Here is a 115,343-nt window from a genome sequence, read left to right as displayed (position 1 = left end):
GGCCAGCGGCAAAGGCATGGCCTTATTCACCTCCAAAGACATGCCCGGCTTGATCCCGGATTTACTGGTGGCTAGAGTCAAAACCATCGAAACCCACCGCGCCGAGTTGGTCGGCATGATCAAGGCTTGGCAGGATACCCAGCGCTTTATCCGCGAGCAGCCCGACCAAGCCGTTACCGTCATGGCCAAAGTGGTCGGCATGAAACCGGATGCCTACAAAGTGTTTCTGCCCGGCACCCGCTTCTTCACGTTGGAAGACAACCTGAAAGCCTTGGGAGCGGCCAGCGAACCGGCGTCGTTGGCGGCGGTCGGCCCAACCATCGCCGCGTTTTTGAAGGACAACCGCTTGATCGACAGCGTGCCGGATTTGGCGGTCGGCGTCGATGCTTCATTGGTAGCCGAAGCGCTCGCCGCCCACTAGCGTAAGGTGACAACGATGACTGGCAATTTAAATCCGCGCCGACCATTTTGGGCGATACGCGGCAGTTTGGAACGGCGCACGCATTGGCTGATTGCTATCGGCGGTTTGCTGTCGGCGCTGCTGGCTTGGTGGTGGGCCTCTGCCGGCGGCGCGATAGATCCGGTGTTTTTGCCGACACCGCCTTTGGTGTTGGATAGCGCCTGGGCATGGTTGCGCGACGGCGATTTATTGGGCGACGTGGCGATCAGCGTTTACCGGGTGGTGGCCGGGTTTTTATTGTCGGCCGTACTGGCCTTGCCCCTGGGCGTGTTGGTCGGCACCTATGCGCCGGTCAAAGCCTTGTTCGAACCCTTGACCGACTTCATCCGCTACATGCCGGCGGCCGCCTTCATCCCGTTGGTGATGCTGTGGGTCGGGATCGACGAGGGCGCCAAGATCGCGATTATCTTCATCGGTACCTTCTTCCAGATGCTGCTGATGATCGCCGAGGACGTGCGGCGGGTGCCGATGGAGCAAATCGAAGCGGCGCAGACCATGGGCGCCGACCGCGACGAAATCGTGATGCGGGTGATCATCCCGTCGGCCAAACCGGCGATTCTGGATACCTTGCGGGTGACGATGGGCTGGGCCTGGACGTATCTGGTAGTCGCCGAGCTGGTGGCGGCCAACTCCGGCCTGGGTTTTGCCGTACTGAAGGCGCAACGCTTTCTGCAAACCGACAAAATCTTCGCCGGCATCATTCTGATCGGCCTGTTCGGGCTGGCCACCGACCAATGCTTCCGCTGGGCGCATCGCCGCAGCTTCCCTTGGCTGTACCGGAGATAGCGCCGATGACGAATCCCATCATTCAGATCCGCCAATTGCAAAAACGCTTTGTCGCCAACGGCGCGGACATCGTCGCCTTGCAGGATGCCGATCTCGACATCGCCCCCGGCGAGTTCGTCACGCTGGTCGGCGCCTCCGGCTGCGGCAAATCGACCTTGCTGCGTATCGTCGCGGGCCTGGAGCCGGCCAGCGGCGGCGGCGTCGACGTCGACGGCCGGCCTATCGCCGGTCCCGGCATCGACCGGGCCATGGTGTTCCAGCATTACAGCCTGTATCCGTGGTTGAGCGTGACCGACAACATCAAGTTCTGCCGGCAATTGAAGGTACATCGAGACGTATCGACGCTGAGCGACGTCGAATCTGCCGAAGGCCGGGCCGATGCCCTGATCCGCTTGATGGGCCTGAGCCACGTTGCCGGTGCCTATCCGAATCAGTTGTCCGGTGGCATGCAGCAGCGGGTGGCCATCGCCCGGGCCTTGATGGCGCGGCCGCGCATCCTGCTGATGGACGAGCCGTTCGGCGCGCTGGACGCCCAGACCCGCGAGGTCATGCACGATCTGATCCTGCACGTTTCCATCCTGGAAAAGACCACGGTGCTGTTCGTCACCCACGACGTGGAAGAAGCGATTTATCTGGCGCACCGGGTGGTGCTGATGGCGCCGCGGCCGGGACGGATCGCTGCGGTCCACACCGTGCCGTTACCGGATCACCGCGACCAGGACATGAAGCAGACCCCGGACTTCATTGCCTTAAAAAAACAAATTTTGGCCGGCATCCGCGACACGTCCGGCATGCAGACCGACTACGAACTGCTCGAGCGCCTGGGCCAGAATCCGGCGCCGTAAATTTATTAGGAGACCAACATGACTTTAGCTGCAATCGATCCTGCAGACCTGCTTTGGAGCGAGACTTTGCCGGGCGGCGCCCATACCTCGTTCCGGATGCGGCGCGGCAACCGGCTGCGCCTGACCGACAGCGAAGGCGGCGCCAACCTGTCGGCTTTGTTCGTCAACGACGACGAACGCACCGAACGCTACAACATGGCCGACACTTTAAAAGCGCAACACACGTTTCATCTGACTGAAGGCTTTGTCTGCTATTCCGACATGGGCCGGGTGTTGTGCTCACTTACCGCCGACACGCTGGGTTGGCACGACACGGTGTGCGGCGTGTCCGACGCTGCGCAAGTACTGACCAAATACGGCACGGCCAGTTACCAAAGCCATCGCAATGCGATGTATCGCAACGGCCGCGACAGTTTGTTGATCGAACTGGAGAAATGGGGGCTGGGCAAGCGCGACTTGGTCGCCAACGTCAATTTCTTCAGCAAGATAGCCGCCGACGCGGAAGGCAATCTGCAATATCAAGCCGGCCATTCCGTCCCCGGCAGCCAAGTCGAATTGCGCTTCGAAATGAACACGCTGGTGGTGCTGAGCAGTTGCCCGCATCCCTTGGACCCCAATCCGCATTACCAGCCCAAACCGGTGCTGTTAGAAGCCTATCGCGGCGCCTTGCCGGATCAAGACGATAAATGCCGCAATTTCCGCCCGGAAAACGGCCGCGGCTTTAGCAATACCGAACGCTATTTTCTGTAATCACCGATCTAACGAGGACGTAACCATGCCCATCGTCGAGAGCACGCTCGATCCGAGCAACGCCATTTACGATTACACCTTGCCGGCCGGCGAACCCTGGCTGCATACCATCAAACAAGGTCAGACCTTCCGTATTCTAGACATGGAAGGCAACCAGGCGGTCGATACTCTGTTTTACAGCGCCGCCGACCATGAAGAGCGCTACAGCGCCAGCGACACGATACGCCACCAAGGCAATCTGTACTTGAGCGCCGGCTCCAAATTGATGTCCGGCGAGGGCAAGGTATTGCTGACCATCGTCGCCGACACCTGCGGCCGCCACGATACGCTAGGCGGTGCCTGCGCCGCCGAAAGCAACAGCGTGCGCTACGCCTTGGACAAGAAACACATGCACAGCTGCCGCGACAGTTTTCTATTGGCCATCGGTCACGCCGACTGCGGCCTGGCCAAGCGCGACATTGCCAGCAACATCAATTTTTTCATGAACGTGCCGGTCACGGCTGACGGCCAGCTGACCTTTGCCGACGGCATTTCCGCGCCGGGCAAGTACGTGGAAATGCGGGCGGAGATGGACGTCATCGCGCTGATTTCCAATTGTCCGCAGTTGAACAACCCGTGTAACGCCTACAACCCGACGCCGGTGCGCCTGCTGATCTGGGATTGAACCGTAATCCGCGCCGGGACGGCCCGGCGTTGGCAAAGCAAGGCGGGACGGCCCGCCAAACGAGGATTCATGTTTAACAAGGTATTGATCGCCAATCGCGGCGAAATCGCCTGCCGCATCATTCGGACCTTAAAGCAATTGGGCGTCGCCAGCGTCGCGGTATATTCCGAAGCCGACGCCCATGCTATGCACGTGCAACAAGCGGACGAAGCGGTCTGCGTCGGCGGCGCGGCAGCGGCCGACAGCTATTTGCGCGGCGAGCGGATTTTGGCAGCGGCATTGAGCACCGGCGCCCAAGCCATCCATCCCGGTTACGGCTTCTTAAGCGAGAATGCGGAATTCGCCGAGCAATGCGCCGCGGCCGGCATCGTCTTCATCGGCCCGACACCGGAACAGTTGCGCCGCTTCGGTTTGAAGCACACCGCCCGCGAGATCGCCCAAGCTTGCGGCGTGCCGCTGCTGCCCGGCACCGGCCTGTTGGTGGACATAGAGCAGGCTTTGCAGGCCGCCGCCGCTATCGGCTACCCATTGATGCTGAAAAGCACCGCCGGCGGCGGCGGTATCGGCATGCGCCTGTGCCGCAACGACGCCGAACTAAAAGAAGCGTTTGCCGTGGTGAAACGCTTGAGCGCGGTCAATTTCAAGGACAGCGGCCTGTATCTGGAGAAATTCATCGAACGCGCCCGCCATATCGAGGTACAGATATTCGGCGACGGCGCCGGGCGGGTGATCCATTTAGGCGAGCGCGATTGTTCGGTACAGCGCCGCAACCAGAAAGTGATCGAGGAAACCCCGGCGCCGGGCCTCAGCGAGGCGACCCGAGCGGCACTTTACCGGCATGCCTTGGCACTGGGTGAGGCGGTGGCTTACCGTTCGGCCGGCACCGTCGAATTCGTTTACGACCAGGACAGCGGCGAATTTTATTTCCTGGAAGTCAACACCCGGCTGCAAGTCGAACACGGCGTGACCGAGCAAGTCACCGGCACCGACTTGGTAGCCTGGATGCTGCGGCTGGCGGCCGGCGACAGCACGTTTCTGGATCAGTACCGGCACGCGCCGCAGGGCTGGGCTATGCAGGTCAGGGTTTACGCCGAAGACCCGAATAAGAACTTCCAGCCCTCGGCCGGTTTGTTGACCGATTGCCGTTTTCCGGCCGGCGTCCGGGTCGATCATTGGCTGGAGAACGGCCTGGAAGTCACGCCTTATTACGATCCGCTGCTGGCCAAAGTCATCGTCCACGCCGGCGACCGCGAACAGGCGCTGGCGCAAATGGATGCTGCTTTGGCCGATACCCGCTTGGCCGGCATCGAAACCAATCTGGCCTATTTGCGGCAGATCGTCGCCGACGAGGTATTCCGCGGCGGCCGCCAGATTACCGCTTATCTGGCCGGCCTGACTTACCTTCCGCGCACGCTGGACGTGCTGGAAGCCGGCACGCAAAGCATGATTCAGGATTATCCGGGCCGCCTGGGTTATTGGGACGTCGGTGTACCGCCGTCCGGGCCGATGGATATGTTGGCTTTTCGCTTGGCGAACCGGATTTTGGGGAACCCTGAGGATGCGGCCGGCCTGGAAATGGCGATCAACGGCCCCTGCCTACGCTTCAATTTCGCTACCCGCATCGTCTTGGCCGGCGCGGCGATGCAAGCCGAGTTGAACGGTCAAGCCGTACCCTATTGGCAGGCAATTGCGGTTGCGGCCGGCGACGTATTGAAACTGGGCACTATCGCCGGCCTGGGTTGCCGTGCGTATCTGGCGATCCAAGGCGGCTTCGACGTGCCGGAATATCTGGGCAGCCGCGCCACATTCACGCTGGGCCAGTTCGGCGGCCACGGCGGCCGGGTGCTGCGGGTCGGCGACGTGTTGCCGGTCGTAGCGGAAGCCGCCATGGCCGAGGAAGTCGTACCGAATTCGGCCGCGCTACCGGTTTATTCCGAGCACTGGCAGATCGGTGTGTTGTACGGCCCGCACGGCGCGCCGGACTTTTTTACCGACGAGGACATAGACGAATTTTTCGCGACCGACTGGGAGGTGCATTACAACTCCAACCGCACCGGCATCCGCTTGATCGGCCCGAAGCCGCGTTGGGCCCGTAGCGACGGCGGCGAGGCCGGCCTGCACCCGTCCAATATCCACGACAACGCTTACGCCATCGGCGCCGTGGATTTTACCGGTGACATGCCGGTGATACTCGGTCCGGACGGTCCCAGTCTGGGCGGTTTCGTCTGTCCGGCCACCGTGGTCGCGGCGGAATTGTGGAAACTGGGCCAATTAAAGCCGGGTAATACCGTGCGCTTTATCCGCCTGAACCGCGAACAGGCGGCGAGTCTGGATGCCCAAGTCGAGCGGGCTTTAGCCGATCCGGCCCATGCCGTGTTACCGGATCTGCCGGTAACAGCAAGCGTCGAGGAAAGCTGCATTCTTGCTCAGGTGCCGGCCAATATCGAGCAGGTTGCAGTGACCTACCGCCAAGCCGGCGACCGCAATCTGTTGATCGAATACGGTCCGCTGGTACTGGACATCAATCTGCGCTTTCGGGTGCATGCCTTGATGACTTGGCTGCAACAGCGCGGCATACCCGGCATCGTCGACCTGACGCCGGGCATCCGTTCCTTGCAGGTACATTACGACCGGCACTTGAAGCTGGACGAACTGATGCGGATTTTGGCCCAGGCCGAAGCCGAATTGGCGGCCATAGAGGACATGGCAGTGCCGACCCGCATTGTTTACCTGCCGTTGTCCTGGGACGACCCATCCACGAAACTGGCCATCGAAAAATACATGCAGTCGGTACGCAAGGATGCGCCGTGGTGTCCGAGCAATATCGAATTCATTCGCCGCATCAACGGCCTGGACAGCATAGAGCAGGTCAAGGACATCCTGTTCAACGCCAGCTATCTGGTGATGGGCTTGGGCGACGTGTACCTCGGCGCGCCGGTGGCGACCCCTATCGATCCGCGCCACCGCTTGGTGACGACCAAATACAACCCGGCCCGCACCTGGACCCCGGAGAACGCGGTCGGTATCGGCGGCGCTTACCTGTGCGTGTACGGCATGGAAGGTCCGGGCGGCTACCAGTTCGTCGGCCGCACCGTGCCGATGTGGAACCGTTACCGGCAAACCGCCGATTTTCGCGACGGCAAGCCGTGGCTGCTGCGCTTTTTCGACCAAATTCGGTTTTATCCGGTATCCGCCGAGGAATTGCTGCGTTACCGGCAGGACTTGATCAGCGGCAAGCTCAAGCTGGACATCCGCGAGGAAACCTTCAGTTTGCGCCAGTACAACGACTTTCTGCGCCGGCACGCCGGCGAGATCGCCGCGTGCAAACAGCGCCAGCAAGCGGCCTTCGACGCCGAACGCGAACGCTGGGAGCAAGCCGGGCAAGTGTATGCGGACGACCAGGCCGTCGCGGCGGCGGCCATCGATACCGAACTGGATTTGCCGGCCGGTGCCAGGGCCGTAGCAAGCCACATCGCCGGCAATGTCTGGCAGGTTTTGGTCCAGGCCGGCGCTAGCGTCAAGCAAGGCGATATCTTGGTGGTGGTCGAGTCGATGAAAATGGAATTTCCGGTAACGGCACCGGCAGACGGCACGGTCTGGAAAGTGTTTTGCAATGAAGGTGCCCAAATCAGCGCCGGCCAGGATTTACTGGTGCTACAGGCCGGGGAGGACTTATGAAGACCTGGAGCGAATTGCCGGAAGTCCTGAGCATCGCCAGCCTAAGCCAAGCTTACCGGGACGGCGCGCTGACGCCGACGGCGCTGGTCGAAATGCTCTGGCAGCGCCTGGAATCCGCGCCGGCGCGCGGCGTCTGGATCAGCCGTGTGCCGTTCGAACGCCTGTTGGCTTACGCCGCGGCGCTAGCGGAGCGGGCGCCGGACGACTTGCCCTTGTACGGCATCCCGTTTGCGATCAAGGACAACATCGATTTGGCCGATTTGCCGACTACAGCAGCTTGTCCGGCCTATGCCTACCAGCCGCGGCAATCGGCTTACGTGGTGAAGCAATTGATCGCCGCCGGCGCGATTCCTGTTGGCAAGACCAATCTGGACCAGTTCGCGACCGGATTGGTCGGTACCCGCTCGCCGTATGGTGTGTGCCAAAACAGCTTTGATTCGGATTACATCGCCGGCGGTTCCAGCTCGGGTTCGGCGGTCGCGGTAGCGACGGGGTTGGCCAGCTTTGCGTTGGGCACCGACACCGCCGGCTCCGGCCGGGTGCCGGCAGCTTTTAATAACTTGGTCGGCGTGAAGCCAACGCGGGGCTTATTAAGCACGTCCGGGGTGGTGCCGGCCTGCCGCAGCCTGGATTGCGTATCGATCTTTGCGTTGACCGCTGCCGACGCCGAGCGGGTGCTGCGGGTCGCCAACGTTTACGACGCGCAAGACGCCTATAACCGCCCGGATCAAGCCTTGCCGGTGCCGCCGGGCTTTGCCGGCCGTTTCCGTTTTGGCGTACCGAAACCGGAGCAACTGCAATTTTTCGGCGATCATGCGGCGGCAGCCTTGTTTGCCGCGGCCATTGAGCAATTGGTGGAACAAGGCGGCAGCGCCGTCGAAGTGGACATTCAAGCTTTGTTGGACGCCGCCGGCTTGCTCTATGCCGGACCATGGCTGGCCGAGCGTTATCTGGTGGCCGGCGAACTGGTGCAAACCAACCCCGAGGCTTTATTTCCGGTTACCAGGGACATTTTGGCCAAAGCGTCGGACTTGTCGGCCGCCGACGCCTGGCGCGCGTTTTACCGTTTGCAAGAATTGAAAACGCAAAGCGACGTGATCTGGCGGCAGATCGACGTATTGGTCACACCGACCACCGGCACCATCTACCCGATTGCCGCTGTCGAAGCCGAACCGCTCGAATTGAACAGCCGGCTGGGCTATTACACCAATTTCATGAATCTGCTCGACCTCAGCGCCATTGCGTTGCCGGCGGGTTTTCGCGGCAATGGCCTGCCGTTCGGCATCACCTTGTGCGCGCCGGCCTTTGCCGACCGGGCTTTGCTGGCCTTGGCGAAACGGCGCGCGAAATCGGCGCCGCATACATTGGGCGTCTCCCAAATCTTAAGCACAGAATTTTCCGCAGTGGACAGCGACGACGCGGCTGGCTTTGTTCGGGTTGCAGTGTGCGGCGCGCATCTATCCGGCTTGCCGCTGAACCCCCTGTTGACCGGCCGCGGCGGGGTGTTGCTGCAACGCACTCACACCGCGCCGACTTACCGGCTGTATGCATTACCGGACGGCAAGCGGCCGGGCATGGTGCGCGACGAAACCGGCGCAGCGATTGCCGTTGAGGTGTGGGCTTTGCCGATTGGCCGTTACGGGGAATTCGTCGCCGAAATCCCACCACCCTTGGGTATCGGCAGCGTGCAATTGGAGGACGGCAGCAGCGTACAGGGGTTTGTCTGCGAAGCGGCCGCCGTGGGCGAGGCGCTGGACATTACCGATTACGGCGGCTGGCGCGCCTATCTTGCGCGCCCCGACTAAACCGCCGGTTTTAGCCGTTTAAATTTTCATAACCCCAACCATTTAAGCCGGATTTTCCGGCTGGCGGGAACACTTGCGCCCGAAAAACTTCGACGATTCATTTTCCGACAGGAGAACACCATGCCACACTCATCTTTCCGAACCCGCGAATGGCTGTATGCCGCACCGTTACTGTTGGCGATGTCGCCGTTGCCGGCCGAGGAACGCGCCGGTTTATTGAACGGCTTGTCGTTAATCAACGATTTGCCCTGGATGAAAGCCGCCGGTTTGCGCGTCCACAGTTGGGCCGATGCCGGCATCGTTTACAACGCCAACGACCCCGGCGACGGCTACAACGGCACCGTGGTGTTTGCCGACCGGGCCAACGAGTTCAATCTGCACCAACTGGGCGGCGAATTAATCCGCGACGTCAACACCGGCGGCGACCATTGGGATGTCGGCGGCAAGCTGACCTTGATGTACGGCAGCGATGCCCGCTTCAACACCATCAATCCTTACGGCGGCGGCCATTGGGATAACCGCTTGATCGGTTCCGACGAACGTTTTTACAAACTGGCGATTCCGAATGCCTATCTGGATATTTTTACGCCGATAGGCAAGGGCCTGACCACGCGCATCGGCCGGTTTTACACGATCATGGGTTACGAGACCGGATTGTCGCCGGATAATTTCTTCTACACCCATCCTTATACCTTTCAATACGGCGAGCCGTTTACCCATTTCGGCATGACCACCACCTATCCGGTCCATCAAAATCTCAGCGTGACGCTGGGTGCGGTGACCGGCGGCCACACCAAACTAAACGGCGTGCTGGACGGCAACGGCGCTTGGGACGGGTTCGATAAAAATATGGAAAACTGGAATTTCCTGGGCGGCGCCACCTGGACCAGCGACGATGCGGCAACCTCGTTTACCGCGACGCTGATTACCGGCGACGTCAACAGCGACAACAATTTGCGCGAATTCCAGCGCCAGACCGGTATCAATAAGCGCGACAACCGCACGTTTTACAGTCTGGTTCTCCAACATAACTTTACCGAACGCTGGCATTACGTGCTGCAGCACGACCACGGCATCGAACAACAACACCCGCTGAATAATTTCGCCGACGCCGAATGGTACGGTATTCATTCGCAATTGAAATACGACGTATCCGATACGGTGGGCGTGGGCCTGCGCGGCGAATGGTTTAGGGATGACGACGGCGTTCGGGTGGGCCAAATGTGCCCCAGTTGCGCGGTGCTGGCGACCGGGCCGGCCAATTATTATGCGGCGACGCTAGGGGTAAACTGGAAGCCGGCGAAATGGTTGATGCTGCGGCCGGAAGCGCGTTACGACTGGTCGGAAGGCGTCGATGCTTACGACGAACGGAATAAGGACAGCCAGTTTATTTTCGGCGCCGATGTGGTGGTTACTTTTTAGGGGCTGTTGCCGTTTTTCAAACAACAGCTAAGCAAACGATGCCACGACGGTTGTTTACGGACGAATGTTGGAAGCAATTCAAAGCCAACTAGTGATTAACCCGGCCCTTGAGGGCATTATCGAAGGGCGCACCACTCTGGGTTTCTGCGAACTCAGCCCCAACGGTGTAAGCTTGGTAAATAGGGTCGGGTTAATAATTTGCCAGCCTGGGCTTGTCGGCTGTTTTTCTAGGTCTCAAACGGCAATAAACGATAGCTCCCAGCGCGCCCAGGGCATGACTGTAGTAATCGATCTTAAATTGCAATTGCCCGTTTGCCTTTGATTCCATGCTGTGTCCAACGGACAGCCACACCAAAAATACGCTACAGATCAGTACCGCATACAGCCATTCTTTGCTGCTCAGACCCTCCTGGTCGGTGAAGTAAGCGGCAGCCAGACCGAATACGCCGCCGGAAATACCGCAGATCGCTATCGGCTCCGAGTAGAACAGGATTGAGGGGATAGAGGACAGGCTGGCTACCAGCAACACCATTAAAAATCGGCCAGAGCCGACTTGTCGTTCGTAAGCCGCAGCGATGCCCAAGCCGGCTACATTGGTCAGGACATGTGGAAAGTTAATGTGGATAAATAAATGCGTAATGGCTTGCAGCGGCCATAAAATCGCCGCTGCCGAAATATTGTTTAATGCCAATAAACGATAAAGCTGTTCATCAACCTCATTAAAACCAAAGTCGCTGGTCACTAGAAAAATACTAAAAAGCAACAAACCGGAAAACAACGACGCTTTAATTTGCTTAAAGTTTTCCAAGAAAGTCAGCGGGGCATCTTTCAGGCTGCTCGGTGACGGTCTGTAAAACAACAGTAGCGCGGTATAGCTTGCCGTTACGAAAAGAAACAATATCATTTGATGGCGGCAATATTGCGTTCGATATGTTTTTGCGTGGCCTCATCAAGCTTGGCTACTTTTTCCACGCCTTTTAGTTGCGCTTTAATGTAGATATTTCGGCCGTTTTTAAATGTAAATTTCATCGGTCTTTGCAGCATGCCCTTGCCGATTTTCACGGTGGCAATTTCATTGAAGGCAAAAAAGTCGTCGCTGGCAAATTTCCCCAATAAGTTTAAACGATGAAAATGGATACCTTTTTGGGTAACCGCAATGAAGTACTGCTTCATGCTGAATACAGCCAGCGGGCCGATTATAAAAAACAGCCACAGCTTGAAAGGTTGCTGGGCGATGAAAAATCCGACTAGAGAATCGCCCGGCATTAAATTTTTCAGAATATGCGCCTTCGCCGCTTCTTTGTTCATTAAGATTCCTTGTGGTCAATGACTTAAATATTTGCGTGCATTCGACTGATGCCCGCCTTGGCCGGTTCTTAAAAGCTTAACGGCTAAACCGAACTGCCGATAAATGTAGTTCAAGCAAGAAGGGTGTCAACGGATGGGCGGGTGTTTGGCGCAGGACGCGCCCCGCTTCGCCAGTTCAGCCCGAAGCGAGTACCCGTGTTAAATAGGGCCGGGTTGATAATTAATCCACCAGCGGCAAAATCAAATAGTCGGTCCATTTGCGGTCGCCATCAGCTTCATCTTCAGTGGGAACCAAGGTTTCATTCCAGCCGCCGCCCAGCGCTTTGACCAATAACACGGAGGCCGACAAACGCTGCCCGAGCAATTGCACAGCGGTTTGTTGATTGGATAGCGCCGCGGTTTGCGCCGTTATCACGTTGATGTAGCTGACCGTGCCGGCTTGATATTGATTATTGGTCAGGGCCAAGGCCTGTTTCGCAGCGGCGACGGCTTTGTCTTGCACTTGGGTTTCTTCATCCAGGATACGCAGCGCGGCCAGATTATCTTCCACCTCTTGAAAACCGGTCAGCACCGTTTGCCGATACGCGGCGACGCTGGCGTCGTAGGCGTCTATCGCCTGCTTATACTGGGCATTCTTGGCACCGCCATCGAACAAGGTTAAGGCCAAACCGGCCGGTCCCAAAGACCAATAGCGGCGGGCCATCGTGAACAAGGTGTCGGCGGTAGGCGACTGAAAACCGTTGGTCGAAGCCAGATTCAGCGTCGGAAAATACGCCGCTTTGGCGACGCCGATCTGCGCATTAGCGGCGGCGATTTTACGTTCTGCGGCGGCGATGTCCGGGCGGCGCTCCAGCAATTCCGACGGCAGGCTGACTGGAATGCCCGGCGGTTGCGCTGTTAAAGGTGCCGGCGCCAGCGACAACTCGGCAGGGGTTTTGCCGATCAGCACCGCGATGGCATGTTCCAGCTTGGCGCGCTGCACACCCAAGTCGATGGACTGAGCGCGCACGGTTTCCAATTGCGTTTCCGCTTGCACGACATCGGCCTTGGCCACCACGCCCACGGCATAGCGGTTTTTGGTGATTTCCAGGGTTTTCGCAAATGCCGTTACCGTTTCGTCTAATAAGGCTTTCTGGGCGTCCAGGGTTTTCAATTGAAAGTAACTGTCCGCTAACGCCGATTGGCTGGACAGAATCAACGCATGCAAAGTCGCGGCGCTGGCCTGGGCATTGCTGGTGTTGGTTTCCACCTGGCGGCGCACGCTGCCCCATAAATCCAGTTCCCAGGCCACGCCGACGGCCTGACCAAACAGGTTGCGCACCCCGCCCACGGCAACGTTCTGGCCGGTGGCGGCGCGGAAGCGGTTGAAGGTGCCGGTCAATGTCGCCACCGGCAGCAAGGACGATTGCACCGATTGCACCAGATGCTGGGCTTGCCGGTATTGGGCTTCGGCCTGGATGATGGACTGGTTGGCGGCGGCGACCTGTTCTTCCAGTTCGTTTAGTTTGGGGTCGTTAAAAATCTCCCACCATTTGCCGGGCAAACCGGTATCACGCGGTTGGGCCTGTTTCCAGGCTTTCACTTCTTTAAACTCTTCGGATACATTGGCTTGCGGACGGACATAATCCGGGCCTACCGTGCAGGCAGCCAACGGCAAAGTCAGTAAGGAAGCAAGCAAAGGTGGGTTTATTCTTAAACGCATGACAATCGGTTTAGATGGAATTTGGCGCTGGGCTGGCGGCGCGGTTGGAAAAACGGCCGTGCATCCACAGCCGGAACCGGTCGAGGTACAAATAAACGACCGGCGTTGTATACAAAGTCAAAAGCTGGCTGAAAATCAGGCCGCCCACAATGGAAATACCAAGTGGTTGGCGTAGTTCTGCACCGTAACCGCTGCCCAAGGCCAGCGGCAAAGCGCCGAACAGTGCGGCCAGCGTGGTCATCAGGATCGGTCTGAAGCGCAACATGCAGGCCTGAAAGATCGCTTCGCGCGAATCCAGGCCACGCTCGCGCTCAGCCAGCAGCGCAAAGTCTATCATCATGATCGCATTTTTCTTGACGATGCCGATCAGCAAAATCACCCCGATCAAGGCAATGATGCTGAACTCCTTGTCGCAAGCCATCAAGGCCAGCAAGGCGCCGACGCCCGCCGAGGGCAGGGTGGATAGTATCGTCAAGGGATGTATCAGGCTTTCGTATAACACGCCCAGCACAATGTAAATGCTGATCAACGCGGCCAAAACCAGCCAGGGCTGGCTGCGCAAGGCTTCCTGAAACGCCTTGCCCGAGCCTTGAAAACTGCCGGTAATGGCAGCCGGCAGGCCGATGTCGCGCAACGCTTGATTTATTGCAGCATCGGCCGTGGACATCGAAATGCCCGGTTTTAAATTAAACGACAATTCGGTCACGGCAAACTGGCCTTGATGATGCACCGATAGCGGCGCATTGCTCGGCGCGAAGCCGGCCAGCGTCGACAGCGGTACTTGCTTGGGCTGCGCCGGCGTACCGTCGGTTCCGGTTCCGGTTCGGCCGGGCGCGCTGATATACAGTTGTTTCAGGCTATCCGGCGATTGCCAGTACTGCGGCGCCAGTTCCATCACTACTCGATACTGATTCAGAGGGTTGTAAATCACCGACACCTGGCGCTGCCCGAAGGCGCTGTTCAGGCTATTGTCGATCAAGGCCTGACTGACGCCGTAACGCGCGGCTAGATCGCGATTGACGGTCAGGCCGATTTGTTCGCCCTTATCCTGTTGGCTGGTGCTGACGTCGCTCAATTCCGGCAGCCGGGCCAGGGCGGCTTGCACCTTGGGCGTCCATTCCCGCAATAGATCCAGATCGTCGGCCTGCAAAGTGTAATCCAGCATGCCAAACGACATACGTCCGCCGATGCGCAGTTCCTGGGCTGGAAACATATGCAAACTGGCGCCGGGCACCCGGCCCGCAGCCTTGCGCAGGCGCTCCATCACCACTTCGACGCCGTCGCGTTGTTCGTGCGGAATTAGCGTGATGAAAATCCGCGCGCTGTTACTGCTTTGCGAACTGCCGGCAAAGCCGGCGACATTGGCGACCGCCGGGTCTTTTTGCAAAATCTCGGAAATTTGCGCGAATTGCTTTTGCAGGGTTTGGAACGAAGTGTTTTGATCGGTTTGAATCTCGCCCAGCAAGCGGCCGCCGTCCTGGGTCGGGAAGAAGCCTTTGTCGATAGCGCCGTACAAATAAATGTTTAAAGCGATGGTCGCCAGTAACAAAGTCAGCATGATGCGGCCGTGGCGCAAGGCCCAGCTCAGGCTGATCCGGTAGATGTTCTGTATCCAATCGAAAGCCGCGCCTATGCCGTGATAGACGGCGCCATGCTCCTTGGATTCCTTACCCAACCAGCGCGCGCACAGCATGGGGGTGGTGGTCAAGGAAATCAGCAAAGAAACCAGTACCGCCGCCGACAAAGTCACTGCAAATTCCCGAAATAGCCGGCCCGGCACGCCGCCCATTAATAAAATCGGCAGGAACACCGCCACCAGCGACACGCTCATCGCCAATACGGTGAACCCTACTTCCTTGGCGGCCAACAGCGCCGCACGGAACGGTGCCACGCCTTCCTCGATATGCCGGTTGGTGTTTTCCACCACCACAATCGCATCGTCCACCACAAAGCCGGTGGCGATGGTCAAAGCCATTAAAGTCAGGTTGTTGATGCTAAAGCCGCACAAATAAATCACCGCGCAAGACCCCAGCAAAGAGGCCGGCACCGCGACGATGGGCACCGCCGCCGAGCGCGGATTGCGCAGGAACACCAGCACCACCAGAATCACCAGCAACACGGCGACGAACAAGCCGTGTTCGACTTCTGTAATCGAGGCACGGATGGATAATGATCTATCCACCACCACCGAGAGTTCGATATTGCTGGGCAGCGCCGCCCGTAAAGCTGGCATTACCGCCAGCACTTGATCGACAGTCTGAATCACATTGGCCAAGGGTTGTTTGCGGATAATCAACAGCACCGAAGGCTTGCCGTTTTTGGCACCGGTATTGCGCAAATCTTCCACAGAATCGACCGCTTCGCCCAGATCGGCAATCGTCACCGGCGCACCGTTGCGATAAGCCACAATCAACGGCAGATATTCCTCGGCTTTACGGGCCTGGTCGTTGGCTTGAATCTGCCAGCGGGTGGTGGCGCTTTCCAGTACCCCCTTGGGCCGGGTGACGTTGGTTTGGGCGATGGTGTTGCGCACGTCTTCCAAGCCAATGCCGTATTTACTCAAGGCGTTGGGGTTCAGTTCCACACGCACCGCCGGCAGCGCCGCGCCGCCGATTTGCACTTGGCCGATGCCGGGAATCTGGGAAATTTTTTGCAGCAAAATCGTCGAAGCCGAGTCGTACATTTGACCGCGCGTGAAACTGTCCGAGGTCAGCGCCAAAATCAGAATCGGCGAGTCCGACGGATTATCGCGCCGGTAGCTGGGCCGATTGGGCATATTGCTGGGCAACATGCTGGCGGCGGCGTTGATGGCGGCCTGTACGTCGCGGCAGGCGCCGTCGATGTCGCGATTTAAATCAAATTGCAGCGTGATCTGCGTCGAGCCTTGGGAACTGCTGGAGGTCATTTCCGTGACGCCGGCGATGCGGCCCAGCGCGCGTTCCAATGGCGTGGCGACCGTCGCGGCCATGGTTTCGGCGCTGGCACCGGGTATCTGCGCCTGCACCGATACGCTGGGAAAGTCCACTTGCGGCAGCGACGATATAGGCAGATTTAAAAACGCCAACACGCCGCATAAGGCAACGGCAATCGTCAATAAAGTGGTGGCTACCGGGCGGCGGATGAATAATTCGGACATGTTCATGGCTGGCCTGGGTCCTCTGCTACGGGTTCCACTGGATTCAGTCCCAGCCCCGAGTTAACCCGGCGCGCCAGCCGGTCCATGGCCAGATAAATCACCGGTGTGGTGTACAGCGTCAACAATTGGCTGAGCAGCAAGCCGCCGACCATGGTGATACCCAGCGGATGGCGCAACTCCGAGCCGACGCCGCTACCCAGCATCAACGGCAGCGCACCCAATAGCGCGGCTAAGGTGGTCATCAAAATCGGCCGGAAGCGCAACAGGCAAGCCTGAAAAATGGCTTGCTCGGGTGGCAGATGTTGCTTGCGTTCGGCTTCCAAGGCAAAGTCGATCATCATGATCGCGTTCTTTTTGACGATGCCGATCAACAGAATGATGCCGATGATGCCCAAGTCACCGCCGGAGACTTGCAAAGCCAACAACGCGCCGACGCCAGCCGAGGGCAGGGTGGACAAGATGGTGATAGGGTGGATGTAGCTTTCATAGAGCACGCCCAGCACGATATACACGGTAACAATCGCCGCCAGGATCAGCCACAGCGTATTGCCCAGCGAGGCTTTGAAGGCTTGCGCGGCGCCCTGGTATTCGCTGCGGATAGCCAGCGGCAATTCGATCTCGGTTTTGGCGGCATCGACGGCGGCGACCGCATCGCCCAGCGCGTAGCCGGGCGCCAGATTGAAAGACACAGTCGTCACCGGGAACTGGTCCAGATGGCTGATTGCCAATGTGGTCGGCCGCTCCGACAGTTCGGCGATGGCCGACAACGGCACTTGCGTGCCGTTGCTGGAGGGAATGCGTAATTCGTTTAAGGCTTGCGGGCCGGTCTGCTCGGCCGGATCGACTTCCAATACCACCCGGTACTGATTGGCCTGCGTGAAGATGGTCGAGACCAGACGTTGGCCGTAAGCACTGTATAGGGCGTTGTCCACAGCAGCGGTACTGACGCCGAGGCGGCTGGCGGTGGCGCGGTCGATCTTCACAAATACTTGGCGGCCCTGGTCCTGCACGTCGCTGACCACGTCGGCAAATTCCGGCCGGCCTTGCAAAGCCTCCACCAGCTTGCCGGTCCAGCGGTTCAAATCGTCAATGTCGGCGCCTTCCAGGGTAAATTGGTATTGGGTGCGGCTGACCCGGTTTTCCATCGTCAAATCCTGCACCGGTTGCAGATACAACACGCTGCCGGGCGATTCGGCCAGGCGGTTTTTCAAGCGGGCGATAATCTCGTTAGCCGGCGGCCGTTGTTCGTGCGGCTTTAAGTTGATTAAAAACCGGCCGCTATTGGGTGTGGCATTAACGCCGTCGACACCGATGAACGAGGACAGGTTTTCCACCGCCGGGTCTTCCAGTATCAACTTAGCCAGTTTTTGCTGTTGCTCGGCCATGGCCGGAAACGACACATTTTGCGGCGCTTCGGAAAAACCCTGAATGATGCCGGTGTCTTGGCTGGGGAAGAAGCCTTTCGGTATCCAGATGTACATCGCCGCGGTCAATGCCACGGTGACGAAAAACATCAGCAAGGTCGCCGCCTGCCGTTGCATTACCCAACTCAGGCTGCGGCCGTAGGCCTTGATCAAACGCCCGAACCAGTCGTCGCCGATTTCATCTTCCTTATGGTTGCCCGCGCCGGGGCGCAATAGTTTGGCGCACATCATCGGCGTCAGGGTCAACGATACTACTGCCGAAATCAAGATAGCCACGGCCAAGGTAATCGCAAACTCCCGAAACAGCCGACCCACCACGTCGGACATGAACAGCAGTGGAATCAATACCGCTACCAGCGAAAAAGTCAGCGAAATAATGGTAAAGCCAATCTGCGCGGAGCCTTTTAGTGCCGCCTGCAACGGCGTTTCGCCGCGTTCGATGTAGCGGGAGATGTTTTCGATGACGACAATGGCATCGTCCACCACGAAGCCGGTGGCGATGGTCAACGCCATCAGGGTTAAATTGTTGATGCTGAAATCGGCTAGATACATGGCCGCAAAGGTGCCCACCAGCGACAGCGGTACCGCAATGCCGGGAATGATGGTGGCCGGGATATTGCGCAGGAACAGGAAGATCACCATCACCACCAGCGCCACCGCCAGCAATAGTTCGAATTGTACATCGTGTACCGAGGCGCGAATGGTGACGGTACGGTCGGTCAGCGGCGTAACTTCTATGCCGGGCGGCAGCGAGGCTTGCAGTTTGGGCAGCAATTCTTGGATGCTATCCACCACCTCGATGACATTGGCGCCGGGCTGGCGCTGGATGTTGACGATAACGGCCGCGTTGTCGTTGGCCCAAGCGGCCAGACGCACGTTTTCGGCACCGTCCACGACCTCCGCCACGTCCGCCAGTTTGACCGGCGCGGCGTTTTTGTAAGCCACCACCAACTCGCGGTATTCGGCCGGTGAGCGCAATTGATCGTTGCTGTCTATCGTCGCGGCGCGGGTTGGGCCGTTGATTGAACCTTTTGGTTGGTTGACGTTGGCGGCGGCAATCGCGCTGCGCAGGTCTTCCAGGCTGATGCCGTAAGCAGCCAGCGCTTTGTGGTTGGCCTGAATCCGTACCGCCGGTCGTTGGCCACCGCTGATGCTGACCATGCCGACGCCGGGTAATTGGGCGATTTTTTGCGCCAGCCGGGTATCGACCAAATCTTCTACCTTAAATAAAGGCAGCGATTTGGCGCTGACCGCCAGCGTCATGATGGGGGTATCGGCCGGATTGACCTTGCTGTAGATGGGTGCTTGAGGCAAATCGTCGGGCAAAAAGTTGGCGGCGGCGTTGATCGCGGCTTGTACGGTTTGCTCGGCAACGTCCAGATCCAAGTGCAAGTTAAACTGCAAGGTGATCACCGACGCGCCGCCCGAGCTGGTGGAGCTCATTTGCGTCAAGCCCGGCATTTGTCCGAATTGGCGTTCCAGTGGTGCGGTAACGATGGAGGTCATCACTTCCGGGCTGGCGCCGGGATACAGGGTAGTGACCTGGATGGTGGGGTAATCCACCTGCGGCAGTGCCGAGACCGGCAATAGTCGATAAGCCAGTATGCCTACCAATAACAAAGCCACCATCAACAAGGAGGTGGCTACTGGCCGCAGGATGAATAGGCGCGAAGGATTGAAACCGGCCTTGCCCGGATCGCTAAGACTCATGGTTTATCCGCGCCGCCGGCGTTTGCCGGATTCGTCTTCCGGCTTGGGTTGCAATTCCGGTTTGGCGGCGACTGCTTGGCCGTCTTTCTCGGCCACATCCACCACGCCTCCGTCCTTGACCCGGTCGATGCCGGTGAGGATGAGTTGTTCGCCCGCCGTCAGATTATGTTCGATAGCCACCTTTTCTCCTTCGCTGGGGCCGGGTTCGACGCGGCGCAGATGGGCGATGTTCTCGGCATCGACCACATACACAAACGCACCCTGGGTATCGTGTTGCAAGGCGCTGCTGGGTATCTGCGTAACGTCGTGCAAGGTATCCAGATGCATGCGCACGTTAACAAATTGATTGGCGAATAGGGTTTGCTCGAGATTGTCGAATTGTGCCTTCAGCTTAATGGTGCCGGTAGTCGGGTCGATTTGATTGTCCAGCGCGGTGAGTTTGCCTTCGGCCAATTTCAATTTGCCGCTTCTGTCGTAGGCTTCTATTTTAATGATCTGGCCGCTGCGATAGCGTTTCACCACCTCCGGCAATTTGTCCTCGGGCAGCGTGAACACCACGCTGATCGGTTGTAACTGAGTGATGACGACGAGGCCGTTGGCGTCGTTAGCCCTGACGATATTGCCTTGGTCCACTTGCCGTAAGCCCACCCGTCCGGAAATCGGCGCGGTTAGCTTGGCATAACCGAGTTGCAATTTGGCGCTATCGACCAGGGCCTGATCCATCTCGACATTGCCGCGATATTGTTTGACCTGCGATTCTTGGGTGACGGTTTGTTGGGCGGCAATCGAATCCTGTTCCAGCAGGGTCTGATAGCGGCTCCGGTCCAACTCGGCGTTTTGTAACAAGGCCTGGTCGCGGGTCAGCTGGCCTTGGGCTTGCTGCAATTGCACCTGAAACGGCCGCGGGTCGATTTCCGCCAGCAGATCGCCGGCCTTGACCATTTGCCCCTCGCTGAACGCCACTTTTACCAATTCGCCGTCCACGCGCGGTTTGACGGTGACGGTGCGCAAGGCGGTGACGGTGCCGAGCGCATTCAGATAAACCGGAAAATCGCCACTTCTGGCGGACTGGGTAGCGACGACCGCAGGAGCATCTGGTTGTTCAAAAAAGCGTCGGCCTTTGCCGCCACCGCGCTCGGCTTTAGTATCCGGGGCGGCTTCGCTGTGCTGAAAATAGACGCCGGCACCGGCCAGGCTCACCACTAATAGCGCGCCGGTCCATAGCCAGGGCCGGCGCTTGCTCGACGAGGGGAAATCGGAAATTTGTTGCTTCATGCTTGGATACGCTTAGGTAAGGTTTGCGAGCGGATGGCGCGGATGCCTGCCAGCGAAAAATCCACCACATGTTCGGCGAAGGCGCCGATGTCGCTCATGTCGCTGGGCAGGGCGCGTTGCGGCCGGGCTTGTTGTATCTGTTTCAGGCGTAGCAATTGAAAGCATTGGCCCATGATGCTGGCGTGGCAATATTGCAATTGTTGTTCGCTGGCGTCCTGGCCCAGGCATTCGCGCAGCAAGCCAAACATTTGCTGACGCTGCGGATTGATTTCCTTTTCCAGAATGTCGGCCAGCAAGCGGGTCGGTTGCGCCATTTCCTTGTGAATGATGGCAAAGGAATAGGATTCGTCGTCGGCCAGACGGCGGATTAGCGATTTGATACGTCCAGCCAGCCGTTGCTCAACCGGAGCCTGCCGGGACACGCCGCCGTCGGGCGGATGCTGGCCCAATTCGTGGTTGAAGGCATGCCGCCAAGCTTCCAGATAAAGGGTTTGCTTGTCGCCAAAGTGATAATTCACCGAGGCAATATTGGCTTGGGCCTGCTCGCAAATCTCGGCAATGGTCGCGTCCTGATAGCCTTTCTCGGCAAAGATGCGGCCGGCGGCATTCAACAATCGCTCGCGAGTTTTCTCCGACTTGGTTTTTAGGTCAGTCATGCGTAGTGCTGGAACGATGAGAGGATAAATGTGAAATTGCTAATTCAAATACGCATTTAACAAAGCACGCTACATGCCAACTTTGGGAAGGTGGCGTTTTAAAGGGTCTAGCCGCGATTGCGGCGGGGGATTGCTTGAAATTCAGCAGCGATTGGCTGTGGGGTGTTGATGGCGGGGCAGAACCCACTTTTTGCTGAGGCGCCCGCTCAGCGCTCGCCAGCATCGAAAGTTTATTGGGATTTCTAAGTCAGGCCTGTTTGCGCTGAGATTGAGGCGCCGGCATTCAGCCGGTGCCTCAATTGTTGATCTGCTTATCGCGAAGCTTTGGTGATGCCGATGGCTTTACGCAGATCGCCTAAGGTCACCACACGCGGACCGTGCAAGGCAGCAATCTGTCCAACATCCAATTTAAGCCGTTGAACATTTTCATACAGATTCAACGAATAAGGGTTCACAGATGTGGGCGCCGGCGCGTTAGCCGCTTGCGGCGTATAGGCGTCGGCCTCGATCAATATCTTTTCCTTGGGCAAATACACCGCAACAAAGGCGTCGTTGTGGCTATTCTCAGCCAAGGCATGAATTTCAATATTGCGTTTGCCGTCAGAAATCACCTGTTTGCCGGCAAAGCTGAGGAAGTTTGGCGCTTTTTTGGACTTCTCCAGATTGTCGGGGTAAATACTATGCGGTGCAGCCCAGACTTTTTCGTAATAAGCCTGATTGGGCTGATGGGTGACGATAGTGGCGCCGGCATCGACGAAGGTGCGCAAGCCGCCGCTGTGGTCAAAGTGCGCGTGAGTATTGATCACGTATTTGATCGGTTTATTGGGGATGGTTTCCTTGAGTTTTTCGATTAGCGCCAAGGAGCGTTCTTCGTTTTGCGGTGCTTCTACCAGCACGATATGGTTTAGCTGCTCGATAGCCACGCTATGGTGAGTACCGCCGGTCAAATAATACACGCCGTCCGCAAGTTTATTGGCTGCGACGATAATGTTCAGTTTCTTGGCGGCTTCGGCAGGTACCGCGATGTCTACCGGCGGGTTGGCTTTTACTGTGGTGACGTTCAAATCCAATACCGGATAGCCGCCTTGCAGACGCACGATATGGCTGGGAAACAAGCCGCCGCCAAATTCCTTGTAGTCGCTGTATTGCGTTTCCAGTAAGGTGTAGCCAAGTACCGGGTTGTCAATCCAGGTTTTGACGTTTGTTAACTGGTGGCGAGCATTCAATGTCCCCTGGTAGCGGTATTTGCCGTCCAAAGTAAAGCTGACTTCGGTGTCGGTGCCTTTGTCTTCAGATTTGGCCTGATGGCTCTGCGCTGCCCTTAAAAATCCTTGTGGCGTGGCCCAGATTTCGGCGGCGCGTTCTTCGCTAGCGGTAGGTTGCGTGGTGACGACGGGGTTAGCACTGGTGGCGCCGGCCGCAGGCGGGGCAATATTCCATGCATAAGCGCCGCTGACGTATTGATCAACCTTTTGCTCGGTGGGTTGCGGCCGATTCCGCCCCGGCTCAATCTCTTGCAAACGGCTGATTTGCACGCGGGCGCTGGCGGTTTCGTAATTGATGTCGGCGGTGTAGTTTTTGACGGCAAACGGCGGCCAGGGCAGGTCGGGATTCGGCGCCTGGCCGAATTGGTACCAACGGCCGGTGCCGCTAAATTCGATGGATTTGAGGTTCGTGACGCCCGCGGCATCGCTGGCTAATTGGATGCTGTTTTGCTGCAGCGAACTACAGCCAGTGAAAATAAGCGCGGTTAAACCGGCCGTTCGGTATAGCAATTTGTGCATGTCAACTCCTGTTGGTTTGAAATAGGTGTAGGGTTCGGTACGGGTCAAAATAGGCTGTCTGCCGCCAATGCTGGCCGGTTGGCCAATGTCGCTACTGGGATTTTCGGCGCTGATTGATTTCAATAGGAGCTGAGCTCAGCAAGAGCTGTGCCGTTTAACGGTAGGCCGCAAACCCGGCGCAACCTGGGGATGGTTTATATGGATACGAAGGGCAATATGCTGCTCAACTAGCAACAATTGCTGCTCAGGTGTTTATGCAGAATCAGCTCAATGTGCTGTGTCTGGCCTGAAGATAAAAACAACGTGCAGTGCGTCTTACGCATCTTGTCTTTATGCCAATATCTGAAATAGACATCGAAATATATCGTTTTTAAAGAGAGTCTGGCGCTCGATAGAATTTCCCTAAGCTTGTCACACAGGGAAACCTTTTATGTCGTTTGCAAAAATATCATGGGCCTTGTTGGGTTCTTTTACCGCGCTGGCTGTGTGCGTGCCCGCCGCGAATGCCACCAACGGCTATTTTGCCCACAGCTACGGCGCCCGGAGCAAAGCCTTGGCGGGAGCGAGTACCGGTTTTGCGCAGGATGCGATTGTCTCGGCGATAAACCCGGCGGGTCTGGCCTATGTGGGTGATCGCCTGGATTTGGAATTTGAACTATTCAGCCCGCATCGTGAATACCGCGTAAACGGCCGCGGCATGTTGGCGACCGGGTCGGTCGAAAGCGACAGCGAGTATTTTCCGGTGCCGACCCTAGGTTGGAGTTACAAATTGGATGCCGAGCAAACCCTCGGTGTAGCGATGTACGGCAATGGTGGTATGAACACCGATTACAAACCATTAGTTAACGGTAATGGCTTGTTTACCGGCGCGAACGGTACCTTCGGCGCCGGCCGCACCGGTATCGATATGGCGCAAGCGTTTATTGTGGGCACCTATGCGCATTCGTTTGCCAAAGGCCGGTATGCATTGGGGATTTCGCCGATTTTCGCGGCGCAGACTTTCAAGGCCAGAGGCCTGAATACATTCGGTCAATTCGGTTTTTCCAGTGAACCGGATCACTTATCGGATCAAGGGCGCGATTATTCTTTCGGCGCCGGCTTCCGGGTAGGCGGATTAGCCGAGTTAACGCCGGGTTTGCGATTGGGTGCGTCTTACAAAAGCCGCATCTATATGTCCAAGTTTGAACGCTACTCCGGCTTATTTGCCCAGGGCGGTGGTTTTGATATTCCGGACAGCTTCAATGTCGGTTTGTCCTGGGACGTTAGCAAAGCGCTGACCGCCAATTTTGACGTCGAGCATATCCGCTACAGTGAAATTAAATCGGTCGGCAACACCTTTCAGGGCAATTTGCTGGGGCACGCCGACGGCCGAGGTTTTGGCTGGAACGACATGACGATTTATAAAGCCGGGGTGCAGTGGCAGCAAAGCCCGGATTGGATTTGGCGCGGTGGCCTGAGTTATGGGCAGCAACCCATTGAAGGCTCCGAGGTGCTGTTCAATATTCTGGCGCCCGGCGTCCAGGAATGGCACTTGACTGGCGGCTTAAGTCACGCGCTTAGCAAACAGGACGAACTCAGTTTTGCATTCATGTATTCGCCACAGAAAACCATTACCGGCCCGAATCCATTGAGTCCGGGCCAGTCCATCGATTTGTCGATGAGCCAGTTTTCGCTGCAATTTGGTTGGACGCGGCGGTTTTAATCCATTCAGGGCTCTCCTCCCTCTCAAGCGCCGTCAAGGCGCTTCTTTTTAAACGACTGTTACAACATATGCCGATGACTTTTCCCGCTGCTAACCGGATTGCCAATCTTAAACCGTCCGATATCCGTTTGATGACCCGCGAATGCGAACGCATCGGCGGGATCAATCTGGGGCAGGGCTTAGGCGATTTGCCGGCGCCGGCCCTGGTGCGGGACGGCGCGATCAAGGCTATTCAAGACGGCCTCAATACCTACACTGCCTCGGAAGGCGTGCCGCCATTACGGCAGGCGATTGCCGCCAAGCTTAAGCGCGACAATGGTTTGGACGTCGATCCTGACAGTCAGATCGTGATTAGCGGCGGCACTACCGGCGCGTTTGCAGCCACCTTGACGGCGCTGTTAAACCCAGGCGACGGTATTTTGCTGATGGAGCCTTACTACGGTTACCATCTGAATACGATTCTGCTCAACGGCCTGGAGCCACAGTTTTTAACCTTGGCGCCGCCGACTTTTGCGCTTGACGAAGCGGCGTTGCGTGCCGCCCTAAAACCCAATACCCGGGCAATCGTGGTTTGCACACCCAGTAATCCCAGCGGCAAACTCTTCAGTGCCGCCGAGTTGGCAATCATCGAGCGCGTGGCCGAGCAGCACAATTTGCTGGTCATTTCCGACGAAATCTACGAATACATCACCTACGACGGCGTGCCGCATATTTCCCCGGCCAGTGTCGGCAATCTGGCCAAGCGTACGGTCAGTATCATGGGCTTTTCCAAAACCTTTAGCATTACCGGTTGGCGGCTGGGTTATGCGGTCGCCGAACCGGCATTGGCGCAGGCGATAAATTTGGTTAACGATTTACTTTATGTTTGCGCGCCGTCGCCTTTGCAATACGGTGCGGCCGCCGGTTTGCAGGCGCCGCCGGACTATTTTCAGCAGCTCAGGACGCAGTATCAACGCAAGCGCGACATCATTTGCGCCGGCTTGCATGCGGCTGGTTTGACGCCCTTAGTACCGCAAGGCGCTTACTACGTATTAGCCGACATCGGCCACTTTGGTTATCCGACCGCCAAAGCCGCGGCGCTGGCTATATTGTCACAGACCGGTGTTGCCAGCATTCCGGGCAGCTCGTTTTACCAAAGCAGCGCCGGTGAAGGCTTGGTCCGGTTTTGCTTTGCCAAAGACGATGCTACCTTACACGAAGCTGTGAAACGGCTAAGCAAATTTCGCGTTTAGTGCATGCACACCAGGCAACAATGGAAATGCTTACAAACCGGATCGTGAAATGAAGCATCGATAATCTAAACATCTTCGCATCTTCAATTGCCCATGTTACGCGCCGTTGCCTTAACAAAACACTTTCCCGGGAAACAAGTCATTGCAAACTTTTCGTTTGCCTGGAGTAGCCCCGGTATTTATTTAATCGCCGGCCCCAATGGCGTGGGCAAATCAACCTTGCTGGCGATGCTGGCCGGCGCGCTGGCCGCCGACGCCGGCGAAGTATTTGTCGGCGACGCCGACCTCAGAAACAGCCCGTTGTCGGCACGGCGACGCTTAAGCTTCTGTCCCGCCGACTGCCCGGTGTTTCCGTTTCTCACCGGCCAAGACTGGCTGGGGCTGTTAGCGTCCGTACGCGGACAACTGAATCGCCAGGTTTTAGATCAGCTGATGGATGGTTTTCAACTGCACACACACTTGCAGACCCGCTTCGATCAACTGTCGCTTGGCACGGCCCGCAAGATTTTATTGCTTGGCAGCATCGCCGCCGATACGGAAATATTGCTATTGGACGAACCGAGCAATGGCCTGGATGCCGGCTCACTGGTGGCGCTACAACAGGTTCTGAGGGAGCAGGCCCGGCAACGCCTGATTATCCTGTCTTGCCACGAACCAGCTCAACGGCAGGGGTTCGACATCATTCCGGAGCGGACCCTGTCGTTGTCGTGAAATCGTTTGCGCCCGGCGGCATGGCGTTATTTTTCCGGTTGTTGGGCTGGCGTTTACGCTTTTACGCCGATGCCAGCCTGAATTTGCTGATTCGGCGCTGGCAAATCTGGTGTTTGTTGCTGTTTAGTCTGTCGCCGGCGGATATGCCGTTAGCGGCGCAGATACAGGTCTTGGCCAAACCGGTTGACTACCTGTTGACCGGGTCCGAGACATTTCCGGCTTGGCTGGGCATGTCAGTGCTGGCGGCGGCCTGGACGTCGGTGCAAGCAGACGCGCTACGCGGCGGCGCGCCATGGCATTATCTGCGTTCATTACCCCATATCGGGGCCTTGGAAACAAAGCTCGACGCATGTCTGTTGTTAATCGCCGATTTGCCGCTGTTACTGCCGTTTATCGCCTACGAATTCAGTCGCTATCACGCCATTCGGGATTTTGATGCTGACTGCCTGCTGGCCGCGGCATTGGCCGCGCAGTTATTGCTTATTCAACAAGGGCTGTTGCGTGGCGCGACGTTGTTTGCATTTTTGACCTTCGCTATCTCGCTTTGCGCGCTAGAAATACACGGCATTGACGGTTCCGGCATTGCGGTGGCGGTTTTACTTTTAGCCGGCCCAGTCTCTGCAGCCAGATTACAAACCCGATGGCGTAAGCGGATAGTGACCGATAAGCCCGATCCAAGCCGTCATTTCGCCAAACTATCCCCTCACTATCGTCCGTTCATCAATCTAGTACTGATCAATCTACGTAGCCTGCTGCAGCACCACGAACTCAGCGCCCACTTGCCGCTGCTGATTTATCTGGGCACCGTCGTCTGGTTCGGCAATATCTGGCAGCGGATTGGCTTACAAGCACCGGTAGCTACCGGTTTACTGCTAATCGGCGTGGTTCCGTTGCTGCTGCAAACGTCTAGCCTGGAAATTACCCTTCGTATCGGCCGCAAACCCCTGCAAGCTTTGTATACCTCACTGGGCATCAGCCAACAGCATTTGCTGTTGGCTGATTTGCTGACTCTGGAAGCACTGTTTACACTGCTGACGCTGGTACCTATTGCGATGCTGCACCCTATCCTAGGCATTCGCGCGGTATTGATTCTACCCGTGGGCAATATTGGCTTGGCCGCTTTGACTTGGCTTTATGCACTGGACCAAACGCACCATCCGAGAATTATCCCCAAGCTGATGGTGTCGATTTGGTTTTTAGCCATGTGTTACTTATTTATCCCTTTTTAAAATCAGCTTTAACTAAAGACACCGCACCCATCGCCAAATTTCTGCCGATTAGCTTGTAAATCAACAACCATCCAGCAATTACTGTTTGTATATCAACATACAATTAGCAGTGATCCAGATTTTTGTTTGCGCAAACAACGACTTGAAAAATGGCACATAAATTGACTATTGAAAGGAATTAAGCATTTATCGAACACCATGTCCAAATCTACCGTTTCCCGACTCGCCAGCACCCGAATTCCCACGGCGTATGGCGACTTTCAACTCTGCTATTACAGCAACACCCTGGATAACAAAGAACATCTGGCGTTTGTGATGGGTAGCGTCAGCGATGCCGACAATGTCTTGGTGCGCATCCACTCCGAATGTTTTACCGGCGATGTACTGGGTTCCAGACGTTGCGACTGCGGCGAACAACTGGACCGCTCCTTGCAATTGATCGCCGGCCAGGGTGCCGGCGTTTTGGTTTATCTGCGTCAGGAAGGACGCGGCATCGGCCTGTTGCAAAAAATGCGCGCCTACAACCTGCAAGACCAGGGCTACGACACGGTGGATGCCAATCTGTTGTTGGGCCACGGTGCCGACGAGAGAGATTATTCGTTGGCGGCCCGTATCCTGGAAGAACTAGGCGTCAAATCGATACGCCTGATGACCAACAACCCGTTAAAGATTCAAGCTTTGGAAAATGAAGGCATCCGGATCAACGCCCGTTTTCCGCTGGAAGCCACGGTTAATGCGGACAACGAAGGCTATTTGCTGACCAAAGTCCGGCGCATGGACCACTTATTAAAAATCAAACCTGCCGCGACCTGGGTAAGCGTGAGAACCGCGCATGATTGTGAACCAGCAGATTGAGCGCTGGCTGACCGCCCAACAAGCGTTTTCCGACTCAGCCAGACGGCCGTTTGTCACGCTGAGTTATGCACAAAGCTGGGACGGCAGCATCACTACGCGCGCCGGCGAAACCCTGGGTTTGAGCGGTAACGAATCGCGGCGCCTGACTCATCAACTACGCAGCCTGCACGACGGCATCCTGGTCGGTATCGGCACGGTGCTGACCGACGACCCGCAATTAACGGTGCGCGAATGGCGTGGCGACAATCCGCAACCCATCGTGCTGGATAGCCAGCTGCGGATGCCGCCCACGGCCCGCCTCTGCCAACGCGCCGATAAAAACTGCTGGGTGTTGACCCGCTTAAAAGACGATAGCGAATTCGACGGCAACGCCGAAATCATCACGCTGGAAGGCGATGACGACGGCCGTGTCGATTTGTCAGAAGCGCTGCAACGGCTTTGGGAAAAAGGCATTCGAACGCTGATGGTGGAAGGCGGCAGTCAGGTAATAACCGCGTTTTTAAAAGCGCAACTGGCCGATGCATTGGTGTTGACCATTGCGCCGACTTTGGTCGGTGGCTACAAGGGCGTTGGCAATCTTGATTTAGATTGCAAAAGCCAGCTGCCGCAAATTAGACCGCTACATTCGCAGATGTTGGGACAGGATTTGATCATGTGGGGCAATCTGCATTATCGGGAGCCGGCTTTAGCGTGAAAGCTCGTCAGCTCTGGTTTACCCATCCTGGTCACGTCGAAATCCGTGAACAGCGTTTGCCGCCGCTAGAGTTTGGGCAAATGCTGGTAAAGAGTCTTTGCTCCGCGATCAGCGCCGGCACCGAGATGCTGGTTTATCGGGGACAATTGCCGACAGATATTACACTGGATGCTTCATTGACGGCTTTGCAGCAGCAAGCCGCTTATCCCTTGCAATATGGTTACGCCTGTGTCGGCCGCGTCGAACAAATCGGCGATGGCGTCGATGCGGCTTGGTTAAATAAGCGCGTGTTTTCGTTTCAGCCGCATGCCAGTCATTTTATCGCTACACCAGATCAACTGATCGCCTTGCCGGATGATGTCGAACCGGAGGCGGCGGTGTTTTTAGCTAACATGGAAACTGCAGTCAATCTGGTATTGGACGGCAATCCGGCTTTAGGCGAACGGGTGGTTGTATTAGGGCAAGGCATCGTCGGCTTATTGCTATCCAGCGTACTGGCCCGTTTTCCCTTGGCGCAATTGCTGGCTTTGGATGAAATCGGCAAACGCCGCAATTACGCTGAGTGGCTGGGGGTGCAGCAAGCTTTCGATCCAAAGTCAGAAAGCCACATAGCGAAATTGAAAGACGCTTTGCGCTTGCCGGTCGATTTGTCGGCAACCCCACATTCCGGCTGCGATTTGATCTTTGAAGTCAGTGGTTCGCCGGCGGCATTGAATTTGGCTATCGAGTTATGCAGCTATTCCGGACGTATCGTGATCGGCAGTTGGTACGGCAGCAAATCCGCCTCCGTGCAACTGGGCGGGGTGGCCCATCGCAATCGAATCAAATTCATCAGCAGCCAAGTCAGCAGCATTGCGCCGGAATTGACCGGGCGCTGGGACAAAGCCCGGCGTTTCCAGCAGGCTTGGCAGATGATTCGACGAGTGAAGCCGCAAGCGCTGATCAGCCATCGCATTCCCATCGAGCAAGCCGCAGACATTTACCAGCTGCTGGATCAAGCGCCGGAACAAGTCTTACAAGCCGTTTTTATTTATTAATAGACCATAGCTTTAGCCAATCGCCGTGAATTTAGCCCCCTCTCCGCGCGGGAGAGGGCTGGGGTGAGGGGGGTAAACCCTAGTCTAACCTTCGCCTAAATGACATGTTAGTACCAGAGAAGGAACAATACATTCGCATTGGCCGCCCGTAACAAAATAACCACCAAAACCCAAGGAAAACCAACATGTACAGCGTAGCCGTCAGCCGAGACTTTATCGCCAACCATTATTTAATCGGCGGCGACTGGGGCAGCGAAAACCAACCCCACGCCCACCATTACATCGCGGAAGTGCGTATCGATGGCGAGGAACTGGACCAGCACGGCTACCTGGTGGACATCGTTGCCATCGAAGCCGCCTTGGATGAAATCGTCGCCGACTTCCGCGACCAAATGCTCAACGACAAGCCGGAGTTTGCCGGTTTAAATCCCAGCATCGAGCACTTCAGCCGGATCATCTGCGAAAAAATCGCGGCGGCTGTCAATCCGCCCGGCACCGGTAGGCTACGGGTAAAACTCTGGGAAAATGCCACCTGCTGGGCGGCTTACCGTTTGGCGTTCTAAACCGGCAAACATCATGCACATTGGCTTGCTGGTCGTTGGCGACATGAATAGCGTCAGCGGCGGTTATTTGTATAACCGCAAGTTGGTATCTTACCTGCAAAGCCAAGGTGATCAGGTCAACATCATCAGCTTGCCACCGCGTAATTATTGGCGGCTGTTGGCGGAAAATATTACCGGCGATTTGCTGGAGAAAATCGCCGCAGCCAAGCCGGATATTCTGATTCAAGACGCCATGGCGCATCCGGCCGTGTTTTATTTGAATCGGCGCATCAGTAAACAACTCGACATCCCGCTAATTGCCCTGGTGCATCTGCTAGCCAGCATCGACCAAGCACCTTGGTATAGCCGCTGGCTGTACCGGCTTATCGAGCGCCGTTATTTGCAAGCTGTGGACGGCATCATCGCCAACAGCCGGACCACGCTAAGCCAAATCCGACAGCTACTGGCCGGCGAATTACCTCCGCACTGTATTGCGGTGCCGGCCGGCGATAATTTTGCGGGCGTAAACATCGATCACACAGCCGTGTTAAACCGCGCGCTGGAGCCAGGACCGCTGAGGATATTGCTGGTGGGCAACGTCATCCGCCGCAAGGGTTTGCATGTGTTGCTCAAAGCCCTTAGCCAACTGCCTGCACAGGACTATCAGCTCAGCGTGGCCGGGCGAATGGATATGGAGCCGGGCTATGTCGCGCAGATTAAAACCCTGATTCAAGATGCCGGATTGACGCGAAACGTGTCCTTGCTCGGCTCCGTGCAAGATGAAGCCTTGGCCGATTTATACCGGCAACATCATTTATTAGTCATGCCGTCCGCTTACGAAAGTTACGGCATTGTCTATGTCGAAGCCCAGCAATTCGGCTTGCCGGTGATCGGCACCACGGCGGGGGCGGCTTGGGAGATTATTCGCGAAGGTGAAAACGGCTATTTGATCGAACCCGAAGATCATGCCGCCTTAGGCAATTTGTTAAAGACCTTGCATCATGATCGGCGGCTGCTGGCTCGATTGGGCGCCAACGCCTTGCAAGCCTACGCCGGCCATCCCGGATGGGAGGCAAGTTGCGCCAAAATCCGCGCTTTTTTATCCGGTCAAGTCACGACTTGGCAAAGCGGATAAACGCTCAGCCATTGGCCAACAACCGCGTGCGCCGGCTGGCGAGTCCCTGTCGGGCACAACTATCGATGTAGTGGTGCAGCGCCACCTGAGCATTGATTTTAGAGGAAAACGGCCCTTTACGGCCTTCCCGAGTCAAAAAATACCAGGCGGGCAGCCCAGTGTTAGGATTAACCACGGACAAAAATCGTTCGGTGCGAAACATAGATCACTCACTCTCAAGAATTAAACAGGCGTGATGCCGATAATGTCGTATCACTATTTATGCCATGTTTATAAGTCTTGCCAAGCCTGGCCTTATTACACCGGATTAGAGAAAAATTGTTGCTGGAGATACTGATACTGTTGCTCGGGTGTATGGTAAACAATTTGGCGGGATGGCTCACAGGACTAAGCTAGGGCTAAACTCAATGGGCTTCGTAGGATGGGTAGAGCGAAGCGAAACCCATCGCTAACTTCAACTTACGCTGAAAAAAATGACTGAATACCGTCGCCATCGTGTCCAGGGTGGCACTTACTTTTTTACGGTAAATCTGGCGGATAGAAGCCAAACACTACTGACGGATCATATTGAGATTTTGCGAGAATCCTTCCGTATGGTTAAACAAAAACATCCATTTACAATGGAAGCGATTGTAGTGTTGCCGGAACATCTGCACGCCATTTGGATATTACCCGATGGTGAAGATGATTTCAGTTTGCGCTGGCGACAAATCAAATCAGAATTTTCCAGGCATATTGAAATTGGTGAGAAAATTTCCCATAGCCGTATTCGTAAAAATGAAAGAGGAATCTGGCAAAGACGATTTTGGGAGCACCGAATAAAGGATGATAACGACTTTGCCAGACATGTGGATTACATTCATTTCAATCCAGTAAAACATGGTCACGTCACAACTGTCGCGGATTGGCCTTATTCATCGTTTCATCAGTATGTTAAGCGAGGGATTATTCCGGTTGATTGGGGCGGAGTAATGGGATTGGAAAATGATTTAAATTTGGAATAAGAATATTTATGAATTTTTACCTGATGGGTTTCGCTGGCGCTCTACCCATCCTACCGCTAAAAGAAAATTGGAAAGACAATGACAAATATAAATATTCAAAAATATAGTAGCCAAATTCAAGAAATGTCCTTGTGGGCTAAGAAGTTCACGAATTGGGATAAACTTCGCGCTATACAAAACAGCAAGATAATAAGTTCAACGTACGTATGGTTATTTGTTGTTCCACTTGTGGCAAAGTTATTGTCGAAAATAAATGAATCCATAAAAATAACTATCGACGGTAGTGTGTACGAATTTGTGATAGAGCTACCATTCTCCTGGGAGGTGTTCTTTTATTCGTCATTATGCTTTGTTATCGGTAATGTTATTTTTCTAGTTTTAGCTCCCGAGTTAATAAAAGATTTCAAAGATTATGGCGAGTACACTGGATCAAGGAGAAACATACATCATCTATCTAGGTATATGACAGAAAAATATAAGCTTCATCTAAATAATATTCGTGCTAAGGAGTTAGAAAGCTCTAAAGATTACGAAGATTTAAAGCGGCGTATTGGATTTAATGACAGTAGCAAAAATCAAAACCCTAAGGCAGAGGAAGATCAGTTCTGGTCGTTATACGACTATTTGAATATAGAATACCGTTATTTCAGATATATCTGCACTGCTTTTTATGCAATAGGTTTTGTGTTGTTTTCATGGGTGATTATAAGAAACATTTTTTGGGTACTAACTCATTAATTTGACTTATCAGGGCAGGGTGGAGAAATGCGAAACTCAACATGAAGACAGAACGAAGTGAATCGCATCACTCGCCACGGATGGGCTTCCTTTCGTCAGCCCACCCTCTCAAACCAACTTAATCCGCCGCAAAGCAATAAAAATAACCCGCGCCGCCGGTGCTGACCAGGTTTTCCTGGCTGCAGCCCTTGCTGTCGTGAGTGGAGTTCCAGGAGACATTGCCGCCGGTGGCGCCGCGGTTGGTGCGGTCTGAGTGGCCGACGCGAACGCTGCCTTCGCCGCTACTGGTGTAGTTTTTACAGGTGTGGTCGGCGGCATCGGTGTAGGCGCGGCCATCCGGTTTGGAGCCGGTAATCAGGTCGTGCTGGTTAGGGGTAGCGCCGACGCCATTGATTTGCGCGCCTTTTTCGGTGAGGTTGGTGGTGCGATGCACGTTGTTGCCCAATTGACCTAACTCCACGGTATCGCCATGCAGATGGGCAACATCGTTGGCAACGATCGCGCCGTTAGCATTGGCCCAGGGGCCGTTGCCGATCCGGTCGCGAGCGTTGACGGCGGGTTGGTCGGCCGTGGCCTGGGTGCTCAAATAGGCGCGCCAGGTACGGTTGCCAGCACCGACGTCACTCGCCAGTTTTTGGCAATGTGCATCCGCGCCCGCCAAGCCGCCCAAATCCGCGCCTTTGCCGGAGCCAACACTGGTAACGAAAAAGCCTAGCGGCGGTTTGGGGGCGTCGCCGGGGGCTTGTTGAGCGAAGGCAGTGTTGGCGCTCAGAACGAGCAGGCCGGCAACAAAGCTAGTTTTTTTCATGCATTTTCTCTCTGGTTATGGGTTATCAAAACGGATGCCTTGAGGAAGGTTCCCGCTCCCAAAACAGCAGTAATCGTGCCGTATTTAATTGCCAGGAAATTCCGTTGTTGAACAGAGTTAATGCCCGCCAGCTGTTGCGATACAGACAGGGTTTGCTGATACCCTGCCTTCAGACAAGCACTTGTGCTACCGTCTTGCCTGTAACGCGCGCAAACAACCCAGACCGCCGATGAGCATAATCGCGTCGCGCAGACGCATTAACGCAATCAAGCCAATGGCTGCCTCGACGGGCCAACTCAAATAGTGAAACGCCCAAAACAGCGCTGCTTCCAACGATCCAACGCCGCCCGGCAGCGGTAACAAAAATGACATGCGCATCGCCACCAACACCACCAGAAACGCCGACAAATCCAGGGTAAAATCGAATACGCCGAGCAGCAGCCATAACTCCAATAGCAAACCAGCCCAGCCACACAGAGATAATAGAAAGGCTTTGCATAACGCAGGCTTACCTGCCGCGACAGCAGCCTTTAAGTCGCTACCCAAACGCTGCCAATGTGTTTCGATGTTTTGTAGGCGCGGATGATGCTGCCAACGCCGGGCCAGGCGCTTTAGCCAAGCCAATATCCGTTCCGGCTGCTTTAAAATAAACCAGCCAAATAGGGACAAGGTCAGCAAGATAGCGGTCAGACTCAGCAGGATTTCTCGCCAGTTGGCGGCAGCGCCGGCCTGCGAAATCAACAGCAGCAGCACCGCCAAGACCAGGATGCTGAAGTTGATCCACAACTCGTAAAACCTATCCAGGCCCAAACTCAGCAACGCCCCGTGCAGCGGCAAATGGCAGCGCTTGTACAACCAGAAAATCTGCAAAGGCTCGCCGCCGAACTGCGGGCCGGGCGTGATGAAACTGACGGCTTGGCCGGCTTGGCGAATCAGCAATAACTGACCAACGCCGACCGGCAATTTCAGCAAATCACTCAGCACCCACCAACGCTGGGCCGCCATTAAGATAATAAGCAGATTCAGCATTATCCAGCCTAGCCATTGGTTGAAAGAAAGTGTGCGAATAGTCAAGGTGATAGCGGCAAGAGGCAATTGACTGAATACCTCTCCGGCCAGCAGCAATGCCGGCAACCACAATAAAACCGGATGCGCTTTAAACCAGTTCATCAGGCCCCGTCGTAGCGTTGAAGCCATTCGTCGCCGCATCGCCACAGACTATAACGGCCGGTGCCCAGCAGCAAAATCCAGCTGGCAGCGAAGATCAAACCATAAGACACAACTGGGTTGCTATCGTGCGGATAATGCCAACCCAAGGAGACGATCACGATCAAGGCTCCCAAACGCCCGGCCAGACCAAGCAAAACCATCGCAGCGCCTAGCACCAGCAGTTTGCTCTCGGTGTCGATGGCATCCGGTATCAGCAAAACCAGCAGCAACGGCACTAATAATCTCAGCCCTGGCTGAAAATACTGCGCGCTCCAATTTGCCAACCGCTGATAGGCCTGTGGCGTTAACCGACCGCACACCACCCACCAATCCGCCGTAAATCCGAACAGCACCGGCAGCATAAAGGCAATACCGGCGATAGCGGTCAACTCGGGATCAAGCAGCGGCCAGAGCGCTACGGCAACGAAAGCCATTTGAAAGCCCGCCAAAGTCCGACGCAAAGGATTGCCCGGCAAGTCGTATAAGGGCAAGCCCAGTAAACTACGGCGCTGCAAGCCCCAGCGATAAACATAGTAAGCCACGCTCAACAGCAAATAAGAGCTATGCAGTTTGCCCAAACCGATTGCCAATAGCGGTACGATCACCAATCCCAGCGCATCAAAGGTAATATCCAATTCATTACCCAACAGGCTGACCTGTCCGCTGCGGCGAGCCGCGAAGCCGTCCAACCTATCGAGGATAGCCGCCAGCGTGTAAAACAGCGCCGGCAAGCAAAGATAAGCAGCAAGCGTTTGCTGCATAAACAAAAAGCCGCCGGTCAGCGCGATGAATCCGCCGCGCAAGAGGGTTAAACGATTGCCCCAGCCGAGTCTGCCGTAAAGTGGCGCGTCCAAACTGGCGCGGTTTAATGGTAATCGCCGCCACGCGCATAGGCAGACATAAGCCCAGATTAGACTGGCGCGAAACAGCCAGAGGCCGGCAAGCTGCCAATCTTCCGCAACGCTGAATACACCAAAACCGATCAGCAACACGCCCAAGCCCAATTGGGCGATTACGCCCAATTCCTGCTGCAGGAAATTTAAGGTGGCATTCTCGGTTCGTTGCATGTGTGTCTGTTATTGAGTCGGATTGACCGATAAGCGCAAGCAGATGCCGTGCCAGTTTGGCGTTATTTTTGCTAACAAGCACTGTCAACCTTAAACACTCAACATCACATCCGGTCTAGCATGCCCGCCTCAGCAAACTTAAACTCACTTTATCGGCAACGGTTTTGCCGGCCAAATTTAACCGTCTTGCGGGGATATAGATGCTAGGCGATAACAGGATTTTCAATTTCCACCGGACAGCTCACCTCGCAACCGGTTTGAATGGTTTCGCGGTGATTTATGTATTGACGGCGTTGCTTATTCCCAATCGCCTGAGCGCGATCTCGTTGGAGGCTTTTGCTTACCTGCCGTTGGAAGCGCTATTGCTTGGCCTGGCACTGCTGGTATCTGGCCGGGTAGGCTTTCTGATTCGACTAGGCGCCGCCGGGCTGCTGGCGACGGGGATCATCTTTAAAATGGCCGACCTGGCGGCGTACCAGGTTTTCGACCGGCCGTTCAACCCGGTACTCGATTCCCGCTTTCCGGCGGACGGCATGAATCTACTGCAAGGCGCCATTGGCCAAATTGGCGCCATCGTCGTCGCCGGTTTGCTCATCGCCTTGTTGCTGAGTATTTTTTGGCTGACCAACACCTTGCTGCGCCGGGTACAAACGCTGTTGCAAAGTTCGGCGCAAATTAGCGGCACAGGCATAGTAGCCGGCCTTTTGGTGTGGAGCGCTTCCGCCTTCGCGGATTGGTCATACGCGAGCAAACCGTTTTACGACCTAATGGCCCAGCACATTGCCACCATCCGTAGCGGCATGGCCGATCTGGAAAGTTTCAACAATGTCGTCGATAGTGACCCTTATGCCGCCGTGCCGGACAACGCATTGTTCGAGAAATTGAAAGGCAAGGATGTGCTGGTGGTGTTCATCGAATCGTATGGTCGAACCGTGCTGGATCGAACAGACTACGCTGCGCATATCCGGCCATTACTACAGCAAAGCAGCGTCGATCTGGCCGCAAACGGTTTGTCGGCGCGTAGCGCTTACCTGACCTCGCCGACGTACGGCGGCATCAGCTGGCTGGCGCATGGCACCTTGATGTCGGGATTATGGATCAATAGCCAGACCCGCTACGACCGTTTGGTGATGAGCCAGCGCCCGTCGTTGAATCGCCTGTTCCACAGGGCGGGTTGGCGCACCGTGGCCGTACAACCTGCACATACGATGGCCTGGCATCAAGGCGAATACTTTGGTTACGACCGCATCTATGCCGCACAGGATTTGGGCTACAAAGGCCAAACCTTCAACTGGATCACCATGCCTGACCAATACACGCTCTCGGCTCTGCAAGTCTTGGAGCGCAGACCCGGCGCCCGGCAACCGTTGATGGCCGAACTGGCCTTGATTTCGTCGCATGCGCCGTGGACGCCGTTGCCGGAATTGGTGAACTGGGACCAGGTCGGCGACGGCAGCATTTTCAATCAAGCCCGCATCGGCGATACCCCGGAAGTGGTTTGGCAGAACACCGAGCGCATCCGCGAACAATATCGAAAATCCATCGAATATGCGCTGGCTAATATCGTCTCCTACGCGATTAACTATGGTGACGATAACCTGGTACTGCTGGTGCTGGGCGACCACCAACCGGCACCGTTTGTGACCGGCGAATCGGATAGCCACGATGTGCTGGTGCATTTGATTAGTCGCGATAGCAAGGTGATGGATGCAATAAAGGATTGGCAATGGACGGACGGTATGCTGCCGGCCAGCGATGCGCCCGTGTTGGGGATGGATAAGTTACGGGAGCGGTTTATCGCGGCGTTTTCCCGATAAATTTTGGTTCCTGGTTTTGTGCAAGGTTTTGGCGTTGTTGCACTGAGGTAGAGTTTTTGGTCTGGGCCTGCTGGTGCCACCCGTTATCCGCTCAAGGCTTTACCCCCAAGAGGTATTCACTACTGCAGAAAAGGCAGCAGCTCCATTTTGGCAACTGCTTGTAGATACTTTCTTCGGCCCGCCAGGATTCAGGGCTTTACCGCAATGCCAGATACTCCGTGGGGTAGTGCTAGCAATTGTTGGATATACGTTGACGCCTTTGCCTCAGGCTAGCAAGGTCAGGCGAAAAACACGGTTCGGATTTTCTGCACAGGCCAGCTAGAGAATAAATTGTTGATCGCATTGTGTACCTTCATTCTGGATAATACGCAAGCCGATTAGATGATTGGCACTCGATAATAAAAAGCACCAACATATGTCACTTAAAGCTCTTGCAAGCTATACCCACCGCACTTTGCCGCCTATAAACTGGCTTCATCGTCCTTCCTAAGCTTCCCGCCTGTCCCAGCGTCCAAACCTAGATCGGGTGCCACGAGAAGGGAAAACTCCGGATTTTGCGCCACTAATACAGAAACATTTCAAGCCGAACATTCTAATAGAGCAAGTTCGGCCATAACCGATCAATCGCAAACTCAAATCCTCAATTACTTAAAAGACGGCTAAGGATGCAAAAGCAGACTGCCGATTGAAGTTCAAGATTTTCAGATTCGACTTAACCAATAGGAGTTGCCTTACTGTAAGTCCTTAATAAATGCTGTAACCATCTTCAAACCTTAGTCAAGACCAACAAAATACCAGCCACATACAATCCGCTAAACACCAAACTCCGCCATTGCTCTGCACTCAAATCAGGCCAAAATTCGCGCCCAATCAGATAGAGCAAATAGATTACGCCCAACCACAGCAGCGGGGCCACTTTGCTGACCGCGCTAACCCAAAACGACTGTTTACCTACCTTGATAGTTGCGGGTAGCCCATCTGTTTTACCGGTAATCACAAACTTGGCAATTTCATCCCAATTATCCTCGTGCAAGGCAGCACTGTGCGCACCTTTGGCATAGCGGATTTGATTGACTTGGTCGGATTCAAACCCCCTATGGCCTGCGCCACCCAAATCTTGCCAATTCAACATCTGCATGGCATTTGGAAACCAAGCCACCACCCAGTCGCCAGAGGCAACGTAGTTCAAAACCTTTCCTACCCGTCCCTGCTTTAGCAAGGCTTCCCATGCGTAATCTGTTCTTACCACGCTACCGGCCAACACCACCTGCTTGAAGCGGCAGCACGGGTATTCTTTCAATGCTTTGGTTAGTAAGTATGTTCCGTGACTATGGCCGACATAAGAGAACTCAGCGTTGGGGTATTGCGCCAAACCCTCGGTATATTGATCCATCAACCATTCCACTTTCTCACGACGCCGCCACGGGAATAGAAAAGACAGCATGGGGAAATAGCCATAGCTGGAGGTCTCGGTTTCGAATGTTTTATGGTGATCTTTGCCAAGCTGCTTAACACGACGAGCGATTTTGTGTGTCCAGTAACCAGGATCGCGGATGCCATGGATAACAAAAATCAAGTCGGTGACCTTGTCACGCGAAACAAGCAAACTTTCGTCACGTGGCAACTGGTTATATTCCTGCTTTAAGGTTTGTTCATCCTTCAACAGAGCCGCGCGGAATTTTCGCCTACGGTCTTGCGCATCCGGTTTTTCATCCATATCTATGATGTTGCCATGCCCTGTTTTAGCCACATCCAGATAAACAAAATCACTACCGCTGACCAAATCGATATTATCTTCCGGGCTAACCATATCGTCGATAGAGCCCAATAACTGCACCGTCAAAGCGTTGCCGACACCTTTGTGTTTCGCGTTATATCGCATGCTCAGCCACTGAATACGCAGATTGGTGATAAACGGTGCGCCACGATGGATGTGCATGATTGCCGGCTTTTTGCGTGTTAAGGCTTGCCATACACCACCGAAGCCGACCCCTAAACTGAAATAGAAAGCCTTGCTCAGCGACATATGATGCGAAATGCTCCAGCCGCGATTCATACCGGCCAGCAGAATAATCCGCTCAACGCTGCCGGCCCATGGACGTAGTGTTTTTAGTCTAATGCCCGGTTCAAACGGGGCTAAAGCAGTTTCCCCGCAGGCGTAGACATACAATTTCCGGCACAACAACGCCCCAAAGCTATGGCCGACAAACATGATGCTCTCGTATGGGCTGTGATATTTCTCGATGCGCTCGGCCCACAAGACATCGATTTGCTCAAGAAGTTGATTGCAAACCGCCAGCGGGTTGGCACAGGACCATGTCGCGAGCGGCAGCTCAGGTATAAAAATATCCGCGACACTGATGCCATAACTTTCAGTAACCACGGCCCTGACGTATTTCATACTATCGGCGCTATTGGTAAATGCATGCAGCAGCACCACCAGCTTTCTGGAGGAGGCATAGCGGGTCAGTGATTTAGGTTCAATAGGGGTTGGCATAGTCTTCCTTGTAATCAATCGTTTCAGGGATATAACGATTTTAATCAGTGGCGGCAAAAAACCGCAAGAAGTCAAAATTGGCTGACTTCCAAAACAGATTGATCTTCCAATGCTTTAACTCACCTTAGTTATTCGCAGATTCAGCATTCCTCATGTTAGTATCCCGCCGGTTTTTTTCGGCAATCGTCATGGAGTACTTAAATGCCCGCAAAGCCTGCCCGTCGCTTACTGTTTATTTTGGCCGCAGTAGCGCAACTCATCCAACCCGCTGTGGCTGAAACGCCTGATGGTGCGGTATACAAAACCATCAAGCCGGGCAAAGCGGCAAAACGTAAAGTCCGCCAAATGACGGAAACCATAGAAGATTGTACTGTCGATCGACGCGGTCGCGAATCCTGTCATGTCATAGCGACCGTTGAAGTACCGCTACCGGCCAACGGTCAAGTCAACGAATCAACAGTCACCATTAGCGAAGCCGAGGCCATGTACAAAAAATCCGAAGCCGACCGCCAACAAATGCTGGCGGAAATGGAACTGGAAAATCAACGCAGACAAGCAGAGTTACAACAGGAGGCCAAACAACTGCAAGCCCAATCCCAAACCGCTGTTACTCAAGTTGGCCAAGCAGTGGCCATCGCTCAACCGGCGGCAAAAGCCCCTACGGTAGACGAGATACTCAATCAATTTGCCGACCAACTGGTTGGGCGTAAAGCCGTCGCTGCCGGAAATAGCTGTATCACCAATGTCGGCGGATGCGCTGTGCCCAGCATAGATAACCAACCCGGCTTCTCGCCGGTGGCAGCCGTGCAGAATCAATGCAGTTTTACGATAGAGGCCTGCATAAAACAAAAAAACTACGATGGCTCGTTAATGAATGCCAATTGCGACATTCTCAAACCCGGAGATGCGGTTAAGTATTCGATCATCAAACCGGACCCGGCATACTGGAACAACTTCCAATTCAGCGCCGTCGGCTCCCAAACAACCGAGATTGACAAAGCTTGTCGTGAAAGCCCGGCTTCTTATCAGGCCAACATCAAAGGTTTGCCTGGCCAAGCCAGCACTAAAGCCGCCGCTGACGCCGGCAGTGACAATCTCGCAGGGCAAAAAAATAGTAACAAAAAGCCCGAGTATATCTTCAAAGAAGTCGCTGTCGCCGGCCAATGGAAAGATTGTGAATTTGAAAAATCTGGCGCCATCAGTTGGGCAAAAAGGGTGCGTGACCATTATGCCAATGAGCTATGCAATGGCGATGACGGATGGCGTTTTGACCGAATCAAGTTTGAAGGTTATGAACAAGCCATAGCCTGCAAAGACGGCAAATCCTGGAAAGCCGAAATTACCCAAGGGATCGCTATTTGTAAAAAACTGCAATAAGCGTTTTATAAAACTTGGCTATTCACCCGGGGAAATACCGCAATGCGCTATCTGATTTTAATCTTATATTTGTTTACGCCTAAGCTCTACGCCGCCGACCCCGATGCCTGCTTCGTGGTCGACGAAATCATCCAGGGCAAGGAATGTACCAAACCCAATGGAATTCGCATCAACTTTAGCAACCGTTGCGATGCACCGATGGACGCCCGCTATTGCCTGCAAATGAGCAATGGCGATTGGAACTGCGGCGTTGGCATTGCGCTTAACCTGCAGGCTAAACACAACTGGTGGACTTGCGAAGGCACTGGCCAATATAAAATCTGGGGCCGCAGTGTTAATTCCAAAGTACCTTTCCCAGACCCATACGGCAGCTATAAACAACAGGGCGCTCAAATTTACGCCACCGCCAACGGCGAAACCGAAGCCAGTGCCTGTACCCGCGCCCAAGTCGCTGCCAACAATGGCGGGGATTGCCAATGCGAACCCATGACCGACACAGTCGGCTTTCAATGCCGCATCGCTATCGCCGCCTTACCGGCTAACGCCAAGGAACCGGCCAAGGCCTTTAAAGACAGCGAATTTGCCGCCAAAACCAACGGCGCAGCTGCCTCAAACGCCCCGCTGCAAACCGTAACAGCCACCAGCGCCGGCAACAGTGCTGATCAAGCCTGCAACGCCGCCCGCGCCCAGTTGCCCGCCGCTGATGCCGATTGCCAATGCGAAGTAAAAGGCAACCTTGCCGTTTGCCGCGCCACTACCCTACAAGCATCGCCTGAGCCTAGCTTACCCAAACAACTCAGCGAGTTCGGTAAAGACACGCTCAAACAAACCAACCCGATTGACCCCAACCAGCCGCCCCCGCCCAACCCCGGCAGTGGCAAGCGCGATTAAGGGTTTTAATCTTTACCCCGTTTTATTTTCAACATGGATGCGCATCACTATGCCTAACAGACTGATTATCTTCCTCTTGGCCGGCAGTCTGCTTGCCAGTAACGCCCACGCCGGCAGCGCCGAACAACTCGCCACCCAGGCCACGCAAGCCCTGGCCGCTAAAAACTACGCCCAAGCCGAGCGCTATCTGGAACAACTGCAAAGCCAACACAGCCCGTTGCCGCAATCGTTCGGTTTTCTGTACGGCCTTAGCCTGTTTCAACAACAAAAACTCGAGCAAGCCAAACCGGTACTGGAAGCCTATCTGGCGCAATACGGTGCAAATGGTCCTTACAGCGAGCAAGTTCAAGCCATGCTCAAACAGCTGGGCAAAGCCGACGATAGGGGCATTGAAATGGTCAAACTGCCCAACGGCATCTTGATGGGCAAATACGAAGTCACCCAAGGCCAATGGCAAAAAATCATGGGCAACAATCCATCTTACTTCAGTACCTGCGGCAACAACTGCCCGGTGGAACAAGTCGGTTGGGACGATGTCCAGCAATTCATCCAGCGCTTAAATCAACAGACCGGTAAACGCCACCGCTTACCGACCGAGGACGAATGGTATGCCGCCTGTCAGGCCGGTAGCAGCCACGAGTACTGTGGCTCCGATAGTATTGGCACGGTAGCTTGGTATGATGAAAATTCGGGTAGAAGCACTCACACGGTTGGGCAAAAGCAACCCAACGCCTGGGGCTTGTTCGACATGAGTGGTAATGTTAGTGAGTGGACCAGTTCGTGCTATGACGGCGACTGTTCCCTGCGTGTGTTACGCGGCGGTTCCCGTGATAGCGGACCGAGCTACCAACGTTCGTCGTACCGCGACGGGTACTACGCCAACTACCGCCTTCACTACCTCGGCTTCCGTCTCGCCCAGGACCCTTAACTTTACGCTTTATGCTTTTCCCTTTACCGTCCGGCGCGTTAGCGCCGGATTTTTTTTACTACCCACGCCCTTTAAGCCAAACGCTGGGCGTACCACACTTTTGAGGTTTTTTGCATGAAGCCCATCACCCCGTCCGTCTTGAGCATTGCCGTGGCCTTGCTGCTCAGCGCCTGCGCGAATCAATCCGTCACGCCGCCGGAATTTCCCGCCGAAAAGTTGTTAGGCCCTCAGCAAACCGCAGGCAACCCCCAAAAGATCGGCTTGGCCTTTTCCGGCGGCGGCACCAAGGCGGCGTCTTACGCAATGGGGGTGTTGGCGGCTGCCGTGCAAAGCAATGGCGGCAAAGGCCTGAGCCAATTCGACGCCATCTCTAGCGTCTCCGGCGGCAGCTACGCCTCGTTGTTTTTGTACAGCAAGTTGATGTTGCATGATCAAGACCCTGGCAATCCGCAAATCACGGACTATTTTGCCGATTGCATGCCGGAGCATTACAGCCAAGTATTGCCAGGTTATGCCAACCAAACTAGGCCTTTTTGCAACCTTGCCACTCAACAGCAAAAAGAGCAGTTCAAATTCCAGCAGTATCTTCGCTGCCGGCAAGATGTTCTGCAAAGCGATTGCAAGCCAGGCATGGACGGTAAAGAGGATGACAATGAGATTGCTACCGGCTTGAAACTGGTTGCTGAAACGGCCGCCATTTTTGTGCCCAATTTTATTGCCCGCACGGTATTCGACTGGCCGGTGAATTTGTCTCGCACCCGGCATGCCTATCAAGAGGGGATTTGGAGCAGTTATGCCTGGTATCCGACAAACAGCATATTCGTAAATCTTGAGGAAGATATTGATGACATCAACGACGTTGCCGACGATAAACAACCTTGCTATTTCCTGCATTGCCAAGCAAATGATCGAGCTAAAGAAGCCCGTCAACTGACGTTTCAACAATTAGAAAACACGCTGAATTCAGCCAAAGACATTAAATACCCAACCTGGTTTATCAACGCTACTGCCAGCAGGAAACGTAGCTTCTTGGGTTGGTCTTTGCCCGGACAGCGCGATTTTACTCAGTACACCATGCAAATGTCGCCCTATGGGGTTAGAACTGGCTTATACGGCGATTTTCAGATGAAAGATTCCGGGAGCGATGCCCGCTTCGACTTGGATTTGTTGGACGCCGTTACCGCCTCCGCTGCATTTGCCGACGCCAATGAATCGGTATTCTCGCAAAAGTGGGGTTTAAGATTTTTCTCGGCAATTTTTCTACACTTGGCCGGCCAGGATTGGGGGAAAGATATAGATAATCCAAATGTCGCCGAAGGCTGGCGCTATCTGCACAATACACTGCCGTTTCCTTTGTATTATACCGATGGTGCTTTACGCATTTTGGGTGGGCAAACCGAGGATAAAACCCGTTCGTCATACGTGCATTTGATGGATGGCGGCAATAATGACAACTTGGGCGCATTCAGCCTGATTGAAGCCGGCATGAAGAATATTTTTATTGCCGATAGCGCCGAAGATGAAAAAGGCGATCTTGAGGATGTGTGCTTGTTGCATAACGAAATAAGGATAAGAAATTTATATGGTGCCAAGGTTGATAAGTCGGGCTTAATAGACCCTAACGACGCGCGAAAATTAATCATCCCAGGCTTGGAAGGCCTGGAAAATCATTGTTTGAACTTGGTTGGCGAGTCAGCCAATACTCCAGGCGATAAGGTACGCAATGTGAATGGACCTGCAACCAGCGGACATTATTCGATTTATGACTGGCAGCATAAAGTGCTGGTCGGCTGTATTCGTAAAGGCACCGGCAATACTTGCGACACTAGTCAGGATAGTGAGATAGACGCCAAAGTGTTTTTGTTGAAACCGGCCATTAATCTGGATGAAATCAAAACACAGTATGTCGATGTAGAGCGTAAACAGGTGAAAGTACAAAGGTGTGACAAAAACCGAGAACCTGAATTATGTAACGAGGATGGCTTGGTGAAGCAGGGCGTTTGTGATGAAACAAACAACCCCGGTTTATGCGAAGTGGCGGCTTATATCGCCGATTCTTACGATCCGACCGATAAAGAGCATCATGGCTTGGGGAAATTCCCGCAGGATTCGACCGCCGGCATGACCGCCAACTCCGATGCCAAACGTTACGGCGCCTACCGCGAATTGGGCCGCTGGCATATGAATGCGGCTATGAAATTAATCAACGATCCAGTGGCCTTCGATGCTGAGTTGGCTAAGCAAACTCAACACAAGATTTCCTACGATGCTAAAGCTAACTGAGGCCAGGGTTTTGATCAAACTACTTTAAAAGGATAGGACTATGCGAAAACCAACTTTTTCAAAATCTGCGGTGTGGGCATTTTCCGCGATTATGTGCTTGGCGGCTTGTACCCCGCCCAACACCGCGCAACGCATTTCAGCATTTGCGACGGCTACTACCGATGTTTCCGAAAATGTCGCCGATGCGTTTAAACAGGTTAATCAGGCTTACATTGCAACCGCTACCGATGAGGCGGTTGGCATTATCAGCCAGGGCGGCAAAGTCGACCCAAAGGCAGTTTCAAAACCATTTCTGGACAATGACCAATACGAAGCTCGCGCGGCGGTTCTGCGTGTCCTTGCCGATTACGCCGGGTTGCTGGCGGAAATTATGGGCGACACGCCGCAACAAAATCTGGATGCCGAGGTGGATAAGTTTGCTGCCGCATTAAACAGTCTATCCAGTAGCTCCGACTTACAAAATCTGTTGGGGGTAAGTAGCCCCTTAACCAAAAACGATGTCGGTATATTGGCAACCGGCATCAATGAAATTGCCAGACTGTTTATCGACTACAAACGCACTAAAGAAACTAAAGTGATCATCCGTGACGCCGATGCCTCAATTGCCCGTATTACGACCTTATTGCAGAAAGATATTGGCGCCAAACGTGAGGTGAGTGGTTTACGTAGTCAATTATATGCAGCTTACGATAAGCGCCTAGCAGACCGTTTCATTTGGATTTCCCGTCAATCCAAGCCCGGTAAAACTACAACCAACGGCTTTTCAAGTGTTGAACAACGCGCTGAAGTGGTAGCTTGGTTAGACTTAGTCAAAGACCAGGAACAAGCCGATCACACCTTGGAACGTATTTATAAATCACTGGGCACCCTGCGTGCTGCCCACGGCAAATTGCTGACAGCCTACGATGATGACGCACCTGAATTGGATAGCTTGATTGGTTTGCTGAAAAGCGAAGCCGAGCGAGTGAGCGCCCGTTATAAGTCTTTGAAAAAATAACAACAGATAGGAGACACTGATGACCACCGATACTGAAAACGAACAACAAGCGTTATACACCGCAATTTTCAATCTACATGGTGCACTACGCGAAGCCTACTGGTCGACAGCAGATGAAGCTACAGGCGATAAAATCACCGCACTAGCCGACGCCTGTTATCACATTCTGACCGAACTGAATCAGGAGGACATAAAAAGTAGATCGGATGAATACCTAGAGTTGAAGCAGCTTGCTGAAAACACCATCGTGCGCTTGAAGCAAGTAAAAGAAAATATCGAGCAAATCGTTCATTCCGTGAAAATAGCCACCAAGGTAGCCAACGGCATAGAGGAAGCTCTAAAACTGGCGGCGAAGTTTTTTGTTTAGAAAAACTGCAAGATAGATAGGCATCAATATAAGTCTGCCAAACCTGTAAGGGGTTTGGCAGCTATCTGCAGCTAAGCAGACATAGAGTTTGTTTGTGGTTGAGTGGCGGGTTTGGGTCGCTCGGCGACCGTCCGCTCTTCAGACTCATCGCCGGAAAGCTGCCAATGAATTCCGATTCCTGAAAGCGGTCTTTCGTCACTGAGCCCAACCGACCCCTACTCGACGCTCAGCCTTTGTTGTCAATTGGCTGCATTAAGATACAAAGCGGACAAAACTCTCTTGATCAGAAGGAATAAGCCCTTCAATTTTCCTCTATGTTTTGTAAACAACATCGGTAATAAGCCTGCAGGAACTTATTGGTAGGTTCAACAGCTATGCCGATCAGACAACATTTGACCATAACAGTTGTGCGTATTTTCAAGCCATACAGATCACTTTTAGCTAAATCTGTACTTAATAATTAAGCGATAAACTGAATCTGTTTCGCTTTTCCCCGGGTTAGTAAAGTATTCACCGTCGATCAGGTAACGGTTGACGAACAGAATACCTCCCTGCATCCATCCCTCCGATGCGGGACATTTTTTACTAACATTCAGGAGAATTTCATGCCCGCAGTCACCGTACCGGCCCATCAAAAAGGCGATTGTTTTGTCGATTTCGAAGAAAAAGTATTTGAAGACGTCAAAGCCGAGCCAGGCCAGAAGGCCTTGGTCAAATTTCACACCGTCGCATTTGAAGGATCGATAGGTTTCGTCAATTTGTTGCAAGCTACCCGTTTGCAACGCAAAGGCTTCGAAACCTCCATCTTGCTGTATGGTCCGGGTGTGACATTGGGGCTGCAACGCGGCTTTCCGCGTTTGGGCGACGAATCTTTCCCCGGCCACCAAAACTACGCTAATCAAATCGGCAAATTTATCGAAGAAGGCGGCAAAGTCTATGCGTGCCGCTTTGCCTTGCAAGCTTTATACGGTCATGGCGAACCCAGCTTGTTGCCGGGCATTAGACCGATCAGCCCATTAGACGTGTTAGACATTGTGCTGATCCATCAGCGCGACAACGCTTTCATTATGGATACTTGGACACTGTAAATCCTCCAGCCATCAGCACTCGCCCGAACCCAGGTTCGGGCTTTTTTGACTCGCAGCAGGAGATTTTGTTTTGACTATGCCCACTATCGTCAGAGCCGCCGCCGTACAGATCGCGCCGGTGTTCGAATCCGCCACCGCCACCGGCGACAAGGTTTGCCAAGCCATCAGCGACGCCTCCGCGAAAGGCGCACAAATCGTGGTATTCCCGGAAACCTTTGTGCCTTATTACCCGTATTTTTCCTTCGTATTGCCGCCGGTAACCCAGGGCCGCGAGCACTTGAAGCTTTACGATTACGCGCCGACGGTACCGGGACCAATCACCGACGCGGTCGCGGCGCAAGCCAAGGCGCACGGCATTGTGGTGGTGTTGGGGATTAACGAGCGCGACCACGGCAGCTTGTACAACACGCAACTGATATTCGACGAAACCGGCCGTCTGGCGCTGAAACGCCGTAAGATTACCCCGACGTATCACGAACGTATGATCTGGGGTCAGGGTGATGCCTCTGGTTTGAAGGTCGTGGAAACCGGCATCGGCCGCATCGGCGCCTTGGCTTGCTGGGAACATTACAACCCGTTGGCCCGCTATGCGTTGATGGCCCAGCACGAACAAATTCATTGCAGCCAGTTTCCGGGCTCCTTGGTTGGCCCCATCTTTGCCGAGCAAATTGAAGTAACGATCCGCCATCACGCCTTGGAATCCGGCTGCTTTGTCATCAACGCCACCGGCTGGCTCAGTGACGAGCAAATTGACGCCGTGACTACTGACCCTAGCTTGCAGAAAGCCCTGCGCGGCGGTTGCTGCACCGCCATCATTTCGCCGGAAGGTCAGCATGTAGTAGAACCCTTGCGTGAAGGCGAAGGCATATTGATCGCCGATCTTGATATGAATTTAATCACCAAGCGTAAGCGCATGATGGATTCAGTCGGCCATTACGCCCGGCCTGAACTGCTCAGCCTGCGCATCGACGACAGCCCGGCGGCACCGATGTTCAGCGAACGACCAGCCGTTTCATCTCAACCCATCCAAGAGAGCGACCGCGATGACGCTATCAATACAAACTAACGTCGGCCTGGCAGAGCTGATCGCCGATCTGCAATCCTTAGGCTTACGCCTGGAAGGCTGCGAAGTTGGCGTAACCGGTCGCCGTGGCGGCGCCGGTCCTTCCGATCACAAAGCCATAAATTTGGCTGGGCGAACCGTGATGATACCGATTGCCACGGTCTCGGCTTGTGAGTCGCCGTTCGTCGCCAGCCGGCCGGATGCACACGGCATCAGCTCGATTCGCCGCGACGGCGTAGTAGTCAGCCACATTGAATTTCCACGCCAACCCCGTTTTTACGATTTGCAGACTGCCGACGGCATTCCGTATTCGCAAATCGCCACACTGCATTCGGCGGATGTGTTGGCGACCACGCTGCTGCAATCCTGTATCCGTTACAGTAACCGCAAGACATCCTGCCAGTTCTGCGCCATCGGTGAGTCATTGGCAGCTGGCAAAACCATTTTGCGCAAAACGCCTGAACAACTGGCCGAGGTAGCAAAAGCAGCGGTGGAACTGGATCAGGTCAAGCACATGGTCATGACCACCGGCACGCCGAATCTAACGGATAGGGGCGCGGCACTGCTCTGCGAAAGTGCTGAAGCCGTTAAAGCGGTAGTCGATCTACCCATTCAAGGCCAATGCGAGCCGCCGGACGACGACATCTGGTTCGAACGCATGAAAGCCGCCGGATTAGACAGTTTGGGCATGCATCTGGAAGCGGTTACACCCGAAGTTCGTGCCCGCATCATGCCCGGCAAGGCCGGTGTTGCTATGGAACGTTACATGGATGCCTTCGACGCCGCGGTTGCAGTGTTCGGTCGTGGCCAGGTGAGTACCTACATCCTGGTGGGTTTGGGCGACACGCCGGAAGCGATTTTGTCGGTCTCCGAACGGTTGATAGCCAAAGGCGTTTACCCCTTCGTCGTGCCATTCGTACCCATTACCGGCACGCCCTTGGCAAACCATCCGGCGCCGACGCCAGGCTTTATGGCGAAAATCCTGCCGCAATTGGGGACGATGCTAAAGCAGGCAAACTTGCTATCCCAAGACATGAAAGCCGGTTGCGCCAAGTGCGCCGCCTGCTCGGCACTGGCCAGTTATGAGGTGTGAGATGTGGATAGCCAACTTTAAACCGTTTTTTGCCAACACCTACCTGATCAAATTCGTCACCGAGGATTGGGAGCGCAAACAAATGCTGGCGCTGCGCCAGGCGGTGTTCTGTGAGGAACAAGGTATTTTTGCCGGCGACGATCTGGACGACATTGACAACATCGCCACGCCCATCGTCGCCATCGCCTGCGTCGCCGGTCTGCCGGATCGGGTTGTGGGCACCGTGCGGATTCATCAGGAAAAGCCCGGCGTTTGGTGGGGCTCGAGGTTGGCGGTGGATCAAGACTATCGCAAACAAGGCAGTCTCGGCGCGGCGTTGATCAAATTGGCGGTCACTTCAGCACACGCTCAAGGCTGCAATAGCTTTCTGGCACAGGTGCAAAGCCGCAACCAATTACTATTTCGCCGCCTGCACTGGAAATCCTTAGCGGAAATCTCGGTGCATGGGCGGCCGCATTATCTGATGCAAGCAGACCTGGCTTGGTATCCACCGTATGCGGACGGCGCTATCGGTTTTGTTACCACCAATCGGATTGCGGCATGACCTGGCTGGCTGATTTGACGCTCCGAATCCGCCAAGGCTCAGGACTGGCGCATAAACGCGATATTGCCCGCGTCATGCAGCATTTACCTCGGCATGCCGAAGCGGAGATCGTCGTAGGCGACGACTGCGCGGCCATCCCCGATGCTGACGGCTATCTATTGCTGGCCTGCGAAGGCTACCTGAACGACTTTGTTGCCAGCCAACCCTGGTTTGCCGGGTATTGCGGGGTGATGGTCAATGTCAGCGATATTTATGCCATGGGCGGTCGGCCTATCGCCGTCCTCGATGCGATCTGGAGCAACGGCGAAAACCAAGCCAAGCCGATTCTGGGTGGTCTGGCGACCGCCGCGCAAGTCTACGGCGTACCGGTGGTCGGCGGCCATACCAATTTAAGGAACGATGTCCCGCAATTGTCGGTAGCTATTCTAGGTCGCGCCAAACGGCTGCTGAGCAGTTTTGCCGCCAAACCCGAACAGATTCTTTTGGCGGCGATTGATTTGCGCGGCCACTTTCGCGAACCGTATCTATGGTGGGATGCCAGCACTGGCGCACCACCCGAACGCTTGCGCCAGGATTTGGAGTTATTGCCAACACTGGCTGAAACTGATTTATGCGCGTCGGCCAAGGACATCAGCAATGCCGGTGTCATCGGCACATTGTTGATGCTGCTGGAATGCTCCGACTTAGGCGGAGTGATCGACATCAACGCGATACCGCGCCCAGCTGAGATTGATTTGGAAAGGTGGTTGCGCTGCTTTCCCAGCTACGGCTTTGTGCTGAGCGTCGATGCGGTTGACTGTGTAGCCGTGATCGAACTGTTTAAGCAGCGCGGCATCGCTTGCGCGGCAGTCGGCAAAACTGACGATAGCCGCCGGCTAACGCTGAAAGCCGGCGACGAAGAACAACTACTCTGGGATTTAAACCGCGAACCCTTGATCGGCTGCGGCCCAAAACGGCAGGGCTAGTCATGCAAAGACTACGAATTGCCATGCTGACCCATTCCGTCAACCCGCGCGGCGGTGTGGTACACGCGATGCAGTTGGCGGAGGCCTTGCAGGATTTGGGGCACGACGTGACTTTGATAGCCGCAGCGGAACCCGGCAAAAACTTCTTTCGCGCCGCGCACTGTCAGACAACCCTGATACCGCTACCCACATTGAGCGGCGATTTGGTCGCCGCTGTCGGTCAACGCATTCAGGCTTATATCGATTACTTCAGCCGATCCGATGCCGACACGTTCGATATTTACCACGCTCAGGATGCCATCAGCGGTTGCGCGATGGCCCAACTCGGCGAACGCGGCATTATCGATGGTTTCATCCGCACCGTGCATCATCTGGATCCTTTCGACGATAGTTCGTTGGCAGCGTGGCAAAGCCGCTCGTTCCTGGCCGCGCAACAAGTCTTGTGCGTCAGCCGCGATTGGCAGGACAAGTTGCTCAACCAGCATCGTATCGCCGCCATGCAAGTCAATAACGGCGTTGATACCCAGCGCTATTCCCCCATGCCACAAGCCAATGACGAAACACTGCGCCAGTCGTTGGGCTTGACGCGTGGTGGGCCGATCTTTCTGGCGGTCGGCGGCATTGAGGCGCGCAAAAACACCTTAAGCATCTTCGCCGCATTCCGCCAGGTTTTGCAGCAGCGCCCCAATGCCCAGTTGATCATCGTCGGCGGCGCTAGTTTGTTGAATCATCACGAGTATCGCCAGCGCTTCAATGCCGCTGTCACCGAGAGCGGTCTGCAGGATGGACCCGGCCAAGCTTTGATCGTCACCGGCCCGTTGCCCGATGACGACATGCCGGGTTTGTTCCGTCTGGCTGATGCACTGGTGTTTCCATCGCTGACCGAGGGTTTTGGTCTGGTGGTACTGGAAGCCATTATCTCCGGCACGCCGGCCATTGTTTCGCTACGGCCGCCGTTTACTGATTATTTGCATATTCAGGACTGCATCTGGACTGATCCAGAAGATAGCGCAGCAATTTCGATTGCAATGAACGCTGCCATTGATGATTTCCCCAAGGATAACTTGCCAAAAATCGCCAAGCGCTTAAGCGAGCAATTTTCCTGGGCGCAGTCGGCCAACAGCCATCTTGAAATTTACCGTTCACTCATCAATGCCAAAGGAACTCAATATGCCTGAAATGCGCTTCCGCGTCCGCTGGCCGGACCAAACCGAAAGCCTGTGTTATTCGCCGTCACTGGTGATTAAGGATTATTTCCAAGTTGGCCAAACTTATCCCTTACCGGAGTTCGTCAAGCATAGTCGTGAGGCCTTGGAAATAGCCAGCGAGCGGGTGCGGAAGAAATACGGCTACACCTGCTCCAGCGCGATGAGCCAATTGGCGGAAATCGAAGCCAAGGCCAGCCAATTTTTGGAAAGTGATAATCCCCAGGTCAGCGTGACCGAGTTCATCGAATAACCCAACACAACACACCCAACTCATAACCACGAGGACGCCATGAAAGAAAAATCAGAAAATACCCGTCTGCACTATGACACGATTATCGTTGGCGGCGGGCAGGCCGGTTTGTCCGTCAGTTACAATCTGCAAAAGCACGGCATCAGCCACATCATCTTCGAAAAAAATCGCATCGGCCACTCTTGGCGTAACGACCGCTGGGATAGTTTTTGTTTGGTCACCCCAAACTGGCAATGCCAACTGCCTGACTTTCCTTATCAGGGCGACGATCCGCAAGGCTTTATGCTGAAAGATGAAATCGTCGCTTATATTGAAGCTTTCGCTAAAAAAGTAGATGCGCCTGTAATGGAAGGTGTCGCGGTGAATCGGGTCTGGCGTGGCGAGCAAGGCAAATTGCATGTCAGCACCTCGGCCGGCGAGTTTTCCGCCGACCATCTGGTCGTAGCAACCGGCGGCTACGATATTCCTATCGTGCCCGACTATGCCCACAGCCTGCCCAAACACATCACCCAGATTCATTCGGTCAATTACCGCAACCCAGACCAACTGCCGGAAGGTGAAGTGCTGGTGGTGGGCACAGGCCAATCCGGCGTGCAGTTAATGGAAGACCTGCACCTGGCCGGTCGCAAGGTGCATCTTGCGGTCGGTAGCGCCCCGCGTTCGCCGCGCCTGTATCGCGGCCGCGAAACCACCGAATGGTTGTTTGACCTGGGCTTTTATCAATTGACCATAGACCGCCATCCCTTGGGCGACGAAGCCAAGCATAAAACCAATCATTACCTGACGGGGCGCGCTGGTGGTCACGAAATCGACTTGCGCCAGTTTGCCTTGGAAGGCGTAAAACTTTACGGCAGCATGGCCAATATCGACGGCAGCACATTGGAGTTCTTGCCCGATTTGACCAAAAACCTGGATGACGCCGACGAAATCTACGTCAATATCCGCAACGACATCGACCGCTACATCGCCGAACACAATATCGATGCACCGGTCGAGCCGCCGTTCCGCAAAGTCTGGGAACCCGAGTTTGATCCTACCCGCATTGATGCCGATGCCGAAAATATCACCAGCATCATCTGGGCGATTGGTTTTAGACCGAACTACCGCTGGATAGAGTTGTCCGCCTTCGATGGCCGCGGCTTTCCGCAATACGATCGCGGCGTCAGCAACGTGGATGGTCTGTATTTTATCGGTTTGCCCTGGTTGCATACCTGGGGTTCCGGGCGGTTCCTGGGGATTGCCGACGATGCCCGGTATTTGGCGGATGTGATTCAGCGTAAATTGGCGGCTAAGGCAGTGGCTGAAGTGTAATCGTCAATCGGTGTGGCACGGCGAGCATAGGCTTCACTCTATAATGGCGGTTCCTGATCCAACCAAAACCAGCGAATGCTCGGCACAGACGCATCGATTAACCTGGATAAATACATGAAACACTTATACGAAACCGTCGCGGATACGGTGATTGCGCATATCGAGCAGGGTGTTTACAAACCAGGCGAAAAACTGCCCGGCGTCAGGAAGTTGAGTCAGCAATTGCATGTCAGCATCTCAACCGCACTGGAAGCCTACCGACTGTTGGAAGACAGCGGCAGGATTCAGGCGCGCTTGCGTTCCGGCTACTATGTCAGCGGCTTTCGTCGGCAGGCGATTGTGGAACCGGAAGTCTCCGATGCGCCGGTTACCCCGGCCAAGGTCACCGGTCAATCGCTGACCCGGCAAATCCTCCGCGCCGCCAAAGACCCGTATCAGATCAACCTGGGTTCGTCGGTGCCGCATGCCGATTTTTTACCCACCCATGCGCTACAACAAGCCACCGGCAAGGTGTCGCGCACTTTTGGTAAGCGCTGTTTCGACGCCGACGAATTGCTAGGCAATCAGGAACTGCGTCGGCAAATCGCCAAGCGCATGGTGGAACTGCAATGCGCCGACAGCCCGGACGATATTGTTATTACCCACGGCGCGCGCGAAGCGGTCAGGTTGGCGTTAATGGCCGTTTGCGAACCGGGTGATTTGATTGCCATCGAATCGCCAACCTTTTACGGTTTGTTGCAAGTCATCGAATCCTGCGGCATGGAGGCGTTGGAGATCCCCACGCATCCGCGCGACGGCTTGTCGCTGGATGCCTTGCAAATGGCCATCGAGCAATGGCCGATCAAGGCCTGTTTGATCGTTTCCAATTATAACAATCCGCTCGGATCGTGCATGAGCGACGAGCGCAAGGAAGCCTTAGTGGCTTTGCTGGAAAAACATCAGATTCCTCTGGTCGAGGATGACGTCTACGGCGACCTGGGCTTTGGTTCTCGCCGGCCTTCGGTTTGCAAAGCCTGGAGCCGGAACGGCCAGGTGTTGTATTGCAACTCCTTCGCAAAGACCCTGTCACCGGGCATGCGCGTCGGCTGGCTGGTGCCGGGCCGCTACATGGCGCGGGTGGAAAACCTGAAATACATGAAACACCAGGCGGTGCCGACCTTGAATCAATTGATAGTCGCGCACATGTTGGAGCAAGGCGGTTACGACCGCTACCTGCGGCATGTGCGTCAGGAATATGCCCGCAACGTGGCATTGACCGTGAACGCCGTCAGCCTGTTGTTCCCCGAAGGCACCCGAGTGACCCAGCCCGAGGGCGGCTTTGCTTTGTGGGTGGAATTGCCGGCCGGCGTCGATGCCATGGAACTGCACCGCCGGGCCAGCCTGGAAAACATCATCATCGCCCCCGGCCCCTTATTCTCGGCCACGCAAAAGAAATACGGCAATTTCATTCGTTTGAGTTGCGCGGTGCCATGGAATGACAGAGTAGAAAAAGCCTTAAAAAAGCTTGGCGATATTGCCCGGGATTTGCTGGCGGAAAATTGCCAATGACTGCTGTTACTTTTGTAACGTACATTCAATTACAACATCTATCTGACCGCTTTTGGCCGTTGTGACTCGGCCATAATGCCGATTTGCTTGCCGAATACCTGCCATTCGGCTGATTCACTGGATATCTAACTCTTCGTAGATAGATCTTTGCTCCGTCCGCTAAACAACTATTGATTGTATTGGTGGAAGGTGATGTTCAAAAATGGGTTGGAATTAGCCGGCCCAAAATCGGTAGCAGTCAAAAAATAAACGACTGCTACCTCATTATTTAACCCTAAATTTCGGTCTGCTCTGAAATTTCTAGTGCGTCATCAACCTCTATTCCAAGATAGCGTACAGTACTTTCAAGCTTCGAATGACCCAACAATAGTTGGACAGCCCGCAAGTTTTTTGTCCGACGGTAAATCAAGGTTGCCTTTGTCCGGCGCATCGTATGGGTTCCGTATGCTGCTGGATCAAGACCGATTGACGTCACCCAATGCTCAACAATGCGAGCGTATTGCCGGGTTGAAATGTGTGGTGATTCATGAATTCGACTAGGAAAAAGATATTCATCGGATTTCAATTGAGCCTGGCTAATCCAGTTTGCTAATGAGTCTCTGGTTTGTTCGGTTATCTCAAATTGCACCGGACGATGGGTTTTCTGTTGCATGACCATTGCGCGAGATGATACCCGGCCGCCTTGAGCCACATCGCAGACTTTAAGCTTCACCAAGTCGCACCCTCGGAGTTTGCTGTCAATGGCAAGATTGAATAACGCTAGTTCCCGTGTGTTTTTGGTCATCTGCAAACGGATGCGTATGGCCCAGATTTCTTTCAACTTTAAAGGCGATTTCTGGCCAATCAACTTACCTTTGTTCCAAGGGGCGTGCCGATTCCGATTGCTTGGATTTTCCTGATTCATGACGAACTCCTAATGCTTGTTTAAGGAGACTTATTGTCATGCTATCGCGTTGATCACACGGAAATCACCAAGCGTTTGCCAACGCTTTGTTGATGATGCCCTATCCATAATCCACGAATATCGACCCTACGGGTGATTTTTTAAACCAGTTTTCTCCGGCTGCAGGTTTTACACTTTCATTAATCTTCATTGAATGAGAGCGTGTCATGTTATTGAGTTTAACCAAAGTCACACCGGCGCGAGGTCGGGGCAGACCAATACCACTTATACCCAGTCATATCGCGCTATTGATTGGCATCGTATCCAGTTTTTCAAACGAGTTAAGCTGGGCGGCTGAAAACCAGTCAAGTGAGCGATCGGCCAGCATCCTTTCTGCCAAATCTTTACTGCAAACCACGGTATGGGGGGACGTCGCTGCACGACATCAACTGGATCCCTATGTCTTGTATGCAGTAGCGTTGATCGAGTCGAAAAATCATCATCAGAAAAACAAAGTAACACCTTGGCCCTGGGCGCTAAATCATGCCGGCAAAGCCATCATTACAACGAATAAACAAGACGCTATTATCCAGCTTAAACAGCTGCTGAAGGAAGGTAACCGAAATGTCGACATCGGCATTATGCAAGTCAATCTGCGCTGGCATGGCCACCGGGTTGATAAGCCCGAACAGTTGCTCGATCCAACGACCAACCTCGAGATAGGCGCTGAGTTGCTCGCCAAAGCGATTCAATCATCGCCAGATAACTTCGCCTTGGGTGTAGGGCGTTATTACAACTGGAAGAATATTCCTGCCGCCATCGAGTATGGCCAAAATGTCATTAACCTAGCAGCGCATATCAGAACGATCATTTAGACAGGTCATTTGAATGGACAATGATTTGTATAACCTCAACCTGGATTACTTGCTGGTGGCCAAAGGGATGATTGCCGCCGGCGATGCGTATAAGGCTCAGTTTTATCTTGGTTTGCCGACAGACGCCATTGAAATACTCCGCAATATGTCGATCAAACAGCTGAAAGCATTGGCTGGAAGCGACTATCTAAAATTTAGTCCTCGAATCAATCCCAGTCACTGGCGAGAATTTATTGAAATACAAACATTTGCCACAGATTCTCCAGAACATCGGGCCAAAGAATTATTATCGATACTAGCCCAGGATGGCGCATCATGAGGCGCTCGCACCCTTACCAATTGCAGTGGTACGAGCATTGGCTGTTATATGAATTGCTAAAGCGAAAATTACGCACTTCGATCGTCAAAAAAATCATTTCATGCCTGGGCGACAAAGATTTACAGTACATTTATTATAAGCTGCACCGAGAAAGACCTCTGCCCGGAAAGATCCCTAGCCTCGATTCGATCACCCGGTCCCGCGAAGCATTTTTGTATGTGGCCGTATTTGCGTCTATTTATCGTTGCGCCAGTCAACGTAACGTGAAAACCGGCATTGATATCAATGCTGTGATGTTTGCCTGGGATTGTTTCTGTAAAACCTTTCCTGGTCATATTAGTGAGCGACGACCTTTCAGTAAAATCAGACCCGCTAATTTCACTGAGGCCTGGGTGATTGCTGAGGCTATCCAAACTGGCATGGCAGAATTGCGATACTGCAGTCGATGTCATCATGATTTCGTGATCTTCTATGACAGCAATTATCAGCCCATCTGCCAGGTGTGTGCCATGAAAAACGTATCAAGTACATGACAACCGTTTGAATGATGCTTGGCATGAGCATTCGAGACATTGGGACATCGATTTGAGATCGTCTTCTCTATCTTATGGCGCAACCCTTCGCTGATGTAAGGTTTTTATAGCGTTTGATAACCCAGTAAAGCAAACTTTGCAAACTCAAGAATTCTTTGAAATTCATGCCTTATATTAAAGAATGCTTTAATATGTTGGCGAATAATTAAAAAGAATTTAAATATCATGCGCAGCACTGGCGATTACATCACTTCTACAACTTTGGGCGAGCCGGTGCAGGCGTTTGTCCCGCATGCCTTGCCGCCGATCAATCCTGCTTTGGCCATCGAAAGCTTAAACTCACTAAATCATAACGCTGAGTTAGCCTTGGCAAGGTTATCGGGGGTTTCCGGCCTTGTGCCGTCGGTGGATTGGTTGTTGTATAGCGCGATCCGAAAGGAGGCGTTACTGACCTCACAAATCGAGGGCACACAAGCGACGTTAACCGACTTGTTTGATGATGAAGCGGGCTTTGCCGTTAGTAATACCGACGATGTGGAGGAAGTAACCAACTATCTCAAAGCATTCCGTCTGGTGCAGGAAAACTTACGCGCTACCGACGGTCTGCCAATCAGCGTACGATTGTTATGCAATGCGCACCAATTACTGCTGGATGGCGCGAGAGGTACGGGTAAACAACCCGGCGAGTTGCGCCGCTCGCAGAACTGGATTGGTGGTACCCGGCCCGGCAATGCGGCGTTTGTACCGCCACCGGCAGAACGAGTAGCGGATTTGTTAGCCGATGTAGAACGTTTCATTCATGCAACACCGTCTGACGGTTTGCCGCCATTGGTAAAAATTGCCCTGGTGCATGCCCAATTTGAAACCATTCACCCGTTTCTGGATGGCAACGGCCGGATTGGTCGCTTGCTGATTGCGGCATTAATGGAGCATTGGGGCTTATTGCCAGAACCCTTACTCTATCTTAGCGGCTACTTGAAACAACATCAGAGCGAGTATTACCGCCGTTTGTCGGCCATCCGTAGCGAGGGTGACTGGGAAGGCTGGGTGTCGTTCTTTTTGGAAGCGGTGGCGGTGGCCGCGACCGATGCCGAACGCAATATTGTGGCAATTGCCAGCCTGATCGCGGCGGATCGGCGGCGCCTGCTGGCTGCGACGAAAGTAGGCCCGGCCAGTTATCGTTTGTTCGAGGTTCTACCTATGATGCCGCGCTTCAGCATTGAACAGGTGCGCCAGAAATTGAACACGACCTTCCCAACCGCCACGGCGGCGGTCAAGGTTTTGGAGGAGCTGGGTATCGTAGTGGAATTTACCGGGCTTAAAAAAAACCGCAGTTACAGTTACCAGTCTTATATCGATTTGCTGGCGGGCTAATGGACATAAATCGAAACAGACCAGATTATGATGCTCAAGCCTTGGACAGCAAAGTACCATTCTTAAAGATGAGTTTGTTTGCAAACTCTGATTTATAAATCGAGTGTCAGAAATCTAAATTCGTTTCTGACAAATTGCAAATGAAGCAAGGCGTTCTCAGCACTTACAGACAAAATAAATGAGCTCTCAGTCCGAGTCAGACTGAGGGTGTAAACATATCAACTTTAAGGTAAAATAATCCAATAATTTCAACATCATGACTTGGAAATTCTGCAATATCGACGTACGATAATCGCACCAAGATATTCGGGAGCTAATAATGTCATCCTCTCTATCAAACCGATTTAAAGCCAGCACCGCTATTCAGCAATCCGGATCCGTCCAAACAATGTTTAGCGGACATCACGCCACTGTACATTGCCATGAATGTAACCGAGCAATGGTGCCGAGGGTCGTCATTTACTATGGTCAGCCACTGAAATCGATTTGCCCATTTTGCGGCGCAACGTTTGCGCGTTTTCCGAGTGGATTACAGAAGTTTTTGCAGCGTTTTCATACCCGCACATTAACTACAAAGCACTTTAATTTTTTTAGCTTGGCAGCTGGATTATTTGGATTTACATTCATGGGCAGTTCAAAAGACATGCTGCCTGAAACACTTCCTACATTTGCCCTTTTTGGTTTCGTTACTTTTACTACTCTAGCATTAGCAGAATTAGTTTTTCAGTGTATTGAACAATTGGCAAATCGTCTTTCCCATGAAAGTAATTACTATTGGGCTACCTTAGTGTTTGTAGCCTGGGTACTTGGGAGTATTAACAGTGAACTTACCGTACCAATTATCATGCTCTCATTTGCCATGGTTCTGCGAGGGCTCATTGTTGGTTTTGGACAAATTCTTCGTAACAAATAATTCATGGTTCTTAATAATTAATTAGTCCTCTAGCTCGATTAAAGCTACTAATCTGATCTATGAGATCCATGCGATTTTGGCCGGCTGCACTCATCAATAACTTTGAAATATTGTTGCCATCAATGTCTCCTTCCTCTTTGATCAATTGTTGTTTTGCTGCGGCCAAATTTCCGCTATATCCTCCACCAACTGATATTCCAGCGAATGCTTCAAACATTGCTGCTCGGTAATATGATTTTTGACTTGGCGTTAATTTGTCACCGATTTCATTAATTCTTTGGTCTGCCCAAGCCTGGGTAGTTTGAATAAAACCGGAGTAAGATTTAGAGGCTCCGTATTTTACGGAATCCCAAAAGCTTGCTCCGTTCGAGTAAGCTTCTGTAGTATTTGAAGTAAATTCTTTAATGCTTTCAGCACCAGAAGAACCCACAGCTTCGATATTCTTGGCGGTATTATAAATACTCCCTCCCAGGTAATCGTATGTTGCCTCCGCTACCGAAGGCGTGTCGTTCGCCGCAGCCGCAATCGATTGCCTAAAATGCTCTGCTTTAACATTCGCCAATTGCCCAAAGCCTTCTTTTGAATTTTGTTCACGCTCAGCCAGATTTCGATCGTGTTGTGCTTCAACACGGGCTTCGCCACCGGCAATTTTTCCCGTCGCTGAACCAATCTGTGCCCGTGCTCGTTGATTTAACGATTCGGTTTCCTCTCTTGGGTCTTTGAGATTGGCCTGTTCGATTGACGCTTGAACCTTACCAGTTTCCGGAGCATTGGTTTTCAAGGTTTCATTCCGGCTGGCATTCCAGGATTGATCGGCCTGCGGCGCATTAAAGGCATCGCCCAACAGTTGGTAACCCGAGATGTGTGCTTGGTGCGATTGTTGATCATCCAGCGTGCGGTAACTGGGTGACGAGAAGCCGGTCAGTAACGACATGCCGGCGGCGGCGTAGGCTTGATCGGCATTGCTGATCCAGCCGGCGGCTTTCCATTGCGAGGCCAGTCGTTGCGTATCGCCGCGCAAGCCGTATTGATCCAATGTCCGATCCAGGCGTTCCATCAAGCCAGGATCATGCGCGATTTTATATCCCGTCTCCGCCGCGCCGAAACTGGCTTGCGTTCCGAAGCGTTGTTGGGCCGATAAGGTTTGTTGATAGGATTCGCTGGCGGATACCGCGTCGGTTGCGCTATGTTGCAACGAAGACAGCTCTTGGTTTTGTAAGCCCATGGATGCCACATTACGAGTACCGGTTTGCGCATCCATCGCCAGGCTTTTGGCCAAGCCCGCTTGATAGCCCTGACTGTCGTTGACGGTTTGACTGATGTCGGCGGCGATGGCATCGGACTTATCCTGACCGACTTTAAAATCATTTTGTAGTCGCCCCGAAATCGCTGCATTCAATTTATCGTTTGAGGTCTTGCCGCCGGCATTGGCACTGCCAGCCACCAGCGCCGAAAAGTGATCGGCAGAGATGCCTGTATCGGCATGTTTCTTGGCAAAGGCTTCACCGAACTGGCGGTTATAAGCATCCGTATAACTGGAACTGCTGGCGATCTGATTACCTAGCGAACGGCTATCAAACGCATCATTGCTGATACTGGCCGACTTGGATGCGGTCGATGACAGACTCTGCATGAAACTGCTGGTCGCCTGTTCTGAAGCACTGTAAGCCGACGACACCGCCGCACTCATATCCTTGCCGGCCGTGAACGTCGGCAGCACTTTGTCGACCCCGGTTTGCGTAATCGCCGACAACGGACTGTATTGATGTTGCGCCTGAGCATTCAATAACGGCGCCGGGCTGATCACGTCGGGCGTGGCAATTTTTTCATTCACGTAATCGCCACCGTCCATCCGTCCCAGGAAATGGGTGGCTGTCACCGCACCGCGATAAATCAGCATCAAGGTGATGGCCGGCGTCGACGCCGCCAGCATGCCGCCGATCGATAGCCATTGCTGCAACTCCATGTCCAGCTGGTAAATGCCCATCATTGACGGCAGATTGTGGGTAGCCGTAGTCAGCGCCGCCATTTTGCCGGCGGCCGACATCTGGATGAACAGATTGATCACTGCCAGTATCGGCATCCACAATTGGATCCACAGCAACATCGAGAAGTAGCCGATATTCATCCGGATGCCGACATTGCCCAGCATCACTACAAAGGCCATGATCGGCGCGATGGCGTAACTCAAACCTTCGATAAACGCCATCATCGGCCGAACGATCTTGGCAAACAGGGTTTGTTCGGCGGCCCATTGGGTGTTGCGTTGTTGAATAGCTTGCTCGACCATCGCCGCTTTGTTCCAATGTAAGCCGTCTTCATGGCGGCCGATCACGCCTTTCTCGAACATCGGCATGATCGCCGACATCAGCATGTAATCGGCGGCATCAACCACACCGGGTCCGGCCAGTGCATCAAACGCATCCTGGATTTTCGGCACGGTGTCGCCTGCCGCCGGCACACCTAAGGTCGGTTGCAACAACCCTTCCAGCGCCGTCGCGAAATTACCGTTGGCCACTACACTCAAATCGGCCCAGGCATCGGTACAGGTTTTGGTTTGCGGTTGGCCGCCGACAAAGATTTGGGTCATGTAGATGTCGGAATCAAACCTTATCGCATTCAACGGGTCGGCATCCCGCAAGATGGCATCCACCGATTTCTGATTCAGATCGACTCCGGTCAAGGTACATTCGCGCACGTAATTGGCAAACGAGGTTTCCATGTCGCTGCCGGCATTCGGCACATTGGCCGCGCCGAGATTCACCCGCGACAATAAATTCTTCCGCACCGCCGTCAACGTCTGCAAACTGTCGGCAAAGCCATTGCCGGTCATCGACGGCGTGCCAAAGCCTTGCTCAAACAATCGCGTGGTGCGATAACCCATATTCGACATCACACTGCCCACAACGGCTGGCCCCAAGGGCACATTGTCGACCACCACGACGCTGCCGGTATAAGCATCCTCGATCGACACCCGTACCGATGGCGCATACAGCATCAGCCATAACACGTAGGCCAGCAATAAATCCTGATAACGAATGCCGCGGCCATCCCATTGCAACAACGCCCGCAGCATGACGATGATCACACCGATCAAGCCGCCGACAGCTGCGGCGGTGCGGTAATCGCCCGTCCCGGAAATCATCGCGATGGCATTCAGTACGGCTTGCAAATAGGCGGAATCGCCCACGGAAAAGATTTCAAACATGGGCGATTGCCTTTAAAGAAATAGGGTAAAACCAAGACACGCCTACGATTGATAGAAAGCACCGGTAAGCGAGTCTTGTAGTGCTGTTCGGACAGAGCCTCATGCGGTTAACTCCACTAAGGCGTCGGCCAAGCGGTGCCAGACGCCGGCATTTGCGCCACGGTGCCGTAGTGTTTGGGCTTCACGGTGATCATCAATTGCTGGTAAAACGCCATCAAGGTTTGTGGATTGCCATAACGACCGGCAATGGTGATGTATTCGTCCTGGATTTGCTCCCTTGCATCTTTCAAGGCGTCCATCAGCAACTTGGCGTAGGCATGGTCATTCATGTGCGCCGCGGTTTGTACGGCAGTGAGCAAATCGTTGACGATTAGCTGCGCCAGTTCCAGGGCAATCACCGGTGCCGCTTCTTCGGCCCACAGTTTGGCAATGCCGGCATCCTCCCTTGCCAGGTTATGGATCATGCCGCCGATGGCATCCGGCACGGTTTGCATGAAGGCTTTCTCGCTGTCGGTGATTTGGCCGCTGTTGGTCGAGAATTTGTAAATCAAGCCGTTGCCGCTATTGGCAGAACCCAGCAGGATGTCCATCACTCGTTGCTTCAAGCCGACCAGATTGACATTCTGGACCATAGGTTTCAGACACTGATCGGCATCGTGGCCATCACTGCAGGTGTACATCCTGACAGTTTGATAGCTGTTGTCGGCGTCGTTGCCGTACATCAAATCCTTGATCCGCAACACCGGCGGCGGCGCGCTGATGGCATTGTTTTCGCCTTTGCCGTCCGGCGCGGCTTGCGGCGCATCGACGATCACGGTACCGGAAATACTCATCGCCGCTTCCAGCAAACTGTTGCCACCAAACCGAAACCAACCACCGGCGTTTTGGTTGACCAAGGCCCGCCAGACCAGATTACCCTGGATGATCTTGGTCATGTCCGTCGGATCGTTCTGTTTGATCTGCTGTACCGGATCGCCCAAAGTGCTGGTATTGGTCCAGCTGGAAAATACATCCGAAATACCTTGGGTAAACGAGGCATTGGACAGATTGGTTTTGCTTTGCAGATCGAAAGCTTTGACCGTATCGTTGACCAGGCCTTGCGCCAAGCGACAGGAGTTGCTGAACATCTGGTTCATCTCCTGGATTTTCTTTTGCAGATCGGTCATCACCGACGCGCACCAAGGACACATGGCACCAACGGCTAACTGAAACGCATATCCCGCTGCATTGCCGGCCACGTTGCGCATCAATTGCACGAACTGGTTGAAGTTGATGAAACTAAAACTGCCGGCAAACAAATCGATGCCACCGCAGCCTGCACTGAACGAGGGCGGCACGAAGGAGACTAGATTGGTGTTGGTGATGCCGTTCCGCGCCACTAGGCTGCCGCCGGTAATCACGCCACGGCGCTGTCCCAAATGCGCGGTCGGCGCCGTAAAATTGGTCATGGTGCCGAACATGCTGTCCATTTCCTGTTGCAGGTCGGCATAGGCCGGAACGGCGCTTTCGACCAACAGAATCAACACCAGCACCTGGCGATAGCGCAGAGACAATGAAAACGACATCATGGTGTACTCCCCCTTTGCGCACTGCGTTGCAATGCCTGGATCAGTGACAGTGGATCTTGAGTGACCGCAGGGCTGATGCTTCCAGCCGTCGGCAATAACATGGGCGTATTACGAATGCCCTGGGTGGTTTGGTATTGCGTGGCATCGATCCAACCGGCTTCCTTGGCGGCCAGCAGAATCCGTCCGGTGAGTTCCTCCAACGACAAGGCGCCTTGCGCCAAAGGTACAATTTGCTTGGGCGGTTTCATCAGAAACAGCGCAGGGGTTTGCTCAACCCCCAACATGGCCGCCTGACCGTTATCCCGTTTGAACTCATTGAAAAAGCCATTCGGCATCGGTAAACCATCCAGCGACACGGGATAAATCTTGAATCCGTAAGCGTTTTCCAGCATCGCTAAAATCGGCGCCTGCACATGGCAATACGGGCAATCGGAGCGGAAGAAAAACAAAATACCGGCTTGGGCGGCAATCGCCTTCAAGGCGCGTTCAGCCACCACGCTGGCCTGATGATTGGCTTCATTGGCCGCATAGGTAGCCACTGGCCTGCGCACCGTTTCATCGAGTTGCGGATCCGACATCACCACGTAACGCGCTGCATTGGTAAAACGCTCGGCTTTATCCATCATCACCCGCTGTAGGTAATAGAACGCCGCCACATTCTCGTGACTCGGATCGTCGATCGCCTGGTTCAGGTAATGCTCGAGGTTTTGCTTCAACCAGGCCGAAGAGAGGGGTTGGGGTTCTGCGGATGGCTTGGCTTGTGTTTTGGGTTCAATGTCAGCTTGAACGACGCTGGGCGGTTTGATGTCAGGCTTCGGTTTGTGCTGATCGGCTTGAATATCGGGTTGGGCTTTTTTAACCGGCTCCGGCAGCACCTCATACCAAAACCAGCCGCGTTGTTTGTCTTCGAAATACGACGCAACCGGTCTGTCGACAGCCTCATCAGCCGAGGCGGTCAATGCCTGCAGCAATAACGTCATTAACATCAACAGTACGAAGGGATATGGGTTCATAGCCCTATTGTTACACCAGTCACCTGGCTATTCGTGTGCAATAAAAGTCAAATTCGACCTAATTTGTACGACAGGGCAATTTTTTTTACCTTGGCTGCAATAAAGGCCGATTTTGGCCTTTATTGTCAGTCCATCGGTTTTTACCTCGCCTAGAATCCGCGACAGGTTTTGATCAGACTCAGCGCATAAACCTGTGCAGGATTTCCGTTCGGCGGTTCCCTGATCTATCAGGGACATTCAGCGAACATTTTCAGTCATTGGCAATGTGCCGTGTCTAAACAGGGACAGGCCGATAAACCGGTTATCAGGGAACATCGATGTCAACCTGGTCATGTTTCGCAGAACATATCCCTAAGTATTCAGGGACGCGGCGTCTAAATGTCTGTACAGGTTTTTGGCCTCAGCCCTGTGTCAAACCGGAAAATCCCCCCCAAAATCCCTCAGGGACGACCACTCTAAATCCCTGAAGTTAAGTATTAGGAAAATTCATGAAAAGCGACGATAGCGAGAAAGAATCCTTACTGCCGACTGATGCAGCCATCCCAGTGTGGTTGGAGAGTAAAGCCGAGCAATTGCATGCCCACGCGCGGATGTTGGTGGATGATTACTGGCGACAAATGAATCAGCGACATCAACACGTGACCACCCAAGAGCGCGGGCATATTGGCGTTCGGATTCGTCGTCGTGAAAGTCGTTTGTCGTTTAGCATCGAGTGGTACCGGATGGCCACCCTGCGCCAAAAGGGTCAAACTAAACCGATTTGCCAATACCTGAAAAAAGGTCCTGGCTATCGCTATCCCCTGCAGCGAATCCTGAAGGGTGAACCCGACTGGGAGCAGAAACTGGTGGAAACCTTGGAAAACGAATTCGCCGATATTCGTAAACAAGTGGCCCTGCTGGGTACACTGCGCGATGCCTATTGGCAGTTTCAAAAAGCCATGGCAACGGGCTCGCACTGAGTGTCGATGACGCTGCTGATGGGCAGACCAAGGCTCAAAGTTATCCACAGGGCAGCTGCCCTATATTTAGATTAAAAAAAGATTATAAATAGATTAGCACCCGATTTTTTAGGTCGTTGAAAATCGCTGTAGGCCACGCCATTCTTGACTTGCAGCGATTCCAAAAAACGCACTGAGCGTCGGTCGAATGCCGTGTAAAACGTCGGCCGAATGCCGTGCTTTTTGTCGGTCGAATGCCGTGTCTGTCGGCCGAATGCCGTGCCACCGTCGGTCGAATGCCGTGTCCGTGTCGGTCGAATGCCGTTAGTGCGTCGGCCGAATGCCGTATCGACCGAGCCAAAATAGCGTCGGTCGAATGCCGTGCTTTTTTTCAACCGCTGTTGCCCTGTAAATACCGTTGCTGGCTCGCTGTGGGGTGTTTTTTAACTTTGACGGTATCCTCGCCGATCTCAAAGCTTTCCAGACTACCGCAGTCGACCAAGGCTTCCAATGCTTTGCGTAAACGGTATTTGAAGTCACGCAGGGTCGTGGCACTGCTGCCGCTCAAACGGTGGATGGTGTTGATTTTCAACGGATAGGGCGCTGCATGTGACGACATAAATCCCTGTAACCAGAGTGCCAAGGGGTGTTTACGTAATTTACGACGTTGCTCGAACTCGATGTAGGTGTAGCCGTCTTCAAACAAGCGCAGCATGGATTCGGTCACTTCCACCACGTAGCGATGGGTCACTTCATCACGGTGATACCGTAAGAACCCTTTTTCGCCAAAGGTGTCGCGGCCTTGAAAGGTGATTTCCACAAAGGCGCCGCCTAAACGCGCCATGGATTCCTTCAACCATTCGTGCTGACTTTTGCCGGTCGATCGGCCTAAAGCCATCAGCAACGCATGCGCACTGAAGGTCACGCTAAAGCCCGGCAATTGCGTTCTGGATAGATGCACGATCTGCATCCAGACGTCCAGATCGGACTGATTGAGCTGAACGCCGAGATAACGGACTTCGATCCCCTCGACTGCGGCCAATAGGGTACGTTTTTTGTACGCTATCCGCTCATTGCCCTGCACCCCGGCAAACAAGGCGCTGCGCAAACAGGCATTCGGCGTGCCGCGCATACCGGCAGGCCAATGCGGTAAAGTCGCCAAGGGTTCGACTTTTGTGGGTTTGGATTTTTTAAGGGCCACCAGTTTTTGAAAGCGGTTGTCGAGATTGCCTAACGCGTCGTTGCTTGTGATAGTCATGACGCCCCCTTATTTCAGCAAACTACTGGGATTGCAGGCATGCTGTAAGGCAATCGGCATGGCTGTCGAGTCGATCAGCGCGCGTTCCTCAAGCGACAGGTCGAGCTGATGATGGCAATATTTTCGCCAGGCGCGTTCCAACTGGGATGGGTCGTTGATCTGCGTGAATTCGATTGAATCCGCAGGGCGGTTGTCAGGGTGTTTGGGCTTTGCAACGGTATCGTTTACGGCCCGCCAGGGCTGATCCACTTGCCTGACAACATGCTCTATCGACGCGGTCCGTAGCGCCGAACCGCCTATTCCGCCAGCCTGCCAGGCACTATCCAGGTGCCAGGGCTTTTTGGAATCGAGCATCATCGATCCGATGACGATTTCGTGAATGTGTTCATCCACTGCACTCGGCGATGCGCAAGCCGTGCACAGCGCCAAGCCTACAATCGGGATAAACGAGCGAATATGAGGGGGGATGGTGTCAATGTTCATGCTGCCTCCAGACGAATCAGAAAGCGCAGTACATTAATCACAAACTTTTCTGCTCTTCGTACAATAAAGGTCGAATTTGACCTTTATTGTACGAAGGGTCCAAAATTTTTATGTCACGATGCGGCGCCATGGAAAACGCCACGTCATCTTTCATCCAACGTATCAGTCAGCGTCTTTGGGGCGATAAACCGGCTTTGGTCAGTGCACCGCCGGCATCGTCTGGCGAGGAGATTCCACGTTATCCACCCTTCATGAAGGGGCTGCCGGCGGCATCGGTAGCGCGTATTCTGGCTACCCAAAGCGAGCTGATTCAATCGATAGAGCAGGCATTGGCACTACCGGATGCCCTATATCAGACCATCGCGCTACCGGTCATTACGCGCTATGCCGCATTCAGTCATTTGTTGCCGGCCTCCGAATCACATCACCATCGCGGCGCCGGTGGTTTGTTTCGGCACGGCCTTGAAGTCGCACATTGGGCAACGCTGGCATCGCACGGCTGCCTATTTGCAAGCGACGCCACACCCAAATCCCGTAAAACCTTGGAGCCGCGCTGGCGATTGGCCGTGTGTTTTGCCGGCTTATTGCACGATATCGGTAAACCTGTCTCCGACATCGCTGTCACCGACAGTCAGGGGCTGCACACCTGGAATCCCTGTGACGAAAATTTGATCGACTGGGCGGCACAACACGGTATCGATCGCTATTTTTTGCGCTGGCGAGAGAACCGACATAAACGCCACCAACAGTTTTCGGCACTGGTTATCGAGCGGGTGCTGACGCGTGAGTCGCGTGCTTACCTGCTGGAGCCGGGGCCAGAAATCATGCAAGCGCTATTGGAAACCTTGCATGGTCTGGATCGCGGCAGCAAGCTCTACGAGTTAGTGATTACCGCTGACTGCAAAAGCGTGGTACGCGATTTGAAAACCCATGCGCATTCAGTCGATGCTGCATTAGGTATGCCGGTCGAGCGCTATCTGTTCGATGCGATGCGGCGCTTGATTAAATCCGGCCAGTGGCTGGTCAACGATAAAGGCGCCAGAGTATGGCGATTTCAATCCGGTGTGCATATTGTCTGGCGGATCGGTGCGCAAGACATCGTTAGTTTACTAGCCAAAGACAAAGTGCCTGGTATTCCGCGCGATGAAGATACCTTGGCGGATATTTTGATCGAACGTGGTTTGGCGATACCCAAACGCGATGCCGCAGGCCGCCAGTACCGCTATTGGCGTATGCGACCGGATGGCTTGGACGCAGTGTTTTACATGCTGCGTTTGGCATCGATGGAGTCGATATTCAGCAATGAGCCGCCGGCCGCGATCGAAGGAGTTGAAGTTGAGGACGAGGAATCTAATACGCCAACCCAACCAGGAACCAACGACCAGGCATTGCCTGAAAAGTCAGTAGCGGTCAAATCTCGCAAACCGACCAAGCCCAAGCCGGTTTCGCAGTCACCATCAACCGACCACGAGATGCCAACCTTGGCGGCCATTCCCGATGGCAATAGCCAAGAGCAGGTCCCGTTATCCCCAGCCATGCCAGTTGAATCGGATACCGGTGATACCGACAAACCCACCACCCTTGTCGAGGACGCATGCGCGCCGAGCGTGGATGGCGATACCAAGTCTTCAGCCGCCCCCCAAGCGGACATTGTGACTGAGCAAACCCAATCCCAATCCATCCAAGATACAGAAGCCTTATGGCTCCGCAATCATGGACAGGCCGGCGCGTGGCTTCTCGAGATCGTAACCCGCATCGCTCAGGGTCAGTGGTCATGGAACGGCGACATCTTCGAAAAACAAGGCAAATGGTACTGCCTGTTTCCAGACGTTCCGCTAAAGCTTCAGGTTGAAAGCGATGTGTTCATTCAAGGCTTGGTCGATCAAAACTGGTTAGTGACCGATGTGTTGTCTCCAATGCGGAAAGTGCAAACCCTAGGGCAGCAACGCGTCGTACAACTGGCTGAGGAACCTGCGCAGAGGCTAGTGCGCATGATAGGCGCTTTACCGGTTCAATCATCGAATGCCACACCAACTGCATTGCCTGCTGAAAATGTCGAAGTCAAACCAGACAATCGTATCGATCCCGTCAATCCATCGACCCTTCAAAAGCCCACCCAGCAGCGAAACACAAAAGCCAAACCACGCAGTCACAAGCAACCAGCAGAACCCCCAGTAACGTCGACAACAGTCATGGATTCAGTCAAACCAAGCGCTGATGACGACATTCAGAGCGTTCAACCTAGGCAAGATTTTCCGGCGGTGAGCGCGTGGATCTCGACACTGCGCACCCATCCCGATCAGCAAGACGACTGGATCACTGTTTCTGATGACGAACTCGGGGTCTACCTCGACGCACATCCGGACTTGAAACGCTATGAATTCCTGCGCGAAATCAGTCAGCATCCTGACTGCCAAGTGCTGGGACGTGGGCAAGGCATCAAAGTACGGGTTAAGCCATGAAATCCGATTACGACTATCAGTTTCCCTGGCGGCCCATCTTCGAGGTCTATGCCATCTCGGGCTGGCTAGGCGGTGCCGGATTGGCGCATTTCACCAGTCGCTGGTCGGGCTTGCCGCGCGAGCCGTTCGACTGGTTGATGACCGCGTGCGGGGTGATGGCGTGTTGGCGATTGTCGCCGGCCTTGAGTCTTTGGTACCGCAAACGCCGGTTGCGGCAGTTTCGATTCCAATACCTGGATGCCGAAAAGCTGGTAGCGATGGTGAAACAGCATCCTGAGGCCTTGTGGTTCGGTTGGGGATTCGATTGGGTGCAAAAGCATGCGCAATTGGCCTATGAGATTTTGAAACGCGATGTCTCGACGCTGATTCCCAGCGATCATCAGCGCATGGGCTCAGCCTGGATTCACGGTTTGGAAGTATCCGAAAGTGACATTCGCCAGCCCTTACAGCATACCGCCGGCCATACGCTGCTGGTCGGTACCACCGGCGCCGGCAAAACCCGTGCCTTTGATATGTTGGTGACACAAGCTGTGTTGCGCGGCGAAGCGGTGATCATCATCGATCCCAAAGGCGACAAGGATTTGATGGCTTGCGCCAAACGGGCTTGCGCCATGGCCAAGCGCCCGGATCGTTTCGTGTATTTCCACCCGGCGTTTCCGGAAGCCAGCGTCCGACTCGACCCCTTGCACAATTTCAACCGGCCTTCGGAAATCGCCAGCCGCATCAGCGCCATTTCGCCCAGTGAAAGCAGTAACGACCCGTTCAAAGCCTTTGGCCAAAAATCGCTGGATAACGTCATTCAGGGATTGATGGTGATCGAGGAACGGCCAACACTGGTGAAATTACGCCGCTACTTGGAAGGCGGACCATCCACGCTGGTGATTCAAGCCCTGGAACGCTATTTCGACAATAACCTGGGGCATTGGCGGCAAGAGGCGCGACCTTACCTGAAAAATGCCAAGGACATCGATTCCAAAGCCGTGGGTCTGGTGCGGTTTTATCGGGAGGTCGTGCAGTATCAATTGCCGAACTTGGATCTGGAAGGCTTGTTGTCCTTGTTCGAACACGACCGAGCACACTTCAGCAAGATGGTCGCCTCCTTGATTCCGATCATGAATATGCTGACCTCGGGGTCCTTGGGACCTTTGCTGTCGCCCAATCCGCACGACGTGGACGATCTGCGGCCGATCACCAATACCGGTCACATCATCGAAAAAGCCCAGGTGGCTTACATTGGCCTGGACTCGTTATCGGATGGCATGGTGGGCAGTGCCATTGGCTCGATTCTGTTGGCCGATTTGGCCGCGGTCGCCGGCGACCGTTACAACTACGGCGTCTCGGACCGACCGGTGAATGTGTTTGTCGACGAAGCCGCCGAAGTCATCAACGATCCCTTCATTCAGGTGTTGAACAAAGGCCGTGGCGCCAAGATTCGCCTATTCATCGCCACCCAAACCTTTGCCGACTTTGCCGCCCGCACGGGCTCACAAGACAAAGCCCGCCAGGTACTGGGCAACGTCAACAACCTGATCGCGCTGCGAATCATGGACAGCGAAACCCAGCAGTACATCACCGACAATCTGCCCAAAACCCGTTTGAAGTACATCATGCGCACCCAAGGCGTGGCCACCAGTGCAACCAATCCTACGGTGTTTTCCGGCAATGTTGGTGAACGCTTGATGGAAGAAGAAGGCGATTTGTTTGCCCCGCAGTTACTCGGACAACTGCCTGACTTGCATTACATCGCCAAGTTATCCGGCGGCCGTATCGTCAAAGGTCGCTTGCCGATACTGCGGTCGGCACTGGACCGACAACAGAATCGCCAAGGTGCCGGCTCATGACGCGCAATCTGTTGTTCAGCCTGATGTTGTGGCTACTGGAAGTGATCCTGGTGGCCAGTTTTGTGTCCGACCGCTGGACGCGCGAACTGCAGCGCGCCGAAGATCAGATGATGATCGGCTACTTTGGCGCCGATAAAGAATCGCAGATCAGCCACACCGCGCAGCGCTGGTTTGATCGCTTGTTCGTTACTACCGGAATCCGAGACAGCGTGTTCCGCTACTTCATCCCGACCGAACGCGAACGGCAGATGTCCAAAGGCTTCGAGGATGTAGGGCGTAACGATGTGTTTCCCTTTATCGAAAGCCGGCTCAACGTGCTGTGGGACACGATCTTTCAAATGATCAAGCGCCTGACTACGGCGTGTATCTGGTTACCGTACTTGGCAGCTGCCTTGCTGCCGTTTGTCGTCGACGGACTGGTGCGGCGCAAGATCAGCCAGACCAACTTCGATTACCCCAGCCCCATGGCGCATCGCTACAGTCTTTATTTGATTCTGGGCGCGCTGTATCTGTTGTTGGTCAGCTTGACACTGCCGTTTCCGATTCCACCGCAAGCCGTCCCGATAGGCGTCTTTGTCGTCGCCTACGCCTCCAACATGCTGTTGGCCAATACGCAAAAGCGGGTCTAGGTGTTCCATGAATGTCATCTGTTTTCTGCACGGCATGATCCACACACATCCGGCGCATAAACCCAAACTTGTTTTACCCCTCAACCTCAACACAACCCAGGAGCATTATCATGTTAAACCGTTCTATTAACGACACCGCTACGTCGGATCCTTTGGTTAAATTCATTACGTTAACCGCTAAGACAGTCGCCCTGAACCCAACGTCGCCTGAGCTCGATTCACTTTTTCGAGCGTTTATTGAGTCCTGTATTGCAAATGGCCAGGACGATATTTTGGTAAGCGCTTTACGACAATCGGAAGGTTTGCACGTATTTTCGCTATTAAATGAGCGCATTGTTTCGCTCGCCGAACGGATTCGGGTGAGATTGCCGTCTATGCCGAATGCAGAGTCGATCGTATTCGCCATGCCGATGGTCATCGAGCCCTATCTTGGAAAGGCTTTACCTAAGCGTATTGAAGATCCCGAACGCATTAGACAATTGCTTCAAAGCCATGGGCTGATCAACGATAGACAAGCCATCGCCATTCACGACGAATTATTCAGCCTTGAAGACATCAACTGGTTACCTAGCCAAATTCGCCAGATCAACCAGCAGTTGATCGAGCAAGCCGAAGGCGAAATTCCAACATCGGAATCACACCGTTCTTTTGTTATGAAGCCCTCGGAGAATCCGGAGGGGGACCTCATTTTGCGATTCCTGGTGGGTGTGGTGATTAGCGATCAGGCATTAACGCCTCTTTTTTGTGAACAGCCCAAATCGGATGACTTTGGGGAATTTGCCGAAGAATGGTCAGAGGCCTTTAAAGAGGAGATGGATGAACAAACCGGTCACAACGTCTGGGAGATTGAAAAACCCAATCCACTCAGTATTGCCGCCTCGCGCGGGATTCATTTACTCAATGAGATTGATATCTTCTATAAGCTAAATATGAAAGCCCAAGATTATCCCGTGTCAAAAGTCCTGCTCAGTAAACACGGTGTCGATGGCATACCCACGGAAATACGGGCGGCTTTTTTTGATCGTGAAAAAGAATTGTCAACCGTTTACGTTTGGCCGCTCTTGACAACCGATGACGCTAAGTCGGAATTCGAAGACATCAACGGGCTACTGACCAATCTCAATATTCCCCACGTGATTGACAACAATCTTCTTCCTGCCATCGAATTCACGGGGAATTTCCATCACTATTGTGAATCGATGTCCAGACAATTGGAACCAGAGGAGCCTCAAACGTTCTTTATATGCTGAGTGATTTGGGTTGAACATGATGATGGCAGCCTGATACCTCTGGAAGAGGGTCAGATGTAGCGCCCAGAATTTACAAGAAATGGCTTGAATCAGCTGGCATACCCTCGCGGTCATGGTCAAAAGCCGGGCTGCGAGGATTATTGCTTGTTAAAAAGTCACTCAGTGGTGCGATTAGTGCGCCTTCGAGAGCTGCAGCCATAAGCATCATGACTGACTAGTCGGAAAAACAACTAAAGATCGCATTCCCAAAGCAAAAACCCATCGACAACATCCTGCGTTGATCGGTGACGTTGGGCGTTGATCAGCGACATGAAGGACTCATTCAGAATCTGCAATGCTTCCGGATCGTCGGCATTAACGTATCGGCTTGATCTTCCCTGTCCGTTCTTGCACCTCTCAGGCTGCCAATTTTGCGGATAGGAATTAACTTGATAGCCATGGCTAGCCAGTATCTCGGCAACAAAGGGTTCTCCGCTTTTGACCGTCCACTTAACCTTTTTCAATGTGTGCAGTCCACCCAGCAAAACCAATATCGGCTTTTCGCGCGAGAACTCGGACAACCGATTGGCCATGTTTACGTCGCGGTCTTGATCGGCGTCAATGGCCTCGATTCTCAAGCATGGAAATTTCGATTTGAGCGTGACCAGATAATCAATCAGTTTTCGCAGTCCTGGATGATCGATGGCATGCGGTACTTTAATCTCAGCTACCTGTGCTTCACCCTGTATTACAGAATCGATAACGGGTTGTTGATTGCGGTTAATTTCGAGTCCGACAGTCAAGCATTGATGTCTTTCCAGGGTCGCATCAACCAGACGCGCGAAAAGCTGTGTTGATTCAGGTTTTTGGTGGCTTTCGCCGATGATGACGATGTTGCCGGGTTTGATATTGTCCTGGATAGTCGTGAAATCATTCGACCATCCAAGACTGGGTAGCAATACAACATAAATACCAAACCAGCATCTTTTCAGCATCTAAATGGCTCCTAAGATATAAAAATTAGCCTCTTCGTCGTCCTTTAACTCCTCCGCTAATAACAGCAGGGTATAACTATAAAGTTCAGCTTTGAACGGCCAAACTACATGACCATAAGTTACTCAATACACCGCTCATCATCATGCCTTGGATTATTCACATAATCGCTGATCGGTGTTGTAGTCATATCAGCGTACGCCTGATTATCCAGTAAGTGAAACACGTCATCGTCAGTGGCGGATTTATCCAACCAATCCTGGTAATGGTTTGCAGGCATGATCACCGGCATACGTTCATGAATCGGTTGCATCAGTTGCGTTGCTGCGGTCGTGATGATAGTACAGGAATAGAGTGTTTGCGCTTCGTGTTCCCAATGTTCCCAGAGTCCAGCAAAGGCAAATAACTGATTGTCTTGCCGGTGGATATGAAACGCTTGTTTATGCGTTTCCAATTTCTGCCACTCATAAAAACCTCTTGCGACGACTAAGCTGCGTCGCTTATGGAAGGCAGCACGAAAACTGGGTTTCTCTCTAATGGTTTCAGCACGGGCGTTGATCAGATGATGGCTGTTTTTATCGTCCTTAGACCATGACGGCACTAACCCCCAAAACAGGTTTACCGATTTTAGCGATTTATCGTCTAGCTCAACGATGCACAGGATTTTTTGCGCAGGGGTAATGTTGTAGCTAGCTTGAAAGCGAGGCAAGCGTGGCAACTCAAAATGTTCAGCAATGCTTTCAGGGGTTGCTGTGAGCTGATAACGACCGCACATTGCCCATGCCTCCGTGATAAATGACTGACGTTATTAAACGTCAGAAATGCGTAACAACCAAACTCATTGAGCAATAAGAACAAATACAAAACAATTCCGTTTTTGAGGTACACTGCTTGCCCTCATCAGAACCACGAATTTGGGATATAAGCATGAGCGTCATTTCTATATCAAGCTATCAACCACGCAATACGAAGCCATTGAATAGTGCTGCACTATGGTCTGACGATCTGGAACTGCCGATTCTGGAACCTAAACAGCAATTGAGTACGATTGAATTGCCGTTATTCACGTCTAAAGTGCCTGCGGGTTTTCCATCACCGGCTGATGATCATTTGGAATCGACGATAGACCTCAATCAACATTGCATCAGCAATCCACCAGCCACCTTCTTCGTTAAAGTAAAAGGTCATTCCATGACCGGTGCAGGCATCAACGATGGTGATATGTTGGTCGTTGATCGTTCATTGCGTCCTAACAACAATAGTATCGTGGTTGCGGTGATAGACGGTGAAGTGACCGTTAAATCGTTGGATACTTCTACCGATGAAATTTGGTTGCGATCAAAAAATCCCGACTATCCTGATTTCCAGATTAAAGAAGGCATGGAGTTGCATATTTGGGGTGTGGTCAAAAACGTGATTCGTTCGCTACCGGTATAGATGACTTCAGCACCCATATTCGCGATTGCGGATTGCAACAATTTTTACGCCAGCTGTGAAAGAGTCTTTCAGCCAAAACTGAACGGCAAACCAGTGGTCGTGCTGTCTAATAACGATGGCTGCGTGATTGCTAGAAGTAATGAAGCCAAGGCTTTGGACATCAAAATGGGTGCCGCTTATTTCAAGATTGAGCAGTATGCCAAGCAAGAAGGCATTGCGGTATTTTCTAGCAACTATGCGTTATACGGCGACATGAGTCAGCGTGTGATGCAGATTTTATCTAGCTTTGCACCGCGATCTGAAGTGTATTCCATTGACGAATGCTTTTTGGATTTTACCGGACTGCCACAAAACCTGACGGAATATAGCTTAGATATTTGTGCGATTGTAAAGCAATGGACAGGTATACCGATTTCCATTGGCGTTGCGCCAACTAAGACCTTAGCGAAGTTAGCCAATCGGTTAGCGAAAAAAGGTCATTCCAAACATGGGCCCGCTCTGGACTGGCGCGATATTGCTGATCCCGATGCAGTGTTAAAAACCATTGCGCTGGATGACCTTTGGGGTATTTCCAGGCGCTGGAAAGATAAGCTCAATCAGCTTGGTATTCATCATGCGCTAGCACTGAAACAATCTGATCCAAAACAGCTACGTCAACATTTTGGTGTAGTGATGGAACGGATTGTGACCGAGTTGAACGGTATTTCCTGTATTGCCTTAGAAGAAATGCCCGCACCGAAAAAACAGATTCTGACCTCGCGCAGTTTTGGTGAACGGTTGACTGATTATGATGATTTACGCGCAGCGGTCACGCACTTTGCCACACGGTCTGCGGAAAAATGCCGACAACAGCGATTGACCACGCACGTATTGACGGTGTTTATTCATACCAGTCCGTTTGATACCCGCAATCCGCAATACTCCAACAGTGCGACCATAGCGTTTGATCGTCCAACCAATGATACCGCGCAGTTGAATGCAGCCGCTCAACAAGGTTTGAAGCGGATTTTTAGACGCGGCTTTTCTTATCAACGTGCCGGTATTCTATTGCCTGACTTATGGTCAGCAAATGTCGCGCAGCTGTCGTTATTTGACAGCGGTGAAAACAACCTGCGATCTGATCAGCTGATGACCGCACTGGACGACATTAACCGCAAACATGGTAAGCGTAGTGTTTGCTATGCGAGTGAAATGCTTAGCAAGCGCTGGCAGATGCGGCAGGAATTCAAATCGCCGTCCTACACCACCAATATCAAGGAACTGCTGACGGTTCAAATTTGAAGAAAATCTTATGCATTTGTAAGCGCTATTTCGATCCTCACCCGACATACGTTTTTCGCCAATGCAGACGCAAGCCCAAGCATCTAAGAGTCTTGCTTCTTCGAAGACGACTATCTATCTAGGCCTCCGGCAGCAGGCCAAGAGTTGCCGAAGAATAATCTATGATCTTTGACTGCAAACTAGCTCATTGGCACCAATGATTTGGCTTGGTGTTGGGTCAAAAATCTAATCTATTATTGAAAGCCCAAGCGTTATGTACGGAATATTACGTAAGATTAAGATGACTCGAACGCCTGACTTAGGGATGTGGTGACAGTTAACAGGTTAGCTTTACGTTGGGCGTCACACACGGACATGAGGCATCGAACAATCATTGTATTGGTGACGCTGCCCATGGTCGTCGCTATCGGTACCTATGTTCGAACCTTTGATCAGCTGCGATTCTCCGATAGCACGTAAACATAGCCTGAGTTGGGTTACGCTATCCTTATTTATGCCTTTGAAAAAAACCGATCAAAATAAGTTGGAGTAAATATTGTGTCCCGTGAAATTTTACAGGCGATAGCTGATATTTATAAACGGCATGACCCGGAAGATGCCGATTTTTATACGTTGGAATGGGTGCAAGACAAGTGTTCTTATTTTTACAAGTCGCCAAAAGAATTGCTGGCAATTTTGCAAATGAGCCAAGACCGGGGGATCAACACTGAAGGTGCGCTGTGGTCAAAAGAAGACGGTTTAGCAGCCCATCGCGAGATGAAGTATAACGGACCAGTTGATGCATATTCTTACGAGCTAATGGAGAAAAGCGGTGAACTGGCTAGACTAGAGGCTGCTTGTAAGGCTGAGGAAATTGCGAGGAAGCTAGCCATTGAAAGCTTGCAGTGCTAATGCGGGTAGTAGCGAAAGCCCACTCCGGACTTTGCTAGCCGAAATGTAGTTCTCCGCATTATGGTCGGCAGCAGCAGCCCATTTTTGCCTCTCGCACCTCTCCAAGGCAGCCAGTCGGCGAAGTTAGACTCTGTGAGCCGCAGAGCCACAAAGCCGCCGTTGGCGATCTCAACCTATCGGCCATAAGCAGACAGATGGTTTTTCTGGACAAAGGTCTGCTGATAGATCTACAGCCGCCAGCCGTAATCCCACAAAGGTGCGACCACCTATAGGTCGTGCCGAGCCATGCGAGGAGCAACAATCGCGAACGGTGCGCCTGACGGCAGCACCCTATAATCTGCGCACCTTATGGACTTAATTTGTAAGAAGCAAATCTGCCGAACCATTTGGGACAACCAGGGTGTTAGCGATCGCATAGGTAAAATTTATTATCGTCCTAACACAGTCATCTTTTAACGGCGTAACTCGATGATGAACTAAATCAGTTCTCATAAAATAACCGTCACCTTCTTTTAAATATATTCTCTTAGTCTTTCCTTTGTTTATGTATTCAACAAAGCCTCCTTGTTTAATTCGAGGTGACTCAATGCATAATATTAATGCAAATGGATAGTCATCATAGTGCCATCCGTGCGTGTCATTTTTTTTATGAAGACGAGTAATAATGATATTTTCAATAAGATTATCACATTCACGCACCTTGCTACCAGAAATCCTGGTTAGTGTCTTAATTAATTCTTTATTTCCATACTTGGTAGTTAGCCATGCTTGATTATTTGTTACTGATCCATTAACAACGGTCATTTTCCTTGGAGTGTAACTTGTTTGAGGCATTAAAAAATCTTTTCGTAAAGCGTAAGACATAATCTCCGGTATTTTTCTCTTAAAGAAAATCAAATCTTCTTTTGAAAGCAAGCCAGATAATTTAATGACTTTTTTGTTGCTAAACTCTTTTGCTAAGTCATTTATATCGTATTGTTTAAAATTAAAACTCATAGCGACAATTCGTTTCCAATTCCAATTCCGGTAATTCCAGACTGAATGTTTCCTGAAAAAATAGCCCCATAATCATCTATTATTTTTTTTAATATTTCGTTAACCTCGTTTTGGTTTGAAATAACATCAAATACAAATAAGATGTTTTTCGTTTTATCGGTTATCTTTGTTTCGTCGCAATCTTGCAGATTCCAATATCGACATATAACTTTCTCTTCGTCTATATAAGCTATTTCTCGTTCTTTAGTTTTTTGGCGCGAGGTTGGATTTCCAAGAGGTGAAAACTCAAAATCTTTGCCAGGCTCGGTTAAGCTTAATGTCCCAGTTATCATATTAGAGTCATAAGCCGCCATTGGCATTCCCATATAGAGTGAATATAAATTATAAAAATCGACTATTGGATTTATCTTATAAAGCTTATTTTTACTCTGAAAATAATCATATAAAGAGGTTAGAGATGATTTGTATTTTGGCTTCGCGCCCATGTTACTAAATACGGCCTGCCATTTTTCAGTTAAAGGGAAAATATTATCCTTCAAATAATTTTCTGAAATCTTTGAAGAAAGATTTTGGCTAAATTCTATAAGTGGCGCATGATTTGTAACATTGTTAACGGAAACCAGAACTGTATAGTGGTCGCTATAGCGATCTATAATTTTTTTATCATGAATAAACTTCATTATAACCACCGTTGTATTTATGAATGAATTGATCTATTGAGTAAGATATCGGCTCTATTTTGGAGTAAATTTCTAAGACTTCCTCTGCCTTGGTTTTATCTGTAGAGATTTCGGAGCTTGAGTCTCTTGCATTTTGCCTTTTTTTAAAATCAATATTTTCAGTAAAGACACAAAAATGATTGCTTTCCCATTCTACATAAACCACATCCTTTAGCTTGATCAACTTATCGCGTAAAATGATGTGCTCAGGAAGCTCATCTGCTACAAATATCCTTGTGGTGATTCGATCATATTTGCAAGTACTTTCATTTATAGCCTTTAATATTTTGAGTATTCTAAACAATGATTCTTTATTTTCTATATCCTCACTCAAACTCAACACAAAAATTCTATTTAGCGAATAAAATGGCTTTTCTGCTAGCGCAGCAATAGAATAAGAGATTATATCCTTGCTATAATTAAATGTGTTATAGCCTATTTTATCCCCGTCATTTATTAGCTCGTTCCATCTATTTATATCATGATCAAAAATATTAATCCTAATCCCTTCTTTCATGGCAGAAAGAATTTCCTTGTACAGAAGCGCTGTATCGACATTTATTGATTTTGAATCCTTGAATTTGAGGCAAGAGCTCAAACTACTACAGTAATACAATATTATTTTATCAATAATATTTGATACATCATCTTGGCTTGATATATAGTAATTTAACTCATCATATAAATGAGATTCAGTCATTCTTAAGCGATTCTGATCTGCTAATACTTTAGGTAAAACTGCCGCCACCCTATCAGATTTGGTATTGTCATTTATCCATTCCCCCCGTTGTACATTATAGTTGTATGTCTTTATTTCAATTTCAGAAGCATTTACATCAATCTGATAAAGTCCAAATCTCATTGGATACTTTGATATGTATGTAGCACCTCCTGCTAGTGTTGTAAGAAATTGGCCAGTTCCCATCATTTTAGTTATAGCTGATTGTGTATGTAAATGCCCATGCAGATATAAGTGCGCTCCTGAACGCTGCATTAATAACTCATTTAGTTTTATATCATTCCATTCAATCAAAAATCGCTCAATATTACTATCCCCAACGACCGGGTGATGTGAAACAGCAATTATTAAATCAGTGGTAGGATTTGTCTTTTCAATAAAACCGTTATAAGTTGGAATATCTGCAATCAGTTTACCCTCGTCTTCATCATCAAAAGACATGATTGCAGTATTTAGTCCACATATATGAATTTGTGTATTATCAACTTCAATACTGGCTGCACACCCAAACACATTATCCCAACTTGAAATTACTTTTAATTTTGGATCAGATTGTATTTTTTTGTGGAATTCAATAAATTTGTCCAGGCCATATTTATAGTGTTTAGGTAATTTCTGTTTTTTATATTTTTCCTCTGATTGAATACAGCTATCACGATGCTCTGCGAATCGATTGGTTTTTCTTTTTTTTAAAACACGATCAATATCATGATTTCCAGGAACTATAAACAACTGGCATTCTGGATATTTTATAAGCAAGTCTAAAAGCCATCTGAACGCAGCTTCGTACTGCCATTCCTGTCCTGACTGAGAAATATCACCGCTAAATATACAAATATCAACTTCTTTGATATTTTTATGTGCGAAGCTAACAAGACGCTTTAAAATCAAGTTCTGTTCGTTATTGGACTCATCAATCCCAAAATGAGAATCTGAAATATGCAAAATGTTTATCATTATTCCGTATTATGCTGATAAGATTGGAGGTCGGAACATAAAGATATGGCTAACACAATACATATAAAATCTGATGTCATGTATTCTAGCCATTTTTAGCATGGTTCCAGTTATAAACAATTAATTTAAATCCATTCTTTTTCAAACGCTCGAAGCTACGTTGAAAAATATGACATTCCACTGAATTCCAAAAAACGATTCTATTTTCCATTACAACCACTGCCTAAGCAATAAGGACAAGAAATATGATTGGGTTTACAAGCCATCTCTTGTCCGCCGGCAATGAGACACTGAGCTGTCGGTCGTATTATCTACCCGTCAGGCAACTTAGGGTCGATTGTGACAGTTCGCCACTCTCAAAGTCCGACATTTTTTTACCAGTAGAATCCTATCGGAATCGATGACCAGAATTGCATCTGAACTGGCTAGTCGATGTCGCCAGCTCAGTTGCGGACATGCCGCTCATTCAGATTCTAAGAACCCAGCACGCCAACTTGGAAACATCCTCGCCAGCCAAACCATCCGGATTGTCGGGCTAATCCATTCGCACGCCAATCCGGTAGTTTTCTGTCGAATTCATTCGGGCCGGCGTTGGCAGCACCGACCAGTCAAATCAAGTGGTTGATCAAGCCGGGATCAGGCCGGTTACCGAGTGTCCGGGCGGCACGCAAAACCCTCTCGTGGTTACCGCCGACTGGTGCGTCGGCACATCCCAATCCCCTGGAGATTCCGCCGAGGCTTGCAGCGGTGCGCACCGGCGCTTGCGGCGTGCCGCCGAGTACGTTGTGGATGTCCCTGTAGCCCCGCGGGGCACAGCCAAAGCTTTCGGTGCTGCCGCTGGATCTATTTTCGGTGCGCATGCGCGGCTTGGGCATACCGCCGGAATTGCTCGAAGGATGTTGTACCGCTGCTGCGTTAACAGCACAGCAGTTGTCTTCACCGTTAAATTGTCCTCCTGCCTTTGATCGTCACTTGGTCGTCATTCGTAAAGTAATTATATATAAAACAACGGCTTATCTAAATAAGCAATCTTAGTTATCCCGTTGCTATCGATTATGGGCCTGGTTTTTGCTGAATGCGGGCAATGACGTGGAAAGTTAAGCAAACCATTTTCCGCGCTTGATTTTTTAGCGAATTAGCGGAGGACATATCGAATGAACACGAAAGGCAAACTGGTAAGCGTGATAGTTGTTGGCGGCTTACTTTCCCTGACCGCTCCGCCAGCCCATGCCCACCACGCATTTTCCGCCGAATTCGACGCCGAACAACCCATAGAGTTAAAAGGCGTGGTCACCAAACTGGAATTGGTCAATCCGCATAGCTGGCTGTATCTGGACGTCAAGCAAACCGACGGCAGCGCCAAGAATTGGGGATTCGAATTCGGCGCGCCGTTCAGCCTGAAACAAAAAGGCATCACCAAAGCCAGCCTGCCGGTCGGCAGCGAAGTCACCATCCAGGGTTATCGCGCGAAGAACGGCAAGGATTTCGGCTACGCAGTCACCACCGTGCTATCCGACGGCCGTAGCGTTAAAACCGGCGGCGCTCAGGATGCGCCGGGGGCGCAAGCCAACGGCCAGGCGCAATAAACCGAATCGGATTTGTTTGAATATGAATATTACGGAATATACCCTCAATGAGTTCACCCAATAACGGTCCGTCATCGCTACAGATTGCGCTGATGCTGGCCAGCGGCTTGATATTGCTGTTTCTGGCTACCGGCGACGCCGGTGCGGCCGGCCCTAAAATCCCCCGGCTTGCCAACGGCAAACCCGATTTTTCCGGCATCTGGCAAACCACCAGCGCCGCCGATTACGACCTGGAACCGCACAGCAACCGCAAGGACGCCCCGCCCGGCGCCGGCATCGTCGAAGGCCACTACCTGCCTTATTTACCTGCCGCACTGGAACAGAAAAAGAAAAACTTCGCCGCTCGCGACACCCTGGACCCGGCGCTTAAAGGCTACACCTTGGGTGTGCCGCGCGGCATTTATTACCCGGAGCCGTTTCAAATCTTCCAGCGCAAACAAGACCTGACCTTGGTCCACCAATTCGGTCATTCGGTAAGGACCATACACACCGATGAAACCGATCACCCTAAAGACCCTTACGACTGGTGGCTCGGCGACTCCCGCGCCCATTGGGACGGCGATACGCTGGTGGTCGACGTCAAGCATTTTAATGACAAAACCTGGTTCGACCGGGCCGGCAATTATCACAGCGACGCCCTGCATGTCATCGAAAAGTGGGCGTTTATTGACCCCAACACCGTCGAATATAAAGCCACTGTCGAAGACCCCAAGGTATTTAGCAAGCCCTGGAATCTATCGGTGATTTTGCACCGGCACCGGGAGAAGGATTTTCAGTTGATCGAGGACTACCGCTTTACGCTGGACTACGACGACGCTTATCCGCCCAAGCCGAATAAACCTTAAAGCCGGATACCAGACGAGGACGTTATGACACAAATTAACCCAGGTCGCTCGGCGCTAGTTTCCGGGCTGGCAATCAGCGTAATGCTCACTGCCGCACCCAGCCTATACGCCGCTGACGAAACAAAAAAATCGGAAGCACCGGCAGCTAAACCGGCTCAGCCGGCCACCAAACCGCTAAAATTGGGCGGCCCCGGCATCGAACAGGAAAGAAGCTTTCCCAAGATCGTCTCCGGCAAATGGACCGGTCCGAAAACCGCCGACGGCCAACCGGACGTGCAAGGCCATTGGTCCAATACCATCGCCAACCATAATAATTTTACCGACCCGCAAGGCGGCATCCTTAACGACCCCAATCCCAACCGGGTAGCCAAAGGTCCGCGCGAGGAACGCGCGCCCAGCCGGGTCAGCGACCCCGCCGACGGCCAGGTGCCGTTTCAGCCTTGGGCGTTGGAAAAAGTGAAGGATTTTCAAGCGCATTTCCACGACCCGGTCAAACCGGAATACATCGAACCCTTGGCCCGCTGCGCACCGGGCGGCATTCCGAAATCCTTGTTTTGGCACGGTTACGAAATCAGCCAATATCCGGGTTATGTGTTGTTCCAGTTTAACTCCGGCACCCGCATCATTCACCTGGATGGCAAGCCGCATTTGCCGGAGAACATCAAGCTGTGGAACGGCGATTCGCGCGGCCATTGGGAAGGAAACACTTTAGTGGTGGATGTGACCAATCAAAACGGCAAGGCCTTGTTCGGCCGCTCCGGCGAATTTATCAGCGAAAACGGCCATATCCAGGAGCGTTACATATTCAGTAACGACGGCGACCGCTACACCTACGAAGCCGTATTATCCGACCCGACCGTTTATACCCGACCGTTTACCGTGACGGTGCCGGCTCGCAAATGGACCGCCAAGGATCAGCCCAACGGCTGGCACTTCGAGGTGGAGCCGGCCAATTACACCGGCAAGGTGGCGCTTAAAGAGCCTATCCTGGATCAATACGAACGCATCTGTGCCGAGAACAATGGCGGCTTCGGACTGGTCGCCGCTGAAGAACCGAAAAAATAGGGCTGTCATGTCATTAGTCGAATTTGCCCAACTGCTTAACGACTCCGAGTTCGGTACCGCGCTCCGCGAGTCGGTGTATATGTTTCCCTTGATCGAAGGCCTGCATTTGATCGGCCTGGCTTTGGCCTTGGGCTTGCTGTTTTTTGTCGACCTGCGCCTGCTCGGGCTGTTTCTGCCGCAGTTGCCGGTTGCGCAAGTTTTGCATCCGCTTCGGCCCTGGTTGCTGGGCGGATTTTTAATTATCTTCGCGACCGGGATTTTACTGTTCGTGGCGACGGCGGCCAAAATCATCACGCTGCCGGTATTTTTTTACAAACTGGGTTTCATCGCCTTGGCCGGCATCAATGCCTTGTGGTTTGAATTGAAATGGGGCCGCGACGTCGGGCATTGGGGCGACAAGTCCACCTTACCGGTTGCGGTGCGGTTTGCCGGCTTCACGTCGCTGACTTTATGGAGCCTGGTGGTCATCGCCGGGCGTTTGATCCCTTATTTGAGTTACCAATAACCTTATGCCTGTCCTCGAACTCTTCAAAGCTTTGCAATCCAGCGGATTTGGCCGCTTCGTCGGCAGCCTGGACCATTTGTTCTGCGCGCTATTGGAACTTGGGCATATCGCCGGCATGATCTTGTTGCTCGCTTCGGTGATTTTAACCAGTCTGAATTTGCTGGGCTTGGGCCTAAGCAGCGTACCGTTGGCGCAAATCCAGCGCAGCACCGGCAAATTGTTCTGGACCGGTTTGACGCTATTGGTGGTATCCGGCTTACTGATATTCATCCCGGCCGCCACCAGCTACTATCCCAACGATTTCTTTTGGGCCAAATTCATTCTGCTGGGCCTTGCCTTGCTGGTGTATTTCACGCTCTATCGGTGGGTTGTCGCCGCTAATTCTCGCCATACATGGCTGGCAAAAGCCACCGGCGGCCTGGCATTGAGCCTGTGGTTGGGCGTGGCGTTCGCCGGGCGTTTTATCGGCTTTTTCGCTTAACGTCTTCATCCAACTTCAGTGTAAGGACGCCCGGCTATCGAGTCTCAGAATTGTTGATATGAAATCTCATAATTAATGAACTTTGGAAAGGATGTTGCTTTGAATACTCCTACTTTATACATTTTTTCTGGTCTCCCTGCGTCGGGGAAATCTACGCTTGCAAAGCTACTAGCAGCTAAAACAAGCTCAATGTATGTACGGGTCGATACTGTAGAACAAGGACTTAGAGACCTATGTAACTTCAAAGTCGAGGGCGAGGGTTATAGATTTAGCTACAGAATTATTCGAGACAATCTAGAGCTTGGTGTTAGCTGTATTTCGGATTCGTGTAACCCTATTGAACTGACCCGAAATGAATGGCAGGCAGTAGCGGAAAGTGTTGGAGCAAAGTTTGTTAACATCGAAGTTAGCTGCTCAGATAGTGTGGAACATGAATTCAGAGTCAATTCACGTGAAAGCGAAGTGGCCAATTTAAAGCTCCCAGATTGGCAGCAGGTACAAAATCGTCACTATGAACCATGGAAAACCGAAGTAGTTAAAATCGATACAGCAGGTCAACATATCGAGGCTTCGTTTACAAAATTAGTAGAAAAATTGGGCGTGTGAAATTGCATATAACAAGGCGCTTAAGAATGACGCAAACTGGCCGACTGCGATCGTTCAAAATCTGGCCTGGACTTGCCTTTCAGGATTTCACAAATTGTGAGATTTCGTTAAGTTTTTACCTTTAATTATGAGATTTTTTACGAAAATCAGAATCTCATAATTTCTGCATCTCATTGAAAATTAAAGAAATCAACTTTTGATAAATCATAAGATCCGACACCGGCAGAGCCGACGTCTTCTTTATTCGCAACAGGATTGCCGATGTTCAAACAATTTAATTCACGTTTAAAACTGCTTGTCGGCAGCATGGCGTCTTTAAGCCTATTGATGGCCTGTAACCCGACCACTACCGAACCTGCTGCGCCGCCTATTCCTTTCAAACCGGTGGCAACGCTGCAAGAGATCATGACCTCGATTATCGATCCGAATATCGATTTTGTCTGGAACTCGGTATCCTCCGTCAGCACGGCCAGCGGCACTGAAGAACGCCAACCGCGAACCGATGAAGACTGGCGATTGCTAAGGCAACACGCCCTGGCCGTGACTGAAGCCGCGAATCTGTTGTTGATCGAAGATCGGCCCATCGCCGCTGCCAATGCCGTCACCTCGAGCGGTGGCGCGGAACTGACACCTGCTGCGATCAAAACCTTGATTACCGAACATCGTCAGGAATTTGTAAAACGCGCGCAAAGCCTGCAAAGCGCGGCGCAAGGTTTACTGGTGGCGATAGGAGCCAAAAACGTCGAGGAACTGGAAAAAGCCGGCGGCGAAGTCGAACAAGCCTGCGAGCAATGCCACAGCCAGTTTTGGTATCCCGGAGATGCCAGACCAAAATAGTAGGGGCGTTGGCACATAGCCGGCCTAAGCTGCATACTGTAGGCCTTTTGACCTGGGCTATCGCCGCGCATGACCCACAATTTACCCGATCTCGATACCTACCAAACTCAAGGCTATCTAATCGCCAGGCAGTTATTTTGCCCGGAAGCCATGGCGGAATTACAGGCCATGGTCGAACGGATACATCGGCAATGGGCGGCGGAAAATGGCGACTTAATCCGCGCCAATCGCCTGTTGAACATGCACAGCCTGACCGATAGCCGGTATTTCAAGGCACAGGCCGCGGAACGTCTGGCTTTATTTGCTTGGATCACCCAGCCAGCGATTACCGGTTGGCTGACGGGTTTATTCGGCGACGAACTGCATTTTCATAATAGCCAATTGTTTTTCAATCCGCTGGACCGCGAGCAATTGCCTTATTGGCACCGGGACCTGCAATACAGCACGGTCACAGACGAGGCGCAGCAAAGCGAGCAAGGCAGTTTGTTGGCACTGCATCTGCGGGTGCCGCTGTTGTCCGAGTGCGGCATGGCCGTAGTACCCGGCAGCCATCGCCGCTGGGACAACCATCTGGAACGCGAAGTGCGCTTTGAATTGAATGGCCATCAAAAACACGAAGATTTGCCAGGCAGCGTGTTCATCGATTTGCAGCCGGGCGATGCGTTATTGTTCGATGCGCAAATGTTGCATCGCGGCCATTACCAAAGCAATTCGGCGCGGCTGGCCTTTGATATATGTGTCGGCAACTACCACCCGTTTACGGCAGCGTTTCTAAACAAAGCCGTATTGCCTGATCAGGCAGAGATGGGCCACTTGGCAAATCACGACTGGTATCGACGGGCCTGGCAAACCGCGGAAGGTCTTGGTTGAAATAGATTTGGAGATACTTCTACAGGCGTTAAAGAGGCGCCGGATCGACGCCTCCGAGTCTTGGCAAATTACAGCGACCGCCCCAAACGCTTCTCCACTTGTTTTTTCTCCCACTCCGCACCAAAGAACGGCAGGATGTCGAATACCGACGAGGCATGAATCAACAGGCCTACACCCCAGCCCAACGCCGGCCAGATCACCCAGAGATGGCGCGGGGTTTGCACCAGATTCAAGATCGCCAAAGCGCCGATGACGACCAGATATTGCAGCAAATGCGTATAAAACCGCCGCAATTTGCGCACGTGTTCCAGCGCGAGAATTTCTTCTTTACTAATGCCCTGACTTAAAGTGCCGTTCATGTCCGACTCCGAATTTAACTGTGAAAAATCGATCTCAAAGACCGCCGCCAGTGACTTCAGGGATTCCACGCTTGCCGTTTGTCCGCGCTCGATGCGTTGAATGGTGCGGACGCTGATGCCGCTTAAATCGGCCAGTTGTTGTTGCGACCAGCCGTGTTGCAATCTCAGTTTTTGTATAAGCATTTGGAACTCCTTTTTTATCACTGGCCTTCAGTCTAGCGCTTGCTTAGCCTGTTCCGTGACGACATTCCCCCGTCAACGGCACGACAGTTGCCCGCCAAAGCTGAAGCAGGGCCTTGTCTTTGTGTGCATAGCCAAAATGTCTGAATGAACGAGTCTACGACGCCTGCGATCAGTCTCGGGAATATAGAAAAAGCAGGCATGATTTGTCTTTGATTTGTCTCAAGCCCAATTTTTCAAATCCCAGTTTAAGTAAAACTCTAATCGAGTGAATATTGCCTGGTTCAACATAGGCGAACAATTTAGTCCCTGTAAACGCAGAAATTACAGCCTGCGCCGCTTCAGTTGCAAACCCGGTATTGCGATATGATTCAAGCAGGCGATAACCAAGTTCTAATTCACGCTTTCCATCAAGTTCGAATGGCTCGATTCCGCAATAACCAATAATTTCGTTTTTGTCCTTTAAAACTAAAGCCTTTTTGCCCAATCCTAATTTCGAGTTGTCGAGAATATTGCCAAACCTGATTGCGGCGGCATCAGCACTAAAGGCTCCGGAATCGGAATACGCCATAAAAACAGGATCTTGAAGCATTGACATTAGTTTTTCTCTGTCAGCCTCTTCAAAACTTCTGATTTCTAACCTGTTCGTGAGAATCATCTATTTAACTCAACCTATCTATTAGCTAAAACATACCGTAAGTGGGGTGCATATACCCTACAACAAAATATTCTCGGCGGGCTCTAGAAAGGTGCTTGATTTCGTGCCAACGTCGGACTACGGCTAACAGCAAGACTCAAAGCAGCTTCGATAAAACACCAGAACGGCTTTTGTGCCATGAAACCGTGATTCGGCAGCACAAATCTGTCGGTCTGCACCACCCATAATGGGTCGGCCATCCACGCCTCCTTTACCGGACGCAATTGCAAGCCGTCCGCCACTCGCAACACCGCAGCGCTAGCGATATTGCGGTCTGATCCAGTCGGCTTCGATGCTATGGCAGAATCGAGATGACAGGTTTGAGTTTTCAGTGCGGGATCTATCGCTTCCAAACGATGGGTAATAAAGCCGCGAAAATGCCCAACGGCGGTGGCGGCCAAATCCCATTGCGAAGCGCCCGGTATATCCACCTGTTCAATCGGGTCCAATACCGACTCGAACCAGGCCGGCACGGCCCGGCTATAGGTAAACATGTTTTTGGTGATGGTATCGGCTTCCGAACTGGCAACCACTACCAGCGGGTTGGCATGCTTAAGGCCATTCGTTGCCGCAATTCGCCGAACCGCGGCGCGCAGGTCGGCAAAGCGGCGGGCTTCAACTGCCGGATTGACCAGCAATACCAGATCGCCGAAGCGGGCTTGGTCGCCGCGTTCCTGTTGCAGGCGTTGCAACCAGACCGGTTGCAAGGCGTTTAACATCACGGACGCGCCCAGACTGTGGCCTATTGTGAGCAAGCGGTTATCCGGATTGGCGTCGTGTTTGACGACAGCTTCGACATTTAACAAGAAATCTAGAAATTGCTTTTGTCCTAGGCGTTCGCTTACCGACCGCCGCTCCCAAAAGGTCAAAGCCCGCAGCCAGGGCGTTTCCACCGTTTCGCCGCGCCACCCCAAGTAGATGCCGACTACCCGGTAATGTGGGTTACGCAGTTTGATGTCGCGCAAACTTTCCTTGAAACGGCGGACGTTGTTATCGCTGTCCTTGGCATTGTGGTGCCAGCCGTGGGTATAAAGCACCACATATTGCGGCTGTTGACTGGCTTGTAAGTTATTCAGCAATGCGTCGGCTTGGCGTTGATCGTAGAAACGGCCGTCGTCGTCGAATTCCACGAAACCCAAGGTGTAACCATCTTGCGGGTTGACGACTAAATTGGCGGCGCTGCAATCCGCACCGGCATTGGCTAGACAAGGTTTTACACTGATATTGGTACGGAAATATTCTTGGGGAGCGCAAGCTGATAACAGCATCAGCATGGCGAACAGCAATCTGCTCATAAGGCGGTGACTAGGACAGCGACACAAGGTTTTGCGTCACTGTCCCACTCATGAAAGCTAATTTCAGCTACTGCAGGCATTAACCGGCATATTTGACGGTACAGCCGTAAGGTTTGGTCACGGCTTTGCTGATGGGTTTACCGGCCGCCAGTTCTTTTAGTGCTGAAGAAATATAATTTTCAGCCGTCGCGATGTCGGCCTGGTCTGCCGAGGCAATGCTGTCTATGCCGCCTTTGTAAAGCAGAACGCCATTGGGATCGATGATGAACAAATGCGGGGTATTGGTGGCACCGTACAATTTACCCACGGCACCGTCCGCATCGAACAGGGTGTTGGCGGGTGTGGCGTTACGCTCTTGATTGAGTTTTTTTGCGGTTGCCGCGTCGACAAAGCCCTGTTTGCCGGGCGCGGAAGAAATGATTTGCAACCAGACGATGTTTTGACTTTGGGCCTGTTTTTGTAAATTGGGAATATTGCCGGATTGGTAATGTTTTTGCACAAACGGACAGTCGGCATTGGTCCATTCCAGAATCACGGTTTTGCCGCGCAGCGCTGCCAAACTCAAGGTGCCGCCTTCGGCTGCGGCCGCGGAAAACGCCGGTGCCGGCTGGCCTACCACTGGCTCTGCTTTGGCGGCGGCCGGCATTAACAGCATTAAGCTAAGGGTCATCAATCCGAACAAACGCTGAGAAATCATAAATACTCCATTGCTGATGGTTAAAGACGGGCGCCTTGAATGGCGCCGATAACGAGATCGGGGGTGAGGATTTGCGGTAATACCGTCGCCTCCTGCGCTCCCGGTCCGAAATACAAATACAGGGGCACGCCGCTGCGACCAAATTGGCTCAATACCTTGGCGATACCCGCATCGCGGTTGGTCCAGTCGCCTTTCAGGTAAGTCACCTCGGCGTTGAGAAACGCGCCGCGAACCGCTTCGCTACTCAAGGCAACACGTTCATTAACCAAACAGGTGATACACCAGTCGGCGGTGAAATTAACGAACACCGGTTTGCCTTCGCTGCGCAATTGGGCTAGTTTTTCAGCGCTGTAGGCTTGCCAGTGTTGATTGTTGCTGTCCGTTGCATAGCTTGCTTGCGACGAGGTTTGGATGCCTAGTTCGCCCGCCAGCAAGGCCAGCAGTAAAGTTACGCCGGCGCTGGTGTGGATGACGCGGCGCTTTATTTGGGTGGCGTTTCGGCTAATTTGCAATAACCAGACCGCAAGGGCAACCAACACACAGCCGCCCAAGGCACCCGCTACGGCTTCTGGGCCGGCCTGTCGGGCGAGGACCCAAATCAGCCAAGCAGCGGTGGCGTACATCGGAAAGGCTAGCCCTTGTTTCAGAGTTTCCATCCACGCCCCGGGTTTGGGTAGCCAGCGCTGGAGTATCGGCCACTGACAAAGCAGCCAGTAGGGTAGGGCCAATCCGGTGCCTAAACTCAGGAACACGGCGATCATCGCCGCCGGCGCTTGGGTGATGGCAAAGCCAATGGCTGCGCCCATGAAGGGTGCGGTGCAGGGGGTGGCCACGACTGCGGCCAGCACGCCAGTGAAAAAACTACCGGCATAACCGTCCCGCGTTGCCAGTTTATGGCCCAAGCCGGTGATGCCGGTGCCGATATTGAAGACTCCCGATAAGCTTAAGCCCACCGCAAATATCAAGTAGGCCAGTATCGTGACGAACCACGGCGACTGAAACTGGAAACCCCAGCCGATGCCAGCTCCTCCGGCTTTGAGCGCGACCAACACAGTGGCCAATGCGGTGAAACTAATCAATATCCCGGCCAGATAAGCCCAACCCTGTCTGCGCGTTTTACCGGGATCGTGAGCGGCTTGTTCTATTAATGCCAAGGCTTTTAACGACAATACCGGAAATACACAAGGCATTAGATTCAATATCAAACCACCGGCCAAGGCCAGTAACAGGGCGGTTGGCAAGGTTTGCTCGGCCAACGCGCTGGCCGGCGCGGCCTGGACGGGATTTGCCGTGCCAGGCCACACTGCACTGATCTGATAAGCGCGCAAAGCGTCGCCGCTGCCTACCGTCAGTACGCCGGTTAGTGTTTGTCCGGGGGGTAATGGCTGGTCGCCGGATGGCAAGCGGATGTCCAGGCCATCGTCGGCTAAGCTTGTTATTTGCTCGCCAGCATGGGAAATCGGTCCCCATTGGTCGGGGTAGAAGGCCAGCGCGTGCTGGTCTAGTGCATGTAGTTGCTCGCCAGTCAGGTGTAACCGGAGCGTGCCGGCCGGACCTTCAAGCAAGCTGGCTTGCCAGGGTAATACCACAGGCCAGGTATTTTGGGCGGCTGTGATCAAAGGATGGGTTGGCCCGACCGCTACGCCCTTGGCGACCACCGGCAACTGGATTGCTAATTCCACCTCCTGGGGAATGCAGGCCTCCTCGCAAACCAACCATTTCACCTTCGCTGATATGGGCCATGCTGTACCCGGTTCCGCGTCCTCGGCTACCCGCAGCGGCGAGAGTAGTGTGACCGCATCGTGATAGCCGTAATTGACGACCGGTCCCAGTACAATTTTGCTGGGCGTAGGCCATTGGATCTCACCCACCGACCAGCCGGTTGGTAGTTGGTATTGAATTTTGGTTGGCAGGCCGGAGTCGCCAGGATTTTTCCAGTAAGTGTGCCAATGCGGAATAATCTGCTGGTGCACGCCAATCAAGATCTCATCGCCAGGATGCACGGCAGCATGAGAGGCAATCAGGCTGGCTCGTACCTGATCCGTAGCAGCTTCCGGACCGGGGCTGGCTTGGGTGCATGGCATCCCTAAAACCAGGGTGATGCCGAGGATAACGCGATAGACATTCAGCACGCTTGCACCCTAGCTTGGTTGAATTACAGGCATGTTAACGTTCGCTGGCGACTTGACTATGCATAACCGAAGCCTGGGTATTGCTAACCCCAGAAAGCCGCTGATTGCTGTCATTACCCGCCTTATACCTTATTGGCTGCGAAAGGATGTTTGGCGTCTTTCTTCGCGGCGATTACGTCTTGCGCCGTTGGGAAACCGGCTACTGCACGGGCAATCGCTTCCTTGGTGGCTTTGTAGTTGTATTCTTCGATTTTGGCGTCGTCTTCCGCCAGCCAATGAATGAATACACCCACGGAAATAAACAAATCGTCGGCTTCGTCGGCGGGAATGATGCCTTCTTCCACCGATTCCGCTACCGCAATCGCAACCGCGCGTTGTGCAGGTCCAAAAATTTGTACGGCTTGTTTCGAGCCTTTGATAGTGACTTTGTTGAACAAAATGGTGGCGGGTTTGACCAGTAAATTGGGTGCAACCACCGCCAATAAAGTGGAAAAGCCGTCTTTGTTATTGGTTAATGCATTCGCGAAAGCGGTTTCCGCCGCTGAGCCGCGTGGGCCGATAATTAAATCGATATGGGCGATTTCATTGCCTTCGCCGACCAAGGATTCGCCAACCCGCAAATTGGTAATTTTTGCCATTTTAATAGTCCCTTTTTACAAATATATGTAAGTAATACTTTTGAAATATTGAATATCAATAATCGGCCATTCCGGGATTTATCCGGAATAACCGATTAGCTGCGTTTTGTCTGTTATATATTGCGTTACGGTAGTTTAAACATTACCTGCCTTGAAGTGGCCTACGGCTTCTTCAGCATGTTTGGTGGCTACTTCGGCATGGTTTTGTTTGCCATGCGCAATGGTTTCTTCCAGTGATTTTTTACCTGCGCTGATGTGTGCTTTGGCTTCTCCGGTGGCGGCGCTTTCCGCTTTATCGACGTGAGCCAGGGCTTTTTCCGCATGCTCCACCAATTGATCCGCATGGCCGGCTTTGCCGTGGGTTACCGCATGCTCGGCATGTTTTAACGATTCGGCAGCATGTTCTTCGGCAAATACGCCGCTGCTGGCAATTAATAAGGCGCTGGTAATCAACGCTACGGTCGTTTTCATAATATCCCCCTGGGAAATGGTTAGTTAATTTAATATTTAAAACCGAATAATACTTAATGGTTTACTGAGGGTTTTAAGTCTGAATAAACTTAGATATTTAGCGGTTTTAACAATACGAGATAATCCAATATCTGCGGTATCGCCTAATTACTTACTCAATTTATATGCCAGTTTTCAACTTGTTGTTTGCAAAGAAAAAATGCTGATTTATAGGTAGTTTAGGTGTTTGCCTGTCAGCAAAAGTTGCTGACTTGGTGTTGATATATCAGCTATTTTCTGACTGGTGAGGGGGCTAGCCTGATTGCGATAAGTGACTTGTGTTCTTTTAAAGACTAGAGTTTTCTAATAAATGGCTTGGGATTCAACTGTTTACATGGTCTTTGTGTGTAAGCTGTACGCCAATCCTATATAGGTGCGAATTTTGCTTATCTGTGGATTGCTACGAATGCGCGCCAGATAATTACAACCATCCAATCATCAATTCTTATGAGCAAATACACAGTCAACGTCAACGGGACACAACACACCGTGGATGTTAATCCCGATACGCCCTTGTTGTGGGTGCTGCGCGATCATCTCAATCTGGTCGGTACCAAATTTGGTTGCGGGATAGGCCAATGCGGCGCCTGTACCGTGCATATCGACGGCCAGCCGACTCGGGCTTGTCTGACGCCGATTTCAAAAATCGGCCAAAGCCGGGTCACCACGATAGAAGGTCTACATCCAACTGGCGAACACCCTTTGCAGAAAGTCTGGCAAGAGCTGGATGTGCCGCAATGCGGGTATTGCCAGGCCGGGCAGATCATGACCGCCGCTGCGCTGTTGAAAAAGAATCCCCACCCGACCGACGCCGAAATAGACGCCGAACTGGCTGGCAATCTGTGCCGGTGCGGGACTTATTTAAGGATACGCGCCGGTATACACCGTGCCGCTGAACTGGCTGTCAAGGAGTCGATATGAACGAATATGAATTGGAAAACGCCAGCCGCCGTGACTTTTTACGTAAATCCACGCTGGCCGGCGGCGGCCTGGTGCTGGGTTTTTATCTGAATGTCGCCGATAGTGCAGCCAAGCGGGTCGCCAAGCCGGCCACTATTTCGGAAAGCAGCGTGTTTAAACCCAATGCCTTTATCCACATCGCACCGACCGGCAAGGTGACCTTGATCAGCAAGCAGCCGGAGATAGGCCAAGGCATCAAGACCTCACTGCCAATGGTGATCGCCGAGGAACTGGAGGTGAATTGGCTGGACGTGCAAATCGTGCAGGGCGACCTGGACCCGATTTACGGTAGCCAAAGCGCCGGCGGTTCACGTTCCACGCCGACCAATTACCAGGAGTTTCATAAACTGGGCGCCACGGCCAGAACCATGCTGATTCTGGCGGCCGCGGAAATCCTGCGGGTGCCCGCCGCCGAGTTGGTTGCCAAGGATAGCGCCGTGCATCATCCGGCCAGCGGTAAACAGCTCAGCTATGGGCAATTGGTGGAAAAGGCGGTGACGATACCCGTCCCGGCGCCGGAATCAGTGAAACTGAAAGACCCCAAAGACTACAAATTATTGGGTACGCGGATCGGCGGGGTCGATAACCCCGGCGTCGTCACCGGTAAGCCATTGTTTGGCATCGACGTGCAACTGCCGGGTATGTTGTATGCAACCTATCAAAAATGTCCGGCCTTTGGTGGCAAGGTGGTCAGTGCCAATCTGGATAAAATCAAGACGCTACCCGGTGTCAAGCATGCGTTTATCGTCGAGGGCGGCACCAGCTTGAAAGGTTTGTTGCCGGGCGTGGCGATAGTCGCCGATTCCACTTGGGCGGCGTTCACGGCTCGTAAGCAACTGGAAGTGGTTTGGGACGAAGGCCCTGCGGCCGCGCAAAGTTGGGCCGGTTTTAGTGCCAAAGCCAAGGAACTGTCCGAGCAAGCCGGTAGCGAGGTGTTGCGTAACGACGGCGATGCCAAGCAAGCACTGGATGACGCAGACAAGACGGTAGAAGCGGCCTACAGCTATCCGTTTATTTCTCACGCCAGCATCGAGCCGCAAAATTGCACGGCCTGGTTCAAGGATGGTGGCATCGAGATTTGGGCGCCGACGCAAAACCCGGAAGCCGGGCAGAAGATCGTCACGGAAACTTTGGGCATTCCCAAAGAGAAAATCACGCTGCATATCACCCGCAGCGGCGGCGGTTTTGGTAGGCGTCTGATCCCGGATTACATCATCGAATCGGCGGCAATCGCCAAGCAAATCGGTGTACCGGTGAAATTGACCTGGACCCGCGAAGACGATTTGCAACACGATCAATTTCGCGCCGGCGGCTTTCACTTTTTAAAAGGTGGCTTGGACGAGCAAGGCAAGCTGATCGCCTGGCATAACCACTTTGTGACCTTTGCGCACAAAGTGGTGAAGGAGGGCAAGGAAACCTTGGAACTGGGCAGCGGCGCCAATTTGTCCGGCGACGAGTTTCCGGGCCGCTGGGTGGAAAACTGCTTGCTGGAGCAAACGCCGCTAGAGTGCAATATCCCGATGGGACCGTGGCGAGCGCCGCGCAGTAATGTGCTGGCCTGGGTGTTTCATAGCTTTATCGACGAACTGGCGCATGCCGCCGGCCGCGATCCATTGGCATTTCGTTTGGAGATATTGGGCGATAAGGGCTTTCTTCCCGGTACCGGCCAGCAAGGTATTCCCTACGATGTGAATCGGATGAAGCACGTGCTGCAGCACGTCGCGGAAAAAGCCGAATGGGGCAAAAAAACTCTCCCACGTGGACAAGGGCAGGGCATTGCTTTTCATTTTAGCCATCTCGGTTACATCGCCCAGGTAGCGGAAGTCACGGTGTCCAAAGACGGCAAGCTTAAGGTCGATAGAGTAGTGGTGGCTACCGACATCGGCGCGCAGATCGTCAATCTCAGCGGCGCGGAAAATCAGGTGCAAGGCTCGGTCATCGATGGACTGGGCGCATTGATGTTCCAGGAATTGAATATCGAAAAAGGTCGGATCGTACAAAGCAATTTTGGCGATTATCCGATGATCCGCATCGCCGATGCGCCTACCCGGGTGGATGTGCATTTTCTGAAAACCGATTATCCGGTGACCGGTCTGGGTGAACCAGCACTGCCGCCATTGGCGCCGGCAGTGTGCAATGCAATATTCGCCGCCACCGGTGTGCGGATCCGGCAATTGCCGTTATTGCGTACCGATTTGAGCTGGAGTTGATATGGCTTACAATCGCCGGCACACCCGCAAGCGAGTAAATCATGGCCCATAACATCAATCATCTGCTCGAAGCCTATAGGCAATTGCAACGCGACCGGCAGGACAGCGTGCTAGCGACCATTATCGAAACCTTCGGCTCGACTTACCAAAAGGCCGGCGCACGCATGCTGATTACCCAAACCGGGGAGTTGGTCGGTTTGCTGGGCGGTGGATGCTTTGAGCGGGATTTGGTGGAGCAGGCCGGATCGGTGTTCGAAACCGGCCATGCCAAAACCTTGTTTTACGATATGCGTTCCGGCGAAGATGCGATTTGGGGTTTGGGTCTGGGTTGTAACGGCGCTGTTCGGGTTTTCTTGCAGTTATTAGAAGCTGAGCAAGAATTTAGTCCCTTGAATCTGCTGGTCGAAGCCGCCGAAGCGCAAGCGCATGGAGTATTGGTTACGGTGTTCGAGTCCGCGCATGCGGATTTTCCGGCAGGGCGCAGCCAGTTCTTGCCGGCCGCCATTGTCGGGGAACAGCCGATATTATCCAGCGCGCCGTTCCCCTCCGCCACAGCGGCGCTGCAAACGGCCTTGCAACAAAAACCGCGCATCGAAACTCATCCGCTTGACGGCCTGGACATCAAAGTCTTTTACGATCCGGTGCAACCGCCTTGGCAGTTGCTGATGTTCGGCGCTGGGGCCGACGCAATACCGCTGGTGAATTGTGCCAAATCCCTGGGGTGGCGCGTGACCTTGGTCGATCACCGGCCCGCGCATATCAAGCCCGAGCGCTTTCCTTTAGCCGATCAATTATTGCATCTGACCCCGGAACAGGTGGCGGATCAGCTGGATTTGCATCGCTTCAACGCCATTATGCTGATGACCCACAACATCGAATACGACCAACGCTTTCTGCAAGCCATCGTCCACTCTCGGGCGGGGTTTATCGGACTGCTAGGTCCGACGCATCGCAAGCAGCGGCTCTTGCACAGCCTGGGCGACGATGCCGCGCTGATAGCCGAACGGGTATTCGGCCCGGTAGGACTGGATATAGGCGCGCAAACGCCGGAAGAAATTGCGTTGTCTATCGTGGCGGGCATCCATGCGCAGCTCAGCGGCCGCAGCGGCTTGCAATTAGGCTATGACGTAGTCGCTATCAAGCATGAATGCAGCCATAGCCAAGCCCAGTCAATTCGGTGAGGCCGGAGTATAAGGCTAAATTTGGGTTATCCGGGCTGGGCCTGACGACTAAGACGACTCCAACGCTTGCGCCAGATAATCGGTTATGCCTAGCCAATGTCTGCGCAACGTTGGCTGGTCGTAATTTTCCTCGCGCCCATCCAGATCAAGGACAATAGCATCGCCTCGGGCCATGAACACCGCAGCCAGATCTTCCACCGGCCCTGCCGCCAAGGTATGAGTGAGGGCTCGGCAGGGTCCGAAATGGGACGGTGGCTCGAACGGCATGACATTGATCTCGGTGCCGAGCAGGCCGCGCGGATAACCGGCATCTTCCAGATCGAATTCCAAATGCTCGAAACGGTAACGTTGATGCGGTCTATGTCGGGCTAAATCCCGGCGCAGGCGGCGAGCCGCATTGGCTAGATCCAGTTCCTCGACCTGCCGGAACGGCAAGGGCATGACGTTCATGGCGCTGCACGGAGTGCGGGCAACCGCCCCCGACGCGCGCAGCATCGTAGTCAGGCCCAGTACCGTGTCGCGACCGTAACCGTATCGCGCCAAATAGCCGGCAAAAGCGACAATCAATAACTCCGGCCAACTCAATTCCAGCTCCAGTGCACGCTGCTTAAGGCTCAGGCACACCGCATCCGGCAAGGCCCCGCTGAATCGGCGGCCGCGGCCGATTCCGGGCGTGGGATGGGGGGACAGGGACTTGGGTTGCAACCCGGCTAGTTCGGCGAGCCAATATCGGCGGTCGTCCTCACGATCAAATGAATTCTGATAGGCCTGATCGACTTCCAAAATGGCGTCCAGGGTGCCAAAAGCTGCCGCTGCCAAAGGCTTGCCGGATAGCAGCGCCTCGTAGTAAACGGCAACTCGCCGTGCAATGAGCTGGAAGCCGTAGCCGTCCAGCAGCAGGTGGTGCGCGCGATGTAGCCAGACGTGGCGCTCAGCCCCCCGGCGATAGAGCTTATGCTCATAAAGATAGCCGGCGGCGGGATTGAAGGCTTGTTGTAGTTGCCCGAACAGTTCGGCCATGAATGCCGTCTGGCTAAGCTGTTCGGCGGGCGCTACCGCCAAAGTCGGCGGGCGATGCTCGACGCGCTGCTGCCGATAGGCCCCGTCTATCTCGACGATGCGGACCTGCAGCGCGACAGCTTCGCGCAACGTAGCCTGCAGGGCCTGTGTAAACAATTCGTAATCGAGGGGGCCGTCTAGTTCGGTGTATTCGGCGGCGTAAAAGACGCTGGCTTCGCCGGCGAGTTGTTGACCAAGCAGGACACCTGTCTGTGCTTGGGTTAAGGGCAGACCGGGTTGACTGCGTATCATCGTCTGTCTGCCTTCGCGGCGGCGTCCTGCCACAAAGCGTGCCAGGCTCTCAGTGTCGGCAACGGCGCCAACTCTGCGAACTCGGCAGCGAATCCGCGTTGGCGCCAACGCTGCATCAATGTCATCAGCGCCAGCGAATCCAAACCCATCAGCAATAGATCGTCGTCATCGCCCAATAGAGCCGGGTTGATTGCCATCGCTTCCGCAATTTCGAGACGTAATGCGTCCAGGCTGGGACTAAGCGATTCCAAAGCGGCCATTGCATCGCGAGTGCTGAGAACGCAGGCACAGCGTCCAGCGGCATAGCGCAAGGCTTGTTCGTGCTCTTCGCGTGAAAAATCGGCCAGCGCATCGCCAACCAAAAAGGCTTGGATATCCAGCATGAAGGCTTCCGCCGCCGTCATCAGACAGCCAATATGGGCATAGACGCCGCAAATCACCAGCTGATCGCGCCCCAGCGCGCGCAGGTGCGCCTCCAGGTCGCTGCGCTTGAAAGCGCTGTAGCGCGCCTTCGGGAACACCGTGTCTTCCGGGGTGGGTGCGACAGCATCGACAATACGTTCCAGCGCCGGATCGTTCGCTAAGCCAGGCCCCCAAAAATCGTTGAGCAGCCCGCGCTCGGTCGGCGCCTGTCCGCCGCGTTGCGCAGTGTACATAACCGGCATGCCGGCAGTGCGGCAGGCGGCGATCAGTTCGGTGCAGTTGCGCAGAAGCGCCGGGATCGGCGGCTGGGATGGTTCGAAAAAATCCAGAAAATACTGTTGCATGTCGTGCACGAGTAATACGGCACGGCGCGGGTCCAAGCGCCAGTTTGCTTTTCCGGTCGGTAGTTGTTCGGGAAGGTCGTATCGCGGGATGCGGGGTATGCTCATGTCGGTGTTCGTGTCAGGTTAAGCGCCAGCGCCCGCAGCTGCGGTTTCGCAATTTTGCCTGGCGCGGTAAGCGGTAAGCGGTCGATGAATTCGATTCGGTCGGGAATTTTATGTGCGGCCAGTCCGCAATGATCGCGTAAGTGCAATTTCAGCCCTAGCGCGATTCGCGCCGGCGCTTCGTCTGAGTCCGGCTTGGCCAATTCAACGAAGGCGCAACTGCGTTCGCCCAGGCGTTCGTCCGGTATAGCCACCAGTGCCGCGTTGCGTACGCGCGGATGGCTGAGCAAATGCTGCTCCACTTCTGCGGCGGCAATCTTTTCGCCCGCGCGGTTGATTTGATCTTTGCTCCGGCCGATCACCTGTAAACTGCCATCGGCGCGGCGCCTGACCAAATCGCCGGTACGATAAAAACCGTCCACGGTAAATGCCTTGCGGTTATACTCGTCGGCGCGCCAATAGCCTCGAATGGTATAGGGACCGCGGGTCAGCAGATGGCCGGTCTCGCCGTCGGCCAGCACTCGGTCCTCGTCGTCGACTATGCGGATCTCGTCGCCGGGCGACATAGGCCGGCCCTGGGTTTCCAGAACCACATCGGTATCGTCGTCCAGCTGAGTGTAAGTGACCAAACCCTCAGCCATGCCAAATACCTGCTGCAGTGCGCAACCGAATATCGGTTTAATGCGGGCGGCGACTTCCGCTGCCAGACTGGCGCCGCCCACCTGGACCAGGCACAGACTGCCAAGCGGCGGACGCAGACTTGTCGCGCGCTCCAGCCACGCCAAAAGCAGCGACGGCACCAATGCTACATGGCTGACCGCTTCGGCGGCGATCAGCGTAAAAGCTGCGTCCGGCTCGGGTCGAGTCAACAGCACGATGCGGCCACCGGAATATAAGGTGCCCAGCGTGCCGGGCGAACTTAACGGAAAGTTGTGTGCGACTGGCAAGGCCGCCAGATACACGGTAGCGGCGTCGAAACCGCAAATATCCACACTGGTCCTGACACTGTAAAGATAATCGTCGTGCGTGCGCGGAATCAGCTTGGGCGTTCCGGTACTGCCGCCGGAAAGTTGTAACAGCGCTACCGCTGCTGGGTCCTGGTCCGGCAGCGCCAACGGCTTCGCATAAAGGCTTTGCAAAGGTACGAATTCCTCCGCCGCGCCGGCCACGATCACGTGGCGCAAACACGGTGCCAATGCCAGTGTTTCCCGCGCTAGCAAGCGGTAATCGTATCCGTCGTGGCGATCCGGTATCACGTAGGCGGCGGCTTCGGCCAGCTGGCAGAACGCGGCGATTTCGGCGCGACGATGCCCAGGCAGCGCCAGCACCGGGATCAGACCGAGGCGAAAACAGCCAAAACACACCGCAAAAAACTCGGCGATGTTGGGTAATTGCACCACTACACGTTCGCCGGTGCGCAAACCCAATTGGGCAAACCCGGTCGCCAACTGATCGGCCCGTTCGTCGAGCTCGCGGTACGACCAGCGCCGCGCGCCGCAGACCAACGCGATACGTTCACCGTAGCGCTGCGCCGATTCGCGTAACAAAGCGCCCAAGGTTTGGTTTTGCCACCAACCCTGTTCGCGATAGGACCTGACCAACTCGTCCGGCCACGGCGTGAAATCGGATGCCGTCATACGCCGTCCCCCTGCAGTGCGTCCAGCAAGGTGCGAAATTTGGCCGAGGTTTCGGCCACTTCCCGCCAAGGTTCGGAATCCGCGACGATGCCGGCGCCGGCGAATAGCTTGGCGCGATTGGCTTCGATTTCCGCGCAACGTATCGTCACTGCCCATTCACCGTCGCCGTTGGCGTCGCACCAGCCCACCAGGCCGGTGAACAGGCCGCGATCAAAGTCTTCCAATTGCTCAATGGCTTGGCGAGCCAGATCGCGTGGTTCGCCGCATACGGCCGGTGTCGGGTGCAAGGCTATGGCCAAGTCAAAGGAGCTGGGGGCATAGTGGCTTAATTGTCCGCAGATCCGAGTGGAAAGATGCCAGACGCGGGGCGTCGCAATCAACTCCGGAACCGGCGGCACCTCTAGGGTGCGGCAATAGGGCCGCAAGGTGTCCGCTACGGCAGCCACCACTAGCGCGTGTTCGTGGCGGTCCTTGGCAGAGTGCAACAAGCGGCGGGACCGCGCCAGATCCTCGCCAGGGTCGCTGCTGCGCGGTTCGGTACCGGCAATTGGATTGGCCAATACCTGTGTGCCTTTGCGCCGCAACAATAATTCAGGACTGGCACCGATCAAGCGGCGGACACCTTCCGATACATTGGGCAAATCGACGGCAAAGGTGTAACCGGCTGCATTGCGTGCCGCCAGATTGCGTAACACGCCGGCCTGATCGACATCGCTCTCGCCCACCACTTCCAGCATTCGGGACAGCACGACTTTTTTTAAGGCCGATTGCCGTATCAAGTCCAACGCTTGTTGTACCTGTTGGGCATAGACCGCCGGTGTTGGCCGCTCTTGAGTTACAGAACTGGGTATGGTCGCTTTCGTCCTGGCTATTGCGTGGCGCGTGAGGCGGTCCGCCGTTGCCATTTGCTGAGGAATAAACAATATCGGATCGGCTTCGGGAGCAAACGGCAGCGCGCCCACCGCAATAGCCGGCGTATCGTCTTTTTGCCCAACATCGGCGAACAAACGTTGCAGAGCGTCGGCTGTCGGCTCTCCGGGACGGCGGGTTAACCGAGCCCGGATGCCGCTACCAAGCAGGGTACGCTCGGGAGAGCCCAAGAAAAAACTGGAGCCGGCGCCATAGCGATGCAGCAGCTCAATTGCCGTGGGCTGCTCGTTACCTATCCGTTCGGTCGTGGCGGCGTTTACGGAAAATAACTGACTCGTGTCGGTATACATAGGGATTCAGAACTCCAGTCTGGTTGAAACTAGTACGCTACGACCGGGATTTTGCAGCGGCGTAATGAATCCGACTGCCGTACCGGCGGTGTAGCGATCGGTATAGTCTTCATCGGTGAGATTGTTGACTTCAGCGCGCAGCGTCAGGCCGCGGTAAAAATTCGGCTGCCATTGGGCAAATACGTTGTAGGTGTGATAGCCGTTGAGATCGCGATTGCCCGAATCCTGTGCGAAGCGGTACTTCAGGGCGATTTCCGAACTTACCCCGGTTTTTATACCTAGTTCCGGCCACGCATAGGCGGCGTGCAGCTTGATGATTTCGCCGACGGGCGAGCCTAAGTAGAATGCCAGTGTGCCGAGTTGAGAATGATCGTAGCTGACTTCGGTATTGGTGTAATGCGCGCCGAAATCGGCATTTGCGCGTTGATAGCCTACGCCTAGATTCAAACCTTCGGTCTTGACTGCCGGGCCGTTAACCCGGACGAAACTGTCGTCGCCCTCTTGATATGCCGGCGTATTTTGGATTCGGGTCGAAAACACTTCGCCCTCAAACTTAACGCTTGCCAAGCGGTAACTGAGCCCGGCTTTGGCGTTGGTTGAGCGTTGCGCTGCAAGATCGGCGGAATAAGCCGAATACGGCATGGTGTGGAAGAGTGCCGCTTCGGCCAGCTGGATGCCGCCGAAGACATAGGAATAACTGCCGTTCAGCGTCAAGTCCGGCAAGGGCGTGATGCCGATAGACACGTTGGGGCTGGCGCCGGTATTGTCGAACAGTTTCCGGTCTACCGATTCGAATTCCTGAGAATCAAGACGGACGCCGCCGGAAAATTTGAGCCAGTCGGCGGGCTCACCGCGTAATTGCGCGAATCCGCCTAAATTTCGGGCCGTTTCGGTCATCGAAGCATCGCGAAAGTTATCGGTTAGCGCCCGATCCTGATAAAAATCCATGCCGGCGCTGAGTTCGCCCAACGGCGTTTTGACGCGGTTCAACGCCGTCGCCCCGAAGCTTTCGATGGTGGAATCGAAATAGCCGGGACGAAATCCGCCGTTCCGATTCGGTCGGGAAAGCGAGGTATCGTTATAGTAAAAACGTACCTCCGGATCGTAAAACTTGCTCGGCTGCCGGGTGCTGTACTTGAAGTTGGCGGTATTGCGGTTGAAGATATTTTCCGACAATAAGGTCTGACCACGCACTGCGGCGAAATTGGCGCGGAACGGTCGAATTTCGTCGTCCGAAAGATGCTGAGCCGAGGCTTCGAAACGGTGTCCGCCCTCCGCGGTGTAGGCTAGTTTCCCTAAAGCGCTCAGCAGGTTGGTGCCGGTGCCCTGGACTGGATCACCATTGCCGGCGTCGTAGTTGCCGCCTTCGGCGTGCGAGGCATAGCCCATGGCTTCGACATCGCGATACCGCCCGTAGGCAGCGCCGGATTTGGTAAAGGTGTCTAGGTTGCTGGCGAAGCCGCCGCTTAAAAACGCACCGTAATCCCGTCCGGGCTGCAACATGTCATCGACGTCTTTGGTTTCGTAGCGCAAAGAGCCACCTAGCGCGCCGGGGCCGGCGTCCGCCGCTGCTACGCCGGCATCCACGCTGACCGCTTTTAGCACGCCTGGGTCGATCAGCAGGTTGGCGTTGTGATGCCATATATTGTTTACCTGCCGGGCACCGTCGATCTGTACGTTGAGATTGGTTTCCTCGATGCCGTTGACAAACACCTTTTGAGATGTCGCGGTAGGGCCGCCGACGCCGACCGAGATATTTTTTTCGAATACATCCTTGATCGACGTCGAGGGTGTGTCTTCCACCGTTTCGGTGTCTTTATCAGTTTTGACCGCTTTACCGGTCACGTTAATCGTGTCCATGACGACAGTCTTATCCGTGTCCGTTTCATTTGAGCCGGCCACCGAGTATTCGGTTGCCGCGAGTAAAAAGAAAGTTAAGGGGAGGGTAAGTTTCGAACCGACAGGGGAGCTGGTTTTCATGATTGGTCTTCAAATAAGAATGATTTACATTAACATTAGTGGCTGCTATTATCCGACTCAAAGCAAATACGTGCGTTTGCGGGGGAACCGGATTCCTTTGCGGGCCGCGCAGATGACGGCTTGGAACATCATTCATGAATCACTCGGGCAAAATCCTATGAATCGGCTATCAACTATCACCTCATCCAAGATCGACTGCTCGGCCCTGTCGCGACCGGGTCTAAGCACCCCTGGAGGTGCGGCTGTATCCTTGGCTCCCAGCGGCTCCCCGATAGTCAGTGGTCGGCTGCGGGAGTTTCAGCTGCAGCCGGATTTGTCGCTGTACGCCTCAGATGTGCGAGACGAACTCGATATGGAAGTGACGGGAACGTTGCAGCCGGGGCTGTTGATCGTGTTGCCGCTGGCTGGCGAAGCCGATGTAAGCTACGGCGATCAACGTTTTTTGTTAGGCGCAGGCGGCGATCGTCGCGGACTGGTCGTCGCTTTAAGTCGGCGCGAGTGCTTTTCCCGTCAGTTGCGGCGCGGCGCGCGGCGGAAGGTGGTGAGTTTGGCGTTTGGTACCCGCTGGCTGGCCGAGCACGAACACGTACTATCCGCACACCCGGGGCTGAACCACTTGCGCGGTACCCATCTGGCGGCACAGCAGTGGCGATTGTCTGCGCGCTTGCGGACTTTGGCGGCTAGCGTGTTCGAATTGTGCGCCTCCGGCACGCCGCTGATGAGCCTATGCTTGGAAAGTCGCTGCTTGGATATTGCCGCCGAGTCCTTGGGGGCGCTGACGGACGGCCACCGGGAGCCGGAGTGCGTGCTTAGGCCGCGCGAACGGCGGCGATTGGCCGAATTTTGCGCCTTTCTCGATAGCGGAGAGGGCGACGGCTGGTCGATGCAGGCCTTGGCCGAGCACATCGGCATGAGTCCCAGTACCCTGCAGCGCTACTTTCGCCAATACACCGGCAGTAGTGTGTTCGCGTATCAGCGTCGCCGGCTGCTGGATCATGCGCGCCACGCATTGGAATGCGACGGTGTCAGCGTCAGCGAAGCGGCGCATTTGGCCGGTTACACCAACGCCGGCAACTTCGCAACGGCTTTCCGGCGCCAATTTGGCACTCCCCCTGGCAGCTTGCGCGCTCGTTGTTAAGCTATCTTTGCAAAAAATGCATGCTGTTTTGCCAGCCGTTCAATCCACGGCCCCGCGTCCCAGTTAGCCCGTGGCCGACCGTATAATCCCACGTCAGCTTAACCACTCGATTTTTTGCATGACGACCCTTAGTACGCATCGTAGCCGGTCTACCCGCATCCCTCAGCGCTTAACTGTACGGGAAACACTCAGTTTGGGTCCGCGTTTACGCCGAATCCGTTTTCACGGCGAGGCCTTGCAAGACATCGTTCATGCTGGGCCAGGCGCGCATCTCAAATTGCTGCTACCTGTTTCAGGCGCGAACTCGACCGACGACGCGCAGTGGCCGGACGGCTTCCGGTCCGTAGCGCGAGCCTATAGCCTGCGCCGCGTCGATTTTGCCGAGAATTTGCTTGATGTCGATTTCGTGCTGCACGGCGACGACGGTCCCGGTTCGCGCTGGGCCATCCGTGCCGCAATCGGCGACATTATCGGTCTTGCCGGCGTGGGCGGTCCCCCGTTGTCGAGTGCCGCGGCCGATTTTCATTTGTTGGCCGGCGATTTAACCGCCCTGCCGGCTATCGCGGCGGTACTGGAAACCCTACCGGCCAAGGCAAGCGGAGCAGCCTTGATCGAAGTGCCTGACGCGGCGGATCAACTGGCGTTGCAGTATCCGCCGGGCGTGCAGTTGCAGTGGCTGCATGCGCGCGCTTCGAGCCCGCTGACGGGCGCCGTCCGCCAAATCCGTTGGCCGGCGGAGGCACGGGTATTCGCGACGATAGCCGGCGAGAGTGCCTCTGTGCTCGCCATTCGCCAATACCTGCTGCGCGAACGAGGTTTATCCCCCGCGTCTCTTTATACAGTGCCCTATTGGTGTCGGGGTTGGAGTGAAGAGGATTACCACGACGAGCGGCACCGCTGCATGGATGGGAATACATGAAAAGACCTATGTTTAGGGTAAGGATTGTGCTGATATTAATATTGGCAGCATGCGATGGCCCACCGCCGGCTACGCCGGAACAGGGGGCTCGTGAGTTAATCGATGCCATCGGCCGACCGGTAAGCGTGCCACAAGCGGCGCAACGTGTGGTGGCGTTGAGCGAGTTGGATTTGGATGCCGCGCTGGCGCTTGGTCTCCGGCCTGTCGGTGCCAGCAACGGTCGCGGCAGCCAGCACCCGCCGCGCTATTTGGGGGGACGGGTGAATGGGATAGACAGCGTAGGTGATTTCGCCCAGCCGTCTTTGGACCGCATCGTCGCGCTACGCCCGGATTTGATCTTGGCCGGCGGTCAGAGCGATCCTGCATTCCTGGAGCAACTACGCGCGATTGCGCCGACCGTAGTCAGCTTTTATCCTGGTGAACACTGGCAAGACAGCGTGAGGCGTATTGCGGATGCGGTGGGTCGGCAGCAGGCCGGTTCGCAAGTACTCGAAGAGTATCGTACGCTGGCTGCCCGCCTGCGAGAGCAACTGAAAGCGCACTGGGGTGAATCGGTGAGCATTGTCAGACTTACGCCTAACGGCCCCATGTATATGCTGGGCGATGCGTTTGCCGGGCGGGTTCTGACAGATTTGGGTTTGACTCGGCCTCCTGCCCAACGTCAACCCGGTGCCGGACATGGAGCGCCGTTAAGCCGGGAAGTATTGGCCGATATCGACGGCGATTGGTTGTTCATCGGTAATTTTGCACCGGATCCGCACGGCGTCGCTGCCTTGCGAGACGAACCGGCTTTTGCGGAATTGCGGGCAGCGCGGCTGCATCGAGTGCGCGAAGTGGATGCGGCTTTATGGACGGTCATCGGTGGTCCGCTGGCTGCCAAAACGCTCCTTGAAGATGTGGTATCGGCATTTGACGCGGTGGAGAGCGGATCGTGAAGGCGCCTAAAGCCGCCCTTTTAGGTGTTTTGCTGCCACTTTCCGTGCTGTTGTTGGCCTTCGCATCGTTAAGCTTTGGCGCAGGTGGTGTCGGCTGGCAAGACAGTCTGCATTGGCTGCTAGGGGCGTCCGGCGACGCCCATGTCGATCTGGTATTGGGCGAATTGCGGCTGCCCCGCCTGCTTAAGGCCTTGGCCCTGGGTGCGGCATTGGGCGCAGCCGGGGTTTTGTTGCAGACCGTCACGCGCAATCCACTCGCTGAAACCGGGTTGTTGGGTGTCAACAGTGGCGCCGCACTTGGGGTGGCACTCGGTATCGCTTGGTTTGCCGGGCAAAGTCCTGCTGCGCAGATCGGCTGGGCCCTGGGTGGGGCAAGCTTGGGCAGTCTTTTGGTGTTGCTGTTGGCGCGTGCCGGCGGCGGCCAGACATCGCCTTTACGGCTGGTGTTGGCCGGATTGGCGCTCACCGCCACCTGCCATAGTCTGACGGCGTGGCTGGCCTTGGTCAGCACCGCCTATCTGGATCGTTATCGGTTTTGGTTGTTGGGTTCCTTAGCCCATCCGCATGCCGGATTACTTTGGCCCGGTCTGGTGCTGATAGGCGTCGGTCTGACGGCGGCCATGGCGCTGGTGCGCCCGTTATCGGCGCTGGCCTTGGGCGATGATTTGGCGCGCGCGCTTGGGCAGGGACCCGCTCCGGCTAGGGTGGGGGCGGTGACGGTCGTGGCACTGTTGACCGGCACAAGCGTAGCACTCGCTGGTCCTATTCCGTTTTTGGGATTAATCGCTCCGTATTGCGCCAGGACGCTGGCCGGCGTGACGATCGCCTCCCAACTTCCCTATTCTATTTTGCTGGGGTCCGCGCTGATGCTGTCGGCTGATTTAAGCTCGCGCTTGTTGCTTGCCCCGTTCGAAGTTCCAGTTAGCGCCGTATTGGCCGGCATCGGCGCGCCCTTGCTGATCTGGATGGTAAATCGCGACGCCACACTGGGCTTAATGCCGGCCGGAAGTGAGCGATGACCAAGGCTGTTCGCCGCCTAGCGCCGATACCGCTATTGCTGGTGCTGGCGTATGCCGCGCTGGTTGCCGGCACGCCACGCTTGTCGGCATCGCAAGTGTATGCCGGCTTGTTTGGCCCTGGGTCCGACTGGCTGTTCACGCTGGTGACGCAATTTCGCTTGCCGCGCTTATGTGCGGCACTCGTGGTTGGCATCGGGCTCGGCGCCGCCGGCGCCCTATTGCAAAACTTGACGCGCAATCGCTTGGCCAGTCCCGATGTTTTGGGAATCAACGACGGTGCGTTACTGGCGTTGGCCCTGAGTTTGATTCTAAATCCGTCCGGTTTGTTGGGCCCGTGGTGGTGTGCGGTGGCGGGTGCGCTGATAACCGCTGTATTCACCTTGCTGGCCGCCGGCGGCGTGGGTACGCGGGGTTACCGGGTCCTCGTGGTCGGGCTGGGCATTGCCAGTTTACTGCGCGCCGGCTTTGACATTGCCTTGGCGACATTGCCCATCTTCCATGCCACCGGTCTGTATGCGTTTAGTGTGGGTAGTTTAGCCGGACGCGCCTGGCCTGTGGTCACGGTGGCTGCGGCGCTGCTCGGCATCTTGCTGACAGTCTGTTGGGTCATTTCCCGCGCTTTGGCGTTGTTATGTCTGCACGACGACAGTATTCGCGGTTTGGGGGTCAATTTAGGTCAGCTGCGCTTTACCGTGCTGATGCTGGCCGCCGCGCTGGCGGGTGTCGCGGTGGGCGTCGGCGGCCCTATTGGCTTCGTCGCGCTCGCCGCGCCGATGCTGGCACAGCGATTGTCGCCGGACGGCGGCATACCGGTATGGTGTTCCGCCAGTATCGGCGCGGTACTGGTCACGGGTGCAGACTTGCTCGGGCGCATAGCGGCCGCGCCGGTCGAAGTTCCCGTCGGCGTGGTATCCGGTTTTTTGGGTGGTCCTTTTTTATTGTGGTTGCTGATGCGGCCGAAAGCTTATGGAGCCGGGTAATGTTGGAGTTTCGGGTTGACCAAGTAATCGCCGGCTATGGTGCGGAACCCGTATTGCGCGACCTCAGTCTGCAAATTCCGGCCGGACGGGTGACCGCCATTGTCGGCGGCAATGGCTGCGGCAAGAGCACCTTGCTGCGTTGCCTGGCTCGTCTGCATCAAGCCGATTCAGGATGTATTCAGCTGGGCGAAGACGATTTGCGACTATTCTCGAACGCCGACTTGGCGCGTAGCGTGGGTTTTTTACCGCAGTTTCCGCAAGCACCGGTTGGACTGAGGGTAAACGATTTGCTGGCGCTGGCACGCCACCCCCATCGGCATTGGATGGCGAGCTGGTCAGCAGAAGACGAGGCCGCTCGATGCGAGGCCTTGCGTCTTACCGACCTGACGGAATTGGCTGGACAGCCGTTGGACAAACTTTCCGGCGGGCAGCGGCAACGCGCGTGGATAGCGATGATGCTGACCCAGTCCACGCCGGTCCTGCTGCTGGACGAACCCGGCAGCATGCTTGATCCCGGGCACCAGCTGGAATTGATCGCCTTGTTGCG

Annotated in this window: 101 protein-coding genes (2 of these 101 cut by a window edge); 65 read left to right on the top strand and 36 right to left on the bottom strand. The window is 53.7% G+C overall.

Annotation, left to right across the window (positions count from 1 at the left end; genetic code table 11):
- From DDY07_RS08680 to DDY07_RS08645, 8 genes are all read left to right on the top strand, one after another.
- Window positions 1-421: the 3' end of an ABC transporter substrate-binding protein gene (locus tag DDY07_RS08680; RefSeq protein WP_171695611.1), read on the top strand. The gene continues 575 nt to the left of window position 1, outside the view; the window shows 421 of its 996 coding nt (coding positions 576-996); its start codon lies beyond the left edge, outside the window; the stop codon is at window positions 419-421.
- Window positions 422-436: 15 nt separating this feature from the next.
- Window positions 437-1,246 (top strand): ABC transporter permease, encoded by an 810-nt coding sequence (locus DDY07_RS08675; protein WP_171695610.1) that lies wholly within the window; start codon window positions 437-439, stop codon window positions 1,244-1,246.
- A gap of 5 nt (window positions 1,247-1,251) precedes the next feature.
- Window positions 1,252-2,091 carry an ABC transporter ATP-binding protein gene (locus DDY07_RS08670; RefSeq protein WP_171695609.1) on the top strand — a complete coding sequence of 280 codons (840 nt, stop codon included), beginning with the start codon at window positions 1,252-1,254 and terminating at the stop codon, window positions 2,089-2,091.
- A gap of 18 nt (window positions 2,092-2,109) precedes the next feature.
- A complete protein-coding gene (locus DDY07_RS08665; protein ID WP_171695608.1) occupies window positions 2,110-2,841 on the top strand; it encodes an urea amidolyase associated protein UAAP1 in 732 nt (243 codons plus the stop codon).
- A 25-nt stretch (window positions 2,842-2,866) separates the two neighbouring features.
- Window positions 2,867-3,505 (top strand): urea amidolyase associated protein UAAP2, encoded by a 639-nt coding sequence (locus tag DDY07_RS08660; protein ID WP_171695607.1) that lies wholly within the window; start codon window positions 2,867-2,869, stop codon window positions 3,503-3,505.
- A gap of 69 nt (window positions 3,506-3,574) precedes the next feature.
- Complete coding sequence (uca, locus tag DDY07_RS08655) at window positions 3,575-7,183, top strand: urea carboxylase (protein ID WP_171695606.1); 3,609 nt, start codon at window positions 3,575-3,577, stop codon at window positions 7,181-7,183.
- A complete protein-coding gene (gene atzF, locus DDY07_RS08650; RefSeq protein WP_171695605.1) occupies window positions 7,180-8,988 on the top strand; it encodes an allophanate hydrolase in 1,809 nt (602 codons plus the stop codon). Before uca ends, atzF begins: the two co-directional genes overlap by 4 nt.
- Window positions 8,989-9,108: 120 nt before the next feature.
- Entirely contained in the window at window positions 9,109-10,410 is a 1,302-nt protein-coding gene (locus DDY07_RS08645; RefSeq protein ID WP_171695604.1) for a porin, read from the top strand.
- A 190-nt stretch (window positions 10,411-10,600) separates the two neighbouring features.
- Here DDY07_RS08645 and DDY07_RS08640 read toward each other — a convergent pair whose 3' ends face one another.
- The 8 genes from DDY07_RS08640 to DDY07_RS08605 form a co-directional block, all read right to left on the bottom strand.
- Entirely contained in the window at window positions 10,601-11,314 is a 714-nt protein-coding gene (locus DDY07_RS08640; RefSeq protein WP_171695603.1) for a rhomboid family intramembrane serine protease, read from the bottom strand.
- Complete coding sequence (locus DDY07_RS08635; protein ID WP_171695602.1) at window positions 11,311-11,718, bottom strand: hypothetical protein; 408 nt, start codon at window positions 11,716-11,718, stop codon at window positions 11,311-11,313. Before DDY07_RS08635 ends, DDY07_RS08640 begins: the two co-directional genes overlap by 4 nt.
- Window positions 11,719-11,938: 220 nt before the next feature.
- The gene (locus DDY07_RS08630) at window positions 11,939-13,420 is read right to left on the bottom strand and encodes an efflux transporter outer membrane subunit (protein WP_171695601.1); all 1,482 of its coding nucleotides are present in this window, start codon (window positions 13,418-13,420) and stop codon (window positions 11,939-11,941) included.
- A 10-nt stretch (window positions 13,421-13,430) separates the two neighbouring features.
- Entirely contained in the window at window positions 13,431-16,562 is a 3,132-nt protein-coding gene (locus DDY07_RS08625; RefSeq protein WP_171695600.1) for an efflux RND transporter permease subunit, read from the bottom strand.
- Window positions 16,559-19,690 carry an MdtB/MuxB family multidrug efflux RND transporter permease subunit gene (locus DDY07_RS08620; protein WP_171695599.1) on the bottom strand — a complete coding sequence of 1,044 codons (3,132 nt, stop codon included), beginning with the start codon at window positions 19,688-19,690 and terminating at the stop codon, window positions 16,559-16,561. The genes DDY07_RS08625 and DDY07_RS08620 overlap by 4 nt, the downstream gene beginning before the upstream one ends.
- A 3-nt stretch (window positions 19,691-19,693) precedes the next feature.
- Window positions 19,694-20,965, bottom strand: coding sequence for an MdtA/MuxA family multidrug efflux RND transporter periplasmic adaptor subunit (locus DDY07_RS08615; protein WP_171695598.1), 1,272 nt, complete (start codon window positions 20,963-20,965; stop codon window positions 19,694-19,696).
- Entirely contained in the window at window positions 20,962-21,621 is a 660-nt protein-coding gene (locus DDY07_RS08610; protein ID WP_171695597.1) for a CerR family C-terminal domain-containing protein, read from the bottom strand. The genes DDY07_RS08615 and DDY07_RS08610 overlap by 4 nt, the downstream gene beginning before the upstream one ends.
- 311 nt (window positions 21,622-21,932) lie before the next feature.
- The gene (locus tag DDY07_RS08605) at window positions 21,933-23,405 is read right to left on the bottom strand and encodes an MBL fold metallo-hydrolase (protein ID WP_171695596.1); all 1,473 of its coding nucleotides are present in this window, start codon (window positions 23,403-23,405) and stop codon (window positions 21,933-21,935) included.
- Between the two features lie 430 nt (window positions 23,406-23,835).
- Here DDY07_RS08605 and DDY07_RS08600 point away from each other — a divergent pair, with 430 nt between their 5' ends.
- The 9 genes from DDY07_RS08600 to DDY07_RS08560 all read left to right on the top strand — a co-directional run bounded on the left by DDY07_RS08600 (window position 23,836) and on the right by DDY07_RS08560 (window position 32,542).
- Entirely contained in the window at window positions 23,836-25,107 is a 1,272-nt protein-coding gene (locus DDY07_RS08600; protein WP_171695595.1) for an OmpP1/FadL family transporter, read from the top strand.
- A 74-nt stretch (window positions 25,108-25,181) separates the two neighbouring features.
- Complete coding sequence (locus tag DDY07_RS08595; protein ID WP_171695594.1) at window positions 25,182-26,339, top strand: pyridoxal phosphate-dependent aminotransferase; 1,158 nt, start codon at window positions 25,182-25,184, stop codon at window positions 26,337-26,339.
- A 93-nt stretch (window positions 26,340-26,432) separates the two neighbouring features.
- Window positions 26,433-27,050, top strand: a complete 618-nt coding sequence (locus DDY07_RS08590) for an ATP-binding cassette domain-containing protein (RefSeq protein WP_171695593.1) — start codon at window positions 26,433-26,435, stop codon at window positions 27,048-27,050.
- Complete coding sequence (locus tag DDY07_RS08585; protein WP_171695592.1) at window positions 27,047-28,279, top strand: hypothetical protein; 1,233 nt, start codon at window positions 27,047-27,049, stop codon at window positions 28,277-28,279. Before DDY07_RS08590 ends, DDY07_RS08585 begins: the two co-directional genes overlap by 4 nt.
- Before the next feature lie 198 nt (window positions 28,280-28,477).
- Window positions 28,478-29,134, top strand: coding sequence for a GTP cyclohydrolase II (ribA, locus tag DDY07_RS08580; RefSeq protein WP_171695591.1), 657 nt, complete (start codon window positions 28,478-28,480; stop codon window positions 29,132-29,134).
- Window positions 29,112-29,828 carry a RibD family protein gene (locus DDY07_RS08575; protein WP_171695590.1) on the top strand — a complete coding sequence of 239 codons (717 nt, stop codon included), beginning with the start codon at window positions 29,112-29,114 and terminating at the stop codon, window positions 29,826-29,828. The genes ribA and DDY07_RS08575 overlap by 23 nt, the downstream gene beginning before the upstream one ends.
- A complete protein-coding gene (locus tag DDY07_RS08570) occupies window positions 29,825-30,865 on the top strand; it encodes a zinc-binding dehydrogenase (protein ID WP_171695589.1) in 1,041 nt (346 codons plus the stop codon). Before DDY07_RS08575 ends, DDY07_RS08570 begins: the two co-directional genes overlap by 4 nt.
- Before the next feature lie 185 nt (window positions 30,866-31,050).
- Entirely contained in the window at window positions 31,051-31,428 is a 378-nt protein-coding gene (locus DDY07_RS08565) for a 6-carboxytetrahydropterin synthase (protein ID WP_171695588.1), read from the top strand.
- A 13-nt stretch (window positions 31,429-31,441) separates the two neighbouring features.
- On the top strand, window positions 31,442-32,542 hold the full coding sequence (locus tag DDY07_RS08560; protein ID WP_171695587.1) for a glycosyltransferase family 4 protein: 1,101 nt from the start codon (window positions 31,442-31,444) through the stop codon (window positions 32,540-32,542).
- Window positions 32,543-32,546: 4 nt separating this feature from the next.
- Here the strand turns inward: DDY07_RS08560 and DDY07_RS08555 are convergent, their stop codons facing one another.
- A complete protein-coding gene (locus DDY07_RS08555; protein WP_171695586.1) occupies window positions 32,547-32,744 on the bottom strand; it encodes a DUF6316 family protein in 198 nt (65 codons plus the stop codon).
- Between the two features lie 271 nt (window positions 32,745-33,015).
- Here DDY07_RS08555 and DDY07_RS08550 point away from each other — a divergent pair, with 271 nt between their 5' ends.
- Window positions 33,016-33,546: a transposase gene (locus tag DDY07_RS08550; protein ID WP_033156370.1), complete on the top strand. Its 531-nt coding sequence runs from the start codon at window positions 33,016-33,018 to the stop codon at window positions 33,544-33,546.
- 78 nt (window positions 33,547-33,624) lie between these two features.
- On the top strand, window positions 33,625-34,284 hold the full coding sequence (locus tag DDY07_RS08545) for a hypothetical protein (RefSeq protein ID WP_033156369.1): 660 nt from the start codon (window positions 33,625-33,627) through the stop codon (window positions 34,282-34,284).
- Between the two features lie 118 nt (window positions 34,285-34,402).
- On the opposite strand, the gene DDY07_RS08540 is transcribed toward DDY07_RS08545, so the two are convergent.
- The 3 genes from DDY07_RS08540 to DDY07_RS08530 all read right to left on the bottom strand — a co-directional run bounded on the left by DDY07_RS08540 (window position 34,403) and on the right by DDY07_RS08530 (window position 37,368).
- The gene (locus tag DDY07_RS08540; RefSeq protein ID WP_171695585.1) at window positions 34,403-35,092 is read right to left on the bottom strand and encodes a lectin; all 690 of its coding nucleotides are present in this window, start codon (window positions 35,090-35,092) and stop codon (window positions 34,403-34,405) included.
- A gap of 186 nt (window positions 35,093-35,278) precedes the next feature.
- Window positions 35,279-36,262, bottom strand: a complete 984-nt coding sequence (locus DDY07_RS08535) for a lysylphosphatidylglycerol synthase transmembrane domain-containing protein (protein WP_171695584.1) — start codon at window positions 36,260-36,262, stop codon at window positions 35,279-35,281.
- Window positions 36,262-37,368 carry a CDP-alcohol phosphatidyltransferase family protein gene (locus DDY07_RS08530; protein WP_171695583.1) on the bottom strand — a complete coding sequence of 369 codons (1,107 nt, stop codon included), beginning with the start codon at window positions 37,366-37,368 and terminating at the stop codon, window positions 36,262-36,264. The genes DDY07_RS08535 and DDY07_RS08530 overlap by 1 nt, the downstream gene beginning before the upstream one ends.
- 257 nt (window positions 37,369-37,625) lie before the next feature.
- Here DDY07_RS08530 and DDY07_RS08525 point away from each other — a divergent pair, with 257 nt between their 5' ends.
- Entirely contained in the window at window positions 37,626-39,185 is a 1,560-nt protein-coding gene (locus tag DDY07_RS08525) for a sulfatase-like hydrolase/transferase (RefSeq protein WP_253734442.1), read from the top strand.
- Window positions 39,186-39,951: 766 nt separating this feature from the next.
- On the opposite strand, the gene DDY07_RS08520 is transcribed toward DDY07_RS08525, so the two are convergent.
- The gene (locus DDY07_RS08520) at window positions 39,952-41,682 is read right to left on the bottom strand and encodes an alpha/beta hydrolase (RefSeq protein ID WP_171695581.1); all 1,731 of its coding nucleotides are present in this window, start codon (window positions 41,680-41,682) and stop codon (window positions 39,952-39,954) included.
- A gap of 201 nt (window positions 41,683-41,883) precedes the next feature.
- On the opposite strand from DDY07_RS08520, the gene DDY07_RS08515 reads away from it, so the two are divergent.
- The 15 genes from DDY07_RS08515 (at window position 41,884) to DDY07_RS08445 (ending at window position 57,595) form a co-directional block, all read left to right on the top strand.
- Entirely contained in the window at window positions 41,884-43,059 is a 1,176-nt protein-coding gene (locus DDY07_RS08515; RefSeq protein WP_171695580.1) for a hypothetical protein, read from the top strand.
- Between the two features lie 42 nt (window positions 43,060-43,101).
- Window positions 43,102-43,950: a hypothetical protein gene (locus tag DDY07_RS08510; protein WP_171695579.1), complete on the top strand. Its 849-nt coding sequence runs from the start codon at window positions 43,102-43,104 to the stop codon at window positions 43,948-43,950.
- A gap of 49 nt (window positions 43,951-43,999) precedes the next feature.
- The gene (locus DDY07_RS08505) at window positions 44,000-44,878 is read left to right on the top strand and encodes an SUMF1/EgtB/PvdO family nonheme iron enzyme (protein WP_171695578.1); all 879 of its coding nucleotides are present in this window, start codon (window positions 44,000-44,002) and stop codon (window positions 44,876-44,878) included.
- 114 nt (window positions 44,879-44,992) lie between these two features.
- Window positions 44,993-47,161 (top strand): patatin-like phospholipase family protein, encoded by a 2,169-nt coding sequence (locus tag DDY07_RS08500; RefSeq protein WP_171695577.1) that lies wholly within the window; start codon window positions 44,993-44,995, stop codon window positions 47,159-47,161.
- A 40-nt stretch (window positions 47,162-47,201) separates the two neighbouring features.
- Window positions 47,202-48,158: a hypothetical protein gene (locus DDY07_RS08495; RefSeq protein WP_171695576.1), complete on the top strand. Its 957-nt coding sequence runs from the start codon at window positions 47,202-47,204 to the stop codon at window positions 48,156-48,158.
- A gap of 19 nt (window positions 48,159-48,177) precedes the next feature.
- Complete coding sequence (locus tag DDY07_RS08490; RefSeq protein WP_171695575.1) at window positions 48,178-48,525, top strand: hypothetical protein; 348 nt, start codon at window positions 48,178-48,180, stop codon at window positions 48,523-48,525.
- 605 nt (window positions 48,526-49,130) lie between these two features.
- Window positions 49,131-49,613 (top strand): MSMEG_0572/Sll0783 family nitrogen starvation response protein, encoded by a 483-nt coding sequence (locus tag DDY07_RS08485; protein ID WP_171695574.1) that lies wholly within the window; start codon window positions 49,131-49,133, stop codon window positions 49,611-49,613.
- 76 nt (window positions 49,614-49,689) lie between these two features.
- Window positions 49,690-50,679 carry a Nit6803 family nitrilase gene (locus tag DDY07_RS08480; RefSeq protein WP_253734666.1) on the top strand — a complete coding sequence of 330 codons (990 nt, stop codon included), beginning with the start codon at window positions 49,690-49,692 and terminating at the stop codon, window positions 50,677-50,679.
- Complete coding sequence (locus DDY07_RS08475; RefSeq protein WP_171695572.1) at window positions 50,657-51,769, top strand: MSMEG_0568 family radical SAM protein; 1,113 nt, start codon at window positions 50,657-50,659, stop codon at window positions 51,767-51,769. Before DDY07_RS08480 ends, DDY07_RS08475 begins: the two co-directional genes overlap by 23 nt.
- A gap of 1 nt (window position 51,770) precedes the next feature.
- Window positions 51,771-52,313: an MSMEG_0567/Sll0786 family nitrogen starvation N-acetyltransferase gene (locus tag DDY07_RS08470; protein WP_171695571.1), complete on the top strand. Its 543-nt coding sequence runs from the start codon at window positions 51,771-51,773 to the stop codon at window positions 52,311-52,313.
- Complete coding sequence (locus DDY07_RS08465) at window positions 52,310-53,278, top strand: sll0787 family AIR synthase-like protein (RefSeq protein WP_171695570.1); 969 nt, start codon at window positions 52,310-52,312, stop codon at window positions 53,276-53,278. The genes DDY07_RS08470 and DDY07_RS08465 overlap by 4 nt, the downstream gene beginning before the upstream one ends.
- A gap of 2 nt (window positions 53,279-53,280) precedes the next feature.
- Window positions 53,281-54,456, top strand: a complete 1,176-nt coding sequence (locus tag DDY07_RS08460; RefSeq protein ID WP_171695569.1) for an MSMEG_0565 family glycosyltransferase — start codon at window positions 53,281-53,283, stop codon at window positions 54,454-54,456.
- Window positions 54,449-54,736 (top strand): MSMEG_0570 family nitrogen starvation response protein, encoded by a 288-nt coding sequence (locus tag DDY07_RS08455; RefSeq protein ID WP_171695568.1) that lies wholly within the window; start codon window positions 54,449-54,451, stop codon window positions 54,734-54,736. The genes DDY07_RS08460 and DDY07_RS08455 overlap by 8 nt, the downstream gene beginning before the upstream one ends.
- A gap of 39 nt (window positions 54,737-54,775) precedes the next feature.
- Window positions 54,776-56,047, top strand: a complete 1,272-nt coding sequence (locus DDY07_RS08450; RefSeq protein WP_171695567.1) for an MSMEG_0569 family flavin-dependent oxidoreductase — start codon at window positions 54,776-54,778, stop codon at window positions 56,045-56,047.
- 114 nt (window positions 56,048-56,161) lie between these two features.
- Complete coding sequence (locus DDY07_RS08445; protein WP_171695566.1) at window positions 56,162-57,595, top strand: PLP-dependent aminotransferase family protein; 1,434 nt, start codon at window positions 56,162-56,164, stop codon at window positions 57,593-57,595.
- Window positions 57,596-57,869: 274 nt separating this feature from the next.
- On the opposite strand, the gene DDY07_RS08440 is transcribed toward DDY07_RS08445, so the two are convergent.
- A complete protein-coding gene (locus DDY07_RS08440; protein ID WP_171695565.1) occupies window positions 57,870-58,499 on the bottom strand; it encodes a tyrosine-type recombinase/integrase in 630 nt (209 codons plus the stop codon).
- 206 nt (window positions 58,500-58,705) lie between these two features.
- Here DDY07_RS08440 and DDY07_RS08435 point away from each other — a divergent pair, with 206 nt between their 5' ends.
- From DDY07_RS08435 to DDY07_RS08415, 5 genes are all read left to right on the top strand, one after another.
- Window positions 58,706-59,353, top strand: coding sequence for a transglycosylase SLT domain-containing protein (locus DDY07_RS08435; protein WP_081733720.1), 648 nt, complete (start codon window positions 58,706-58,708; stop codon window positions 59,351-59,353).
- A 13-nt stretch (window positions 59,354-59,366) separates the two neighbouring features.
- Window positions 59,367-59,672: a flagellar transcriptional regulator FlhD gene (locus DDY07_RS08430; protein WP_026600360.1), complete on the top strand. Its 306-nt coding sequence runs from the start codon at window positions 59,367-59,369 to the stop codon at window positions 59,670-59,672.
- Window positions 59,669-60,205: a FlhC family transcriptional regulator gene (locus DDY07_RS08425; protein WP_026600359.1), complete on the top strand. Its 537-nt coding sequence runs from the start codon at window positions 59,669-59,671 to the stop codon at window positions 60,203-60,205. Before DDY07_RS08430 ends, DDY07_RS08425 begins: the two co-directional genes overlap by 4 nt.
- Before the next feature lie 225 nt (window positions 60,206-60,430).
- Window positions 60,431-61,579 (top strand): Fic family protein, encoded by a 1,149-nt coding sequence (locus DDY07_RS08420; protein WP_171695564.1) that lies wholly within the window; start codon window positions 60,431-60,433, stop codon window positions 61,577-61,579.
- Between the two features lie 319 nt (window positions 61,580-61,898).
- Window positions 61,899-62,492 carry a hypothetical protein gene (locus DDY07_RS08415; RefSeq protein WP_171695563.1) on the top strand — a complete coding sequence of 198 codons (594 nt, stop codon included), beginning with the start codon at window positions 61,899-61,901 and terminating at the stop codon, window positions 62,490-62,492.
- Between the two features lie 10 nt (window positions 62,493-62,502).
- Here the strand turns inward: DDY07_RS08415 and DDY07_RS08410 are convergent, their stop codons facing one another.
- From DDY07_RS08410 to traF, 3 genes are all read right to left on the bottom strand, one after another.
- Complete coding sequence (locus DDY07_RS08410; protein ID WP_171695562.1) at window positions 62,503-65,700, bottom strand: conjugal transfer protein TraG N-terminal domain-containing protein; 3,198 nt, start codon at window positions 65,698-65,700, stop codon at window positions 62,503-62,505.
- Window positions 65,701-65,816: 116 nt separating this feature from the next.
- Window positions 65,817-67,268: a conjugal transfer protein TraH gene (locus tag DDY07_RS08405; protein WP_171695561.1), complete on the bottom strand. Its 1,452-nt coding sequence runs from the start codon at window positions 67,266-67,268 to the stop codon at window positions 65,817-65,819.
- On the bottom strand, window positions 67,265-68,281 hold the full coding sequence (gene traF, locus DDY07_RS08400; RefSeq protein ID WP_171695560.1) for a conjugal transfer protein TraF: 1,017 nt from the start codon (window positions 68,279-68,281) through the stop codon (window positions 67,265-67,267). The genes DDY07_RS08405 and traF overlap by 4 nt, the downstream gene beginning before the upstream one ends.
- Window positions 68,282-68,769: 488 nt before the next feature.
- Between traF and mobI the strand changes: the two genes are divergently transcribed.
- Window positions 68,770-69,240: a conjugative transfer protein MobI(A/C) gene (mobI, locus tag DDY07_RS08395; protein WP_171695559.1), complete on the top strand. Its 471-nt coding sequence runs from the start codon at window positions 68,770-68,772 to the stop codon at window positions 69,238-69,240.
- Between the two features lie 370 nt (window positions 69,241-69,610).
- On the opposite strand, the gene trfA is transcribed toward mobI, so the two are convergent.
- Both trfA and DDY07_RS08385 read right to left on the bottom strand, forming a co-directional pair.
- Window positions 69,611-70,477, bottom strand: a complete 867-nt coding sequence (gene trfA, locus DDY07_RS08390) for a plasmid replication initiator TrfA (protein WP_026600350.1) — start codon at window positions 70,475-70,477, stop codon at window positions 69,611-69,613.
- 9 nt (window positions 70,478-70,486) lie between these two features.
- Window positions 70,487-70,960 carry a hypothetical protein gene (locus DDY07_RS08385; protein ID WP_216614727.1) on the bottom strand — a complete coding sequence of 158 codons (474 nt, stop codon included), beginning with the start codon at window positions 70,958-70,960 and terminating at the stop codon, window positions 70,487-70,489.
- 128 nt (window positions 70,961-71,088) lie between these two features.
- Here DDY07_RS08385 and mobH point away from each other — a divergent pair, with 128 nt between their 5' ends.
- From mobH to DDY07_RS08365, 4 genes are all read left to right on the top strand, one after another.
- Window positions 71,089-73,422, top strand: a complete 2,334-nt coding sequence (gene mobH / locus DDY07_RS08380) for a MobH family relaxase (RefSeq protein ID WP_171695558.1) — start codon at window positions 71,089-71,091, stop codon at window positions 73,420-73,422.
- Window positions 73,419-75,263: a conjugative transfer system coupling protein TraD gene (traD, locus tag DDY07_RS08375; protein WP_171695557.1), complete on the top strand. Its 1,845-nt coding sequence runs from the start codon at window positions 73,419-73,421 to the stop codon at window positions 75,261-75,263. Before mobH ends, traD begins: the two co-directional genes overlap by 4 nt.
- Window positions 75,260-75,892: a DUF4400 domain-containing protein gene (locus DDY07_RS08370; RefSeq protein ID WP_171695556.1), complete on the top strand. Its 633-nt coding sequence runs from the start codon at window positions 75,260-75,262 to the stop codon at window positions 75,890-75,892. The genes traD and DDY07_RS08370 overlap by 4 nt, the downstream gene beginning before the upstream one ends.
- A gap of 110 nt (window positions 75,893-76,002) precedes the next feature.
- Window positions 76,003-77,142 carry a hypothetical protein gene (locus DDY07_RS08365; RefSeq protein ID WP_171695555.1) on the top strand — a complete coding sequence of 380 codons (1,140 nt, stop codon included), beginning with the start codon at window positions 76,003-76,005 and terminating at the stop codon, window positions 77,140-77,142.
- 230 nt (window positions 77,143-77,372) lie between these two features.
- On the opposite strand, the gene DDY07_RS08360 is transcribed toward DDY07_RS08365, so the two are convergent.
- Together DDY07_RS08360 and DDY07_RS08355 are read right to left on the bottom strand one after the other, a co-directional pair.
- On the bottom strand, window positions 77,373-78,116 hold the full coding sequence (locus tag DDY07_RS08360; RefSeq protein ID WP_171695554.1) for a hypothetical protein: 744 nt from the start codon (window positions 78,114-78,116) through the stop codon (window positions 77,373-77,375).
- Window positions 78,117-78,235: 119 nt separating this feature from the next.
- On the bottom strand, window positions 78,236-78,889 hold the full coding sequence (locus DDY07_RS08355) for an SOS response-associated peptidase (RefSeq protein ID WP_171695553.1): 654 nt from the start codon (window positions 78,887-78,889) through the stop codon (window positions 78,236-78,238).
- A 152-nt stretch (window positions 78,890-79,041) separates the two neighbouring features.
- Between DDY07_RS08355 and DDY07_RS08350 the strand changes: the two genes are divergently transcribed.
- The 3 genes from DDY07_RS08350 (at window position 79,042) to DDY07_RS08340 (ending at window position 81,723) form a co-directional block, all read left to right on the top strand.
- Window positions 79,042-79,551: a LexA family transcriptional regulator gene (locus tag DDY07_RS08350; RefSeq protein WP_171695552.1), complete on the top strand. Its 510-nt coding sequence runs from the start codon at window positions 79,042-79,044 to the stop codon at window positions 79,549-79,551.
- Complete coding sequence (locus DDY07_RS08345) at window positions 79,552-80,832, top strand: Y-family DNA polymerase (RefSeq protein ID WP_171695551.1); 1,281 nt, start codon at window positions 79,552-79,554, stop codon at window positions 80,830-80,832.
- A 537-nt stretch (window positions 80,833-81,369) separates the two neighbouring features.
- A complete protein-coding gene (locus DDY07_RS08340) occupies window positions 81,370-81,723 on the top strand; it encodes a hypothetical protein (RefSeq protein WP_026600340.1) in 354 nt (117 codons plus the stop codon).
- A gap of 354 nt (window positions 81,724-82,077) precedes the next feature.
- Here DDY07_RS08340 and DDY07_RS08335 read toward each other — a convergent pair whose 3' ends face one another.
- The 3 genes from DDY07_RS08335 to DDY07_RS08325 are packed head-to-tail and all read right to left on the bottom strand — an operon-like array spanning window position 82,078 to window position 85,134.
- Window positions 82,078-82,719 carry a hypothetical protein gene (locus DDY07_RS08335; protein ID WP_171695550.1) on the bottom strand — a complete coding sequence of 214 codons (642 nt, stop codon included), beginning with the start codon at window positions 82,717-82,719 and terminating at the stop codon, window positions 82,078-82,080.
- Window positions 82,716-83,399 carry a B3/4 domain-containing protein gene (locus DDY07_RS08330; RefSeq protein WP_171695549.1) on the bottom strand — a complete coding sequence of 228 codons (684 nt, stop codon included), beginning with the start codon at window positions 83,397-83,399 and terminating at the stop codon, window positions 82,716-82,718. The genes DDY07_RS08335 and DDY07_RS08330 overlap by 4 nt, the downstream gene beginning before the upstream one ends.
- Entirely contained in the window at window positions 83,383-85,134 is a 1,752-nt protein-coding gene (locus DDY07_RS08325; RefSeq protein ID WP_171695548.1) for a metallophosphoesterase, read from the bottom strand. The genes DDY07_RS08330 and DDY07_RS08325 overlap by 17 nt, the downstream gene beginning before the upstream one ends.
- A 1,154-nt stretch (window positions 85,135-86,288) precedes the next feature.
- On the opposite strand from DDY07_RS08325, the gene DDY07_RS08320 reads away from it, so the two are divergent.
- From DDY07_RS08320 to DDY07_RS08285, 8 genes are all read left to right on the top strand, one after another.
- The gene (locus DDY07_RS08320; protein WP_171695547.1) at window positions 86,289-86,720 is read left to right on the top strand and encodes a DUF6152 family protein; all 432 of its coding nucleotides are present in this window, start codon (window positions 86,289-86,291) and stop codon (window positions 86,718-86,720) included.
- Window positions 86,721-86,767: 47 nt separating this feature from the next.
- Window positions 86,768-87,565, top strand: coding sequence for a hypothetical protein (locus DDY07_RS08315; RefSeq protein WP_171695546.1), 798 nt, complete (start codon window positions 86,768-86,770; stop codon window positions 87,563-87,565).
- Between the two features lie 24 nt (window positions 87,566-87,589).
- Window positions 87,590-88,630 (top strand): hypothetical protein, encoded by a 1,041-nt coding sequence (locus DDY07_RS08310; protein ID WP_216614726.1) that lies wholly within the window; start codon window positions 87,590-87,592, stop codon window positions 88,628-88,630.
- Window positions 88,631-88,637: 7 nt separating this feature from the next.
- A complete protein-coding gene (locus tag DDY07_RS08305; RefSeq protein WP_171695545.1) occupies window positions 88,638-89,135 on the top strand; it encodes a DUF6644 family protein in 498 nt (165 codons plus the stop codon).
- A 4-nt stretch (window positions 89,136-89,139) separates the two neighbouring features.
- Window positions 89,140-89,616 (top strand): DUF6644 family protein, encoded by a 477-nt coding sequence (locus DDY07_RS08300; protein WP_171695544.1) that lies wholly within the window; start codon window positions 89,140-89,142, stop codon window positions 89,614-89,616.
- 99 nt (window positions 89,617-89,715) lie between these two features.
- A complete protein-coding gene (locus DDY07_RS08295) occupies window positions 89,716-90,222 on the top strand; it encodes an AAA family ATPase (RefSeq protein WP_171695543.1) in 507 nt (168 codons plus the stop codon).
- A gap of 261 nt (window positions 90,223-90,483) precedes the next feature.
- Window positions 90,484-91,059 carry a cytochrome c gene (locus DDY07_RS08290; protein WP_171695542.1) on the top strand — a complete coding sequence of 192 codons (576 nt, stop codon included), beginning with the start codon at window positions 90,484-90,486 and terminating at the stop codon, window positions 91,057-91,059.
- Window positions 91,060-91,128: 69 nt separating this feature from the next.
- The gene (locus DDY07_RS08285; protein ID WP_171695541.1) at window positions 91,129-91,929 is read left to right on the top strand and encodes a phytanoyl-CoA dioxygenase family protein; all 801 of its coding nucleotides are present in this window, start codon (window positions 91,129-91,131) and stop codon (window positions 91,927-91,929) included.
- A 68-nt stretch (window positions 91,930-91,997) separates the two neighbouring features.
- Here DDY07_RS08285 and DDY07_RS08280 read toward each other — a convergent pair whose 3' ends face one another.
- The 7 genes from DDY07_RS08280 to smbP form a co-directional block, all read right to left on the bottom strand.
- Window positions 91,998-92,471, bottom strand: coding sequence for a 2TM domain-containing protein (locus DDY07_RS08280; protein WP_171695540.1), 474 nt, complete (start codon window positions 92,469-92,471; stop codon window positions 91,998-92,000).
- A gap of 169 nt (window positions 92,472-92,640) precedes the next feature.
- Window positions 92,641-93,126, bottom strand: coding sequence for a GNAT family N-acetyltransferase (locus DDY07_RS08275; RefSeq protein ID WP_171695539.1), 486 nt, complete (start codon window positions 93,124-93,126; stop codon window positions 92,641-92,643).
- 83 nt (window positions 93,127-93,209) lie between these two features.
- The gene (locus DDY07_RS08270; RefSeq protein WP_171695538.1) at window positions 93,210-94,460 is read right to left on the bottom strand and encodes a hypothetical protein; all 1,251 of its coding nucleotides are present in this window, start codon (window positions 94,458-94,460) and stop codon (window positions 93,210-93,212) included.
- 79 nt (window positions 94,461-94,539) lie between these two features.
- Window positions 94,540-95,130 carry a redoxin domain-containing protein gene (locus DDY07_RS08265; RefSeq protein WP_253734441.1) on the bottom strand — a complete coding sequence of 197 codons (591 nt, stop codon included), beginning with the start codon at window positions 95,128-95,130 and terminating at the stop codon, window positions 94,540-94,542.
- A gap of 47 nt (window positions 95,131-95,177) precedes the next feature.
- Entirely contained in the window at window positions 95,178-97,289 is a 2,112-nt protein-coding gene (locus DDY07_RS08260) for a protein-disulfide reductase DsbD family protein (protein ID WP_367650862.1), read from the bottom strand.
- Between the two features lie 122 nt (window positions 97,290-97,411).
- Complete coding sequence (gene fae / locus DDY07_RS08255) at window positions 97,412-97,927, bottom strand: formaldehyde-activating enzyme (protein WP_171695536.1); 516 nt, start codon at window positions 97,925-97,927, stop codon at window positions 97,412-97,414.
- Between the two features lie 135 nt (window positions 97,928-98,062).
- Window positions 98,063-98,398, bottom strand: a complete 336-nt coding sequence (smbP, locus tag DDY07_RS08250; protein ID WP_033156354.1) for a small metal-binding protein SmbP — start codon at window positions 98,396-98,398, stop codon at window positions 98,063-98,065.
- Window positions 98,399-98,884: 486 nt separating this feature from the next.
- On the opposite strand from smbP, the gene DDY07_RS08245 reads away from it, so the two are divergent.
- The 3 genes from DDY07_RS08245 to DDY07_RS08235 are packed head-to-tail and all read left to right on the top strand — an operon-like array spanning window position 98,885 to window position 102,788.
- Window positions 98,885-99,358 (top strand): (2Fe-2S)-binding protein, encoded by a 474-nt coding sequence (locus DDY07_RS08245; protein WP_171695535.1) that lies wholly within the window; start codon window positions 98,885-98,887, stop codon window positions 99,356-99,358.
- On the top strand, window positions 99,355-101,607 hold the full coding sequence (locus DDY07_RS08240) for a molybdopterin cofactor-binding domain-containing protein (protein ID WP_171695534.1): 2,253 nt from the start codon (window positions 99,355-99,357) through the stop codon (window positions 101,605-101,607). Before DDY07_RS08245 ends, DDY07_RS08240 begins: the two co-directional genes overlap by 4 nt.
- Window positions 101,608-101,648: 41 nt before the next feature.
- A complete protein-coding gene (locus tag DDY07_RS08235) occupies window positions 101,649-102,788 on the top strand; it encodes an XdhC family protein (RefSeq protein ID WP_171695533.1) in 1,140 nt (379 codons plus the stop codon).
- 48 nt (window positions 102,789-102,836) lie between these two features.
- Here DDY07_RS08235 and DDY07_RS08230 read toward each other — a convergent pair whose 3' ends face one another.
- The 5 genes from DDY07_RS08230 to DDY07_RS08210 are packed head-to-tail and all read right to left on the bottom strand — an operon-like array spanning window position 102,837 to window position 109,805.
- The gene (locus tag DDY07_RS08230; RefSeq protein ID WP_171695532.1) at window positions 102,837-104,099 is read right to left on the bottom strand and encodes a condensation domain-containing protein; all 1,263 of its coding nucleotides are present in this window, start codon (window positions 104,097-104,099) and stop codon (window positions 102,837-102,839) included.
- The gene (locus DDY07_RS08225) at window positions 104,096-104,971 is read right to left on the bottom strand and encodes an isochorismatase family protein (RefSeq protein WP_171695531.1); all 876 of its coding nucleotides are present in this window, start codon (window positions 104,969-104,971) and stop codon (window positions 104,096-104,098) included. Before DDY07_RS08225 ends, DDY07_RS08230 begins: the two co-directional genes overlap by 4 nt.
- The gene (locus DDY07_RS08220; protein ID WP_171695530.1) at window positions 104,968-106,605 is read right to left on the bottom strand and encodes a (2,3-dihydroxybenzoyl)adenylate synthase; all 1,638 of its coding nucleotides are present in this window, start codon (window positions 106,603-106,605) and stop codon (window positions 104,968-104,970) included. The genes DDY07_RS08225 and DDY07_RS08220 overlap by 4 nt, the downstream gene beginning before the upstream one ends.
- A complete protein-coding gene (locus DDY07_RS08215) occupies window positions 106,602-107,825 on the bottom strand; it encodes an isochorismate synthase (RefSeq protein WP_171695529.1) in 1,224 nt (407 codons plus the stop codon). The genes DDY07_RS08220 and DDY07_RS08215 overlap by 4 nt, the downstream gene beginning before the upstream one ends.
- A 6-nt stretch (window positions 107,826-107,831) precedes the next feature.
- The gene (locus tag DDY07_RS08210) at window positions 107,832-109,805 is read right to left on the bottom strand and encodes a TonB-dependent receptor (RefSeq protein WP_171695528.1); all 1,974 of its coding nucleotides are present in this window, start codon (window positions 109,803-109,805) and stop codon (window positions 107,832-107,834) included.
- 157 nt (window positions 109,806-109,962) lie between these two features.
- Between DDY07_RS08210 and DDY07_RS08205 the strand changes: the two genes are divergently transcribed.
- From DDY07_RS08205 to DDY07_RS23865, 6 genes are all read left to right on the top strand, one after another.
- Entirely contained in the window at window positions 109,963-110,943 is a 981-nt protein-coding gene (locus tag DDY07_RS08205) for a helix-turn-helix transcriptional regulator (RefSeq protein WP_171695527.1), read from the top strand.
- 118 nt (window positions 110,944-111,061) lie between these two features.
- The gene (locus DDY07_RS08200) at window positions 111,062-111,862 is read left to right on the top strand and encodes a siderophore-interacting protein (RefSeq protein WP_171695526.1); all 801 of its coding nucleotides are present in this window, start codon (window positions 111,062-111,064) and stop codon (window positions 111,860-111,862) included.
- Window positions 111,859-112,797 carry an ABC transporter substrate-binding protein gene (locus DDY07_RS08195; protein ID WP_171695525.1) on the top strand — a complete coding sequence of 313 codons (939 nt, stop codon included), beginning with the start codon at window positions 111,859-111,861 and terminating at the stop codon, window positions 112,795-112,797. The genes DDY07_RS08200 and DDY07_RS08195 overlap by 4 nt, the downstream gene beginning before the upstream one ends.
- Entirely contained in the window at window positions 112,794-113,816 is a 1,023-nt protein-coding gene (locus DDY07_RS08190; RefSeq protein ID WP_171695524.1) for an iron ABC transporter permease, read from the top strand. Before DDY07_RS08195 ends, DDY07_RS08190 begins: the two co-directional genes overlap by 4 nt.
- Window positions 113,813-114,796, top strand: a complete 984-nt coding sequence (locus DDY07_RS08185; RefSeq protein WP_171695523.1) for an iron chelate uptake ABC transporter family permease subunit — start codon at window positions 113,813-113,815, stop codon at window positions 114,794-114,796. Before DDY07_RS08190 ends, DDY07_RS08185 begins: the two co-directional genes overlap by 4 nt.
- Window positions 114,796-115,343, top strand: partial view of an MFS transporter gene (locus DDY07_RS23865; protein WP_216614725.1) — the start only. Its footprint extends 1,516 nt past the window's final position; the window shows 548 of its 2,064 coding nt (coding positions 1-548); the start codon lies at window positions 114,796-114,798; its stop codon lies off the right edge, out of view. Before DDY07_RS08185 ends, DDY07_RS23865 begins: the two co-directional genes overlap by 1 nt.

Source organism: Methylomonas sp. ZR1, assembly GCF_013141865.1.
Lineage (GTDB): Bacteria > Pseudomonadota > Gammaproteobacteria > Methylococcales > Methylomonadaceae > Methylomonas.
The sequence above is the reverse complement of the archived record's forward strand: the minus strand, read 5'-3'. Positions and strand labels throughout refer to the sequence as shown.

What these genes read in the sequence shown, in the direction of transcription:
- DDY07_RS08675 (WP_171695610.1), top strand. Translation starts at nt 437, where the DNA reads ATGACTGGCAATTTAAATCCGCGCCGACCATTTTGGGCGATACGCGGC.
- DDY07_RS08670 (WP_171695609.1), top strand. Translation starts at nt 1,252, where the DNA reads ATGACGAATCCCATCATTCAGATCCGCCAATTGCAAAAACGCTTTGTC.
- DDY07_RS08665 (WP_171695608.1), top strand. Translation starts at nt 2,110, where the DNA reads ATGACTTTAGCTGCAATCGATCCTGCAGACCTGCTTTGGAGCGAGACT.
- DDY07_RS08660 (WP_171695607.1), top strand. Translation starts at nt 2,867, where the DNA reads ATGCCCATCGTCGAGAGCACGCTCGATCCGAGCAACGCCATTTACGAT.
- uca (WP_171695606.1), top strand. Translation starts at nt 3,575, where the DNA reads ATGTTTAACAAGGTATTGATCGCCAATCGCGGCGAAATCGCCTGCCGC.
- atzF (WP_171695605.1), top strand. Translation starts at nt 7,180, where the DNA reads ATGAAGACCTGGAGCGAATTGCCGGAAGTCCTGAGCATCGCCAGCCTA.
- DDY07_RS08645 (WP_171695604.1), top strand. Translation starts at nt 9,109, where the DNA reads ATGCCACACTCATCTTTCCGAACCCGCGAATGGCTGTATGCCGCACCG.
- DDY07_RS08640 (WP_171695603.1), bottom strand. Translation starts at nt 11,314, where the DNA reads ATGATATTGTTTCTTTTCGTAACGGCAAGCTATACCGCGCTACTGTTG.
- DDY07_RS08635 (WP_171695602.1), bottom strand. Translation starts at nt 11,718, where the DNA reads ATGAACAAAGAAGCGGCGAAGGCGCATATTCTGAAAAATTTAATGCCG.
- DDY07_RS08630 (WP_171695601.1), bottom strand. Translation starts at nt 13,420, where the DNA reads ATGCGTTTAAGAATAAACCCACCTTTGCTTGCTTCCTTACTGACTTTG.
- DDY07_RS08625 (WP_171695600.1), bottom strand. Translation starts at nt 16,562, where the DNA reads ATGAACATGTCCGAATTATTCATCCGCCGCCCGGTAGCCACCACTTTA.
- DDY07_RS08620 (WP_171695599.1), bottom strand. Translation starts at nt 19,690, where the DNA reads ATGAGTCTTAGCGATCCGGGCAAGGCCGGTTTCAATCCTTCGCGCCTA.
- DDY07_RS08615 (WP_171695598.1), bottom strand. Translation starts at nt 20,965, where the DNA reads ATGAAGCAACAAATTTCCGATTTCCCCTCGTCGAGCAAGCGCCGGCCC.
- DDY07_RS08610 (WP_171695597.1), bottom strand. Translation starts at nt 21,621, where the DNA reads ATGACTGACCTAAAAACCAAGTCGGAGAAAACTCGCGAGCGATTGTTG.
- DDY07_RS08605 (WP_171695596.1), bottom strand. Translation starts at nt 23,405, where the DNA reads ATGCACAAATTGCTATACCGAACGGCCGGTTTAACCGCGCTTATTTTC.
- DDY07_RS08600 (WP_171695595.1), top strand. Translation starts at nt 23,836, where the DNA reads ATGTCGTTTGCAAAAATATCATGGGCCTTGTTGGGTTCTTTTACCGCG.
- DDY07_RS08595 (WP_171695594.1), top strand. Translation starts at nt 25,182, where the DNA reads ATGACTTTTCCCGCTGCTAACCGGATTGCCAATCTTAAACCGTCCGAT.
- DDY07_RS08590 (WP_171695593.1), top strand. Translation starts at nt 26,433, where the DNA reads ATGTTACGCGCCGTTGCCTTAACAAAACACTTTCCCGGGAAACAAGTC.
- ribA (WP_171695591.1), top strand. Translation starts at nt 28,478, where the DNA reads ATGTCCAAATCTACCGTTTCCCGACTCGCCAGCACCCGAATTCCCACG.
- DDY07_RS08575 (WP_171695590.1), top strand. Translation starts at nt 29,112, where the DNA reads ATGATTGTGAACCAGCAGATTGAGCGCTGGCTGACCGCCCAACAAGCG.
- DDY07_RS08565 (WP_171695588.1), top strand. Translation starts at nt 31,051, where the DNA reads ATGTACAGCGTAGCCGTCAGCCGAGACTTTATCGCCAACCATTATTTA.
- DDY07_RS08560 (WP_171695587.1), top strand. Translation starts at nt 31,442, where the DNA reads ATGCACATTGGCTTGCTGGTCGTTGGCGACATGAATAGCGTCAGCGGC.
- DDY07_RS08555 (WP_171695586.1), bottom strand. Translation starts at nt 32,744, where the DNA reads ATGTTTCGCACCGAACGATTTTTGTCCGTGGTTAATCCTAACACTGGG.
- DDY07_RS08550 (WP_033156370.1), top strand. Translation starts at nt 33,016, where the DNA reads ATGACTGAATACCGTCGCCATCGTGTCCAGGGTGGCACTTACTTTTTT.
- DDY07_RS08545 (WP_033156369.1), top strand. Translation starts at nt 33,625, where the DNA reads ATGACAAATATAAATATTCAAAAATATAGTAGCCAAATTCAAGAAATG.
- DDY07_RS08540 (WP_171695585.1), bottom strand. Translation starts at nt 35,092, where the DNA reads ATGAAAAAAACTAGCTTTGTTGCCGGCCTGCTCGTTCTGAGCGCCAAC.
- DDY07_RS08535 (WP_171695584.1), bottom strand. Translation starts at nt 36,262, where the DNA reads ATGAACTGGTTTAAAGCGCATCCGGTTTTATTGTGGTTGCCGGCATTG.
- DDY07_RS08530 (WP_171695583.1), bottom strand. Translation starts at nt 37,368, where the DNA reads ATGCAACGAACCGAGAATGCCACCTTAAATTTCCTGCAGCAGGAATTG.
- DDY07_RS08520 (WP_171695581.1), bottom strand. Translation starts at nt 41,682, where the DNA reads ATGCCAACCCCTATTGAACCTAAATCACTGACCCGCTATGCCTCCTCC.
- DDY07_RS08515 (WP_171695580.1), top strand. Translation starts at nt 41,884, where the DNA reads ATGCCCGCAAAGCCTGCCCGTCGCTTACTGTTTATTTTGGCCGCAGTA.
- DDY07_RS08510 (WP_171695579.1), top strand. Translation starts at nt 43,102, where the DNA reads ATGCGCTATCTGATTTTAATCTTATATTTGTTTACGCCTAAGCTCTAC.
- DDY07_RS08505 (WP_171695578.1), top strand. Translation starts at nt 44,000, where the DNA reads ATGCCTAACAGACTGATTATCTTCCTCTTGGCCGGCAGTCTGCTTGCC.
- DDY07_RS08500 (WP_171695577.1), top strand. Translation starts at nt 44,993, where the DNA reads ATGAAGCCCATCACCCCGTCCGTCTTGAGCATTGCCGTGGCCTTGCTG.
- DDY07_RS08495 (WP_171695576.1), top strand. Translation starts at nt 47,202, where the DNA reads ATGCGAAAACCAACTTTTTCAAAATCTGCGGTGTGGGCATTTTCCGCG.
- DDY07_RS08490 (WP_171695575.1), top strand. Translation starts at nt 48,178, where the DNA reads ATGACCACCGATACTGAAAACGAACAACAAGCGTTATACACCGCAATT.
- DDY07_RS08485 (WP_171695574.1), top strand. Translation starts at nt 49,131, where the DNA reads ATGCCCGCAGTCACCGTACCGGCCCATCAAAAAGGCGATTGTTTTGTC.
- DDY07_RS08480 (WP_253734666.1), top strand. Translation starts at nt 49,690, where the DNA reads ATGCCCACTATCGTCAGAGCCGCCGCCGTACAGATCGCGCCGGTGTTC.
- DDY07_RS08475 (WP_171695572.1), top strand. Translation starts at nt 50,657, where the DNA reads ATGACGCTATCAATACAAACTAACGTCGGCCTGGCAGAGCTGATCGCC.
- DDY07_RS08470 (WP_171695571.1), top strand. Translation starts at nt 51,771, where the DNA reads ATGTGGATAGCCAACTTTAAACCGTTTTTTGCCAACACCTACCTGATC.
- DDY07_RS08465 (WP_171695570.1), top strand. Translation starts at nt 52,310, where the DNA reads ATGACCTGGCTGGCTGATTTGACGCTCCGAATCCGCCAAGGCTCAGGA.
- DDY07_RS08460 (WP_171695569.1), top strand. Translation starts at nt 53,281, where the DNA reads ATGCAAAGACTACGAATTGCCATGCTGACCCATTCCGTCAACCCGCGC.
- DDY07_RS08455 (WP_171695568.1), top strand. Translation starts at nt 54,449, where the DNA reads ATGCCTGAAATGCGCTTCCGCGTCCGCTGGCCGGACCAAACCGAAAGC.
- DDY07_RS08450 (WP_171695567.1), top strand. Translation starts at nt 54,776, where the DNA reads ATGAAAGAAAAATCAGAAAATACCCGTCTGCACTATGACACGATTATC.
- DDY07_RS08445 (WP_171695566.1), top strand. Translation starts at nt 56,162, where the DNA reads ATGAAACACTTATACGAAACCGTCGCGGATACGGTGATTGCGCATATC.
- DDY07_RS08440 (WP_171695565.1), bottom strand. Translation starts at nt 58,499, where the DNA reads ATGAATCAGGAAAATCCAAGCAATCGGAATCGGCACGCCCCTTGGAAC.
- DDY07_RS08435 (WP_081733720.1), top strand. Translation starts at nt 58,706, where the DNA reads ATGTTATTGAGTTTAACCAAAGTCACACCGGCGCGAGGTCGGGGCAGA.
- DDY07_RS08430 (WP_026600360.1), top strand. Translation starts at nt 59,367, where the DNA reads ATGGACAATGATTTGTATAACCTCAACCTGGATTACTTGCTGGTGGCC.
- DDY07_RS08425 (WP_026600359.1), top strand. Translation starts at nt 59,669, where the DNA reads ATGAGGCGCTCGCACCCTTACCAATTGCAGTGGTACGAGCATTGGCTG.
- DDY07_RS08420 (WP_171695564.1), top strand. Translation starts at nt 60,431, where the DNA reads ATGCGCAGCACTGGCGATTACATCACTTCTACAACTTTGGGCGAGCCG.
- DDY07_RS08415 (WP_171695563.1), top strand. Translation starts at nt 61,899, where the DNA reads ATGTCATCCTCTCTATCAAACCGATTTAAAGCCAGCACCGCTATTCAG.
- DDY07_RS08410 (WP_171695562.1), bottom strand. Translation starts at nt 65,700, where the DNA reads ATGTTTGAAATCTTTTCCGTGGGCGATTCCGCCTATTTGCAAGCCGTA.
- DDY07_RS08405 (WP_171695561.1), bottom strand. Translation starts at nt 67,268, where the DNA reads ATGATGTCGTTTTCATTGTCTCTGCGCTATCGCCAGGTGCTGGTGTTG.
- traF (WP_171695560.1), bottom strand. Translation starts at nt 68,281, where the DNA reads ATGAACCCATATCCCTTCGTACTGTTGATGTTAATGACGTTATTGCTG.
- mobI (WP_171695559.1), top strand. Translation starts at nt 68,770, where the DNA reads ATGAAAAGCGACGATAGCGAGAAAGAATCCTTACTGCCGACTGATGCA.
- trfA (WP_026600350.1), bottom strand. Translation starts at nt 70,477, where the DNA reads ATGACTATCACAAGCAACGACGCGTTAGGCAATCTCGACAACCGCTTT.
- DDY07_RS08385 (WP_216614727.1), bottom strand. Translation starts at nt 70,960, where the DNA reads ATGAACATTGACACCATCCCCCCTCATATTCGCTCGTTTATCCCGATT.
- mobH (WP_171695558.1), top strand. Translation starts at nt 71,089, where the DNA reads ATGGAAAACGCCACGTCATCTTTCATCCAACGTATCAGTCAGCGTCTT.
- traD (WP_171695557.1), top strand. Translation starts at nt 73,419, where the DNA reads ATGAAATCCGATTACGACTATCAGTTTCCCTGGCGGCCCATCTTCGAG.
- DDY07_RS08370 (WP_171695556.1), top strand. Translation starts at nt 75,260, where the DNA reads ATGACGCGCAATCTGTTGTTCAGCCTGATGTTGTGGCTACTGGAAGTG.
- DDY07_RS08365 (WP_171695555.1), top strand. Translation starts at nt 76,003, where the DNA reads ATGTTAAACCGTTCTATTAACGACACCGCTACGTCGGATCCTTTGGTT.
- DDY07_RS08360 (WP_171695554.1), bottom strand. Translation starts at nt 78,116, where the DNA reads ATGCTGAAAAGATGCTGGTTTGGTATTTATGTTGTATTGCTACCCAGT.
- DDY07_RS08355 (WP_171695553.1), bottom strand. Translation starts at nt 78,889, where the DNA reads ATGTGCGGTCGTTATCAGCTCACAGCAACCCCTGAAAGCATTGCTGAA.
- DDY07_RS08350 (WP_171695552.1), top strand. Translation starts at nt 79,042, where the DNA reads ATGAGCGTCATTTCTATATCAAGCTATCAACCACGCAATACGAAGCCA.
- DDY07_RS08345 (WP_171695551.1), top strand. Translation starts at nt 79,552, where the DNA reads ATGACTTCAGCACCCATATTCGCGATTGCGGATTGCAACAATTTTTAC.
- DDY07_RS08335 (WP_171695550.1), bottom strand. Translation starts at nt 82,719, where the DNA reads ATGAGTTTTAATTTTAAACAATACGATATAAATGACTTAGCAAAAGAG.
- DDY07_RS08330 (WP_171695549.1), bottom strand. Translation starts at nt 83,399, where the DNA reads ATGAAGTTTATTCATGATAAAAAAATTATAGATCGCTATAGCGACCAC.
- DDY07_RS08325 (WP_171695548.1), bottom strand. Translation starts at nt 85,134, where the DNA reads ATGATAAACATTTTGCATATTTCAGATTCTCATTTTGGGATTGATGAG.
- DDY07_RS08320 (WP_171695547.1), top strand. Translation starts at nt 86,289, where the DNA reads ATGAACACGAAAGGCAAACTGGTAAGCGTGATAGTTGTTGGCGGCTTA.
- DDY07_RS08315 (WP_171695546.1), top strand. Translation starts at nt 86,768, where the DNA reads ATGAGTTCACCCAATAACGGTCCGTCATCGCTACAGATTGCGCTGATG.
- DDY07_RS08310 (WP_216614726.1), top strand. Translation starts at nt 87,590, where the DNA reads ATGACACAAATTAACCCAGGTCGCTCGGCGCTAGTTTCCGGGCTGGCA.
- DDY07_RS08305 (WP_171695545.1), top strand. Translation starts at nt 88,638, where the DNA reads ATGTCATTAGTCGAATTTGCCCAACTGCTTAACGACTCCGAGTTCGGT.
- DDY07_RS08300 (WP_171695544.1), top strand. Translation starts at nt 89,140, where the DNA reads ATGCCTGTCCTCGAACTCTTCAAAGCTTTGCAATCCAGCGGATTTGGC.
- DDY07_RS08290 (WP_171695542.1), top strand. Translation starts at nt 90,484, where the DNA reads ATGTTCAAACAATTTAATTCACGTTTAAAACTGCTTGTCGGCAGCATG.
- DDY07_RS08285 (WP_171695541.1), top strand. Translation starts at nt 91,129, where the DNA reads ATGACCCACAATTTACCCGATCTCGATACCTACCAAACTCAAGGCTAT.
- DDY07_RS08280 (WP_171695540.1), bottom strand. Translation starts at nt 92,471, where the DNA reads ATGCTTATACAAAAACTGAGATTGCAACACGGCTGGTCGCAACAACAA.
- DDY07_RS08275 (WP_171695539.1), bottom strand. Translation starts at nt 93,126, where the DNA reads ATGATTCTCACGAACAGGTTAGAAATCAGAAGTTTTGAAGAGGCTGAC.
- DDY07_RS08270 (WP_171695538.1), bottom strand. Translation starts at nt 94,460, where the DNA reads ATGAGCAGATTGCTGTTCGCCATGCTGATGCTGTTATCAGCTTGCGCT.
- DDY07_RS08265 (WP_253734441.1), bottom strand. Translation starts at nt 95,130, where the DNA reads ATGACCCTTAGCTTAATGCTGTTAATGCCGGCCGCCGCCAAAGCAGAG.
- fae (WP_171695536.1), bottom strand. Translation starts at nt 97,927, where the DNA reads ATGGCAAAAATTACCAATTTGCGGGTTGGCGAATCCTTGGTCGGCGAA.
- smbP (WP_033156354.1), bottom strand. Translation starts at nt 98,398, where the DNA reads ATGAAAACGACCGTAGCGTTGATTACCAGCGCCTTATTAATTGCCAGC.
- DDY07_RS08245 (WP_171695535.1), top strand. Translation starts at nt 98,885, where the DNA reads ATGAGCAAATACACAGTCAACGTCAACGGGACACAACACACCGTGGAT.
- DDY07_RS08240 (WP_171695534.1), top strand. Translation starts at nt 99,355, where the DNA reads ATGAACGAATATGAATTGGAAAACGCCAGCCGCCGTGACTTTTTACGT.
- DDY07_RS08235 (WP_171695533.1), top strand. Translation starts at nt 101,649, where the DNA reads ATGGCCCATAACATCAATCATCTGCTCGAAGCCTATAGGCAATTGCAA.
- DDY07_RS08230 (WP_171695532.1), bottom strand. Translation starts at nt 104,099, where the DNA reads ATGATACGCAGTCAACCCGGTCTGCCCTTAACCCAAGCACAGACAGGT.
- DDY07_RS08225 (WP_171695531.1), bottom strand. Translation starts at nt 104,971, where the DNA reads ATGAGCATACCCCGCATCCCGCGATACGACCTTCCCGAACAACTACCG.
- DDY07_RS08220 (WP_171695530.1), bottom strand. Translation starts at nt 106,605, where the DNA reads ATGACGGCATCCGATTTCACGCCGTGGCCGGACGAGTTGGTCAGGTCC.
- DDY07_RS08215 (WP_171695529.1), bottom strand. Translation starts at nt 107,825, where the DNA reads ATGTATACCGACACGAGTCAGTTATTTTCCGTAAACGCCGCCACGACC.
- DDY07_RS08210 (WP_171695528.1), bottom strand. Translation starts at nt 109,805, where the DNA reads ATGAAAACCAGCTCCCCTGTCGGTTCGAAACTTACCCTCCCCTTAACT.
- DDY07_RS08205 (WP_171695527.1), top strand. Translation starts at nt 109,963, where the DNA reads ATGAATCGGCTATCAACTATCACCTCATCCAAGATCGACTGCTCGGCC.
- DDY07_RS08200 (WP_171695526.1), top strand. Translation starts at nt 111,062, where the DNA reads ATGACGACCCTTAGTACGCATCGTAGCCGGTCTACCCGCATCCCTCAG.
- DDY07_RS08195 (WP_171695525.1), top strand. Translation starts at nt 111,859, where the DNA reads ATGAAAAGACCTATGTTTAGGGTAAGGATTGTGCTGATATTAATATTG.
- DDY07_RS08185 (WP_171695523.1), top strand. Translation starts at nt 113,813, where the DNA reads ATGACCAAGGCTGTTCGCCGCCTAGCGCCGATACCGCTATTGCTGGTG.